Source organism: Pseudomonas bharatica, assembly GCF_048586865.1.
GTDB lineage: Bacteria > Pseudomonadota > Gammaproteobacteria > Pseudomonadales > Pseudomonadaceae > Aquipseudomonas > Aquipseudomonas bharatica.
The window spans coordinates 1-112,033 of record NZ_JBMAWR010000018.1 but is presented as its reverse complement, the minus strand read 5'-3'; the positions used below and the strand labels follow the sequence as shown (position 1 = coordinate 112,033).

Below are 112,033 nucleotides of genomic sequence, written 5' to 3'. Positions count from 1 at the left end.
TGATCCGGGCCTCAAAGCTGGCCGGCTTCAGCTGGATCGCGACGAACTTCGAGGTCGGGGTATGGCTGCCATCCCCCACGCTCTCCAGCGGCACCAGCGGGTTCACCTCCGGATAGTAGGCCGCCGCCTGCCCCGCCGGGATATCGAACGCCAGCAAGGTGAAGCCGGTGACCCGACGCTCCAGGCCATCCCCCCACAGCGACACGATGTCTACCTTGTCACCCGGGTTGAAGCCCAGGCGAAGGATGTCCGCCTCGTTGGCGAACAGCACGTTGCGCTGCCCGCGCACCCCGCGATAACGGTCGTCCAGCCCATAGATGGTGGTGTTGTACTGATCGTGCGAGCGCATCGATTGCATGATCAGGTCCGGCAGTTTGCCGCTGGCCCGCACGCCTTCGTGAATCAGGTCGTCCGGCAGGCGGTTGGCCTTGAAGTTGGCCTTGCCGCTGGCGGTTTTCCAGATGCGCTGGCCGGCGTTGTTGCCGAGGTAGAAACCACCCGGGTGCTTGAGCCGTTCGTTGAAGCGGTCGAAGCCGGGGATGGTTTCGGCGATCAGGTCGCGAATGCGGTCGTAGTCGGCGATCAGCCAGTTCCAGTCCACCGGATGGTTGCCCACGGTCGCCGCCGCGATACCGGCGATCACCGCAGGTTCCGAGCGCATCTGCGACGACAGCGGCTTGAGCTGGCCGTTGGAGGCGTGGACCATGCTGAACGAGTCTTCCACGGTCACGGCCTGCGGGCCTTCGCCTTGCTGGTCGATATCGGTACGGCCAAGGCAGGGCAGGATCAACGCTTCCTTGCCGTGGACCAGGTGGCTGCGGTTGAGCTTGGTGCTGATATGCACGGTCAGGTCGCAGTTGCGCAGGGCCTGGGCGGTGCGCTCGGTGTCGGGAGTGGCCTGGGCGAAGTTGCCGCCCAGCCCGATGAACACCTTGGCCCGGCCAGCGAGCATGGCGTGGATCGCCTCGACCGTGTTGTGGCCGTTGTGCCGCGGCACCGGGAAGCCGAAACGACGCTCCAGCGAATCCAGCAGCGCCACCGGCGGGCGTTCGTTGATGCCCATGGTGCGGTCGCCCTGCACGTTGCTGTGGCCGCGCACCGGACACAGGCCGGCGCCCGGCTGGCCGAGGTTGCCGCGCAGCAGCATGAGGTTGGCGATTTCCTGGATGGTCGGCACCGAGTGGCGGTGCTGGGTGATGCCCATGGCCCAGCACATGATGACCTTCCTTGCCTTCACGTACATCCGCGCGGCCAGTTCGATCTCGCTCAGGGGCAGGCCGGATTGGGTCTGGATCTGTTCCCATGAGGTGGCATCGACTACCGCCAGGTAGTCGTCGACGGTGGCGGTGTGCTCGGCAATGAAATCGTGGTCGAAGATCGGCGCTTCACCCTTGGCCAGCGCCTCGCGCTCCCACTGCAGGAGGAACTTGGCCATGCCGCGCATCATCGCCATGTCGCCACCCAGGGCCGGGCGGAAGAAGGCGGTGTTGGTCGGTTTGTCGCCGTTGGTCAGCATCTCGATCGGGTGCTGCGGGTGCTGGAAGCGCTCCAGGCCGCGCTCCTTGAGCGGGTTGATGCATACCACCTGGGCGCCGCGCTGCACGGCCTCGCGCAACGGTTCGAGCATGCGCGGGTGGTTGGTTCCCGGGTTCTGGCCCCAGACGAAGATCGCATCGGCGTGCTCGAAGTCGTCGAAGGTGACCGTGCCCTTGCCGACCCCGACGCTCTGGCTCAGGGCCACGCCGCTGGCCTCGTGGCACATGTTCGAGCAGTCCGGGAAGTTGTTGGTGCCGTAGGCGCGGACGAACAGTTGGTAGAGATAGGCCGCTTCGTTGCTGGCCCGGCCCGAGGTGTAGAACTCGGCCTGGTCCGGGCTTTCCAGCGCGTTCAGGTGGCGGGCGATCAGGGCGAAGGCGTCGTCCCAGGCGATCGGCCGGTAACGGTCACCCACCGGGTCGTAGACCATCGGATCGGTCAATCGGCCCTGGTATTCGAGCCAGTAGTCACTCTGCGCGAGCAGCGAGGTGACGCTGTGGCGGGCGAAGAAGGTCGGGTCGACGCGGCGCTTGGTCGCTTCCCAGTTCACCGCCTTGGCGCCGTTCTCGCAGAACTTGACCATGCCGTGTTCCGGCGAGTCGCCCCAGGCACAGCCCGGGCAGTCGAAACCGCCGTTCTGGTTGGTCTTGAGCAGGGCGCGGATGTTCTTCAGGGCGTTGTCGCTACCGACCCACGCCTGTACCACGCTGCGTAGCGCGCCCCAGCCTCCGGCAGCGCCGTTGTAGGGTTTGTAGCGCGGAACGGGTTTCTGGTCGGCTTGATGATGCAGGCTCACGATCTGTTCTCCCGTGCAGGGCTGTAGACCCTTGGTGCACTGTGCTGCGGCAGGTGGATGAGGTTCAGGTTATGGCGCCGGGCCCATTGCAGGGCCAGGCCGGTGGGCGACGACAGGCTGACCAGGGTCTGGATGCCGGCGCGCAGGACTTTCTGGATCAGTTCCAGGCTGCAGCGGCTGGTGACCACGGCCAGGCCGCCCCGGGTGTCGATGCGCTGGCGGACCAGGGCGCCGATCAGTTTGTCGAGGGCGTTGTGCCGGCCGATATCCTCGCGGCCAAAGAGCAGTTCACCGCTGGCGTCCATGAATGCCGCCGCGTGGACCGCGCCGCAGTGCTGGCCGAGGGGTTGGAAGGCACCAATACGCTGGCGCAGGCCGACCAGCCATTCAGGCGGCGGCAGCGCTGCGCCGGGCAGCACCTTGAGGTCGGGCAGGGCCTGTTCCACGGCTTCCACGCCGCACAGGCCGCAGCCGCTGGTGCCGGCTAACTGGCGGCGTTGGGTCTTGAGGTTCCAGAACGCGCGGCTGGCGATTTCCACCTGGGCGTGCAGCGCCGAACCGCTGCCGGCGAGCTTGATGTCGTAGATCTCGTCGGCGCTGTCGACGATGCCGCTGCCAATGCTGAACCCGACCACGAAATCGTCGAGATCGGTGGGGCTGACCAGCATCACCGCCTGGCTGATGCCGTTGTAGGCGATGGCCAGGGCCACTTCCTCGGCGAGGTCGGCACTGGCGGGAGACTGGTCTTCGAGCTGGCTGTAGTCGTAACGCACGCTGGCGGCAGGGGCTTCCAGGCTGGTGGAGGCCGCGCAAACCGGGGGTTTGCTGCTCATTTATTGGAATACCGGCAAGGCTGATCAGGCTTTAAGCCTAGGCCTGCGCTCGGGTATCGTCTAATCGCTTGTGCCGATGTGCCGATAGAGGCCGTCGATCAGGCTTCGTCGAGCAGTTTGCGGTATTCGCCGAGGCAGGCTTCGGCCAGGGCCGAGCGCGGCGCGGTACGGCGCATGATCAGGCCCAGCGGAGCGAGGGTGGCGGCCTGTTCGATGGGGTGCAGGCGCAAGCCGCCGGTTACTGCTTCGAGGCCGCTGCCCAGCGGCATCACCGCGCAGCACAGGCCGCCGTGCACGGCCTGGACCAACTGATGGACAGCGTCGGTCTGCAACAGCAGGCGCGGGGTGATGCCGCGGCTATGGAAATTGTGGTCCACCGACTGGCGGAAATGCATGCCGGCGGTAAGCAGGCCCAGGGGCAGTCCGGCCAGGGCTTCCCAGTGCAGCGGTGCATCGTCGAACTGGAAATGCGCCGGGTCGTAGAGCAGGCCCATGGGCGACTCACCCAGCGGCAGGGCTTCGAAACGCTCCTGGTCGAGGCGCTCCAGGTACGACAGGCCGAGGTCGAGGCGGTTGCTGGTGAGCTGTTCGAGGATCTGCTCGGAACTGAGGGCGCTAAGTTCGAAGGCCAGGTCCGGGTGCTGGCGGTGCAGGCGTTGCAGCAGCGGCAGCGGATCGAAGCTGGACAGCGGCACCATGCCCAGGCGCAGGGTACCGGCCAGGTGCCCGCGACAGGCGGCGGCCTCGGCCTGCAGTCCGTCGTAGGCGGCGAGCACCGAGCGGGCCCAGGCCAGCACCCGTTCGCCCTGGGCGGTAAAACCCTCGAAGCGCTGGCCACGGTTGACCAGTTCCAGCCCCAGCTCGCGCTCCAGGTTGCGCAGGCGCATCGACAGGGTCGGCTGGGTCACGTGGCACAGCGCGGCGGCCTGGCCGAAATGGCGGGTTTCATCCAGGGCGATGAGGAATTTCAGCTGTTTGATGTCCATCGTCGTCTCGGGGCTGGCGGGCGGGGCATTCTAACCTGTCCTAGACTTTGGGCTCCGAGATTCCTTTATCAGGGAGAGCGCTATGAGTCTGTTCAGTTTCGTGAAAGAAGCGGGGGAAAAACTCATCGATCTGCTGACGCCCGGCAATGCCAATGCCGGTGAGCAGCTCAAGGAGCATGTGGCCAAGGTGGGGCTCGGCAACCCCAATGTGCAGGCCACGGTGGAAGGTGACAAGGTTATCGTCACTGGTGAAGTGAGCAGCCAGGAAGAGAAGGAGAAGATTCTTCTGGCCCTGGGCAATATCCAGGGCGTGGCGTCGGTGGATGACCAGATCACCGTGGCCGGGCCGGTGGCCCAGGCGGCGCGGTTCGTGACGGTGAAAAAGGGCGACACCCTCAGCGCGATTGCCAAGGCCGAGTACGGCGATGCCAATAAATACAACAAGATCTTCGAGGCCAACAAACCGCTGTTGAGCCATCCGGACAAGATCTATCCGGGGCAGGTGCTGCGTATTCCGGAGTAATCCTTCGAGCCTTGTGTTGTGTCTGAGGCCTCATCGCTGGCAAGCCAGCTCCCACAGAGTCCGCGGTGCATGCGATCCCTGTGGGAGCTGGCTTGCCAGCGATGAGGCCGGGTCAGCTTTCACAGCCCTTCCAGTAAAGCCCGGTAGTCTTCCTGCGCCGCGAATTCCTCGGTATCGCGCGCAGGCTTGCGGCTGTCCGGCTGGCGTACGGCGAGCAGGTGGGCGACACCGAAGGCGCGGGCGCTGCGCAGGATCGCCAGGGTGTCGTCGATGAACAGGCTGCGCGACGGATCGAAGCCGGTATCGGCGCGCAAGGCGCTCCAGAACTGCTGGTTCTCCTTGGGGAAACCATAGTCGTGCGAGCTGATCATCCGTTCGAAATACGGCGCCAGCGCCACCCGCTCCAGTTTCAGCGACAGGGAATCGCGGTGGGCGTTGGTGATCAGGATCACCCGTTTGCCGGCTTCACGCAGCGCGGCCAGAAACGTATCGGCATCCGGTCGCAAGGCGATCAGGTCGGCACTCTGCTGCTTCAGTTCGCGAATCGGCAGGTTCAGTTCCCGGGTCCAGAAATCCAGGCAATACCAGTTCAGCGACCCGGCGTGCCGCTCGAACAACGGCTGGATTTCCAGCTCGGCCATGGCCCGGCTGATCCCGTGGTGCTCGGCATAGCGCTGGGGCAACAGCTCCAGCCAGAAGTGGTTGTCGTAGTGCAGGTCGAGCAGGGTGCCGTCCATGTCCAGCAGGACGGTGTCTATATCGCGCCAGGCGAGGGGAAGCATGTGCAAGATTCTCGTTCGGTCAGGCCGTGGTGGGCGGTATAGTACCCCGTTACCGCCAAGGAGCCGCCCCCTCATGCGCCAGAAACCCACTGTCCTCTCCAGCGAGATCGTCGCCAGCAGCCGCCTGTTCCGTGTCGAAGCCGTGCAGTTGCGCTTTGCCAATGGCACCGAGCGTACCTATGAACGCCTGGTCGGGCGTGGCAACGGCTATGGCGCGGTGATGATCGTGGCGATGCTCGACAGCGAGCATGCGGTGCTGGTCGAGGAGTATTGCGGCGGCACCGACGAATACGAGCTGTCCCTGCCCAAGGGCCTGATCGAGCCGGGCGAGGACGTGCTGGCGGCGGCCAACCGCGAGCTGAAGGAAGAGGCCGGCTATGGCGCCCGGCAACTGGAGCACATCACCGAGCTGTCGCTGTCTCCGGGCTACATGAGCCAGAAGATCCAGGTGGTACTGGCCACCGACCTCTACGAAGAGAGCCTGCCGGGCGACGAACCGGAGCCGATGCGCGTCGACCGCGTCAGCCTGCGCGAGCTGTCGGCATTGGCCCAGCATCCGCAGTTCTCCGAAGGCCGGGCGCTGGCGGCGCTGTACTTGGTGCGTGATCTGCTGACCCAGCGTGGAGTCTTCCCGGTATGAACCCTGTCGACCTTATGCCACAGGTGGTGGCCCTGGCCCGCCGCGCAGGTGAGGCCATCCTGCCGTTCTGGCGCGCTGACGTCGAGGTGGTTGCCAAGGCCGACGACTCCCCGGTGACCGCCGCCGACCTGGCCGCGCACAAGGTCATCGCCGAAGGTTTGCAGGCGCTGGCGCCGGAGATCCCGGTGCTGTCGGAAGAGGATTGCGACATCCCGCTGCAACAGCGCCAGGCCTGGCAGCGCTGGTGGCTGGTGGACCCGCTGGACGGCACCAAGGAATTCATCGCTGGCACCGAGGAATTCACCGTGAACATCGCCCTGGTCGAACGGGGCCGGGTGGTGTTCGGGGTGGTGGCGATGCCGGTCAATGGCCGTTGCTACTACGGCGGCCAGGGCATCGGCGCCTGGCGTGCCGAGGCCGATGGTTCGGTGGAGGCGATCCGGGTACGCCTGGCGCCGCCCTCGGGTGAGGCATTCACCGTGGTTGCCAGTCGCCGTCATTCCAGCCCGCAGCAGGAGCGCCTGCTGGCCGGCCTGGGCGAAGCGCTGGGCGAGCTGGAACTGGCGAATGTCGGCAGTTCCCTGAAGTTCTGCCTGCTGGCCGAAGGCGCCGCGGATTGCTACCCGCGCCTGGCGCCGACCTCGCAATGGGATACCGCCGCCGCCCAGGGCGTGCTGGAAGGGGCGGGCGGCGAAGTGCTGGGCCTGGATGGCGAGGCGTTCGTCTATCCGCCTCGCGAGTCGTTGCTCAATCCGTTCTTCCTCGGCCTGCCGGCCACCGCTCCGTGGCGCGGCAAGCTGTTGGCGCTGGCCTCAGCGATGTAGCACGTACTGCCCGTCGAACTCCACGGCGGGCTTTTCGGTGTTTTCGTTGAACACCCGGGTATGCAGGCCCAAGCGCGCCCGGCCATGACGTTCATAGGTCTTGATGAAGCGCTCCCAGACCTTCTCTTCCGGCGCCTCGCAGACCGCGATGGCCGCGCCTGTCACGGGCAGCGGATAACTGATCGTCCCTTCCTGGATGACGATATGCCCGTCATCGACCCCCGCCTCGCGCAGGCGCAGGTGCAGCCAGCCCCAGCCCGCCAGCACCGCGCCGCAGTACAGGCTGCCGCCGAACATGGTGCTCTTGTGGTTGACGTTGGGCTCCAGCGGCAGACGCAGGCGCAGGCAGCGTGCCTGCCAGTCCAGTACGCCCATGCCCATCTCGCGCGTCAGCGGGATGTCGTGGTGCAGGATGTTTTCCAGGTAGTGGCTGTCGCTGCTCATCAGCGGGTGTCCTCGGGGTCATCGGCGACATGGCTGTCGGCGAAGCTCAGGCCATGCTTGCGCAACTTGTCGTGCAGGGTCTTGCGCGGAATGCCGAGGGCTTCGGCGAGGCTGCGCATGGAACCGTGGGGGCGGGTCAGCTCGGCGGCGATCAGCGAGCGCTCGAAGTGCTCGACCTGCTCGCTGAGGTTGCCCTGCGCCGGCGGCAGGTCCTGCGGCGCGGTGCTGCTTTCAGCCTGGCCGTCGAGGGCCAGTTCCAGGCCGAGGGCGAAGCGTTCGGCGGCGTTCTGCAGTTCGCGCACGTTGCCCGGCCAATCGTGGCGCAGCAGCATCGCCCGCTGCGCCGGTTGCAGCTCGTGGGCCGGCAGGCCGTGACGCGCGCTGGCGGCATCGGCGAAATGCTGGAACAGCACGAGGATGTCGTCGCCGCGGTCGCGAAGTGGCGGAATGCGCAGCGGCGCGACGTTCAGGCGGTAATACAGGTCGGCGCGGAAGCGGCCCTGGTCGGCGGCCTGGCGCAAATCTTCCTTGGTTGCCGCGATCACCCGGATGTCTAGGGGGATCTGCTGGTTGCCGCCGAGGCGCTCCAGCACCCGCTCCTGGAGCATGCGCAGCAGCTTGACCTGCACGTCCAGGCTCATGCTCTCGATTTCGTCGAGGAACAGGGTGCCGCCATTGGCGAATTCGAACTTGCCGATGCGCCTTTTCTGCGCGCCGGTAAAGGCGCCGGGCTCGTGGCCGAACAGTTCGCTTTCCACCACCGACTCGGCCAGCGCGCCGGCGTTGATCGCCACGAACGGACCGTCGCGACGGCTGGACAGGTCGTGCAGGGCACGGGCCACGACTTCCTTGCCGGCACCGGTTTCGCCGAGGATCAGCACGTCGGCGCGGGTGCCGGCGAGGGCGCCGATCTGTTCGCGCAGGCGCTGGATCGACGGCGAATGGCCGACCAGGCGACCGCTCAGTTCCTGGCGGTCGCTCAGGGCCAGGCGCAGGCTGCGGTTGTCCAGCACCAGGCGGCGCAACGAAAGGGCACGGCGCACGCTGTCGAGCAGGGCATCGCTGGCGAACGGCTTTTCCAGGAAATCGTAGGCCCCGGCACGCATGGCCTGGACCGCCAGCGGCACGTCGCCGTGGCCGGTGATCAGCAGCACCGGCAGGTCCGGGTCCTGGCCGTGCAGTTGCTCGAGCAATTGCAGGCCGTCGATGCCGGGCATGCGGATATCGCTGACCACCACGCCTGGCCAGTCGGCCTCGATGCGCCCGGCCAGGCCCTGGGCATCGCTCAGCGGCAGGACGCGCAGGCCGGCGAGGTCGAGGGTCTGGCTGAGGGCCTGGCGTAGGTGCGGGTCGTCGTCGACCAGGATCACCTGGGTGCGGCTGTCGATCAGGGGCTCGGTCATGCCAAGGAGTCCTCCGAAGTCTGAAGATTGGCGCCGGGCTTGGCCACGCGCAGTTGCAGGGTCAGCAGCGCACCGCCCTCCGGGTGGTTGGCCAGCAGCAGCTCGCCGCCCAGCGCACGCATCAGTGTGTCGCAGATCGCCAGGCCCAGGCCAAGGCCCTGGGTGCGGGTTTTGGTGGTGAAGAACGGCTCGCGGGCGTGGGCCATGGCCTGGCTGGTGAAGCCGGGACCGTTGTCGCGGATCGTCAGGTAGACGTAATCATCGCGGCGTTCGGCACTTAGCCAGAGCTTGCGCGGGTTGGCCTTTTCGGTCAGGGCGTCGAGGGCGTTGGCCAGCAGGTTGCCGAGCACCTGGCGCAAGCGGGTCTCGCCGGCCTGGACCCACAGGGTGGCTTCCGGCAGATCGCGGATCAGCTCCACGGCCATGGCCCGGCGACGCTTGGCCAGCAGGGCCAGGGCATCGTCCAGCGCCGGTTGCAGCGCCACGCTTTCCGGCGCATGGCGGTCGCGGCGGGCAAAGGCGCGCAGGTGCGCAATGATCGAAGCCATGCGCCCGGTCAGTTCGTTGATCAGCTTGAGGTTGCCGCGTGCGTCGTCGATGCGCTGGTGGTCGAGCAGGATCTCGGCGTTTTCCGCGTAGCTGCGGATTGCCGCCAGTGGCTGGTTGAGCTCGTGGCTGATGCTCGCCGACATGGTCCCGAGCACCGACAGCTTGCCGGCCTGGACCAGCTCGTCCTGGGCACGGGCGGCCTCCTGCTGGGCCTGCTCGCGCTCCAGTACCTCGGTTTTCAGGCGCCGGTTGAGGCCTTCGAGGTCGGCGGTACGTTCGGCCACGCGTTTTTCCGAGTCGTGGCGGGCATGGGCTTCGAAGTCGATGCGGTCCATGTAGTGGCGACGACGCTGCATCACCAGGCCGACCAGCAGCATCACCACCAGCAGGGTGGCGGCGCCGACGGCCATCACGGTGCTTACCGAGCGGTCTACCAGCACCCGCGGGGCAAGGATGTTCACTTCCCAGCCGGTCTCCGGAATCGAGCGGGTCTGCACCAGCCAGGCCTTGCGGTCGAGGTTGAGCGGCTGCGGTTCCTGGGTCGGGTAGGGCTGGATCGCGGTGATCGACTGGCGCTCCTCATCACTGAGCGGCCGGGTGGCACGGAAGCGCCATTCAGGGCGCGAGGTCAGCACCACGACGCCGTTGCTATCGGTCAGCAGCAGTTGTTCCGGGCTTTTGCCCCAAAGGGTTTCGGTATGGTCGAGATCGACCTTGACCACCAGGACGCCGATCACCTGGCCGTTGTCCCAGACTGGCGCGCCAAAGAAATAGCCGCGCTTGGCCGAGGTGGTGCCCTGGCCGAAGAAGCGCCCCAGGCGCCCGGCGGTGGCGTCGCTGAAGTACGGGCGGAAAGAGAAGTTGCGGCCGATGAAGCTGTCCTTCTTGTCCCAGTTGGACGCGACCAGGGTGTTGCCCTTGGCGTCCATCAGGTAGATGACTTCGGCGCCGGTCTGGGTGCTGATTTCCTTGAGCCTGCGGTTGGCGTTGGTCTGGAATTCCAGGCGCAGCGGGTCGGCCAGCACGGCGCGCAGGGTCGGCAGGTCGCCGAGGATCTGCGGCAGGGCTTCGAAGCGGCGCAGGGTGCCGAGCAGGTTGGCGACGTACAGGTCGAGGGTCTGGCGGTTCTGGCTGGCCAGTTCGTCCTGGTAATAGTGCTCGGCGAGGCGGTTCAGCGGCCAGAGCAACGGCGCCAGGCACAGGGCCAGAAGGGCGAGGCTGCGCCAGCGGGGGCGGCGGGGAAGGCTGGGGGTCATGGTCATCGCGAAAATGCGCCAGAAGGATCTGGCGCATTATGCGCTACTTCAGGCAGTCGATCAGCGCCTGGTGCCAGTCGGGCTGGCTGACGTTCCACTCACGTTGCAGGCGGCTGCAATCCAGGCGCGAGTTCAACGGCCTGCGGGCGGGCGTCGGGTACTCGCTGGACGGGATCGGCACCAGGTTGGCACAGGGCCTGCCCTGGGCCTTGAGCTGTTCGCCGATGGCCTGGGCGAAGCCGAACCACGAGGTTTCACCCTGCGCGGTCAGGTGGTACAGGCCCCAGGCACCGGCCTGGCCGGCCTGCCAGCGCTGGATGAGCTGGCGGGTGCTTGCGGCGATGGTTCCGGCCCAGGTCGGCGCGCCGATCTGGTCGGCGACCACGCGCAGTTCCGGCTTCTCTTGCAGCAGGCGCTGCATGGTCAGCAGGAAGTTGCGCCCATGGGTCGAGTAGACCCAACTGGTGCGCAGGATCAGGTGCTGCCCGCCGACCGCAGCAATCGCCTGTTCGCCCGCCAGTTTGCTCTGGCCATAGACGCCCAGCGGATTGGTCGCATCGTCCTCGGTGTAGCGGCCTTGCTTGCTGCCGTCGAAGACATAGTCGGTGGAGTAGTGGATCAGCGGCACGCCCAGGCGCGCGGCTTCTTCGGCGAAGATGCCCGGGGCCCTGGCATTGATGGCGAAGGCCGCTTGCGGCTCGCTCTCGGCCTGGTCCACCGCCGTGTGTGCGGCCGCGTTGATGATCAGGTCGGGGCCGATGGCGCGGACCTTTTCGGCAATGCGCTCGGGATAGGCCAGGTCGAGCTGGTCGCGGCCGAGCACGTGCAGTTCGCCGAGGTCGCCCAGCGCCTGTTGCAGTGCCTGGGCGAGCTGGCCGTTGCGACCGCTGATAAGGATCCTCATGGGAACAGGTCCGCTTCTTCCAGCAGCTTGCCATTCTGGTCCTTGGCCGAGAGCAGCGGCGCGCCCTCGATCTGCCAGTCGATGGCCAGGGTCGGATCGTCCCAGCGCACGCAGCGCTCGGCTTCGGGGTTGTAGTAGTCGGTGGTTTTGTAGAGGAACTCCGCAACGTCGCTGAGCACCACGAAACCGTGGCCGAATCCTGGCGGAATCCATAGCTGTCGGTTGTTCTGCGCTGAAAGGCGAATACTGGTCCAGCGGCCAAAATTCGGTGAGCTGCGGCGCAGGTCCACGGCCACATCAAGCACCTCGCCCGCCGTGACCCGCACCACTTTGCCTTGCGCATTTTCAATCTGGTAATGCAAACCACGCAGCACGCCTTTTTGCGAGCGCGAGTGATTGTCCTGGACGAAATGAGCGCTGACTCCGGTCTGTGCAGCGAACTCCCGCTCATTAAAGCTTTCGTAGAAAAAACCTCGGGCATCACCGAAAACCTTCGGTTCGATGATCAGAACTTCTGGCAGCGTACTGGTGGTGACTTTCATCGTGTCTTGCTCATCAATCCAAGCAGATATTGACCATAGCCGGTCTTGCTCAAGGCTTCTGCCCGGGCGGACAGTTGCTCTGAGCTGATCCAGCCATGCTGGAAGGCGATCTCTTCCAGGCAAGCTACTTTCAGGCCTTGGCGATGTTCAATGGTCTGCACGTACTGCGAGGCTTCCAGCAGGCTGTCGTGGGTGCCGGTGTCAAGCCAGGCAAAGCCACGGCCGAGACGCTCGACACGCAGGTCGCCGCGCTTCAGATAGGCATTGTTGACGTCGGTGATTTCCAGCTCGCCGCGTGGCGAAGGCTTGACCGCCTTGGCGATGTCGACCACGTCGTTGTCGTAGAAATACAGCCCGGTGACCGCATAACTGGACTTTGGCTGCTTGGGCTTTTCTTCGATCGACAGGGCACGGCCTTCGGCGTCGTATTCCACCACGCCGAAACGCTCTGGATCCTTGACCCAGTAACCGAAAACGGTAGCACCGTTGGCATGGCTGGCCGCCTTCAGCAGTTGGGTGGTGAAGCCCTGGCCGTGGAAAATGTTGTCGCCCAGCACGAGGCAAACCGAGTCGCTGCCGATAAATTCTTCACCGATCAGGAAGGCCTGGGCGAGGCCGTCCGGAGACGGCTGTTCGGCATAACTGATCTCGATACCGAACTGGCTACCGTCACCCAGCAATTGGCGGTACTGCGGCAGGTCCTGCGGAGTGGAAATCAGCAGGATCTCGCGGATGCCGGCGAGCATCAGTACCGAGATCGGGTAGTAGATCATCGGTTTGTCGTAGATCGGCAGCAGTTGCTTGGAAACGCCGAGGGTAATGGGGTGCAGGCGGGTGCCGGAGCCGCCCGCCAGGACGATACCTTTGGTCATGCAATCAAATCCTTGAAGTCGGTGGTGCCCATGCGTTGTCCCTGGTAGCTGCCGTCCTGAACATGGCGGCACCATTCCAGGTTATCCAGGTACCACTGGACGGTCTTGCGCAGGCCGGTCTCGAAGGTTTCTTCGGGAACCCAGCCCAGCTCGCGTTCGATCTTGCTGGCGTCGATCGCGTAGCGCTGGTCGTGGCCGGGACGGTCCTGAACATAGGTGATCAGGTCGGCGTAGCTGGCCACGCCCTGCGGACGCTGTGGCGCCAATTCTTCGAGCAGGGCGCAGATGCCGCGCACCACGTCGATGTTCTTTTGTTCGTTGTGTCCGCCGATGTTGTAGGTCTCGCCGACGGCACCCTCGGTGACCACCTTGAACAGGGCGCGGGCGTGATCCTCGACGAACAGCCAGTCGCGTACCTGCAGGCCATTGCCATAGACCGGCAGCGGCTTGCCCGCCAGGGCATTGAGGATGACCAGCGGAATGAGCTTTTCCGGGAAGTGGAACGGCCCGTAGTTGTTCGAGCAATTGGTCAGCAGGACCGGCAGGCCATAGGTGCGGTGCCAGGCGCGGACCAGATGATCGGACGCGGCCTTGCTCGCCGAATACGGTGAGCTTGGCGCGTAGGGTGTGGTCTCGGTGAACAGGTCGTCGACGCCGTGCAGGTCGCCATAGACCTCATCGGTGGAGATGTGGTGGAAACGGAAGGCTTCGCGTTCGCCGGCCGGCAGTTTCGACCAGTAGCTACGAGCGGCCTCCAGCAGGCTGTAGGTGCCGACGATGTTGGTCTGGATGAAGTCCGAGGGGCCGTCGATGGAACGGTCGACGTGCGACTCGGCCGCCAGGTGCATGATCGCATGGGGCTGGAAGCGCTCCAGGACCGCGCTGACCTTCGCCTGATCGACGATATCCGCCTGGACGAATTCGTAGCGGGTATTGGTGGCGATGCTGGTCAACGACTCCAGGTTGCCTGCGTAGGTCAACTTGTCCAGGTTGAGCACTTCGTGGTCGGTGTTGTTGATCAGGTGGCGCACCAGTGCCGAACCAATGAAACCGGCTCCACCGGTGATGAGAATTCGCATGTCGGGCTGCCTTTCTTCCATAACTGACATTGAGCAAAAAGGTGCATAGCTTGTGTGTAGGCACCGATCCGTGCAAGCACATTGCGCTGGATAACCGCTTTGTCGCGTTTTATTCAACGAAGGGCGCTAAATTGTGCGGAATTTTAACCACCCCCCTTGCGTAATGTCAGTGCAAATGGCGATATAAGCCGCAAAAAAACCGAGGTCTCCGCCATGCCCCTCAGCACGCTCGTCCAACGCGCCAGCCAACCTTGCCCGACCCTCAGCGAACGCCAGGCCCGCGCCTTGCTCAACCAGCACTATGGGCTGGACGGTGGGTTGCAGGCGCTGGGCAGCCAGCAGGACCTGAACTTCCGGGTCGATAGCGACCAGGGGCGCTTTGTGCTCAAGGTTTGCCACGGCGAATACTCGACGCAGGAGCTGGAGGCCCAGCACGCGGCCCTGGGCTACCTGCGCGAGCGTGGCGTGCCGGTGCCCGGGGTGCGTGCTGCGGTGTCCGGCGAGCAGTTGTTGTCGCTGGATATCGACGGCCAGAAGGTGCGTGCCCGGTTGCTGGACTACATCGACGGCCAGACCCTCACCCGCCTCAAGCACATCGACCCGCGCCTGGTCGCAGAACTGGGCGCGCTGTGCGCCCGTGTCGGCCAGGCCCTGGCCGGTTTCAGCCACCCAGGGCTGGATCGCACCCTGCAATGGGACCCACGGCATGCCCAGGCTCTGGTCGGTCACCTGTTGCCGGTACTGGCCGAGGGGCCGCGCAAGGCGCGCCTGCAGGCCGCGTCGGCCCGGGCGCACGAGGTGCTGGCGCAGGTCCGGGACGACTTGCCGGCGCAGGCCGTGCACCTGGATATCACCGACGACAATGTGGTCTGGCAGCGTGATGCCGAGCGGCAGTGGCAACTGCAAGGCGTGATCGACTTCGGCGATCTGCTGCATACCTGGCGCATCGCCGACCTGTCGGTGACCTGCGCGGCGCTGCTGCATCATGCCGAGGGCGACCCGCTGCGCATCCTTCCGGCGGTGGCCGCCTATCACGCCATCAATCCATTGACCGAGGCCGAACTCAAGGCGCTTTGGCCGCTGGTGGTCGCCCGTGCCGCCGTGCTGGTACTAAGCAGCGAGCAGCAACTGGGCGTGGAGCCGGGCAATGCTTATATCCGCGACAACCTGGTCCATGAGTGGGAAATCTTCGACGTCGCCGACAGCGTACCCTTCGAGCTGATGGAGGCGGCGATCCTGCAGAGCGTGGGCCTGGAGCCGGTGGGGCTCGACCTGGATGGCTGCACGCCGCTGCTGCCTGGCCTGGTCGGCCAGGCGGTGACTCGCCTCGACCTTGGCGTGCTCAGCGAGCACTACAGCGCCGGCAACTGGGAAACACCGGGTATCGACCGGCAACTGCTGCTGCAACAGCCGGCACCGGCCTCGTCGTTGTATGGCCAGTACCGCTTGTCCCGTACCCATATCGACGACCCGCGCGAGCCGGAAACCTTCGCCTTGCAGGTGGAGTTGCTCCTGGAGCCGGGTGCCGAGGTGCGGGCCCCGTTCGCCGGGACCTGGCAGGTCGGCGGGCCGAATGCCGGCTGCCTGCAAGGCGCGCAGGCCGGCTTGTGGCTGTGGGGCTGTGGCAATGGGCTGAGCGATGGGCAGGTGGTCGAAGCCGGCCAGCCGCTGGGCCAGGTCGAAGGTACGCTCACCGTGCAGCTGTGCCGGGTTCCCGGCCTGCGTCCGCCGGCGTTTGTCGTGCCGTCCCGGGCCAGCGCCTGGCGGACTGTCTGCCCCTCGCCGGCGGCGCTGCTCGGCTTCGATTGCGATGCCCCGTCACCTGGCGATCCGCAGGCCCTGCTGGCGCGCCGCGACGCCAGCTTCGCCCGCTCGCAGAAGCATTATTACCAGCAGCCACCGCAGATCGAGCGCGGCTGGCGCAACTACCTGATCGACCTGCAGGGCCGGTCTTACCTGGACATGCTCAATAACGTCGCGGTACTTGGCCACGGGCATCCGCGCATGGTCAGCGAGGCGGCCCGGCAATGGTCGCTGCTCAATACCAACTCGCGCTTCCACTACGCAGCCATCGCCGAGTTCTCCGAGCGCTTGCTGGCCCTGGCGCCCAAGGGCATGGACCGGGTGTTCCTGGTCAACAGCGGCACCGAAGCCAACGACCTGGCGATCCGCCTGGCCTGGGCCGCCAGCGGCGGGCGCGACATGCTCAGTGTGCTCGAGGCGTACCACGGCTGGTCGGTGGCTACCGATGCCATCTCGACGTCCATCGCCGACAACCCGCAGGCCCTCACCACCCGGCCGCAGTGGGTGCACCCGGTCACCGCGCCGAACACCTACCGTGGCAAGTACCGAGGCAGCGACAGCACCGCCGACTATGTGCGCGACGTCGAGGCGACCCTGGCCGAAGTGGACGCCACCGGCCGCCAGCTGGCCGGCTTCATCTGCGAGCCGGTGTATGGCAATGCGGGCGGGATCGCGCTGCCGCCGGGCTACCTGCAACAGGTCTATGCCCGGGTGCGCGAGCGCGGCGGGGTATGCATCGCCGACGAAGTGCAGGTCGGCTACGGGCGCATGGGCGAGTATTTCTGGGGCTTCGAGGAGCAGGGCGTGGTGCCGGACATCATCACCATGGCCAAGGGCATGGGCAACGGTCATCCGCTGGGTGCGGTGATCACCACCCGGGCCATCGCCGAAGCACTGGAAGCCGAGGGCTACTTCTTCTCCTCCGCCGGCGGCAGCCCGGTGAGCTGCCGCATCGGCATGGCAGTGCTGGATGTGATGGCCGAGGAGGGGCTGTGGGAAAACGCCCGTGACGTGGGCGGATACTTCAAGGCGCGGCTGCAGCAACTGGTCGATGAATATCCGCTGGCTGGCGCAGTGCATGGTTCCGGTTTCTATCTCGGCCTGGAACTGGTACGCAGCCGCGACACCCTGGAGCCGGCAACCGAGGAGACCATGACCCTGTGCAATCGCCTGCGTGACCTGGGGATCTTCATGCAGCCCACTGGGGATTACCTGAATATCCTCAAGATCAAGCCGCCGATGTGCACCACTCGTCAAAGCGTCGACTTCTTCGTGGACAGCATTGCCCGGGTGTTGTCAGAAGACCTCTAGAGCGTGAATCGCAGCCGGTTAAGCCGATTCTTATCGGTTTAACCGGCTTTTTTATGTGTGTGGATTTTGTTTCATGGCTTTCATTATCGATATTTATCGGATATAAATTCGCTCACTCGATCATCCACCCAGGTGCGCCCCATGAAGACCTTGACCTCTACCCCCCGTGACGATGGCTTCCATATGCCTGCCGAATGGGCACCGCAAACCCAGGTCTGGATGATCTGGCCAGAGCGTCCGGATAACTGGCGCCTGGGCGGCAAGCCGGCCCAGGCTGCCCACGCTGCCGTGGCCAAGGCCATCGCCCGCTTCGAGCCGGTGACCGTCGGCGTGTCCGCTGCGCAGTACGAGAATGCCGTGTCGCGCCTGGGCGACGAGCCGAATATTCGTGTGGTCGAACTGAGCAACGACGACGCCTGGGTGCGTGACACCGGCCCCACCTTCGTTATCAACGACAGCGGCGAAGTGCGTGGCGTGGACTGGGGCTTCAACGCCTGGGGCGGCTTCAACGGCGGCCTCTATGCGCCCTGGAACCGCGACGAGCAGGTCGCCGGCAAGATCATGGGGCTGGAGCGCACCGCGCGGTATGTCACCGAGGGCTTCGTGCTCGAAGGCGGCTCGATCCACGTCGATGGCGAAGGCACCTTGATCACTACCGAGGAATGCCTGCTCAATGCCAACCGCAACCCGCACCTGAACCGCGAGCAGATCGAAACCATCCTGCGCGACAACCTCGCGGTGGACACCATCGTCTGGCTGCCGGACGGTCTGTACAACGATGAAACCGACGGCCACGTCGATAACTTCTGCTGTTACGTCAGCCCGGGCGAAGTGTTACTGGCCTGGACCGATGATTCCAATGACCCCAACTACAGCCGTTGCCGTGCGGCCATGGCGGTGCTGGAAAGCCAGCGCGATGCCAAGGGGCGTTCGTTCGTGGTGCACAAGATGCCTATTCCGGGGCCGATGTACGCCACCCAGGACGAGTGCGATGGCGTAGACATGGTTGCGGGTAGCCAGGAGCGCAGCCCGTCCTCGCGGCTGGCCGGTTCCTACGTGAACTTCCTGATCGTCAATGGCGGCATCATTGCCCCGAGTTTCGACGACCCGGCCGATGCCGAGGCCCGGACGATCCTGGCGCGCCTGTTCCCGGAACACGAGGTCGTCATGGTGCCTGGCCGTGAGCTGCTGCTGGGCGGTGGCAACATCCACTGCCTGACCCAGCAACAGCCGGCGCCGGCACGTCGCTGATTCGACGTTAGAAAAAACCCGTCTTACGACGGGTTTTTTTATGCCTGGGCGACAGGCGGCTTTGGTGCGTGGCATAGCTTTTGTATTAATTCGAAAGCTGGAAAGCGGTAACAAGATGGACGGCCCGTGGTATCCCACGGATTTGTCATAAATCTTGAGTAGTTTGCTCAACTCACGCTCTGGGGAGTACGTGTGAAATGAATACTGCACGTGAGTTGGCTTCGCACCCGACAGTCATGAACCATGAAGCGCTCCAGGTACTTGCGCAGTGGTTGAAACACAATGGACCAATCCGGGTCAGGAAGACCGATCCACGGCGGCTGCTGGCGGAGCGTTATCCCGCCGGCCTGATCAGCGAAGCGGAGCTCGATGCGCTGGCGGGTATCTGGCACGGCTGAAGGGCGCGGTTTGCAGCAGGAAGAAAGGGCGATGCCGGGGAGGCATCGCCCTTTTTCATGGGCGTCCTGAGTCAATCCGCAACGGCGATTTCTGACGGACCCTGTGGCGAATTCCGCGTCTGTTATCACGGAATTTCCGAGAAAAACGGCGGAAAACATGAATTTTGTCATCAGCTCTTCACGAACTTTTGACATGGCATTCCGCCCGCGGCTAGGATTCGGCCCCTGCGCCTGCAGGCCGTTCGGCCAAGACACTAATAATAAAAGGCCCGCTGCGATCACTCGCATGCGGGCCTTTCATTTTCAGTCCGTGAGCGTCAACCCACGCAGGGGGCGTGGTTCTGGCGTTTGGCTGCAGTGCGTACCAAATCACGTAATAAGGAAAACAAGATGTTGAAAACCCGGATCAGTCTGCTCGCACTGGGGCTCATGGCCGCTACCCAAGCAATGGCCAACGACCAGGAAGCTTCCAAGGGCTTCGTCGAAGACAGCAGCGCCACCCTGCTGCTGCGCAATGCCTACATGAACCGTGACAAGAAGCACGGCAGCCCTGACCAAATGCAGTGGGGCCAAGGCTTCATCGGCAAGTTCTCCTCCGGCTTCACCCAGGGCACCGTCGGTGTTGGCGTTGATGCCTTCGGCCTGTACGCCGTGCGCCTGGACGGCGGTAGCGGTCACAACAGCGGCGGCGGTATCGACTTCTTCAAGCGTGGCGACAGCGGCAACGCCCAGCACGACATCGCCCGTGGCGGCGCAGCGGTCAAGTTCCGCGTGTCCAACACCGTGCTGAAGTACGGCGACCAGATGCCATCGCTGCCGGTCCTGCAATACGACGATGCCCGTCTGCTGCCAGAGAGCTACACCGGTACCTCGATCAACTCCAAGGAAATCGAAGGCCTGGAGCTGAACGCCGGTCGCTATACCCGCGAAGCGCGCAAGTCCACCGAGCAGCGTGACAGCGGCCTGAAGTCGATCAACGTGTTCGGCGGTAGCTACAAGTTCCTGCCGAACCTGACCGCCTCGCTGTACACCTCCGATGTCGAAGACGTGCTGAAGAAGCACTACCTGGGCCTGAACTACGTTCACGCCATCGCCAAGGACCAGTCGCTGACCCTGGACTTCAACGGCTACAAGTCGGACATCGACAAGAAGTACGTGCAGAAGGCCGGCCTGACCGGTGACGACAACACCATCTGGAGCCTGGCGGCCACCTACGCCTTCGGCCCTCACTCGGTGACCCTGGCGCACCAGCGCAGCACCGGCAGCACCGGCTACCAGTACGGCTGGTACCAGAATGGCGGCGGCGTGGGTGATGGTGGTTCGACCATCTACCTGGCCAACTCCTACTGGTCCGACTTCAACGCCGAAGACGAGCGTTCCTGGCAGATCGCCTACGGCTTCGACTTCAGCGCCGTCGGCGTACCGGGCCTGACCTACAACATCGCCTACGTGCGTGGTGACAACATCAACACCCACGGCTTCGGCGAAGGCACCGAGCGCGAGATCTTCAACCAGGTCAAATACGTAGTACAGGAAGGCCCTGCCAAGGACCTGAGCGTGAAACTGCGTGGTTCCTGGCTGCGGACTTCGGACAACGTCCGCGTCAACGGCTACAACGACGACGGCAACGAAGTCCGTATCTTCGTCGAGTACCCGATCAGCATCTTCTGATTCTGGTTTTTGGGTAGGAAAGGGGCCGCTGATGCGGCCCCTTTTTTGTTTTGGACAGAGAGATTTACGTTGTCTGGAAGGGCCTGATCGCTGGCAAGCCAGCTCCCACAGGGTGGCGTGCACCGCTGGACCTGTGGGAGCTGCGTTTCGGCGCCCCGACTTGCCAGCGATTAGGCCAACAAGAGCTCATCCAGTCCTTCGGTGGATAACTGGCTGTCACTGGATGCCGACTACCCCCGCCGCCCCCGATACTCACTCGGCGACACCCCGAACGCACTTTTGAACGCTCGGGAAAAGTGACTCAGGTCCTTGAATCCCCAACTCAGCGCGATATGGGTGATCTTCACCTCGCTCTGCAGGATCGCCTGCGCGCAGCGGCTCAGCCGCCGTTCGAGGATGTAGCGGCCGACGCTGGTCTCGTGCTGGGCGAATAGCCGGTGAAGATTGCGCACCGAGGTTCCCGCCGCCGTGGCGATGCGTTCCGGGCTGAGGCTTTCATCGGCCAGGTGCCGTTCGATCACGGCCTTGGCCTTGGTCATCAATGCCGGTGGCGGTGCAATGAGCGGCGCGTCCTGGCGCGGCGCCAGCACCGGACGCAGCAGGGCTAGGATGGCGTCCAGCACCGCTTCCGCCTCGGTGCTGGCCAGGTCGCGGTTGTCCATCAGTTGGCTCATCAGCATCGCGCTCATGCCACCGATTGCCGACCTGGCGTCGATGCGCTGGTTCAGGCGCAGGCGTGATTCCCTGAAGCGCTGCAATACCTCGGCGCGCGGCAGGATCACCGAGACCTGGTCGCTCAGCCCGCGAAAGTAGAAGTCGCTGGGGCGCGCCACGTCCAGCAGCACCAGGTCGCCACGGCCCAGGCGGGTTTCCTGGTCGCAGTGACGGATCAGTGCTTCGCCGCTCAGTTGCATCACCAGGTAGAAGAAGTCCTTGTCGTCGCCGCGGATATCTCGCAGCGAGCGGTGCACGTGGGAGCAGTTGCTGGTGATGCGCGCACCTTCGATGTGGCTGCGCTGGCTGTCCAGCGCTGTCACCGCACCGCGGAAGCGGTTGATGGGGGCCGCGGGCGGTTCGACATGGAAGGTCCCGCAGCTGCTGGCAAGATCACCGTGCCAGACCTCGAAACCCTCGCGCCCCTGGAACAGATTGGCGTGCTGCAGATTCATGCTTCACCTCGGGCCGGCTGGAACCGGTGTTTTTCTTGTGGTGCGCCGTCCGGGCTGGCGCCGAAGCTTTTTCACATTTACTAACATGTTAATTGTTTTGGCAAGCCGGCTGCCGCGCGCCACGACCGCTGGCACGGCAAGCCAAGCGTCTGGCGCTGTGAGCAGTGGTGGCAACGCGGCGAAGGGCCTTTAATCGGGGCTCATCTTCCGTCACTGCGTAATCGGTCATGAATAACAACAACAGCCAGCATTTGCAGCAAACCTTGCGCTGGACCGACGCCTTCGCCCTGTCGATGGCGGTGTCCGGCTCCATTTTCGCGTCCTTCGGCTTCGCCCTCGGCGTTCTTGGCCCGCTGGGCGCCCTGGCGCTGTGGGTCGGTTCGGCAGCCATCGGCGCCTGCCAGAACTGGATCTTCCTCGAAGTCACGGCGATGTTCCCGGACAAACCCGGCGGCATCGCCATGATCGCCACCGAAGGCTGGCGCCGGCGCTGCACCCTGGTCGGCCCGCTGGCCTCTTTCGGCTACTGGCTGGGCTGGTCGGCGGTGCTGTCGATCGTCAGCGTCAGTGCCGGTGCGCTGATCCAGGCGCAGTGGTTCGCCAGCCAGACCTGGAGCTACAGCTTCGGCCCGCTCAGTGTCGGCCTGGCGCAACTGATCGGTGCCGGCCTGCTGCTGGTGTTCTGGCAGTTCAACCGCCTCGGCGTACATATGGCGGCGTCGGTGTCCAGGTACATGGGCGCGCTGTTGCTGGTGCCGATCCTGGTGCTGGCGGTGTCGCCGGTATTCGGCGACGGCTGGAGCTTCGAGCGTTTCCGCCACGCGCTGGACGAGCCGCTGATGCTGGACTGGGGTTTCTGGCGCACTGCGCTGGTCTGGCTGTTCCTGGTCAGCTGGAGCGCCTACGGCACCGAGATGTGCGCGGCCTTCGGCCCCGAGTATCGCAGCCAGCGCGATATGCGCCTGGCCCTGCTGACCTCCGGCACCTATACCGTGCTGGTGTTCGCCGCCGTCGCTTTCGGCCTCGGCGGGCTGGTGGACCGGGAAACCGCCCTGGCCAACCCCAGCGGTTTCTACATCGATGCCTTCAATGCCGTGGTCGGCAGCGGCTTCAGCGACTTCTTCATCGTCGCCCTGCTGGTCGGCCTGTTCATGGGCCTCAATGCGGCCCTGGCCGACGGCTCCCGCGCCCTCTACGGCATGGCCCTGGAAGGCCTGACCATCCGTCAGCTCGGTACCCTCAACAAGCACCAGGTGCCGGGGCGCTGCATGAGCGTGGCGGTGGTGCTCAACCTGGCGATGATCTTCCTGCTGTCGTCACCGCTGGCCATGCTGGTCACGGCCAATATCGGCTACCTGGTGGCGATCTTCTTTGCGCTTTCCGGCTTCATCCTGCTGCGCCACGACGCTCCGGACCTGCCGCGGCCCGTGCGCCTGGGCCGTGGCTGGATCCCGCTGGCCTGGGTGCTCAGCCTGTTCACCGGCGTCGTGGTGGTGGTCGGCACCGCCTCCGCCGAGCTGGCCGGCTATGGCGGGCTCAAGGAAGTGGCCACCGGCATCGGTGTGCTGCTGCTCTCGCTGGTGCTCTACGCCATTCGCCGCCTGCAGGATCGCCAGGCCGGCCAGGGTGCGATGTCCCGATAACCCTTTGCTGCATGACAAGAACAAGGTGAACCCATGCTGTCCGTCGAAACTCCTACCACCTACTACACCGCAACCCGCAAATACGACCTGAAGTTTCCCGATCTGGAGGAGGATCTGGACGCCGAAGTGGTAGTGATCGGCGGCGGCTTTTCCGGGATCAACACCGCCCTGGAACTGGCCGAGCGGGGCGTCACCGATATCGTCGTGCTGGAGGCGCGTTACCTGGGCTTCGGCGGCTCGGGGCGCAACGGCGGACACATCATGGCCGGCATCGGCCACGATCTGGAGAAGATCCGCAAGAGCGTCGGCGACGAGGGCTTGCAGGCGGTGTTCGAGATCAGCGACCTGGGGTCGAGCATTATCCAGTCACGCATTGCCAAGTACGGCATCGACGCCGACTTCCGTCACGGCTACGGCTATCTCGGCTTCAACAAGCGTCAGGGGAAGCTGTTGCAAGCCTGGGAAAAGGAGTTCAAGCAACTCAGCCCCAACCATGAAATTGCCTACCTGGAAGGCAGCGAAGTGCGCAGCATCGTCGGCTCGGACGCCTACACCTGTGCCCTGAAGCACATGGGCAACGGCCACCTGCATTCGCTGAACATGCTGCTGGGCTCGGCCAAGGCGCTGGTGGGGCTGGGTGGACGGATCTACGAGAACACCCCGGTGCTTGAGGTCACCTACGGCGACAGCATCCATATCCGTACGGCCAAGGGCTCGGTTCGGGCAAGGAAGATCCTCTGGTCCTGCGGCGCCTTCCTCGATCGCCTGGAGCCGGAGCTGCACAAAAGCATGATCAACACCTATGCCTTCCAGTTGGTCACCGAGCCGCTGCCGGAGGCACTGATCCAGCAGATCAGCCCGATCCGCGGGGCGTTCAGCGATATCCGGCCGGTCATCGAGTATTACCGCGTAACCAACGAGAACCGCCTGCTGTTCGGCTCGGCCACGCGGTTGCTGGAGTACATCCCCAACGACCTCAAGGAGTGGAACCGACAGTTGATGCTCAAGGTGTTCCCCTACCTGGAACCGGTCCGCATCGACCTGGCCTGGGGCGGGCCGATGGAGTGCACGGCCAACCTGTTTCCGCAGATCGGCACCCTGCCCGGACGCCCCAACGCCTACTTCGTCCAGGGCTACTCGGGCTTCGGCGTGACCCCGAGCCATGTCATCAGCCAGGTGGTGGCAGACGGCATGACCAGCGGCTCGCGGCATTGGGACGTGATGCGTGCGATCCCGCGTACGCGTATTCCCGGCAAGGACAGCCTGCGCAACCTGATCTGCACCTTTGGCAAGGTCAGCCACCAGCTCGCCGGCTACCGCAACGGCCGTCGCTGACCGCCGACGTTTTCTTCCGACCGCTCCCACAAGGGAGCCCCCACTTCGACCGAGAGGATTCGAATATGCCTGCTGTCGCCTTGAGAAATGCCCTGCAAGCCCGTCTCGACCTGCTGCAACACCTGTGGGAACGCCGCGACGGCAATGCCATCGTCCGCGAGCTGTACACGGAGCACACCGAAATCACCGGCGCCGGCAGCGACGCGCTGTACCACGGTACCGCGCAACTGGAAGAACTGCTGGCTGCGCTGGTCAATGACTCGCGTGGTGCCTCGATCCGTATCGACCGTGTCACCGGGCTGGGCGAAAGCGCCGCCTACACCTGGGTGACCTGGCGCGTGCTGCCGCTGGAAGGCGAGGCGTTTTCGATGAAGAGCCTGTTCGTCTGGCGCCTGGTCGAGGGCCAGTGGCGTGTGGTCGCCGACATGTACGCCGAAGGCGAAATTCCTGCCTGACCTTTCCTGGGGACTGACGATGCGCAAACAACAACTACAAGCATCCCTGCCGCTGCTGCTGGCGCTGTCGCCCATGGCGGGTGCGGTGACACTGTACGAGGACGCCGATACCGAACTGTCCGCCAAGGTGCAGGGCGCTGTCGGGGTTTTCCACAGCCGGGAAAGTTATGCACAAACCGGTGTGCGCGAGGCCGGCAGTGTCGATTGGCAGGAGGCCACGCTGCAATACGGGCTTGAATTCAAGCGACGTGGGATCGCCACGGGCGAGGTCTTCGGTGGGCTCGACTGGGTCAGCAGTGCCAGCTTCGGCGACGGCGATGCGGCGGGCTGGACGGTGGGTGACGAGCGCACCACCAAGATCGAGAACGCCTACCTCGGGTGGCGCGGCGAGTCGCTGGAGTTTTCCGCAGGCCGGCAGAACGTGGTGGTCGGGGACGGCTTCCTGATTTCCGGCGACGCGCTGAACATTGGCAAGGGCCTGCTGGATGGCGAAACCAATCGCGGCGGCGCCTACTACCTGACCGGGCGCAAGGCCTTCGACCAGACGGCCATCCTGCGCTGGGGCGGGCAGCAGGGCTGGCGCGGCGACCTGATGTGGCTCAAGTCCGACAACCCGGCCCAGGCCAGCCCCGAGTTATCCGTGGCAACCCTTGAGCATGTGGCCGAGGCCGGCACCGTCGGGCTCACCGCGATCAAGGTCAGCGATACCGACCAGCAACTGGCCGACATTCTCTATCCCGAGCGCAAGGGCATGAAGCTGTACAGCGTTCGCGCACAGGGCAATGCCGGGGTCAGCGAGCTGTTCCTGGCCGGGGAGCATGCCTGGGAGCGTAAATCCGGCAGCCAGGAAAGCGCCTGGTACCTGGAAGCGGGCTGGACCTTCTCGCAACTGCCCGGCAAGCCTGCCGTCAACTACCGCTACAGCCGCTTCTCGGAGGGCTACGACCCGCTGTTCTACGGCAACGGCCGGGCGCTGGGGACCTGGTTCCAGGGCGAGGTCGCGTCCAACTATGCCGGGCCGTTCAACAGCAACACCCGGGTGCACCACCTTGGCGTGAAGGCATCGGTCAGCGACAGCGTGAAGATCGGCGCGCTGTTCTACGACTTCGACACGATCGACCGCAGCCTGGGCAATCGAGATGCGCAGGAGCTGGATGTGTATGCCGAATGGGCGATCGACGAGCATTGGAGCGTGTTGCCGTTGGTGGGGTATTACAAGCCGACGCGCAGTGCCGAGGCGGGGGGGAGTCAGCTGGGGACGGCAGGTGGGAACCTGTACGGACAGTTATTGCTGGTTTTCGGGTTCTGAGCCCAGCCTTTGAGGCCGACAAGCCAGCTCCTACAAGTTCGTGTACCCGGTTGATCAGCCTTCCCCGGCTATCCGATAGCGTGTGCTCCGACCGCCGCCCGGCAGTTTCTCCAGCACACCCTTTTCCAGCAGATCTACCAGATGCCGGGTCGCGGTGGCCTTGCTCACCTTGGCCACCGCCTGGTACTGCGCCGCGTTGATCCCGGCTTCGAAGCCCCTGGCGCCACCGTCCAGAAGCCGGTTGATCACCTTCAACTGCTCGGCGGACAGCGGCGTTGCGCGGTGCGCCTGCCAGAATCTGGTTTTGTGCAGTACCCGATCGATGGTGCCCAGCGCCTGGCCTATCGAATCCAGGAGGATCTGCAGAAACCACACCAGCCACTCGCTGATATCCAGCGTGCCCTTCTGGGTTTGCTCGAGGATGCGGTAGTAGCCTGGGCGGTGTTCGAGAATGCTCGCCGACATGGCGTAGAAGCGGATCGCCTGCTGGTCACCGTGGGCTAGCGCCAGGTCGGTAAGTGCTCGCGTCAGGCGGCCATTGCCGTCGTCGAAGGGATGCAGGGTGACGAACCACAGGTGGGCGATGCCGGCGCGCAGCAGCGGGTCGAGGGTGTTCGAGTCGGTGTTGAACCAGTCGATGAAGGTTGCCAGTTGCTTCTCGAGGCCAAGGCGCGGTGGTGCCTCGAAATGCACGGTGGGGCGGTCCAGGCGGCCTGAGACAACCTGCATGGGCTCGTCGCCGCGCAGGCTGCCGATGTGCATAGGGCGGTGTGCCAGAGGATTCCCGGGGTTCGGGAAAAGCAATTCGTGCCAATTCAGCAAGCGCTCCAGCGTCAAGGGCTGATCGGCATGGTCGATGGCGTCGAGCATGAGTTCCGCCAGGCCCTCGCTGCGGGCGGTGGTCGGCCCGGGCTCGTCTACACCGAGGCGTCGCGCAAGAGAGGAGCGCACCGAACCAGCGTTGAGGGCTTCACCTTCGATGGCGGAGGAGGCGAGGATGTTTTGCAGGAGGGCGTCGAGCATACTCTGGCGGCTTTGCTCGTCGTCTACCGAGCCCATCTTGCCCAGGAGAAGGCCCTGGTGATGGACGCATTGGCGCAGCAGGTCGGTGAGTTGATCTGCTTGCCAGGTGAAGGCTGGCCATTGGGGGTGTTGCCAGATCCAGGTAGGGGCCATGTTTGCCTCTGAGCCGAATAGGAGGGCTAATCGGCTCATTTGGTGAGCCGAATAAGCAGTCTATTCGGCTCACAGAGGATGGCAAGTGCCGATGCGATCAGTGTGGGACGCCCTGCCTTTCAGGCTGCGCTGTCGCGCGAACAACAGTTCCAAGGCACGACGCATACCCTGTGGGAGCGGGTTTACCCGCGATTACGGTAGTGGGTTCACAATAGCAATCGCGGGTATGCGTTGGCTGCCCTTGCCTGATCCCGGTATGAAATGTAGGCTTTCGCGGTCGCTGCGGTTAGGCGGCCCAGGTTTGGTCGCCTGGATTTTCACAGTAGTCGTGCAGATGCCTGACTTTCCCTTTGCTCGCGTTTTTCAACGCGGGCAATGCCGTGTTATGGCAGCTGTGCGTAGGAGGGCTTCGGCCCTGCCGGGTTCCTACTGTGTCCGGTCGACCAACCTGCGTACAGTTGCCACCCTATTGTTTGGTCGCAAGCGGGTGGCGAATCGAACCACAGTAGGGAGCTTCACCATGAACAAGATCGTTCCAGACCCACCCCACGCCATCTTCGGCAAAACCGCCATGGTCGCCTTCGGGCACTGCAAGGCCGGTCATACCCCGATGTTCACTGTCCGTGCGGAAATCGACACGGAAGACGCCCTGGTCCATGCATCCTTGTTGATGAAAGGGATCTACGACACCCTCCAGCAACTCACCGAATTCGCCGAAGACGTGCCCAAGAACGGGCTGCTCTTCTCGTCGCTGTACTCGGCGGAAATGGCCAAGGGCCTGGTGGATGCGGTGATCGACGGGATCGAAATGGGGCGGCTGAGGGTTAGCGCCTAGCCGCGCGATACGGGAAGGCTCACCTCTCGGTGGGCTTTTCTGAAGCTTCCTTGGCGGTCAGCTTTTCCAGGAAGCGCATCAGCAGGCTTTCTTCGGCCCGCAGGCCCTTGCGGGGCGCAGCCATGCGCAGGTTCGCCAGTTCGCCTGCGTGGAAAGCCTCGATCACCGCCGGGTGGATATAGCACTTGCGGCATACGGCCGGAGTATTGCGCAGTTCCGCCGCCACTTCCTTGATGATTGCCACCACATGCTTCTTCGCAGCACTTTCCGGCTGCCACTCCAACTCGCGCAACAGGGTCAGGGCCAGGGCGCTGCCGGCCCAGGTGCGGTAATGCTTGGCGGTGAACTCGGCACCGGTCAGCTCCTGCAAATAACGATTGATATCGCTCGACGTCACGCTATGGCGCTCGCCGTTGTCGTCCAGGTACTGGAACAGCTGCTGGCCGGGAAGCTCAAGGCAGCTCTTGATGATGCGCGCCAGGCGTCGGTCGTTGACGCTCACCTCATGCTCGATGCCGCTCTTGCCACGGAAATGGAAACGGATGGTACTGCCGCTCACCTCGACATGGCGGTTGCGCAGGGTGGTCAGGCCGTAGGAGCGATTCTGCTCGGCATAGCGGGCGTTGCCGATGCGGATCAGGGTTTCGTCGAGCAGATGGATAACGGTCGCCATCACCTTCTCGCGGCTGTGCTCGGGGCGGGCCAGGTGGCGTTGCAGGGTAGCGCGCAGCTTGGGCAAGGCCTTGCCGAAGGCCAGCAGGCTGCCGTACTTGTCGGCATCGCGGATCTCGCGCCAGCGCGGGTGGTAGCGATACTGCTTGCGGCCTCGGGCATCGCGGCCGGTCGCCTGCAGATGGCCGTCGGGGTCGGGGCAGATCCAGACGTTGGTGTAGGCCGGCGGGATGGCCAGCGCGTTGATCCGGGCAATCTCCTCAGCCGCACGCACGCGCTCGCCGGCAGGGGTGAAGTAGGCGAACTTGCCACGGAACATGCGGCGGGTAAGGCCGGGGGTGGTGTCATCGACGTAGTGAAGGCCGGCGGGGAGGAGGGGGGATTCGCTCACTTTGGGGGCTCGCTTGCAGGTCCGGGACAATCGCGGTGTCGGTATTCAGTTAGCCCGGTTGGAGGGGGATTAAGTTCCGGGATTTTCTGGCGTTGAGTCAGGTGACATCTCGTGACGATTTGGCGGGTCTGGCAGATATGGCCTGACCTAGGCTATTCGGCAGGTTTTCAATAATGGAGCCGCACCCCAGCAACTGCCCCGAGGCGTCACTTTGAGAAAGTTTGCTTTTGTAAGCGCTGCTGCCGAGCGTGAGTACAAGGACCTCCCCGAAGACATACAGGACGAGTTCGGCAAGGATCTGCGGCGCATTCAGTATGGGCAGGACCCCGAGCTGCCGATCAAGTCCTTGGCCTCAGTAGGCGCAGGGGTAATTGAGCTAATCATCAATGGCAGCCCCGCACACAGGTGCGTGTACGTTGCGAAGTACGCTGAAATGGTGGTTGCGCTGCATTCGTTCGTGAAGACCACGAACCGATCCGACCGTCATGCAATGCAGGTTGCTGAGGACCGGATGAAGGAACTCAAGCAGGAGCTCAGAAACATGGGCTTCAAGGTTTAGCTGTTCTGGGCTTGGGCGATGATGATTCGAGGGGAGGACCCCGCGTCATCAGGGCCGGTGAAGCTGGTTCGGAATCCGAGCTTGTCGAGCATGTCCATCATGGCGTCCAGCGTGAATTTCTCGATTTTGCCATTGGCCAGTTCGGATACACGAGACTGGGTCACGTTTAGCCTGGTTGCGGCCTCACTCTGCTTGAGGCCCATTTTTTTGATGCAGTCAGTGATGAAGATCGACAGGTCCATCTTCAAGGCCATTTTGCTGGCCGTTTTTTCGTCATGAGTGACGTGGAAAGGACTTTCGTGGAATTGAAGCGCCATTGGGCGGCCCACCTGAATTATCTAAAATTTAAGATAAAAGGTTATCCGCCAAGGAGCAGGTTGTCAAAGCGCTCTGACGTTTGGGCTTCTTCAGGCTCTAGCATTGCTCAACGCCTGCACCCAGCACTGATCTGAGCAGCGAGGACATGGGAGGTTCTGGCCTGCTTGCAGCGTCGCCAACTCCCCGCAATGGAAGCAGGCATGCAAGCCGTCGTGCTTAGGCTGCCGGTGCACGGCTTTAAGGCTCGGCGGCAAGACGGGCAAGCCGGGGCGGGTTTCGTCCTTGTCATAGAAATACAGGCTGACGCCGCCGTTGATCTCGACGATGCCCAGGCGCACCTGACCCAGGTGTTCCACTCCGCCCTGACGCAGTTCCATGAGGAATTCGTCGTGAGCGATATTGCCCTTGTTCAATGTCTCCAGTTCGAAGCGTCCGTCCCGGATCAGGATGAAAGGCTCGCCTTCCAACCAGCATTGCAGGCGGTGATAGCGACTCAACAGGCGGGTAGTGAGTCGGTAGGCGATGCCCATGGCGACGAACACCATCAGCACCGGCAGGATCGGCACGTCGTGATAGAAGGTCACATCGCCGGCGGCCGAGCCCAGGGTCAGGATTACCACCAGTTCGAATAGGGACAGCTGCTTCACGCCACGGCGGCCGGCGACCTTGAGGAAGATGAACACCACTGCGTAGGCCAGCAGGGTGCGGACCATTACTTCGCCGAGGAAGGGCAGGGGGTGGTCGTCGAGGAGCATGCGGGGCCAGTCGAAAGCGGTCATTTTTCTGGGCTGAGAGACTGTCGATACTGAGTTAGCCCTGGGCGTGGTCGATTAGTTCAAGTGGAAGAGCCTAAGGGATGGGATGGGCTTCGAGTGGCAGACGCTGGCTATCAAGATAGGTGCAGACACCGTCTTGCTGTGGTGCCCAGACAAGCAGGACTAATGCTTTTCCAGCTTGGAGTACCCGCTCGGTAAATTATGCTCATCGACGAAGTGTCGGGTTTGAAGTTCAAGAACCATGTTCATGACATGGCTTACGTTCTCTTCCAGTCCCCAGGTAGCCGCGAGCTTGTCATAAGGGTTGGTGGTGGCGGCTCTTTTGGAAACCTTGCGGCTGACGTCTTGTGAGAGTTTGCTCCAGCGGGAAACGAAGTCCTTCATTCTGGAGGCTTGTTCAGGTGTCAGGCAAGGGAAGCGGCGTAGCCGGTCAACCAGATACATAAGCCGGCGTTTCCGGACTGGGGGCAGACCGGGCGTGTTCAGCCTTTTTTCGACGGACTCGCACATGGCATCGTTTTCGTACCAGAACGCATAGGCGAACTGGGAGGCTGCATCTTTTGGAAGTCGCTCAAGGGAGTCCTTCGTCGCAGCGACCACGACGTGATGAAATCTGTCCTCTTTAGGGGCGCTTTCCATCATCGGCTCTGCTGGCTTGAGGGGCTGGACCGAGGCTTACCGGTGTCGGCAATGCATGCAGCAAAGCGCCTAGCCCGATCATCATTGGCGACGTGCAGGCCTCGTTGCTTTAGCAGTTCCAATTGCTGTTCTACGCTGAGGGCCGGCTTGTGGAAGGGCCTCATGTAGTTTTCTCCAGGCAGAAAAAAAACCACGATTTGAGCCTGCTGAGTTGGTCAACCTAGGCTTGGCGGGTGTGTTGGGGGGCATTTTAGGTAGGTGTAAGAGCCCGTCAACGTCGCGCTGATGTGAAATTGTAACGGGTAGGCGCGAAGGCAGGATGTTTGATCTGTCAATGAAGATGAGGCTGTGTTGGCCTTATCGCAGCGATGTGGTCGCTTCCAGGGAAGTTCCAAACCCTAGAAACAACAAAGCCCCTGCATTGCTGCAAGGGCTTCGTTCTGTATGGTGCGGCACCAGACGAACGGTTTCTTGCTGTGAGGGTAGTGGATTCGCGGGGCTGGAATTTGGTGGATTTTTTGGCGTACCTCATAGGGTATCTATAAAAAAATCAGCTAGTTATGGCCTTTGGTGGAATCGAATCGGGGTGTTGCTGGTTGCCAACTCAGATAAAAGTTACGGAGGGAGATCACCCTGTGCTACGTCTGATCAGTGGCAGGTCGTAGGATTCGCAGAGGTAGATGCTGCTATGCCCCCCTTCGGTGAAACCATTCGAGAACGGCAGAGCCCGGCCACACGCTATGAAATTAGGAGTAAGCGCTTGACGTGGGGATTCTGAATATGTCGCTGAAATGACCCATTCCCTCTCCCTAACCAAGCCTCTTTCTGTCGAACTCATAGCGATCTTCTATGTGGGAAAGCGTCCACTGTTCGATTTCTGAGCAAAATGCGGTGTACACAGGGTTGCTCGCGTAAAAAAAACTGACGATCTCTTCCTTGAGCAATATCGTTAGGCCATCATACGGCGACTTCTGGATCAGCTGAGCAAACCCTGTTGACTCGGAAACTATGCAGGCCTGATACGTTTAAAAATATACAGACGGCAAAAATAGCTAATTCAACTGTTGATAAACACGCCATCACTAAGGAAGTATCCATGGCTCCCATTATAGAATATTTCACAATAACAAAACTTCACGGTTACAAAAACGTGAGACTTGAGTTTGACGAGCTATACAAAATCTTGCTGTCAGAGAATGGTCAAGGGAAAACTACCATTCTAAAAATAATCGATGCTACTCTAAATGGGAAAATCACAAAGCTTAGAGAAATAAACTTTGGCAGTATTGAAATTAAATTCTCCAGTGCTGCTGCTCCAATATCAATAATGAAGGCCGAGATGGAGTATGATTGGGAGTCAAAGGCTTATAAGCATATTTCAGGGAGGGTTTCCAGTGACGAGCTTTCAAAGATAATAGATGTGGTGATGGCAGAGAGTAAGTTTGAAACCGTTCGAAAAAAAATTAGCCAAATATTTTTGCCAGGTTCATCAACCAGGCCAAGTCATATAGATTCAAGATATCCTTTTAGCTCTATAGCAATTAGAGACCTCTTTGACGAGAAAGAGTCGCTTCTGCTGGATCTGAAAAAAATGGAGTTTTTTCAGAAAATTGAGGAGCACTTCAAGCTTAAAACTCTTTACTTGCCAACATATCGAAGGGTCGAAGATCTACTATCATCTCTGAATATTGATAAAGACAAGCAGGAGCAGGACTATATCCAATTTGGCTTGACAGACGTTGAAGAAAAGTTAGAGTCTATAAAGAAAGAGATTTTGACATCATCTAACGATTCAATGTCTCGAATCAATAGTGAAATCTTGACCCGTCTTGTCAATGGTTTGACCGTTAATGATCAAGATAGATCTATAATTACTAGTAATGCAGACTACATTGAACTAGTATTGAATCGATTTGGGCGATCTTTGTCTCCGTCTGATAAGTCAAAAATAATTTCATTGGTAAAAAACAAAAGCGAAGTAGCAAAAAAGAAGAACGACACTCTCGTGTATTTCCTCTCCAAGATGTACAGCGCTTTCTTTGAGCAGCGGGAGAAGGACAAAGCATTAACTAGGTTTTCTGAAATTTGCACTAAATATTTCAAGAATAAAACCATGACTTATGACCCCACCTCAATTAGTGTGGTTATCACAAGTCCAGATAGTGAGTTTCCGATCAAGTTTGGTGAGCTTTCGTCTGGCGAAAAGCAAATTGTTTCCCTTTTTTCAAAGCTCGTATTAGAACGTGGGAATCAGTATTTTATTTTGTTTGATGAGCCAGAACTGTCACTGTCAGTGGAGTGGCAGAAATTGCTTATCAAGGATGTAATAGGTTGTGAAAGCTGCTCTATGCTGCTTGCCATGACCCATAGCCCATTCATATTCTCAGGGCTAACAGAATATACATCAGACCTTCAATCTTACTTCAGCAAGGAGCTGATTTGATGGGGTCTCGTGTAGAGGATTTACTGGAAAGCTTGGGAGATGCAGAAGTTTTCTTCTTAGAGTACTCTCGCATTCGCTCCAATAATAAAGCAATTTTCATCATCGAAGGAAAAGATGATCCTAAGTTCTATACTTCAAAAATCTCAACCATATTTGGTGATCTTTGGGATGCAGTTTCTGTAGGAGGGAAGTCAAAGGTTCTTGAGTTGAGGTCATTAATTAGAACGCATCCTTCTTACAAAGGAGACAAGGTTTTTTTCTTAATTGATAGAGATTTTGATGCGAAAATTTTAGAGGCAGATGTTTACACTACGCCTACGTATTCTATTGAAAATCTCTATTGCGACTCGGCTACTATAAGAAACCTAGTTATTGGGGAGTGCGGCCTAAGCAATTACAAGGTTTCTCGACGAATTGATATAATTAACTATATCACTCAAGAGTATGAGAGGTTGCAAAAGGCGTTCCATCAGAACAAAAGAATAGTTACCGCGAATACAGTTTTCCTTTACGTCCGAAAAGAGATGTGTGCAAGGAAGATAAGTCTTGATAAGGTTTTTAAGGTTGACGTAAAATTTGCAAGTGGTAACCTTGTGGTTAAGCTGTCTCGTAAAAGTGAATATATTTCCTCAAGGCTTGCGGAAAAGGAAAGATTTAAAGATTTTCTGGCCAAAAGTCCTCAACTCAGAGAAACTTTAAGTAGCCCTAAAATGCTATTTAGAGGTAAGCAAGAGATTCTGTTTTTGAGGGAGTTTGTTAAGCTATTAAAGGAGGATGGGGCGCTGTCAAAAGATGTGTTCACCCAATTCGGCTATAAGCTAAAGCTGGAGAATCCATCAATGGCTGATCATGTGCTTTCTTCACTGGCACAGTACGTGCGACCTCCCGACTGCCTTACCGATTTTCTCAGTCGAAGCAAGGGTATGGCATTCGTTAATGCTTGAGTTTTAGGGCTCTTGTACTTTCATATCTATTGAAGTATGGAGTGACTAATTCCCTTTTCCATTAAAGTCATGCGTTGATCGTCAAGATTGATCTGCGCATGGCTTAGCAAAGCTAATATTCATGGCTAAGCTCATATAGCTTTGGTTTGGTTATAAAATTATAACTCCAGCGCTTAGATAGTAAGGTGCTGCGGGCGCTGCCACAGCCTAAAAAATATCCACGGCACGCTCTTAACTCCAACATGGTCAACTACTAGTTGATTGCAATTGGTTTCGGTAGGAGCGGCCTCTCTACTCAGAGGCCGAACATCCATGGCAACCCCAAGCGTCGAACGATCAATCTGACGGTAAGCAGGTAATAATATCGCGTATCATCACTAAGATGTTCTAAACGATGTTTTAAAAACCAATCAAGATGCTTATGCTTCCAACTCCAAGGTGATTCCCGCTGCCACCGCTCAGCTACAGCTGCCTGGATAATGGCCACCGCCGAACATGTCTTTCAGTGCCTGCGGCCCTGCATAGCTCAATTGCCTGCCGTAGCCGAAATTACGACCATCGCGCCTACCCACCAGTGCCATGTCGGTCATCTCATCTGCCGTTCTCCGATCCTCGCCCCACGTCATCCCGCCAAGAATGTTGAGTGTTATCAGGGATCAAGGCCCCTGCGACCTGTGGGGATGTCCTCTAACGCGGGACTGGCGGCTCCTTACGTCCGGGAGCAAGGGCATCTCATGATCTGGCCTCCTGAGCACCGTTACCGGTGGGCGGGTGGAGGCTGCATTGGCTGACGAGACCAGTGCCGCGAGATCCTGAGTCGGGTGAACGCAGCAATGCGATGACCGGGGCATGCCTGACTGTCAGTCAGGTGCAGTCCATTCCGTGGTCTGCGGCACCATCATCTACAGCGCTGTTGCTGATGACATCGGCGTTTGTCACGCCGATTGTCACGAGTGGAGTAGCCGCAAAGCCAAGTGCGATGAGGGCTGCAGCAGTGCTAGAAGCGCCCGTCTCTTTCCAGGAGAAAGAGACGGGCGCAGGTTGGCGCAAGATTCGGCCAAGCGGATAGGTTGCTGCTGGGCAGCGAAGTAGGAAGTGTTGTCTGGCGCACTAGGGCCATGATCTGAAATAGGCATCCATCACCGGGGAGGTGACCGGGCGAGCTGCCGAATGCGAATCGCCATTTGGGGGAGAACCACCGCAGGAGCGGCGTGACCTTGAAGGCTCGGGTCACCTGGGTGCTGTCCACGACAGCGTTTGCAACCTCAGTTCTACGCCTGTGGATAATTTTGGTCAACGCCCTGAGTTTCGTGGCTTCTGGGCTTGTGCATGGAATTATCCACCGGTGGAAATCAGTGGTATCCAAAGGATTCGTGTCGGCTGTTAGCTTTGCAAAGCGAGGTCCATCCAAACAGGGCGGCTTTGCAGCCCTGTTTGGATGGACCCGAATTAAAGAGCGGCCAACGGTGATCTGGAGGTTTCACCTACGACTGAATGCGCCACGCCCACTTGGCAAGGAGGTGATGTTATCGCCAGCTGGATGGGCGAACTCATGCGGAGTGACATGCCCCGATCGGTTGGCATCGATGTAGTTACTCCACCACGCCATGATCAGCCTGCGCTGCTCTAAAAATTCGGCTTTGTGGATATAGGCGGCGCGCACGCGATTGCGTTCCTTGTGGCTCATCTGCCGCTCAATAGCCGCGTCTGTCCACAGCCCTGACTCCAGCAAGGCGCTACAGGCCATGGTCCTGAATCCATGCCCGCATACCTCCTTGGATGTGTCGTAGCCAACGTTGCGCAGCACCTGGTTAACCGTGTTCTCTGACATTGGCTTCCAGTACTTGTGGTCACCGGGCAGCACCAGTTCGGAGAAGCGACTCAAGCCGCGCAGCCGTTCAAGGATCGCGATGACTTGCGGAGAGAGCGGCACCATCTGTATGTCTCCGCTCATCTTGGTACCACGAGTGGAATTGCGCACGCCGTCGATTGGCTTACGGGTGTCTGGGATCTCCCACATCGCCCTTTGCAGGTCGAACTCATCCCAGCGCGCAAAGCGCAGTTCGCTGGAGCGCACGAACACGTGCAGCGTCAGCAGTACAGCCAGCTTGGTTAGCTCACGGCCGTTGTAGTTGTCGATACGGTTGAGTAGTTCGGGGAGGCGGTTGAGTGAGAGGGCAGGGCGGTGCACGGTGCGCGGGGCATGAATTGACCCTGCCAGATCGAGCGCCGGATTCTGGCTGATCTGCCGCGCCCGCTTTGCGCCCCGCATGATGGTGGAGAGATAATTTTGCACGCGCAGGGCAACGTCCATGGTGCCGCGCTCTTTGATACGCAGAGTGACCTCAAGCAGATCATGGGTATCAAGCTCAGCGATGGGGCGTTGGCCGATCAGGGGGAAGACGTGGGTGCGCAACCGGCTCATGACGGTCTTGGCGTGTCCCTCCGTCCAGCGCCGCGACATTTCGGCGTGCCACTCCAGGGCGACGGTTTCAAAAAGCAGGGAAGCTCGTTGAGCAGCTAGCTTTGCTTTCTTCTTCTCTTCCATCGGGTCGAGGTTGTCGATCAACAGGGCCTTGGCTTCATCGCGCTTGGTCCTCGCGACGGCCAGCGAGATGATGGGGTAGTTGCCGATGATCAGCGTGCCTTCCTTGCCGCTGGGCTTGAAGTAGCGCAATCGCCACGTTTTTACGCCATTGGGTTTCACGAAGAGGTACATGCCGCCACCATCGAATAGCTTGTAGGCACGTTCGCGAGGTTTCGCCGTACGGCATTTGAGGTCGCTGAGAGGAACGGCTAGGCGTGGCATAAGGGTACGTTCTCCATGCAGGCAAGACGCTGTACCCTAAAAATACCCCCGGGGATGGGGTATTTTGTTGGATCCCGACGGAGGGTCCTGGAACGAAAAAAACCGCCAAAGGGCGGGTTTTAGGGGCTTCCAAGGCATTCGGTGGAACGCGATGGAGCTGGATATGGTGCCGGCACCAGGAATCGAACCCGGGACCTACTGATTACAAGTCAGTTGCTCTACCATCTGAGCTATACCGGCAGTAGGCGCGCTATTATAGCGATCGGTTTGGTTCTGTAAACCACTTCCTCGAAATCCTGGCAGAAGCCCCGTAGATCGGGGCTTTTGGCGTGTTGGGTTGGGTGTTTCCAGCGCGGGTGGTGGTGGGTTTGGGGACCGCTTTGCGGTCCTTCGCGGGCGAGCCTCGCTCCTACCTGGTTTGTGGTGGTTGTGGAGGTTGGGCTCGGGTCAAGCGGGGCGCTGGCTTGGCGGGGTCTTGGTGGGGGATTCGGCATTGCAATCGTTGGCAAGCCAGCTCCCACAGGGAACGCGCCAGTTTTTGGACATTAAGCAAGACAGTTGCTCCCACAGTGTCCGCGTCGGGCTTGGAACTGTGCTTTGCGCGACACCGCAGCCTGCGCCAGGTGACCTCCCGCTCAACCCGATCTGAATAACCCCCGTCTAATTCGCTTTAACGCTTATGCACAAACCACATCAACTCCTTGCTTTCCATGCAGCTGCGCTACACCGCCGCATTGACGCCGGCGCAAACGGCTGTTTTCTCAGGTGTTTGGCCGGGTCGGAAAAATCGTGCAGTTCGGGTTTGCGCTTAAACCCGGCGCGCTATCAAACGGAAACCGTGAAGTTGCTCACAGACTTATCCACAGGTTGTTCGGCCAGCAGCATGAGGTTGCGGGGGGTGAGCGAGTGTGGGCAGAAGGTGCCGAGCCGGACGTTGTAGCCCTGTTCGTGCAGGTAGAGCGCACGATCGAGCACCAGCCATAGTTCCAGCGGGCGGCGGAAGAGGTTGCGCACCAGTTCGAGGTTGCGGACCTGCGCCAGGCGTTGCCAGCCGGCAGCTTCGAGCGCGGGCCAGTCGATTCCTTCCTTTATTGAAATGTTCTTGAGCGCGGCGAGTTGCTGGCAGTACTCGGTGAAGGGCTTCTGCAGCCAGGCACTGGGCAGCGATGGTGTGGGGAGGTAGTCGTCACTGTTGCGCAGTTGCCGTTGCAGCAGGTCGAAGCCGAGGCGCCAGGCCATCGATTGATCACGCTGGCGGCGGACGCGGTTGCCCGCGGTGACGGTTTCGCTGAGCGGCAGGCCGAGGTCGTCGAGGTCCAGTTGAAGGGTCGAAGCGCGAGCGGCTGTGGATAACGCTTGGTAGTGCGGGCCCGCGGTGCGGTTGTAGCAGCAGGGGGCGATGGCCAGTTGTGCGCAGCCCTTGGCCGCGGCGAGCTGGATCAGGCGGACATGAAGGTCGCCGCACGCATGCAAGGCCACCGGTGTGTGGGCGGCGGTGATGTGCTCGGCGGTGCTGGCGGCCATTACGTCCTGCAAACGGTGCTCGGCCGGAAGGTGGTGGTGCTGGCTGAGGTGCTCTCCTGCGGCAACCAGGGCCGGATCGTATTCGAGGCAGGTCAGCTGTTGCCCGGTGCCCAGCAGGCGGCGGCCGAGGTGGCCTTTGCCGGAACACCAGTCCAGCCAGTGCACAGGACGCCGGGCAAAGTCGAGGTGGGCGGCAAAGGCTTCGATCTGCTGCCATTTGCGGCCGGGGACATCGACGTTCAGGCGCGGGTTGGCTGGCGGCAAGGGAACTGTGGATAAGTCATCCAGTGCCGCCAGCTCGCGGGCGCGGGCGGCCAGTTGTGGATAAGGCGCCGGGGCCGGGACGCTGCAAGGGTCGTTGTGGGCGCATTCGGCGTGGTCCAGGGATTGGTTGCGCAGCCAGTCGGACAGGCCTGGGTGATCGATCTCCCAGGGCAGTTGCAGGCTGGTGAAGGGGCGCGGGTGCCAGAGATTGCGGTGTTCCCGGAGGAATTGGTCCAGGGCCTGGAAGCGGGGGAGGAGTTGGGTGTTTTCCAGGTGGGACATGGGACTGAGGCCAGGGTGTTTTTGAAGAGGTGTGGTGGGCAGGCACGGCCAATCGCGGGTGAACCCGCTCCCACGATTGGGGGAGCGGGGACCTTGATATCAGCGACCGTGCGCGGCATCCACACGCAGCCAGCGCTCCAGCAGCTTGAACGCCTGCACCAGGACGAACGAGATCACCAGGTAGAACACGCCTGCCGCGAAGAAGATCTCCACCGGCATGTAGGTCCGGGCGATGATCGTGCGGGCCATGCCGGTGATGTCCAGCAGGGTGACGGTGCTGGCCAGGGCGCTGGCCTTGAGCATCAGGATCACTTCGTTGCTGTACGCCGGCAGGCCGATGCGTGCGGCGCGCGGCAGGAGGATGTGGATCATCGCAGTGGCCCGGGACATGCCCAGCGCCCGCGCCGCTTCGATCTCGCCCCGCGGGATGGCCTGCAGCGAGCCGCGCAGGATCTCGGCGATGTAGGCGGCGGTGTGCAGGGTCATGGTCAGTGCGGTACACCAGAACGGGTCACGCAGGTAGGGCCACAGCGAGCTGCTGCGCACCGCGTCGAACTGCGCCAGGCCGTAGTAGACCAGGAACAGCTGCACCAGCAATGGCGTGCCGCGGAAGAAGAAGATGTAGCCATACGGCAGTGCCCGCACGTACCAGCGTTGCGAGGAGCGGGCGATACCCAGCGGTATGGCGACGATCAGGCCGAGGATGACCGCGATGGCCAGCAGTTCCAGGGTCAGCGTGGCGCCCTGGGCCAAACGTGGCAGCCATTTGATGATGACTTCCCAATTCATGAGTTGGCCCTCGCAAAGCCGCGCCCTGCACGTTTTTCCAGGAAGTGCATGCCGGTCATGGCCACGATGGTCAGCCCCAGGTAGATGAAGGCGGCAACCGCGTAGAAGGTGAAGGGCTCCTTGGTGGTGGTCACGCCGTTCTGCGCCTGGCGCATGATTTCTTCCAGGCCGATCACCGACACCAGCGCAGTGTCCTTCATCAGGATCATGAACAGGTTGCCCAGACCGGGCAGGGCGATACGCCACATCTGCGGGAGGACCAGCCGCGAGAAGATCCGGCCCTTGGACAGGCCCAGGGCCATGCCGGCTTCACGGTGCCCTTTGGGAATGGCAAGCAGCGCGCCGCGGAACACTTCCGTGGCATAGGCGCCGAAGCACAGGCCGAGGGCGATGACGCCGGCGGCGAAGGCGCTGAGTTCCAGGCCGGGAACACCGATCAGGTCGCCCAGCTTGCTCATCAGGGTGACCGAACCGAAATAGATGAAGAGTACCCAGAGCAGTTCCGGCACGCCGCGAACGATGGTCGAGTAGGTGCCGCCGATCCAGCGCAGCGCTTTGAACGGCGAAGTCTTGGCCAGGGCGCCAAGCAGGCCGAGCACCAGGCCCAGGCAAAGTGCCGCGAGCGCCAGCTTGACGGTCATCAGCGTGCCAGCGGCCAGCGCCGGACCGAATCCGTGTAGATCAATATTCATGGGCAGGCAGGTTCAAGAGACCGGCACCGCGCAAGGCGGTGCCGGTCGGGGCGGATCAATAGATATCGAACGGGAAGTACTTGTCGTTGATCTTCTTGTAGGTGCCGTCGGCGATGATTTCCTTCAGCGCGGCGTTCAGCTTGTCTTTCAGCGGATCACCCTTGCGTACGGCGATGCCGATCTGGTCGCTTTCCACCACGGGCTCGCCCTTGAACTCGTAGTTCTTGCCGGCATCGGATTTCAGCCAGTCATAGTTCACGTACTTGTCTGCCAGCAGCGCGTCGACGCGGCCGGAGGTCAGGTCGAGGTAGGCGTTTTCCTGGGTGTCGTACAGCTTCACCTCCACATCGCTGCCGTAGTTGTCATCCAGCCAGGTGGCGGACAGGGTGGCGCGCTGGGTGCCGATGACCTTGCCTTTCAGCGAGGCCTTGTCGGTCTTGAAGTCGACATTCTTCGGCGCGATGAACTGCAGCTTGTTGGAGTAGTAGCGGTCGGTGAAATCGACGGCCTGCTTGCGCTCGTCGGTGATCGACAACGAGGAGACGATGAAGTCGAACTTCTTGGCGTTCAGGGCCGGGATGATGCCGTCCCAGTCGGAAGTGACCACCTCGCATTCGACCTTCATCTTGGCGCACAGGGCGTCGCCGATGTCCTTGTCGAAGCCGACCACCTGGCCGCTGGCGTCCTTGCTGTTGAATGGAGGGTAAGCGGCTTCGATACCCATCCGCAGTTTTTCCGCGGCCATGGCATTGGCCGAGAACACCAGCGTGGCGGCAGCGGCCAGGAGGTACTTCTTGTAGTTCTGCATGCGTGTTGCTCCGTTAGCGGTTGCTGGACATGAATTGCTTACAACGCGCCGAGGTCGGGTTTTCGAAAACCTGCTGCGGCGATCCTTGCTCTTCGATGAGGCCTTGATGAAGGAACACGACTTCGCTCGAGACTTGCCGGGCGAAGTTCATTTCGTGGGTCACCAGCAGCATGGTCCGGCCTTCGTCGGCCAGGGCGCGGATGACGCTGAGGACTTCCTGGACCATTTCCGGATCCAGCGCGGAGGTCGGTTCATCGAACAGGATGACCTTGGGTTTCATCGCCAGGGTCCGGGCGATGGCGGCGCGCTGCTGCTGCCCGCCGGAAAGCTCGGTGGGGTAGCTGTGGCGCTTGTTATGGATGCCGACCTTGTCCAGCAGCGCTTCGGCGTGCTCGATGGCTTCGGCCTTGCTCTGCCCCAGGACGCGGCGCGGCGCCTCGATGATGTTGTCGAGGATGCTCATGTGCGGCCAGAGGTTGAAGTTCTGGAAGACGAAGCCGATCTCGCTGCGCAGGCGGTTGATCTGCCTGTTGTCGGCGGCGATCAGCTCGCCGTTGCGCGCCGCCTTGAGCTTGAGGGTTTCGCCGGCGACGAGGATTTCGCCCTGGTGCGGGTTTTCCAGGAGGTTGATGCAACGCAGCAGGGTCGATTTGCCGGAACCGGAGGAGCCGAGGATGGAAATCACGTCGCCGTCACGGGCGGTAAGGGAGATGCCCTTGAGAATTTCCTGCTCGCCGTAGCGCTTGTGCAGGTTGCGGATTTCCAGCGCGGGCGTGGCCTGGGCCATGTGCGGTCCTCATATGTTCTGTGCGTTCTGCTGTTGGCGGCCGTCCTGGCGAGGCGCAACGCTAGCATAGCGCTCGGATCGCAGCCAAGAAGGGCGAGCAGGGTGGGCGGCCGGGGCAAGGGCGGGTGTCGCATCGTTGCAGTGGAATGTCGCGTCGCGGTCCGCCGGTTCCGTTCTACGGGCCGGAGCCAGGATGAAAAAAGGCGCGATGGTGCCAGTTTTGACCGCTGGAGGAAAGGCGTATTTGGTCGCGGTGCATTTCGGTGGCGCCTTCGAGGCATCGCGGCGGAGGAGTGGGTTGCACCTTTTTGCTTCATAAAGTTGCACAAGGTGTTACCCAGTTCCGGTTATGGAGCACCCATTTCTAATTGTAAGTGAGTATTTCAGTAATCCGGCAAAGTCTGGCAAGTTTGGCGACCTTTCGGCCAATGGCTGGCGGAAAGCGCCGCAGGCCCCGTCTGTCGTGGTTTCAAGGTGTTGCGCACATGAGCGGTCATCGATCTGGCCCGCTTATTGCCATCCACCTGTCACGGGACGCGGGTGCCTCAAAAGGGCATGCGGCTCCAATCGCGGGACGATCTCCCATTCTTTGCATAGGTAGTTTTATGAGCGGTAAGCACAATTCCAATGACCTCGCTCAGGGGCTCAAGCAACGGCATGTGACCATGCTGTCCATCGCAGGCGTGATCGGCGCCGGTCTGTTCGTCGGTTCCGGCCATGCCATCGCCGCGGCCGGCCCGGCCGTGCTGCTGGCCTACGCCGCTGCGGGTACGCTGGTGGTACTGGTGATGCGCATGCTCGGCGAAATGGCCGTGGCCTCGCCGGACACCGGTTCCTTCTCCACCTACGCCGACCGTGCCATTGGGCACTGGGCCGGTTTCACCATCGGCTGGCTGTACTGGTGGTTCTGGGTGCTGGTCATCCCGCTGGAGGCCAACGCCGCCGCGACCATCCTCAACGCCTGGTTCCCCGACGTGGCGATCTGGGTCTTCACCCTGGTCATCACCCTCCTGTTGACCGCGACCAACCTGTTCAGCGTGAAGAACTACGGTGAGTTCGAGTTCTGGTTCGCCCTGCTGAAGGTCGTGGCGATCATCGGCTTCATCATTCTTGGCCTGGCCGCCATCTTCGGGTTCATGCCGAACAGCCAGGTCAGCGGTGTCAGCCATCTGTTCGACACCCAGGGCTTCATGCCCAACGGCCTCGGTGCGGTGCTCGGTGCCATGCTGACCACCATGTTCTCCTTCATGGGTACCGAGATCGTCACCATCGCTGCCGCCGAATCGAAGGATCCGGGCAAGCAGATCAGCAAGGCGACCAACTCGGTGATCTGGCGGATCTTCCTGTTCTACCTCGTGTCGATCTTCATCGTCGTTGCGCTGGTGCCGTGGAATGCCGGCGAGCTGGCGGAAGTCGGTTCATACCAGACCGTGCTGCAACTGATGGGCATCCCCCACGCCAAGCTGATCGTCGATATCGTCGTGCTGATCGCCGTGACCAGTTGCCTCAACTCGGCGCTGTACACCTCGTCGCGCATGCTGTTCTCGCTGAGCAAGCGCGGTGACGCCCCGGCGGTCGCCCAGCGCACCAACGCCAGCGGCACGCCGCACTGGGCGGTGCTGCTGTCTACCGCGGCAGCGTTCCTGACCGTGTTCGCCAACTACGTGGCGCCGGCCCAGGTGTTCGAGTTCCTGCTGGCCAGCTCGGGGGCGATCGCCCTGCTGGTGTAGCTGGTGATCGCCGTGTCGCAACTGCGCATGCGCCGCCAGCGTATGGCGCGGGGCGAGAAGATCGCCTTCAAGATGTGGGCCTTCCCGGTGCTGACCTGGGTGACCATCTTCTTCATCGTCGGCGTGTTGACCCTGATGCTGATCCGTCCTGACCATCGCGCCGAGGTGATCTCGACCGGGCTGCTGAGCATTGCCGTGGTGGCTGCCGGGCTGCTGGTGGCGCGCAAGCGCAAGGCGGAGAAGGGTGGAAGCCTGGTGATGGATAACTGAGCATCCAGAGCATCTCACCGACCCTGTGGGAGCTGGCAAGCCGGCTCCCACAGGGTTTTTTGTTGTCTGCCAAGGCAGGGTGAGTCAGGCGAATTTCTTCTGCTTGGACACCATCTCCGAGGCGGCCACATAGGCGTCCTGGAACGCCTCGCTTTCCAGCCAGGCCATCGCCTCGGCTTCCTCGGTGCCGTCCAGCCATTTGCGGTACGCGCAGAACACCATGCAGATGTAGTCGGTGGCGTGGTCTTCGCTGTGGCCCTTGAGCACAAGGGTCAGCAGCGGATCGACCATGAACACGGCGATCATCGCTTCCAGGCTGGTTTCCTGGGCCGTCTTCATTTTCTCGAACATCGTGTTGTAGCTGCCCGAGTTCATGGCCTTGTCGAACACCTGCTGGACGCTGGCGCTGGAAGCCTCGCCGCTGCTCTTGACCGCCTGGCCGCTGCGCACCATGCGGTTTTCACGGGCCTTGGCGGCGGCGCGCTTGGCGCGTTTCTGTTGCTTGGTGTTCGAGGCCATCGGGGGTTCCTTGGTGCGAAGTCAGTCAAAGACGTGTATTGAAGCGCAGTTGACCCGGAAACCCAAGCCGGGGAGAGCGGCGCCAGCTCGACGGGCGACAGGCAGTCACCCGGCCGAACCGGCGTGAGGTCCTTTCAGCGTGGCAGCGTCAGGGCGCTGACCCGGCCCCGCAGTTCCACTTCGTCCTCGTCACGCAGGTCTTCCTCGATTTCCCGCGAAGCGCGGCCCACCAGCAGCGGGTCGGGTTCGTGGGCGACGCGGAAATCCTTGCCCGGGTAATCGAGGGCGTTGAGGAAGTGGCGGATGCAGTTGATCCGCGCGCGCTTCTTGTCGTCCGACTTGATCACCGTCCACGGCGCATCGGCGGTGTCGGTGTGGAAGAACATGGCTTCCTTGGCCGCGGTGTACTCGCCCCACTTGTCCAGCGACTTGATGTCGATGGGCGAGAGTTTCCAGTGCTTGAGCGGATCGTCGCGGCGCGAGATGAAGCGGCGCAGCTGTTCCTCGCGGTTCACCGAGAACCAGTACTTGAACAGCAGGATCCCGCTGTTGCACAGCATGCGCTCCAGCTCCGGGGCCTGGCGCATGAATTCCAGGTATTGCAGCGGCGAGCAGAAATCCATGACCCGCTCGACGCCGGCGCGGTTGTACCAGGAGCGGTCGAAGAAGACCATTTCGCCCGCCGTCGGCAGGTGCTGGATATAGCGCTGGAAGTACCACTGGCCCTTTTCCTGCTCCGAGGGCTTTTCCAGGGCGACGATCCGCGCGCCACGCGGGTTGAGGTGCTCCATGAAGCGCTTGATGGTGCCGCCCTTGCCTGCCGCGTCGCGGCCCTCGAAGAGGATGACCACGCGCTGGCCGGTTTCCTTTACCCAGTTCTGCACCTTCAACAGCTCGATCTGCAGCGCGTGCTTGGCCTTGTCGTACTCGGCGCGGCGCATGCGGGTGCTGTAGGGATAGTTGTGCGGCAGCTTCGCCGACGAGCTGTCTTCGCTGGTGCCGTGGGGCGCGTGGGCGATTTCGAGGGCGGTGGGGCTGTCGGCGATTGCACCGGTCTCGACGATCGGCGCAGGCTTGCGTGGGCGACGGTGCGGGCGGGTAGCGGCTGGCGGAGGCGTAACGTGATGCGGGACTACCCCGGGCTCTGGGAGCGGCAGGACGGGGGTTTCTTCACTCATGGGGAGGGCCTTCTGTTCCTTCGAATGTCCAGCTCCACAACTTACACAGATCGAGTGATGGCGTATTGATGGTGGTCAATGCGCAAGGCCCTTGTGGGAGCGGTTCACCCGCGATGACGTAAGTGGATTCGCCGACGCCATCGCGGGTGAACCCGCTCCCACAGGGTACGCGTCGTGCTTTGGAACTGTTCTCTACGCGACAGCGCAGCCTGAAGGCTGGGCGGACTCCCACAAGGGCCGTGAAGTAGTTTTTTCCCGGGCAAAACAAAAAGCCCCTGAATCTTTCGATTCAGGGGCTTTGCGTTGTCTTGGTGCCCAGAGACGGAGTCGAACCGCCGACACGAGGATTTTCAATCCTCTGCTCTACCGACTGAGCTATCTGGGCAACGGGGCGCATTAAAAGCGTTTTTCAGGATTGCGTCAACAACAATTTCAAAAATTTTTTAATTAATACCGACGCTTACGGTTTTCGGGGGTCACTGGGCAGGTGGAACGTAGCCTTCGGCCTTTTCGAATTCCTCGCCGGAGAAGAACTTGTCCATCTCGCCCTGGATGAACTTGCGGTCCTCGGCGTTCATCATGTTCAGGCGCTTCTCGTTGATGAGCATGGTCTGCTCCTTCTGCCAGTCGGCCCAGGCCTTCTGCGAGATGTGCTCGTAGATGTCGAGGCCCTTTGGCCCTGGATACGGCGGACGCTCAAGGCCAGGCAGTTGTTCTTTGTACTTGCGGCACATAACGGTGCGGGTCATCGCGAGTCTCCTGCAATCAATTCGTCGGCCGCGCGTTTGAGCAGCTTCTTCACCGGGGCGGCGAGCCCCAGGCGCGGCGGGGTGGCGAGGTTATACCAGAGCCAGTCGGCCTCGGCCACGTGGTCGCCGTGCTGGCCGACGCGCACCAGCCACGGCTCGATGGCCAGCTGGAAATGGCTGAAGGTGTGGGTCAGGCCCGTCAGTTCGCGGCGGGTCTCGATGTTCAGGCGGTGCTGGTCGGCGAGGTGTTCCAGATCGTCCAGGTCGTCCAGTTCCGGCAGGCTCCACAACCCGCCCCAGAGTCCGCTGGAAGGGCGCCGGTAAAGCAGGATGGCGCCTTCGTCATTGGCCAGCAGCGGCATCAGCGTGCGTTTCTGTGGCAGGGCCTTGCGCGGCTTGGGCAGCGGGTAGCGCGTCTCCTGGCCGAGCATGTGGGCCTCGCAACCACGCTTCAGCGGACACAGCAGGCAACTGGGCTTGCTGCGGGTGCAGAGGGTGGCGCCGAGGTCCATCATCGCCTGGGTGTAGTCGTTGACCCGCTGGTGCGGTGTGAAGCGCTCGGCGCTTGCCCACAGCGCCTTCGCCACCTTGGGCTCGCCGGGATAGCCTTCCTGCGCGGTATAGCGTGCCAGGACGCGCTTGACGTTGCCGTCGAGGATCGGCGCGCGCAGGCCCATGCTGATGCTGGCGATGGCGCCGGCGGTGGACAGGCCGATACCGGGCAGATCGGTGAGCTTTTCGACGTCGCGGGGGAATTCGCCACCGTACTGTTCGACGACGATCCTGGCGGTCTTTTGCAGATTGCGCGCGCGTGTGTAGTAGCCGAGCCCGGTCCACAGGTGCAGCACTTCGTCTTCAGGCGCCGCGGCCAGGGCCTGGACATCCGGCAGGGCGTCCATGAAGCGGCCGAAGTAATTGAGCACGGTGCTGACCTGGGTCTGCTGCAGCATGATCTCGGAGACCCACACCCGGTAGGGCGTGATGCCCTGTTGCCAGGGCAGGTCGTGGCGGCCGTGGCGGTCGAACCAGTCGAGTACCGCGGTGGAAAACTGCTCGGGGGTCATCGTTTGAACAGGCCCTTCAGTGCGTCCTTCAGCTCGGGACTCACCTTGTCGCCCAGCTTCTCTTCGAGTTTTTCGTTGATGCGGTTGCCCAGCGCCTGGCCGGCCAGCTTGCCGACGCCGTCCTTGTCGATGCGGCAGGCGCGTGCGCCCAGTTCCAGCGGCCCGCGGCAGCGCAGCGGGAACTCCAGGCCGACGTAGCGCTGGTTGACCTGGCAGGCCGGGTCCGGCATTTCGCGGGTGTCGCCTTCGACGATGACGCCGACGCGGTAGTCCATGCCCAGCACGCGCAGGTCGATGTCGCCATTGCCGTTGACGGTCAGGCCCGGGATGCGCGCCTTCAGGTCGGGGTTGCTGGCCACGCCGTTGCTCAGCACCAGGCTGCCTTTCAGTTCTTCGAACGGCGTGTCCTTGCCCCGTGGCTCGCCGCTCAGGGTCTTGCGGTTGAGGGTGGCGATGCCCTGGCACAGTTGCTGTTCGAGGTTGGCGTTGACCAGCACGCCGTTGTTGATAACGAAGCTGGCCTTGCCGTTGAGGGTATCGACCAGGGCTTTCTGGCTGTTGCCGGTGGCGGTCAGGTCGCTGTCCAGGGTGAGCAGGCCCTTGACCGGCGGGGGGGTGCCGTCGTGCTTGATGAAATGCTCGACCGGCACCCGGTTGATCTTCGCGGTGAGGCCGAGCTGCGGCACGGCCGGGCGTACGTCGAGGGTGCCACGGCTATCGAAGGTGCCGTTGTAAAGGCCGCCACGCAGGGCTTGCAGGGTAATCAGGCCACCCTGGCCGCTGGCCTTGAGCTCGGCGTTCTGGATCGGCAACTGGTCCAGGGTGAGCACGCCGAAACTCAGGTCGGCTTGCAGGTCGAGAGCGCGCAGGCGGTCCACCGGCAACAGCTTGTCGTTGCTCCAGGCGACCTGGGTCGGTGCGTCGGGCAGCGGCGAGGTACCCGGCCCGGCGACGGCGCTGGCTTCCGTGCTCTGAACCTCGGCCTTGCGTGCAGCATTGGCGTTCTTCGCGTCGTCGCTTTTGGCCAGCAGGTAGCGGTCGGCATCGAACCTGTCGTTCTTCAACTGGATGCGCAGCGCCTGTTTGGCGAAGTCTGCCACCGCGAGGCGACCGGTGAAGGTGCTGTCGTCCAGCTTCAGCGCCAGGTCTTCCAGGGCGAGGCTGTTCTTCGTGCCTTCGATGCGGCCGACCAGTTCGACGCCGGTGAGGGTGGTCGGGTCCTTCATCGGCGGCAGGACGACGCCAACGCTGTCGAGGAACTTGCGCAGGTCGAACTGGGCGACGGAGATACCGCCGCTGACCTTCGGCTCGCTGTTCAGGTCACGCACGTGCAGCTCGCCGAGGGCACGCAACTGGTTGGCCGAAAGCTTCAGGCCGTTCCATTCGGCGACATTGGCCGCCAGGTCGGCGAGCAATTGGCCCTGGGCCGAGAACGTCATGCTTTTCTGTTGCAGCGGCTCGCCGGAGAGTTCGCCGTGCAGCTTCATGTCTTCCAGTTGATAGCGGCGCAGTGCGCGGTCGAAGCGGGCTTCGCCGGCCAGCTCGATGCGCGCGCGCAGCACGGGTTGGCCAGAACCGAGGAAGGCGGTGAGTTTCAGCGGGATATTCACGCCGTCGTGCACGGCTTCGGTGCTCAACTGGATGCTCTCGGCACTGAAGCTCTGGCCACTGCGCACGTCGTTGTACTGCACCCGGGCGTTGTTGACGGTGAGGCTGTCGATATCCAGCTTGAGCGGGCGCTCGCTGGCGGCCGGCTTGCTTTCGCCCTCGGCCGGCGCAGTGGTGGCCGGCGCGGTTTCGCCGGTGCTGCCGGCCGGGGCCTTGGTTGGCAACGGCTTGCCGATGTCTTCCCAGTTGCCGTGGCCGCTTTCGTCACGGACCAGGTTCAGGTTCAGCCCTTCGACCCGCACATCGCTCATCTGCACTTCACGGCGCAGCAATGGCAGCACGCGCACCGACAGGCCGAGCATCTGCAGGTCGGCGATCGGCTCGGCCGGCTTGTTCAGCGTGGCAATGCTCGCCTCGTGCAACTCCAGGCCTAGCCAGGGGAACAGGCTCCAGCCGATATCGCCGTTCAGGGTCAGCTCGACGTGAGCCTTGTCGCGAGCCAGTTGGCGGATCTCGTCTTTATAGTCGTTGGGATCGAAGAGGTGGGTCAGGGCGAAGCCGCCGGCCACCACGATCAGCAACAGCCCGAGAACCACCAGCCCCAGGATTTTGCCGAACGCTTTCATGGGCGGGTCCTTTGAAGTCGATGTCTGAAAAGTCAGCCGCAGAGTATAGCCTTGCGGCCTTCGCCACTGCGATTGCCGTGAATGGCCGGTTTGACACGCCCGCACCGTGCGGTTCCACGGAAAAAAGTCTCAGTTACAACAAAAACCATGATGTCAGATTGGTTTTTGTTAGCTAGCTAAATGCTACTCTTGCAGCCGTTCCCGGGTCTTGCTGCGACGGATTGTCGCGACAGGGCCGGCTGCCCGAAAAAACGACTCGTTGCCTGCGTGCGCCAAAGTCGGGGGTCGTCGGTTTCGGCCTGCGGGGGCTACCTATCTACGAGGGAAACAATAATGAGCACCATCACCGCGGGAGCCGTCGCCAGTGCGCCTGGTTTCCTGTCCAAGGAGCGCATCGTCGCTCGACCCGGTTTCAACCGCTGGCTGGTACCCCCGGCCGCACTCGCCATCCACCTGTGCATCGGCATGGCCTACGGCTTCTCGGTGTTCTGGCTGCCGCTGTCGAAGGCGATCGGCATTACCGCACCGGTGGCCTGCGCCCCGGACATGGGCTTCTTCGCCCAGATGGTCTCTTCGACCTGCGACTGGCCGATTTCCATGCTCGGCTGGATCTACACCCTGTTCTTCATTTTCCTCGGCTGCTCGGCGGCTATCTGGGGCGGCTGGCTGGAACACGCCGGGCCGCGCAAGGCCGGTGTGGTCTCGGCGCTGTGCTGGTGCGGCGGCCTGCTGATTTCCGCGCTGGGCGTGTATACCCATCAGATCTGGCTGATGTGGCTGGGCTCGGGGGTGATCGGCGGTATCGGCCTGGGCCTGGGCTATATCTCGCCGGTATCGACCCTGATCAAGTGGTTCCCGGACAAGCGCGGCATGGCCACCGGCATGGCGATCATGGGCTTCGGTGGTGGTGCGATGGTCGGTGCTCCGCTGGCGGCGGCGCTGATGAACCACTTCGCCAGCCCTGAAGGCGTCGGCGTGTGGCAGAGCTTCGTGGTGATGGCGGTGATCTACTTCATCTTCATGATCGGCGGCGCATTGTCGTACCGCGTTCCGCCGACCGGCTGGAAGCCTGAAGGCTGGACCGCTCCGGCGAAGAAGGCCAGCAACTCGATGATCACCCACCGTCACGTGCACGTCAGCGTGGCCTGGAAGACCCCGCAGTTCGCCCTGATCTGGCTGGTACTGTGCCTGAACGTGTCCGCCGGTATCGGCATCCTCGGCATGGCGTCGCCACTGCTGCAGGAAGTGTTCGCCGGCAAGCTGCTGGGCAACAACCTGACTTTCAGCGAACTGGACGCCGGGCAACTGGCGCAGATCGCCGCGATCGCCGCCGGCTTCACCGGCCTGCTCAGCCTGTTCAACATCGGCGGGCGCTTCTTCTGGGCGTCGTTCTCCGACTATATCGGGCGCAAGAACACCTACTTCGCCTTCTTCGCACTGGGCTTCGCCCTGTATGCGCTGGTGCCGAACATGGGCCACCTGGGCAACGTCGCCCTGTTCGTGGCGGCGTTCTGCATCATCCTGTCGATGTACGGCGGTGGTTTCGCCACCGTGCCGGCCTACCTGGCGGACCTGTTCGGTACGCAGATGGTCGGTGCGATCCATGGTCGCCTGCTGACGGCCTGGGCTGCGGCGGGCGTGCTCGGCCCGGTGCTGGTCAACTACCTGCGCGAGTACCAGCTGAGCATCGGCGTGGAACGGGCTGCGGCCTACGACATCACCTTGTACATCCTCGCCGGCCTGCTGGTGCTGGGCTTTATCTGCAACGCGATGGTGCGTCCGGTGGCTGACAAGTACTTCATGACCGAAGAACAACTGGCCGCCGAGCAGGCGCTGGGGCATGACAAGGGCGCCGACAACACCACCGTGCTGGAGTGGAAAGCTGCCGACGGCACCCTGCCACTGGTGATCGCGGCCTGGCTGGCCGTGGGCATTCCGCTGGCCTGGGGGGTGTGGGCGACGCTGCAGAAGACGGCCGTTCTGTTCCACTGATTCGGCCGTTTGGGGCCGCTTTGCGGGCCATCGCCGGCAACGCCGGCTCCCACAGTGCCTGCGGTGAACCCAAAACCATGGCTCGACACAAAACCCTGTGGGAGCCGGCGTTGCCGGCGATGTCCCGCAAAGCGGGCCCAAAACCCTCACACCACACGTCATCTTCGTTTCAAGATGCGACGTTCTGCGCCTATAATGACCGCCTTTTTCGCCCAATGATTTGCGGAGCTGGTGATGGTCGAACGTAAGGCGTCCGTCGAGCGCAATACTCTGGAAACCCAGATCAAAGCCTCGATCAACCTGGATGGCACTGGCAAGGCCCGATTCGATATCGGCGTGCCTTTCCTGGAGCACATGCTGGATCAGATTTCCCGTCATGGATTGATCGATCTGGACATCGAGTGCAAGGGCGACCTGCATATCGACGACCACCATACCGTCGAAGACGTCGGTATCACCCTGGGCCAGGCGTTCAGCCAGGCCATCGGCGACAAGAAAGGCATCCGTCGCTACGGCCACGCCTACGTGCCGCTGGACGAAGCGCTGTCGCGGGTGGTGATCGATTTCTCCGGCCGTCCCGGCCTGCAGATGCACGTGCCCTACACCCGCGCCACCGTGGGCGGTTTCGATGTGGACCTGTTCCAGGAGTTCTTCCAGGGCTTCGTCAACCACGCCAACGTCACGCTGCATATCGACAACCTGCGCGGGCATAACACCCACCACCAGATCGAGACCGTGTTCAAGGCCTTCGGCCGCGCGCTGCGCATGGCCGTCGAGCTGGACGAGCGGATGGCCGGGCAGATGCCTTCCACCAAGGGATGCCTGTAATGCAGACCGTCGCCGTTATCGACTATGGCATGGGCAACCTGCACTCGGTGGCCAAGGCCCTGGAGCACGTCGGCGCCGGCAAGGTGCTGATCACCAGCGATGCTGCGGTAATCCGTGAAGCCGACCGGGTGGTCTTCCCTGGTGTCGGCGCGATTCGCGACTGCATGGCCGAGATCCGCCGCCTGGGCTTCGACAGCCTGGTCAAGGAAGTCAGCCAGGACCGCCCGTTCCTCGGTATCTGCGTCGGCATGCAGGCCCTGCTGGACCACAGCGAGGAGAACGACGGTGTCGACTGCATCGGCATGTTCCCCGGCCAGGTGCGTCTGTTCGGCAAGGACCTGCATGAAGACGGCGAGCACCTGAAGGTGCCGCACATGGGCTGGAACGAGGTCAGCCAGGTGATCGATCACCCGCTCTGGCACGATATCCCGGACCGCGCGCGCTTCTACTTCGTGCACAGCTACTACATCGAGTCCGGCAAGCCGTCCCAGGTGGTCGGTCGCGGTCACTATGGCGTCGATTTCGCTGCGGTACTGGCCGAAGGCTCGCGCTTCGCCACCCAGTTCCACCCGGAAAAGAGCCACACCCACGGCCTGCAACTGTTGCAGAACTTCGCCGCCTGGGATGGCCGCTGGTAATGAACCGCTCGCGCAGCAAGACCCCGGCCATCACCCTCGCACCCGAACAGGAGCGCGAGGCGCTGGACACCCTCAAGCGCTTCCTCGAAGACCGTTTCGAGCTGCAACTGGGCTCGTTCGAAGTGGCCGAGGTGCTCGAGCTGTTCGCCAGGGATATTGCGCCGCACTACTACAACCGGGCGATCTTCGATGTTCAGACGCAGCTCAAGGAGCGCTTCGAGAGCATTGAAGTCGACCTGTGGGCGCTCGAGAAGAACTGACTTCCCGGGCTCACCGTTTACCGATTAGACAGGTTTTCCAGATGCTGATTATCCCCGCTATCGATCTCAAGGACGGTGCCTGCGTACGTCTGCGCCAGGGCCGCATGGAAGATTCCACCGTATTCTCCGACGACCCGGTGAGCATGGCCGCCAAATGGGTTGAAGGTGGCTGCCGTCGTCTGCATCTGGTCGACCTGAACGGCGCCTTCGAAGGCCAGCCGGTCAACGGCGAGGTGGTCACCGCCATCGCCAGGCGCTACCCGGAGCTGCCGATCCAGATCGGTGGCGGCATCCGCTCGCTGGAAACCATCGAGCACTACGTAAAGGCCGGCGTCAGCTACGTGATCATCGGCACCAAGGCGGTCAAGCAGCCTGAATTCGTTGCCGAGGCGTGCAAGGCCTTCCCGGGCAAGGTCATCGTCGGCCTGGATGCCAAGGACGGTTTCGTCGCCACCGACGGCTGGGCCGAGGTCAGTTCGGTGCAGGTCATCGACCTGGCCAGGCGCTTCGAAGCCGACGGCGTCTCGGCGATCGTCTACACCGACATCGCCAAGGACGGCATGATGCAGGGCTGCAACGTGCCCTTCACCAAGGCCCTGGCCGAAGCCACGAAGATCCCGGTGATCGCTTCCGGCGGCATCCACAACCTGGGCGACATCAAGGCCCTGCTGGACGCCAGGGCACCGGGCATCATCGGCGCCATCACCGGTCGTGCCATCTACGAAGGCACCCTTGACGTCGCCGAGGCCCAGGCCTTCTGCGACAGCTACCAAGGCTGAGGAGAACGCCATGGCCCTGGCCAAACGCATCATCCCTTGCCTGGACGTGGACAACGGCCGGGTCGTCAAGGGCGTCAAGTTCGAGAACATCCGTGACGCCGGCGACCCGGTGGAAATTGCCCGTCGCTACGACGAGCAGGGTGCCGACGAGATCACCTTCCTCGACATCACCGCCAGCGTCGATGGCCGTGACACCACGCTGCACACCGTCGAGCGCATGGCCAGCCAGGTGTTCATCCCGCTGACCGTCGGCGGTGGCGTGCGCACCGTGCAGGACATCCGCAACCTGCTCAATGCCGGGGCCGACAAGGTGTCGATCAACACCGCGGCGGTGTTCAACCCGGAGTTCGTCGGCGAAGCGGCGGCGCATTTCGGTTCGCAGTGCATCGTTGTGGCCATCGACGCCAAGAAGGTCTCCGGCCCGGGCGAAGAACCGCGCTGGGAGATCTTCACCCACGGCGGGCGCAAGCCGACCGGCCTGGATGCGGTGGAGTGGGCGAAGAAGATGGAAGGCCTGGGTGCTGGCGAGATTCTCCTGACCAGCATGGACCAGGACGGCATGAAGAGCGGTTTCGACCTGGGCGTGACCCGGGCGATCAGCGACGCGCTGGGCATCCCGGTGATCGCGTCCGGTGGCGTGGGCAACCTGCAGCACCTGGCCGACGGGATCCTGGAAGGGCACGCCAGTGCCGTGCTGGCGGCGAGCATCTTCCACTTCGGCGAGTACACCGTGCCGGAGGCCAAGGCCTATATGGCGCAGCGCGGGATCGTCGTGCGCTGACCTTCAGGGCCTCATCGCTGGCAAGCCAGCTCCCACACGAACCTGTGGGAGCTGGCTTGTCGGACCGCCGCACCGCAGCGATGAGGCCATCAGCATCACCCAATAAACCAGATCCCTCCCGATGCTGACCAGACTCCTCTTCCTCCTCACCCTGACCACCGCCGCCCACGCCAGCGAGCCGCTGGTCCTGCTGACCGAAAACTTCCCGCCTTACAACATGTCCCGCGACGGCAAGAGTTTCGCCCACGAGGCGGATATCCAGGGCATCGCTGCCGACCTGGTGCGGGAGATGTTCCGCCGCGCCGACATCCCCTACAGCATGACCCTGCGCTTTCCCTGGACCCGGGTCTACCAGCAGGCCCGGGACACGCCGAACCATGGCGTGTTCGTCCTCGCCCGTTCGCTCGAGCGCGAGAAGCTGTTCAAGTGGGTCGGCCCGCTGGGCCCGGATGACTGGGTGTTGCTGGCCCCCGCCAGCAGCCGGATCCGGCTGGATAACCTGCAACAGGCCAAGGGCCTGCGCATCGGTGCCTACAAGGGTGATGCCATCGCTGAGAACCTGCAGCAGCAGGGGTTGAAGCCGGTATTGGTGCTGCGCGACCAGGACAATGCGAAGAAGCTCTCCAACGGCGAGATCGACCTCTGGGCCACCGGCGACCCGGCTGGCCGCTACCTGGCCCGGCAGATAGGCATGACCGACTTCAGGACCGTGTTGCGCTTCAATGGCACCGAGCTGTATCTGGCGCTCAACCCGAGCGTGCCGGAGCAGGTGGTGAAGCGCCTGCAGGACGCTCTTGAACAGATGCGCGAGGACGGCTTCGTCGACGCCACCTACGCCCGCTACCTGTAGATCCCGCCCTTGCCGTGGGCGGGCATGGCGCGGTTGCTGCGTTCGCCGATCATCTGCCGCAGGCCGATCAGTTCGATGCCCTGGGCCTTGAGCCTGGGCAGTTCGTGTTCCAGCACGTCCAGGGTCTGTGGATAAGGGTGGCCGATCACCACCGCGGTGCCTTGCTTGCGCGCCAGCTCCACGGCAATGCGCAGTTGCCCGGCAATGGCCTCGGGGGTCCGCACGTCATCGAGGAAGACATCCCGCGACAGGCTCGCCAGACCCAGCGCCTGGGCCTTGGCCGCCGCGACGGTAGCGGCGCTGGTGCGGCTGTCGACGAAGAACAGGCCACGCCGCTGCAACTCGCCCATCAGCCAGGCCATGGCCTCAGGCTGCGCGGTCATGCGGCTGCCCATGTGGTTGTTGACCCCGGCAGCGTACGGAACCTTCGCCAGCGCGGCGTTCAGGCGCTGTTCCAGTTCCGGCAGCGGAGTGCCGGGGTGCCAGGCGTAGGGGCCGGTGGCCGGGTCCATGGGCATGTGCAGGATCACCGTGCGCCCGGCCTTGTGCGCCTGGCGCGCGAAGTCGGTGGCGTGCGGCGTGTCCGGCATGATCGCCATGGTCACCGGGCCGGGCAGGGCGAGGGTGCGTGAGTCCCGGGCCGGGTTCTGCCCGAGGTCGTCGATGATCACGCTAAGGTAGGCCCGCTGCTGCTGGGCCGGCGCGCCATGGGCGACGCCGGCCAGCAGGCAGAGAAGGGCGAGACAGAACGCCCGCATCACTTGTCGCGGGTGATGCTCAGTCCCTTGAGCAGGCTGAGGGCCTGGCTGAGCTGGAAGTCACCGTCCTGCGGACGTTCCTTCTTGCCCGCTGCCTTGCTGCCGGACGGCCGGTCGGCGCCGCCGTTGCCATTGCCGAGGTGGCCTTGCAGGTCGGCTTCCTTGAAGTTCTCGGTGTCCTGCTCGCTGGTGACCTTGGCCTGGCGCACCTCGATGTCCGGGACGATGCCCTGGGCCTGGATCGAGCGGCCGTTGGGGGTGTAGTACAGCGCAGTGGTGATCTTCAGGGCGCGGTCGTTGTTCAGCGGCAGCACGGTCTGCACCGAGCCCTTGCCGAAGCTGTCGGTACCCATCAGCACGCCACGTTTCTGGTCCTGCAGGGCGCCGGCGACAATCTCCGAGGCCGAGGCGCTGCCGCCGTTGATCAGCACCACCAGCGGCACGCCTTCACTGGCATCGGCCGGGTCGGCGGAGAAGCGCAGCTCGGAGTTGGCGATGCGGCCCTTGGTGTAGACGATCAGGCCCTTGGTCAGGAAGTGGTCGGCCACTTCCACCGCCGATTGCAGCACGCCGCCCGGGTTGTTGCGCAGGTCCAGGACGATGCCGCGCAGCTTGCCGTTGTTGTCCTTGCGCAGTTTGGCCAGGGCCTTGCCGACTTCCTCGCCGGTCTTGACCTGGAACTGGGTAATGCGGATGTAGCCATAGCCGGATTCCAGCAACTGGCTCTTCACGCTCTTCACCTGGATCACGGCGCGGGCCAGGGTCACGTCGAACGGCGTGCCACCGTCGCGGACCAGGGTCAGGGTGATCTTCTCGCCGATCTTGCCGCGCATCTTGTCCACGGCTTCGGTCATGGTCTGGCCACGGGTCGGCTGCCCGTTGATCTTGACGATCAGGTCGCCGGCCTCGATGCCGGCGCGGGAGGCCGGGGTGTCGTCGATCGGCGAGACGACCTTGACGAAGCCGTCTTCCTGGCCGACTTCGATACCCAGGCCGCCGAATTCGCCGCTGGTGCTTTCCTGCAGTTCCTGGAAGTCTTCCGGGCCGAGGTAGGCGGAGTGCGGGTCAAGGTTGCTGAGCATGCCCTTGATGGCGTTTTCCAGCAGGGTCTTGTCATCCACGGGCTCGACGTAGGCGGCTTTCACCCGATCCAGGACTTCGGCGAAGGTGCGCAGCTCGTCCAGCGGCAGCGGAGCCTTGCCGGTGACCGTGGTCGGCGCCAGCGCCGGCGCGGGCTTGGCCGGCTCGGCGGCGAAAGCCGGTGACGCGCCGCTGACCAGTGCGACGGCCAGGGCCAGCGAGGTAAGGCGAGGCGAATGCAGCATGTCGAACGAACTCCTGATCCTGTGTGAGCCCCGAAAGGAGCCTCGCGCCGCGCTGTGCGGCAGGCGCGTGAAAAAAGGTAAACCTATCCTTGACCGCGGCACCACTGCGTCGGGTCGGTCGGCTGGCCCTGCTGGCGGATGGCGAAGTACAACGCCGGCGTGCTCTGGCCACCGCTGTTGCCAACGGTGGAGATCGCTTCGCCGGCCTTGACGATGTCGCCAGCGCCCTTGAGCAGGGTCTGGTTATGACCGTAGAGGCTGAGGTAACCGTTACCATGGTCGAGAATGACCAGAAGTCCGGCCCCGCGCAACCAGTCGGCGAATACCACGCGGCCACCGTGTACCGCATGAACCTGGCTGCCGGCCGAAGCGCTGATCATCACCCCGTCCCATTTGGCCCGGGCATCGTCCCCGCGGCTTTCACCGAAGCGCGCCAACAATCGACCATTGACCGGCCACGGAAGTTTGCCCCTTGCTGCAGAAAATGCGCCGCCGTAGACCGCTCCGTCGCTGGACACCAGCGGGCCGGGCGTGCGCAGCGGCTTTTTCGGCTCGTCGTCCTGGGTGTTGCGCGACGATTCGCGGGCGGCGAGGGCGGCCTCGCGCTGGCGTTTCTTCTCGGCTTCCTGCTCGGCAAGGGCGCGCTGGCGCGCTTCCTCGGCCTCGCGAGCCTGGCGCGCCAGGGTTTCCTCGATGGTCTTGAGCACCTTGCCCAGCTCGGCCTGTTCCTGCTCGCGGGCTGCCAGCTTCTGGTCGTTGGTCTTCAGGTTGCTGTTGAGCCTGGCGAGGATTTCCTGCCGTTCGGCGCGGGTCTTTTCCAGGTCCTGGCGCTGGGCGTCGAGGGTGCCTTGCTGGACCAGCAGTTGGGCCTGCTGCTGGGCGATGTCTTTCTCGACGTTGGCCAGCTGGCGCAGGGTCTCGTTGAAGCTGCGCAGTTGTTCCAGGCGAGCCTTGCTCAGGTAATCGTAATAGGTGAGCGTGCGGGCGAACTTTTCCGGGTTCTGCTGGTTGAGCAGCAGCTTGAGGTATTCCTCACGACCGTTGTTCTGATAGGCGGAGCGGGCCTGGATGGCGATCAGGCGTTGCTGTTCGGTGCGGGCGGACTGGAGAGTCTTCTTTTCAGTGTCGAGGCGCTCCAGTTCGCCCTCGGTCTTTTTTAGTTCTTTCTGTAGCTCCTCTACCTGCTTCTCCAGCTTGCCGATATCGGTTTCGGTGCTGCGCAGGTCTTTCTGCACGCCGGATTTTTCTTCCTGCAGCGCACCGAGCTTCTTTTTCAGCTCGGCGATGTCCTGGCGCGTGGCGTCCAGTTGCTGCTGGGTTTGCGCGCGCTCGTCGGCGAAAGCCGGGCCGAGCAGGCAGGTCAGGGCTAGGAGGATCAGGGCGCGAAGCATGGAATGGCGATAACCAGGGGATGGAGACCGGCCTAGTATGCCCGCCGCTGGCGGCAAAAAAAACGCCCCATGGGGGCGTTTGTCTGGAACAAGTCGCTATTGGGCGACGCGGACCCTGTGGGAGCGGGTTTACCCGCGATTGCAGCAGTGAATTCACCATAGCAATCGCGGGTGAACCCGCTCCCACAGGTCCGTGTTGCTGAATCAGGCTTTGACGAGGATCGAGGTACCAGTCATCTCCGCCGGAATCTCCATGCCCATCAGGGTCAGCATGGTCGGCGCCACGTCTGCCAGCACGCCGCCCTCGCGGACCTTCAGGTCACGCTTGCCGTAATAGATGAAGGGCACCGGCTCGGTAGTGTGCGCCGTGTGCGCCTGGCCGGTGGATTCGTCTTCCATCTGTTCGACGTTGCCGTGGTCGGCGGTGATCAGCGCTTCGCCACCGACCTTGTCCAGCGCCTCGGTGATGCGGCCGATACAGGTGTCCAGGGCCTCGACGGCCTTTACCGCAGCCGAGAACACGCCGGTATGGCCGACCATGTCGCCGTTGGCGTAGTTGACCACGATCACGTCGTAGCGCTGCTGCTCGATGGCCTCGACGATGCGGTCGGTGACTTCCGGCGCGCTCATTTCCGGTTGCAGGTCATAGGTGGCGACCTTCGGCGACGGGATCAGGATGCGTTCTTCGCCGGGGAACGGCTCTTCGCGACCGCCCGAGAAGAAGAAGGTGACGTGGGCGTACTTCTCGGTTTCGGCGATGCGCAGCTGGGTCTTGCCGTTGTTGGCCAGGTACTCGCCAAGCACGTTGTGCAGGCTGGCCGGGGCGAAGGCGGCGGGGGCCGGGATTTTCGCCGAGTACTGGGTCAGGCCGATGTAGGCCGCCAGCTTCGGCAGACGTGCACGGGGGAATTCGTTGAAGTCCGGCTCGACGAACACGCGGGACAGCTCGCGGGCGCGGTCGGCGCGGAAGTTCATGAAGATCACGGCGTCGCCGTCCTCGACCTTCACGGCTTCGCCGATGCGCGTGGGCTTGACGAATTCGTCGCTCTCGTCGCGGGCGTAGGCGGCTTCGAGGCCGGCCAGGGCACTGTCGGCGCTGTAGTCGGCAACGCTGTCGACGATCAGGTTGTAGGCGGCGCTGACGCGGTCCCAGCGGTTGTCGCGGTCCATTGCGTAGTAGCGGCCGATGATGCTGGCGATGCGGCCCTTGCCCAGTTTGGCGAAGGTGGCGTCGAGCAGTTCGATGGACGATTGCGCGCTGCGTGGCGGGGTGTCGCGGCCGTCGAGGAAGGCGTGCAGGTAGATGCGCTCGGCACCCCGCTGCGCGGCCAGTTCGGCCATCGCCACCAGGTGATCCTGATGGCTGTGCACGCCACCGTCGGAGAGCAGGCCAAGGATGTGCACGGCCTTGCCGGCACCCACGGCTTTGTCGACGGCACCGGTCAGCACCGGGTTCTCGAAGAATTCGCCGTCGCGAATGGCCTTGGTCACGCGGGTGAAGTCCTGGTACACGACCCGGCCGGCGCCGAGGTTCATGTGGCCGACTTCCGAGTTGCCCATCTGCCCGTCGGGCAGCCCGACGTCCATGCCGGAGCCGGAGATCAGGCCATGCGGCCGGGTAGCGCGCAGGCGATCGTAGACCGGCGTGTTGGCGGCGAAGATGGCGTTGTACTCGGGGCTTTCGCTGTGACCGAAACCATCCAGGATGATCAGGACCAAAGGCTTGGGCGTGCTCGTCATCAAAATCTACTCACGGTTGTAGATGAGAAAGGTGCGCATTTTAGGGCAAATTGGCCAGTCTTGACGAATTCCGCGTCCCTTGTGCGCGGGTCGTCCCGACAGACAGTACCGTCATGATGAGAATTACTGTCGTTTACCCCGTGCAGCAGGCTTTGGCGGCCCATTGCTGCTGTGTATACTGGCCGCCATTTTTAATGACCTGGAACACCCTCCGATGGTTGCTCATCTGATTGAATTCGCGACAAATCACTACCTGCTGGTTGCACTTTTCCTGGTTCTGCTGGTTCTGCTGATCGTCTACGAGGCCCGCAAAGGCGGCCGCAGCCTGAGCAACGGCGAACTGACCGCACTGGTCAACGGCGACAAGGCCGTGGTGATCGATATCCGTCCCAGCAAGGACTACTCGGCAGGCCACATCGTTGGCGCGATCAACATCCCGCAGGACAAGTTCGCAGCGCGCATCGGCGAGCTGGAAAAGCACAAAGGCAGCAAGACCCTGATCGTCGTCGACAACATGGGCCAGCATTCCGGCACCATCTGCCGCGACCTGCTCAAGGCCGGCTTCACCGCCGCCAAGCTGTCCGGCGGTGTGTCCAGCTGGAAAGCCGACAACCTGCCGCTGGTGAAGTGACATGAAGCCGGTCATCGTCTATTCCAGCGACTACTGCCCGTACTGCATGCGTGCCAAGCAACTGCTGGCGAGCAAGAACATTGCCTTCGAAGAGATCAAGGTCGACGGCAAGCCCCAGGTTCGCGCAGAGATGACCCGGAAGGCCGGGCGTACCTCGGTGCCGCAGATCTGGATCGGCGAAACCCACGTCGGCGGTTGCGACGATCTTTATGCACTGGAGCGCGCCGGCAAGCTCGACGCCCTGCTCCAGGCGTGAATCCCAAACCCTCTAAAGACCCTGCAAAGAAGGATCTGTCATGACCGAGCAAAACAACGGCGCTGCCGAAGACAGCGCACCGCAATTCTCCCTGCAGCGCATCTACGTGCGTGACCTGTCGTTCGAAGCGCCGAAAAGCCCGGCGATCTTCCGTCAGCAGTGGGAGCCGAGCGTTTCCCTTGACCTGAACACCAAGCAGAAAGGCCTGGAAGGCGACTTCCACGAGGTCGTCCTGACCCTGTCGGTGACCGTGAAGAACGGTGACGAAGTGGCCTTCATCGCTGAAGTCCAGCAGGCCGGTATCTTCCTGATCAAGAACCTGGATGCGGCCTCGATGAGCCACACCCTGGGCGCGTTCTGCCCGAACATCCTGTTCCCGTACGCTCGCGAAGCGCTGGACAGCCTGGTCACCCGCGGTTCGTTCCCGGCGCTGATGCTGTCTCCGGTCAACTTCGACGCCCTGTACGCGCAGGAAATGCAGCGCATGCAGGAAGCCGGCGAAGCGCCTTCGCTGCAGTAAGCGATGGTGGTTCGAGAAAGCGCCCTTCGGGGCGTTTTTTTATGCAGGTGGGATTTGTGGTGGTGCGCGGTCCCTGTGGGAGCGGGTTCACCCGCGATTGCGGTAGTGACTTCACCGACGTAATCGCGGGTGAACCCGCTCCCACAAGGTCCTCTGCAAGCCGATAGAGTCAGGCGAAACCTTGCTGGCGCCAGGCCTCGTAGACGGCCACGGCGACGGTGTTGGACAGGTTCAGGCTGCGGCACCCCGGGCGCATCGGCAGGCGCAGGCGCTGGCCGCTCTCGAGCGCATCCAGTACCTCTGCCGGCAAGCCACGGCTCTCCGGCCCGAACAGAAACGCATCGCCCGGCTCGAACGCCACTTCATGGAAGGGCTGCGAGCCCTTGGTGGTGAAGGCGAACAAGCGCGGCTGGCCCAGGCTTTCCAGGCACGAGGCGAGGTCGGCATGGCGCTTCAGGGTGGCGTACTCGTGGTAGTCCAGGCCGGCCCGGCGCAGGCGCTTGTCGTCCAGTTCGAAGCCGATCGGCTCGATCAGGTGCAGGTCGCAGCCGCTGTTGGCGCAGAGCCTGATAATGTTGCCGGTATTGGGCGGAATTTCCGGTTGAAAAAGGATCACGTGAAACATGCACGGCTCCGAGCATAAAGATGACGCGCATTCTACCCCCGACGAGCCGGACCCGCGTTCGAAATCCTGGCCGCGCGTCCTGTTTTCCCTCGCCCTGTTCGGCATGCTGGTGGGCCTGATGATCGGCCGCCTTACCGCGCCCGAGCCCCGGGTGCTGGAACAGGTGGAAGTGGTTACTGGCGGATTGGACCTTTGGTTCAACGAGGAACCCAGGCTGCACGGCGAAACCGTCGACGGTACCGTGGCACTGCTGTTCGATGCGGAGGGAAAGGCGGGGAAGGGCCAGCTGAGCTTCGGCGACAAGCCGGTGAGCTGGCGGCTGCGCAAGACCGATCAGGGGCTGTTGCTGAGCCTGGTGGCGGCCCGTCCACTGCAGGCCCGCTGGGCGGGAGAGTCAGTGGAGGACCGCTGGCGTGTGCAGGTGAGACTGCACGAATAAAAGAGGGGAATCCCCGGCCTGCCTGTACCAAGGCCCCCAAAACTGGAGATGTCTGTACTAATGCAGGCGCTGTGCCAACTTTTCAAAACCGCCGCGGATCAAGGCTTTCGGGCAGGTCCGGGGGGATTTTCAGGAGAAAGGCGATGATTTTTGCCTTGAGGCGGTGCGCGCTGGGCTATTTCGGTTCATGAATGGGGCATTCGCGCCGTGCCCCGGCTGAAACGACCGCGGGGCCGGCGCCTGGCACGATATTCCGTGTCCAGGCGGCGATCCCGCGGCATTTCGATGCGTCGGTTCAGGACTCTTCGTCGTCCCCATCGTCGGCACCGTCCACCTTCATGCCCAGTTCCTTGATCTTCCGGGTCAGGGTATTGCGGCCCCAGCCCAGCAGTACGGCGGCATCCCGGCGGCGGCCGGCGGTGTGCTTGAGAGCCGTCTCGATCATGATCCGCTCGAAGCTCGGCACGGCGCTGTCGAGCAGGCTCGACTGGCCTCGCGACAGCGCCTGGTCCGCCCACTGGCGCAGCGCCTGTTCCCAGTTGGTTACCGGGGCGGCGTCCTGTGGCAGGCTAAGCAGCTCCGGCGGCAGGTCACCGACATGGACTTCGCGGCCGGACGCCATGACCGTGATCCAGCGGCAGGTATTCTCCAGCTGGCGCACGTTGCCCGGCCAGGGAAGGTTGCGGATGAACTCCTCGGTTTCCGGCTTGAGCAGCTTGGGTTCCACTGCCAGTTCCTGGGCGGCGCGCCCGAGGAAGTGGCGGGCCAGGGCCGGGATGTCCTCGCGACGATCGGCCAGGCGCGGAATATGGATGCGGATCACGTTGAGGCGGTGGAACAGGTCTTCCCGGAACTTGCCGGCCTGTACCAGGGTTTCCAGGTTCTGGTGGGTCGCTGCAATGATGCGCACATCGACCTTGACCGGCGTGTGCCCGCCGACCCGGTAGAACTCGCCGTCGGCAAGGACGCGCAGCAGGCGGGTCTGGGTGTCGGCCGGCATGTCGCCGATCTCGTCGAGGAACAGGGTGCCGCCGTCGGCCTGCTCGAAGCGGCCACGGCGCAGGTTGGCAGCGCCAGTGAAGGCGCCTTTCTCGTGGCCGAACAGCTCGGATTCCATCAGATCCTTGGGGATCGCGGCCATGTTCAGGGCGATGAACGGCGCGCTCGCGCGTGGGCTGTGGCGATGCAGGGCATGGGCCACCAGCTCCTTGCCGGTCCCGGATTCACCGTTGATCAGTACGGTGATGTTGGAATGGCTCAGGCGCCCGATGGCACGGAACACCTCCTGCATCGCCGGCGCTTCGCCGATGATTTCCGGGGTGCGGGTCAGGGCCGGGGCGACGTCCATGCCCTGTTGTTCCTGGGCATGCTGGTTGGCGCGCTTGACCAGCGACACCGCTTCGTCCACGTCGAAAGGCTTGGGCAGGTACTCGAACGCGCCGCCCTGGTAGGACGCCACCGCGCTGTCCAGGTCGGAATGTGCGGTCATGATGATCACCGGCAGGCGCGGGTGCTGCTCGCGGATCTGTGCCAGCAGGTCGAGGCCGCTGGCGCCCGGCATGCGGATGTCGGAGATGATCACGTCCGGCTGCTGGCGGGCCAGGCGGCTCATGACGCCATCGGCACTGTCGAAGCTCTGGGTGTTCATGCCTTCCTGTTGCAAGGCTTTTTCCAGGACCCAGCGGATAGAGCGGTCGTCATCGACGATCCAGACAGTTTCACTACGGCTCATGAGGAAGCGGCTCCTTGTTCCAGTGGCAGGAAGATCGAGAAGGTGGTGTGGCCCGGGTGGCTGTCACACTCGATCAGGCCCTGGTGCTGGCTGATGATGTTCTGGGTGATGGCCAGGCCCAGCCCGGTACCGTCCGGGCGGCCGCTGACCATGGGATAGAAGAGGGTGTCCTGCAGTTCCGCAGGAATGCCGGGGCCGTTGTCGATGATTTCGACCTTGGCCACCAGGCGATGGCGCACATGGCCGATGGTGAACTGGCGCATGGCCCGGCTGCGCAGGGTGATGCGCCCCAGCCGCAACTCGTTCTGCGCGCTGATGGCCTGCATGGCGTTGCGGACGATGTTGAGTACCGCCTGGATCATCTGTTCGCGGTCGATCAGCACGTCCGGCAGGCTTGGGTCGTAGTCGCGCACCAAAGTGATGCCGCCCTGGCTTTCCGCCTCGACCAGGCTGCATACCCGTTCCAGCACTTCGTGGATGTTGGTCAGGGCCAGCATCGGCAGCTTGTTCGAGCCGAGCATGCGGTCCACCAGGTTACGCAGGCGGTCGGCCTCTTCGATGATGACGTTGGTGTAGTCCTTGAGCCCTTCGTCGGGTAGTTCGCGGGCCAGCAACTGGGCGGCGCCGCGGATTCCGCCGAGCGGGTTCTTGATCTCGTGGGCCATGCCGCGCACCAGCATCTTGGTGGTTTCCTGCTTGGACAGCTGGGCCTCTTCCTTGGTGATGCGCAGCAGACGGTCGCGGGGATGCACTTCGAGCAGCAGCAGGGTGCGCCCGTTGCTGAGGATCGGCGTAACGGCGTAGTCGACGGTCAGGCTTTGCCCGGTCAACGAAGTGAGCTGGGCCTCGCGCTTGGTAAAGGGGTGCGCGTGCTCTACCGCCTGGCGCAGCGAGTTCAGGGCCTCGCTGGACTCGGTGAAGAGTTCGCTGATGAACTGGCCATGGCTACGCTGGCCGCTGATCGCCAGCAGCATCTCCGCCGCCGGGTTCATGTACTCAAGGCGCAGTTCGGCGTTGAGCAGGATGGTAGCGGTGGTCAGGTTGTCCAGTAGTAATCGGTGCAGTGCATCGCTGATGGTCATGTGGCGTCTTTGACCTCTTTTGGCACATGTCGGACCCGGCTCCGGCCAGGGGCGCGAACGCTGGTCATTCGCTGATCCGATGAAAATGCAAAAAGCAAACCAAGGCTCCGAAAAGAAGCGGAAATCCCGGTAATACGCCTGGGTTTGCCCGAAAAAAGTCTACAAAGCCCTGCTGCTGGAGATTTTGTGACCCAAAATGGGATGGAGTTCGAAGGTGCGCATGATTATGCGCACCAATATAGAGCATTGACCGGGACTCAATCGCTTTTGCACAGGCTGAGGGTGGCTTGGGCCGTTGCGGCCATCATCATCAGCGGATATCCCTTTTCTCTTTTCTTGCTTTCCAGTGCGGTGCCAACCAGGATGCGGCATCGCTCCCGGTAGTTGGCGTTATCGAAGGCAGCGAGGCTGGACAGCAGCTCTTCCTGCATTTGGTCGAGAACGATACGCAGTGAAGCGAGATCTTCTCCGGGGGCGAGGTCAGGTAGCTTCTCGAATAGCCCGTTGGTCATGACGGCGGACTGGACAAATTTGCTGGCTTTTATCTGATCGGCAAAGAAGGTGCGCACGCGGTCCTCGCTCAAGCCATGACGCTTGCCCGCCTCGACGGCACTGGCGATGACTTCCTGTTCACGCTTGAGGTCCTCGAGGGGCAAGCGAGCCTTCGATTTGTAAATCGCCACCAAGCGAGCGGTGTTGTTTCGCTGCTCAATCACGCGCATAAGTCTGGTCACTTCCGGTGGTATGTCGACTGGAGGCGCGACCTCGTGGAGGGTCAGGTCGTCAAAGAGCAGTTCGCCAGCGACTGATGGGGCGCTGTATCCGATCAGGGCGACAAGGGGGAGTAACAGGATAAATCGCATAGGGCAGCCTCGCTTGAGTGAGCGGGCCAGCATGGGCGAGGGGGAAGAGACTGCACATCAGTGGAAGCGCCGATGCTTGTACGAAAAAAGGCTTCCCGCGGGAGGCCTTTTCTTTAGTTGCAAGTTTCGAGCTGCAAGTCGCAAGAAAAAGCTGCGCTGCCGACTGCTTTTTCTTGTCGCTTGAAGCTTGTTGCTGGCCTGGGATCAACGTGCAGGTAATGCCTGCTCCTCTTGCGCCGCGATCTCGGAAAGAGGCAGGCCCGGGCTGCCCGCATAGAAAACGACCAGCTCTGCGCCGCGGCTGCCGGCGTGGCCGCGGTGGACTACGCCGGTAACTTCCGCGAGAGCCTCGCCAGCGCGCAGGCGCTTTTCGCGACCGTCGCGGGTTTCGACGCGCAACTCGCCCGCCAGCAGGTAGCCAGCATTGGGTGCAGGATGGCTATGCCAGTCCAGGGAGGTGCCAGGAGCGATACGGATCTTCAGCAGGCTGAGTTCGGGGCTGCCTGCGGGGTAGTCGGTATAGGGCGAGCCGTCCCAGGCGGTGCTGGTGCGCAGCAGGAGCTTTGCATCGACGGGCTTGGTGGCGGGAGCACTGGAGCAGGCGCCGATCAGGGCCAGTGAACCGACAAGGAAGAGACGTTTGATCATGGCAGGGTCTCGCTGAGTGGGAGCGGACCAGCATGGTGGAGAGGGAAACGCTGGACTATCAGCTCTGGAGCTGAAGCCTGTAAGAAAAAGGCCTCCCGAAGGAGGCCTTTCACGTACTTACGCCGCTTGCGCGTGCGTCACTGGATTAGCAGCTGTAGTACAGGTCGTATTCCAGCGGGTGTACGAAGGTACGGACCTTGATTTCTTCCTCGGATTTCAGAGCGATGTAGGCATCGATGAAGTCGTCGGAGAACACGCCGCCCTTGGTCAGGAACGCACGGCCTTTGTCCAGTTCTTCCAGGGCCTCTTTCAGGCTGCCGCAGACTTGCGGGATTTCCTTGGCTTCTTCTGGTGGCAGGTCGTACAGGTTCTTGTCCGCTGCGTCGCCTGGGTGGATCTTGTTCTGGATGCCGTCCAGGCCGGCCATCAGCAGGGCAGCGAAGGCCAGGTACGGGTTGGCAGCCGGATCCGGGAAGCGGGCTTCGATACGGCGGGCTTTCGGGCTGCCGACGTAAGGAATGCGGATCGAGGCGGAACGGTTGCGAGCCGAGTAGGCCAGCATGACCGGTGCTTCGAAGCCTGGGACCAGACGCTTGTAGGAGTTGGTCGAAGGGTTGGTGAAGCCGTTCAGCGCCTTGCCGTGCTTGATGATGCCGCCGATGAAGTACAGGGCGGTGTCGGACAGGCCGGCATAGCCTTCGCCGGAGAAGGTGTTCTTGCCTTCTTTCCAGATCGACATGTGCACGTGCATGCCCGAGCCGTTGTCACCGTACAGCGGCTTCGGCATGAAGGTCGCGGTGCGGCCGTAGGCATCGGCAACGTTGTGCACGACGTACTTCAGGGTCTGGACTTCGTCGGCCTTCTTCACCAGGGTGTTGAACTTGACGCCGATTTCGTTCTGGCCGGCAGTCGCCACTTCGTGGTGGTGGACTTCGACGGTCTGGCCCATCTCTTCCAGTGCGTTGCACATGGCGGTACGGATTTCGTGGTCGTGGTCGAACGGTGGAACAGGGAAGTAGCCGCCCTTGACGCCTGGACGGTGGCCCTTGTTGCCGCCTTCGACGTCCTGGTCGGACATCCAGGAGCCCTGCTCGGAGAAGATCTTGAACATCGAGCCGGAGATGTCGGACTTGAACTTCACTTCGTCGAAGATGAAGAACTCAGGCTCCGGACCTGCGAAGGCGGTGTCACCGATGCCGGTGCTCTTCAGGTACTCTTCGGCGCGCTTGGCGATCGCACGTGGGTCGCGATCGTAGCCTTGCATGCTCGAAGGTTCGATGATGTCGCAGACCAGGATCAGGGTCGGCTCTTCGGTGAACGGGTCCAGGACGGCGGTTTCGTCGACCGGCATCAGGATCATGTCGGAGGCTTCGATGCCTTTCCAGCCAGCGATGGAGGAACCGTCGAACATCTTGCCGACTTCGAAGAAGTCGTCTTCCAGCGCGTCACGGGCTGGCATGGTGACGTGGTGCTGGGTGCCGCGGGTGTCAGTGAAGCGCAGATCAATCCATTTAACGTCATGATCTTTGATGAGTTGAACCGACTTCGACATGGTGTCCTCCGGGTGGGGTAGAGCTTGCCTGTGCAGCCCTTGAATTTGGGTGATGCCGGGCCGGAATACTCGACCAAGGCAACCTGCCTCACAAGGGAGCAAATTGCATGCCAGTGCCCGAAAACGGGATTTATGCCCCCTTTTCTCGCGTTTAAGCCGTTTCTGTAGGAAATGTCGATTTTTTCTGCACTCTTTAGATGCGGCAATTTGCGCAAATGAACCAATTTGGTGCGCATTAAGGTGATCGGACAAAAGTTGGTCAAACCTTGAGCAATTTCCGCTATAATCCGCGCCCCCCTTTTTCGGCTGGCCGCTCGCGCGCTGTTTTCCATGAAACTGATCGTCAAAGTCTTTCCAGAAATCACCATCAAGAGCCGCCCGGTGCGCAAGCGGTTCATCCGTCAGCTCGGCCGCAATATCCGCGCCGTGCTGCGTGAGCTCGACCCCGAGGTCAAGGTTGATGGTGTCTGGGACAACCTCGAAGTGGTTACCCGCGTCGAGGACGAGAAAGTGCTGCGCGAGATCACCGAGCGCCTGACCTGCATGCCGGGCATCGCGCATTTCCTCCAGGTGGACGAATACCCGCTGGGCGACTTCGACGATATCGTCGCCAAGTGCAAGACCCACTTCGGCCACCTGCTGGCCGGCAAGCGCTTCGCCGTGCGCTGCAAGCGCGGCGGCCACCACGATTTCACCTCGATGGACGTCGATCGCTACGTGGGCAGCCAGTTGCGCCAGCAGTGCGGTGCTGCCGGCATCGACCTGCGCAATCCCGAAGTGGAAGTGCGCATCGAGATCCGCGACAAACGCCTCTACGTGATCCACAACCAGCACAAGGGTATCGGCGGCTACCCGCTGGGCGCGCTGGAGCAGACCCTGGTACTGATGTCCGGCGGGTTCGACTCTACCGTCGCGGCCTTCCAGATGATGCGCCGCGGCCTGATGACCCACTTCTGCTTCTTCAACCTGGGTGGCCGTGCCCACGAGCTGGGGGTGATGGAAGTCGCCCACTACCTGTGGAAGAAATACGGCAGCAGCCAGCGCGTGCTGTTCGTCAGCGTGCCGTTCGAGGAAGTGGTCGGCGAGATCCTCGGCAAGGTCGACAACAGCTATATGGGCGTGACCCTCAAGCGCATGATGCTGCGCGCTGCCGCCCGCGTTGCCGACCGCCTGGAGATCGATGCGCTGGTGACCGGCGAGGCGATTTCCCAGGTGTCCAGCCAGACCCTGCCGAACCTCGCGGTGATCGACTCGGCCACCGACAAGCTGGTGCTGCGTCCGCTGCTGGCCAGCCACAAGCAGGACATCATCGACCAGGCCTACCAGATCGGTACCGCCGAGTTCGCCAAGCATATGCCGGAATATTGCGGTGTCATCTCGGTGAACCCGACCACCTGCGCCAAGCGCCATCGCGTCGATCACGAAGAGAAGCAGTTCGACATGCAGGTGCTGGAGCGCGCCCTGGAGCGTGCCCGCTACATCTCCATCGACAACGTGATCGATGAACTGGGCCAGGACGTGCAGGTCGAAGAGCTTGCCGAAGCCTTGCCGGGCCAGATCGTCATCGATATCCGCCACCCCGATGCCCAGGAAGACGAGCCCCTGCAGCTCGACGGCATCGAAGTCCAGGCCGTGCCGTTCTATGCCCTGAACAGCCGCTTCAAGCACCTGGATGGCAACCGCCAATATTTGCTCTATTGCGATAAAGGTGTCATGAGCCGCCTGCATGCTCATCACCTGCTCAGTGAGGGACACGCCAATGTGCGCGTTTATCGCCCCGCCTAGGAAGCACGATGGCGACCGTTCCCGCCATCGTCCTCCCGACCGGATTTCCTGCTCCGTTTACTGAAACCCGCTGCCCTGGCGGCGGCACCGAATACCTGAGATCGAGATACACACAGTGATTGAGAATCTGCGCAACATCGCCATCATCGCCCACGTTGACCATGGTAAAACCACCCTGGTCGACAAACTCCTGCGCCAGTCCGGCACCCTGGAGCGTAACGAGCTCAACGACGAGCGCGTCATGGACTCCAACGACCAGGAAAAAGAGCGCGGTATTACCATTCTGGCGAAGAACACCGCCATCAACTGGAATGGCTACCACATCAACATCGTCGACACCCCCGGCCACGCCGACTTCGGTGGTGAAGTAGAGCGCGTCATGTCGATGGTCGACTCCGTGCTGCTGCTGGTCGACGCCCAGGACGGCCCTATGCCGCAAACCCGCTTCGTGACCAAGAAGGCGTTCGAAGCCGGTCTGAAGCCGATCGTCGTGATCAACAAGGTCGACCGTCCGGGCGCGCGTCCTGACTGGGTCCTGGACCAGATCTTCGACCTGTTCGACAACCTCGGTGCCACCGACGAACAGCTGGACTTCAAGGTCGTCTACGCCTCGGCCCTGAACGGCATCGCCGGTCTGGACCACACCGAAATGGCCGAAGACATGACCCCGCTGTACCAGTCGATCGTCGACAACGTACCAGCGCCTGCCGTTGACCGTGACGGTCCGTTCCAGATGCAGATCTCCGCTCTGGACTACAACAGCTTCCTCGGTGTTATCGGCGTTGGCCGTATCGCCCGTGGCCGCGTCAAGCCGAACACCCCGGTCGTCGCCATCGACACCGACGGCAAGCGCCGCAACGGTCGTATCCTGAAGCTGATGGGCCACCACGGCCTGCACCGCGTTGACGTCGAAGAAGCCCAGGCTGGCGACATCGTCTGCATCAGCGGTTTCGACGAGCTGTTCATCTCCGACACCCTGTGCTCCCCGGACGCAGTCGAAGCGATGAAGCCGCTGACCGTCGACGAGCCGACCGTTTCCATGACCTTCCAGGTGAACGACTCGCCGTTCTGCGGCAAGGAAGGCAAGTTCGTGACCTCCCGCAACATCAAGGAGCGTCTGGACAAGGAACTGCTGTACAACGTTGCACTGCGCGTTGAAGAAGGCGACTCCGCTGATAAGTTCAAGGTTTCCGGCCGTGGTGAGCTGCACCTGTCGGTTCTGATCGAAACCATGCGTCGTGAAGGCTTCGAGATGGCTGTAGGCCGTCCCGAGGTAATCATCCGCGAAGTCAACGGCGTCAAGCAGGAGCCGTTCGAGAACGTCACCATCGACATCCCTGAAGAATCCCAGGGCAAGGTCATGGAAGAAATGGGCCTGCGCAAGGGCGACCTGACCAACATGGCGCCGGATGGCAAGGGCCGTGTACGTCTGGAATACAACATTCCAGCCCGTGGTCTGATCGGTTTCCGTAACCAGTTCCTGACCCTGACCAACGGTGCAGGCATCCTGACCTCGATCTTCGACCGCTACGACACCATGAAGTCCGGCCACATGTCCGGCCGCCTGAACGGCGTACTGGTTTCGGTCGAGACCGGCAAGGCCCTGACCTACTCCCTGGAAACCCTGCAGGCGCGCGGCAAGCTGTTCGTCGAGCACGGCCAGGAAATCTACAACGGTCAGATCGTTGGTCTGAACAGCCGTGACAACGACCTGGGTGTGAACCCTACCAAAGGCAAGAAGCTCGACAACATGCGTGCTTCGGGCAAGGACGAGACCATCGCCCTGGTTCCGCCGGTTCGTTTCACCCTGGAACAGGCCCTGGAATTCATCCAGGACGACGAGCTGTGCGAAGTGACTCCTAAGTCGATCCGTCTGCGCAAGAAGATCCTCGACGAAGGCGAGCGTACCCGCGCTGCCAAGAAAGCCAAGGCCAACTAAGCCTGGCTTGAAATGAAAAAGCCCCCGGTCGCAAGGCCGGGGGCTTTTTTTTGCCTGAGGTTCTTGTGGTGTTTTTCAGGGCCTCATCGCTGGCAACGCCAGCTCCCACAGGGACCGAGTACACCGCCGATCCCTGTGGGAGCCGGCGTTGCCGGCGATGAGGCCGGCAGGAGCACCATCAATCCTTGGCTTAGCGGCTAGCCGGCTTCGGCTTGTAGGCACAGTACCCCGGCCGCGGCCCGACCCGTGGGTGATTGCGGCAGGTGTCCGGACGCTTGTCGTAAATGGTGCACAGGCGGGTCTTGCGGTCCAGATAGAGGCAGTCGTCGTTGCTCATGCGGGTCAGGGTGAAGATCCCGGACTTCTGGTTGAAGCGCTCGACGATGCCATCCTTTTGCAACCGCTTGGCGATATTCTTCGGCGGCTCGCCGACTTCGAATTCGTCCACCACGCCAATACGGATCAGGTCTTTCAACTTCACTTCCACCGGCAAGGTGCAACAGGTGGACATGCAGCCGCCGCACATGTGGCTGGCGTATTTCTGCCACGTTTCGAGACGGTCGAGCTCGGCGGCGGCAATCAGGGTCGGTTTCATCAGGGGTCAGGCATATAGGTATGGGAAGGCGCGCGATCATACCGGAGTTGATCAAAATGTGAACAACCATTTGCGAAATCCCTGGCAATCGGTCCCGCTTTTGCAGAGGTTTGCAACGAGCCCTGGCGAACCCGCGCCGACGCTCTGTGTCGAAGCGTCTAGGCTGTCAGATCACCATCGGCAATCGTCAAACCCGCTCGAGGACCCCGCATGTCTCAGGAATCGAACGCTCGTGACGCAGAGGTGGCCGCGTTTCGCACCGCTGTACTGGAAAAACTGACCTATGCGGTCGGCAAGGACCCGGAACACGCCTTCGACCATGACTGGTTCGAAGCCATCGCCCTGGCCGCCAGGGACCACATGGTCGATCACTGGATGGACCATACGCGGCAGATCTACCGCAGTAGCCAGAAGCGGGTCTATTACCTTTCCCTGGAATTCCTGATCGGCCGGCTGCTCTACGACAGCCTGAGCAACCTCGGCCTGCTGGAGGTGGCCCGCGAAGCCCTGCAGGGGCTCGACGTGGACCTGGAGCGCATCCGCCTGCTGGAGCCCGACGCGGCGCTGGGCAATGGCGGCCTCGGGCGCCTGGCCGCGTGTTTCATGGAATCCATGTCGACCCTCGGTATCGCCGCCCACGGCTATGGCATCCGCTACGAGCACGGGCTGTTCCGCCAGGCGGTGGTGGATGGCTGGCAGCAGGAGCAGACCGAGAACTGGCTGGATTTCGGCAACCCCTGGGAGTTCGAGCGGGCCGAGGTGATCTATCCGATCAGCTTCGGCGGGCGAGTGGAGACCGTGCACGGTGGCGATGGCGAGCCGCGCCAGGTGTGGTGGCCGGCGGAAACCGTGCGTGCGGTGGCCTACGACACCCCGGTGGTGGGCTGGCGTGGCGCGAGCGTGAATACCTTGCGCCTGTGGCGGGCGAGGGCGCTGGAGGAGCTGCACCTGGAACGCTTCAACGCGGGCGACCACCTGGGCGCGGTGGCGGAAGTGGCCCGGGCCGAGAGCATTTCCCGGGTGCTGTACCCGGCCGACAGCACCGAGGCCGGGCAGGAGTTGCGCCTGCGCCAGGAATACTTCTTCGTCTCGGCCTCGCTGCAGGACTTGCTGCGCCGCCACCTGAACATGCATGACACCCTGCTCAACCTGCCAGAACAGGCAGCCATCCAGCTCAACGACACCCACCCGTCGATCGCCGTGGCCGAGCTGATGCGCCTGCTGGTCGACCAGCATGAAGTGCCGTGGGACACCGCCTGGCAACTGACCGTCAATACCCTGGCCTACACCAACCACACCCTGCTCCCGGAAGCGCTGGAGACCTGGGCGGTGAACCTGATGGAGCGCATGCTGCCGCGGCACATGCAGATCATCTACCTGATCAACGCCTATCACATCGACTCGCTGCGGGCCAAGGGCATCCACGACTTCGACGTGCTGCGCGCGGTGTCGCTGATCGAGGAAGACAACGGCCGCCGGGTGCGCATGGGCAACCTGGCGTTTCTCGGTTCGCACAGCGTCAACGGCGTCTCGGCATTGCACACCAAGCTGATGCGCAGCACGGTGTTTTCCGAGCTGCATAAGCTCTACCCGGAGCGGATCAACAACAAAACCAACGGCATCACCTTCCGCCGCTGGCTGTACCAGTCCAATCCGCAGCTCACCGCCATGCTGGTCAACGCCCTCGGCGAGGACCTGCTGGACAGCCCGGAAACCAGGCTGCGAGACCTGGAACCCTTCGCCGACAAGCCCGGGTTCCGCAAGAAGTTCGCCGAGCAGCGCCTGCACAGCAAGCGTGCACTGGCGGCGATCATCCAGGAACGCCTGGGTATCACCGTCAATCCCGAGGCGATGTTCGACGTTCAGGTCAAGCGTATCCACGAGTACAAGCGCCAGTTGCTCAACCTCATGCACACCGTCGCCCTGTACCAGGCGATCCGTGCCGAGCCGGGCACCGACTGGGTGCCGCGGGTGAAGATCTTCGCCGGCAAGGCCGCAGCCAGCTATCACCAGGCCAAGCTGATCATCAAGCTGGCCAACGATATCGCCCAGGTCGTCAACAACGACCCGACGGTACGCGGCCTGCTCAAGGTGGTGTTCCTGCCCAACTACAACGTCAGCCTGGCGGAAAGCATCATCCCGGCGGCGGACCTTTCCGAGCAGATCTCCACCGCCGGCTACGAGGCGTCGGGCACCAGCAACATGAAGTTCGGCCTCAACGGCGCACTGACCATCGGCACCCTCGATGGCGCCAACGTGGAAATGTGCGAACAGGTCGGGGCCGAGCACATGTTCATCTTCGGCCTCACCGCCCAGCAGGTCGAAGGCCGCAAGCGCAACGGCGATTTCGATGCCAGCCCGATCATCGGGGCGTCGCACCGGCTCAACGACGTGCTCCAGGCGATCCGTGGCGGGGTGTTCTCGCCTGACGATCCGGCGCGATACGTCGGGCTGGTGGACTCGCTGGTGTCCTACGACCGCTTCCTGCTTTGCGCCGATTTCGACGCCTATTGGGAGGCCCAGCGACGGGTCGACGAGCTCTGGCACGAGCCTTATCGCTGGTGGCGCTCGGCGGTGCTCAATACCGCACGCATGGGCTGGTTCTCTTCGGACCGGACCATCGGCGAATACGCCCGGGAAATCTGGACGGCGCTGGAATGACCTGGGAAGGCGCGGCGAACGGCGGGAACCAGATCCCGGATGTGCCGTCTGATCGGGCAGGGCTGTCCTACTGCTCGCCCGCGCCTGCCTCTCCCTGTAAACTGCGTGGGTTTTTCTTACTCCCTCATTCCTCCGGAGCCATACATGTCCCGCGTTACCCTGAGTCGCTATCTGATTGAGCAGACCCGTAGCAACAGCACCCCTGCCGATCTGCGCTTCCTGATCGAAGTGGTGGCGCGTGCATGCAAGGAAATCAGCCACAACGTGTCCAAGGGCGCCCTCGGCGGGGTGCTGGGCAGCATGGGCACGGAAAACGTGCAGGGCGAAGTCCAGAAGAAACTGGACGTGATTTCCAACGACATCCTGCTCGAAGCCAACGAGTGGGGCGGCCACCTGGCCGGCATGGCCTCGGAAGAAATGGACAATGCCTACCAGATTCCGGGCAAATATCCGAAAGGCGCCTACCTGCTGGTCTTCGACCCGCTGGACGGTTCGTCGAACATCGACGTCAACGTTTCGGTCGGTACCATCTTCTCGGTACTGCGCTGCCCTAACGAGTACCTGAGCCAGAACGAAAGCCTCAACGAAAAGGCCTTCCTCCAGCCGGGCACCAAGCAGGTTGCCGCCGGCTATGCCATCTACGGCCCGCAGACCATGCTGATCCTGACCCTGGGCAACGGCGTCAAGGGCTTCACCCTGGACCGCGAGCTGGGCAGCTTCGTCCTGACCCACGAGAACATCAAGGTTCCGGAAAGCACCGCCGAATTCGCCATCAACATGTCCAACCAGCGTCACTGGGAAGCGCCGGTGACCCGCTACGTTGGCGAGCTGCTGGCAGGCGAGACCGGCCCGCTGAAGAAGAACTACAACATGCGCTGGATCGCCTCGATGGTGGCCGACGTGCATCGCATCCTGACCCGTGGCGGCCTGTTCATGTACCCGCGTGACGCGCGCGAGCCGTCCAAGCCGGGCAAGCTGCGTTTGATGTACGAAGCCAACCCGATGTCGTTCATCATCGAGCAGGCCGGCGGTGCGTCCACCGATGGCAAGCAGCGTATCCTCGACATCCAGCCGGACAGCCTGCACCAGCGCGTTGCGGTATTCCTCGGTTCGAAAGAGGAAGTCCAGCGCGTCACCGGTTATCACCAGGAGTAACCCGCCATGCTCGCACCTTGGCAGCCGCTGCTGGAATGGTGGTTTGGATGGGGCACCAGCCCGCAGGACGTCGCTGACGAGAAGAGCACGCTGTGGTTCGGCAAGCAGCATGACGCCGAGGCGCAGGAGCGCTTCGGCCCGCTGGTCGAGCAGGCGCTGGCCGGAGGCCTGGAGGAGTGGCTGGAAAGCCCGCAGGGCTGGCTCGGGCTGGTGCTGTTGCTGGACCAGTTGCCGCGGATGATCTACCGCGACACGCCGCGCGCCTTCGATGGCGACCGGCGCGCCCAGGTCCTGGTGATGCAGGGCCTGGACCGGGCCTGGGACTACCAGCTGCTGCCATTGCAGCGGGTGTTCATCCTGCTGGTGCTGGAGCATGCCGAAGTGCTGGACTGGCAGAACATCTGCGTCGAGCGCTACCAGACCCTGCTGGCAGCACAGCCGGCGGCGGATCGCCGCCTGTTCGAGGGATTCCTCGACTATGCCGAGCAGCATCAGCGCGTGATCGCCCGTTTCGGGCGCTTCCCGCACCGCAACCTGGTGCTCGGGCGACCCAGTACCAGCGAAGAAATGGATTTCCTCCTGGAACCTGGCTCCCGGTTCTGACCCCGTTTCCTGCGGTTCCCCAAAGCAAAATGCCGGCATAGCCGGCGTTTTGCTATCTAGCGCCCGTCAACTTCTGCAAGGCCCATCGATCCTGCGGCTTACCGAAAGCGCACGCCTTCGGGAACCGGAGTGAGGTTTTGCCTTCTAAGCTGTCGGCAGTGGTCTGGCCCCTGTCACCTCATTCCCAGGAGTACCCCCCCATGTCCGTGCGTTCCCTCGCCCTCTTGTCCCTGTGCGTGTTGCTGGCTGCCTGCAGCAAGCTCAACCAGGAGAACTATTCCAAGCTCAAGACCGGTATGACCAAGGCGGAGGTCGAGCAACTGCTGGGAAGCCCGACCGAATGTTCCGGCGCCCTGGGTGTGTCCAGCTGTACCTGGGGGGATGAAAAGACCTTCATCAGTGTCCAGTACGCTGGCGACAAGGTGCTGATGTACGCGGGGCAGGGCCTGAAATGATGCGTCGCGCTTTGCTGGCATGCTGTACCGCCCTGGCGCTGGCGGGGTGCGCCACGCCGCAGGTCGGGCCCATGCCGCCGAAGACGGTGGAAAACGTCGATTTGAAGCGGTATCAGGGCAAGTGGTACGAGCTGGCCCGGCTGCCAATGTTCTTCCAGCGCGACTGCGCGCAATCCGAAGCGCATTACAACCTGCGAGCCGATGGCAGCGTGGGCGTGCTCAATCGTTGCCTGACCCTGGACGGCAAGTGGCAGGAAGCCAGCGGCAGCGCCACGCCACAGGAGCCGGGCAAGACCGACAAGCTGTGGGTGCAGTTCGATAACTGGTTCATGAAGTTGCCCGGGGCGCCGAAGGGCAACTACTGGGTACTGTATGTCAGCAGCGACTACCAGACGGCGCTGGTGGGCAATCCGGATCGCAAGTACCTGTGGTTGTTGTCGCGTACGCCGACCTTGCCGGCGGTAGAGCGCGAGAGCCTGCTGGCCAAGGCGCGGCAGCAGGGGTATGACACCACCCGCCTGGTATGGCGGGTGTCGGACCGGGATATCGCGCGCAAGCCCTGAGCTCAAGGGCACGCGGATCCTGTGGGAGCGGGTTCACCCGCGATTGCTATAGTGAATCCACCTCCGCAATCGCGGGTGAACCCGCTCCCACAGGGGCCAATCAGCCCAACAAATCTTTTAGTACCTGAGCAAATGCAGTTGCACTGTCCTCTTCACCAGCATGCCGCCCCTGCTGCACCACCCAAACCCCGTTCACCATCACATCCCGAACCTGCCGATCCCCACCGGCGAACAACCAGCGGTTCAAGATACTGTCGCCATCGGCCACCGCCAGGTACGGATCCCGCCCGTCCAGCACGATCCAGTCGGCCCGCTTGCCCACCGCCAATTCGCCGATCGGCTGCCCCAGCGCCTGGGCGCCGCCATCGAGCGCTGCATCGAACAAGGTCCGCCCGACCATCGGCTGCGCCGCGCCATACAGGCGGTTGCGCCGCTGATCCCGCAGACGCTGGCCATACTCCAGCCAGCGCAATTCCTCGACCACGCTCAGCGACACATGGCTGTCCGAGCCGATGCCCAGGCGCCCGCCCTGGGCGAGGAAATCCACGGCCGGGAAGATCCCGTCGCCGAGGTTCGCCTCGGTGGTCAGGCACAGGCCGGCAATCGCCCGGCTCCGGGCCATCGCCGCCACTTCGTCCGCCTCGGCATGGGTGGCATGCACCAGGCACCAGCGCTCATCTACCTCGACGTTCTCATACAGCCACTGCAATGGTCGCCGCCCGCTCCAGGCCAGGCAGTCGTCGACTTCCTTCTGCTGCTCGGCGATATGGATATGCACCGGGCAGGCCTTGTCGCTGGCGGCCAGGACGGTGGCGATCTGCTCTGGCGTCACCGCCCGCAGCGAGTGGAAGCACAGGCCCAGTGCTTGGGCCGGTTGTGCGGCCAGCACGGGTTTCAGGCGCGATTGCAGTTCAAGGTAGTGGTCGGTGCTGTTGATAAAGCGCCGCTGCCCGTCGTTCGGCGCCTGGCCGCCGAAGCCGGAGTGGCTGTAGAGCACCGGCAGCAGGGTCAGGCCGATCCCGCTGTGGCTCGCCGCTGCACTGATCCGCCGCGACAGTTCCAGCGGATCGGCGTAGGCCTGGCCCTGGGGGGCGTGATGCACATAGTGGAATTCCGCCACCGAGGTGTACCCGGCCTTGAGCATCTCGATGTACAGCTGGCGCGCGATGATTTCGAGCTGTTCCGGGCTGATCTTGCCCACCAGCCGGTACATCAGTTCGCGCCAGGTCCAGAAGCTGTCGTTCGGGTTGCCCGCCACTTCCGCCAGCCCGGCCATCGCGCGCTGGAAGGCATGCGAATGCAGGTTGGGCATTCCCGGCAGGAGCGGGCCGCCGAGCTTTTCCGCGCCGTCCGGTGAAGCGCCGGCCTGGATCGACGTCAGTACGCCGTTCGCGTCGACCTCGATTCGGACCTGTTTCGCCCAGCCGCTGGGCAGCAACGCACGTTCGGCAAAGTACACGGACATCGACACGGCACTCCGTTCTGTTATTTGTATATACATATACAGACGTTTGCCTGCCCGGTAAACTCCGGCAAGCTACCGTTCATTCAATAGAACAAGGACTTTTCCAGTGCCGAAACCTCCTGTCTCCACGCTGGTTGCCCAGATGGGCGAGGGGCCGGCGCCGCTGTATGCCCGGGTCAAGCAAATGATCGTCCAGCAGATCGAGAGCGGCACCTGGCCGCCGCATCATCGGGTGCCTTCGGAAAGCGAACTGGTCGCCGAGCTGGGCTTCAGCCGCATGACCATCAACCGTGCCCTGCGCGAACTCACCGCCGAAGGGCTGCTGGTGCGCATGCAGGGCGTCGGAACTTTCGTGGCGGAACCCAAGACCCATTCGGCGTTGTTCGATGTGCACAATATCGCCGACGAAATCTCCGCCCGCGGCCACCAGCACAGTTGCAAGGTGGTGACCCTGGCCGAGGAGGCCGCCGGTTCCGAGCGTGCCCTGGCCCTGGACATGCGCGAGGGGCAGCGGGTGTTCCATTCGTTGATCGTGCATTACGAAAACGGCGTGCCGGTGCAGATCGAAGACCGCTACGTCAATGCGCAGATCGCCCCGGACTACCTCAAGCAGGACTTCACCCGGCAGACCCCCTACGCCTATCTGTCACAGGTCGCGCCGCTCACCGAGGGCGAGCACGTGGTCGAGGCGATTCTCGCCGATGCCTATGAATGCAGCCTGTTGCAGATCGAACACAGCGAGCCGTGCCTGCTGATCCGCCGGCGCACCTGGTCGGGCCGCCAGCCGGTGACCGCCGCGCGCCTGATCCACCCCGGCTCCCGCCATCGCCTCGAAGGACGCTTCAGCAAATGACCGAGTTGACCCTGTTACGCGCCGCCGATTATCCGCGCATGCCGTGGAAGAACGGTGGCGGCAGTACCGAAGAAATCACCCGCGACGCCGGCCAGGGCCTGGATGGATTCGGCTGGCGCCTGTCGATCGCCGATATCGGTGAGTCGGGGGATTTCTCCAGCTTCGCCGGTTACCAGCGGATCATCACCGTGCTGCAGGGTGACGGCATGGTCCTGGAAGTCGATGGCCAGCCCAGCCGCGTGCTGCTGCCATACGATGCCTACGGGTTCAGCGGCGCCAGCCAGGTCAGTTGCCGCCTGCTGGGTGGGCCGATCCGCGATTTCAACCTGATCTACGCACCGCAGCGCTACCGCGCGCGGGTGCAGTGGTTCAGCGGCTATGCCCGCGTATTTACCTCGGCCAGCACCGTGCTGTTGTTCAGCGCCCAGCCGGCGTTGCAGGTCGGCATCAGTGGTCAGCCCGGGCAGGCCCTCGGCCTGTACGACTGCCTCTATCTCAAGGACAACCAGCAACTGCGCGAACTGGATATCACCGGGCGCTGCTGCCTGATCGAACTGATCGCTGTTTCCGGGTAACGCACCAGCGCCGCACATTTTGTTACTGAATGCCCCAAGGTGGCGCAACGCCACCTTGCTTCTCGCACCGCCCTCCAGCTTTTTCCCTCTCCCTCTGCAAGATTTCCCGGCCTTGTCGCACAAGGGCTGTAGCCCTGTGCGGAATTTTTTCATGAAGCGTTTCCCGGGATTGGCAATTCAATTGCATATGCTTGTATGTACAAGTAAAGATGTGTGCGTATGAGTGGACAGGCCATCCCCTCGACGCCGTTAGCAAACCGGTATCACCGCTGGCCCACTGCCTGGGTTTGGACTGGATAGATCGCTCGAGGAGCCCTTTCGTGACTGACAACAACCTGAACAAATTCCGTGACGTCGAAATCCGCGCCCCGCGCGGCACCAGGCTGACCGCCAAGAGCTGGCTGACCGAAGCGCCGCTGCGGATGCTGATGAACAACCTCGACCCGGAAGTGGCGGAGAACCCCAAGGAGCTGGTGGTGTACGGCGGTATCGGCCGTGCGGCGCGCAACTGGGCGTGCTACGACAAGATCGTCGAGAGCCTGACCAACCTGAATGACGACGAGACCCTGCTGGTGCAGTCCGGCAAGCCGGTCGGCGTGTTCAAGACCCACGCCAACGCCCCGCGTGTACTGATCGCCAACTCCAACCTGGTGCCGCACTGGGCCAACTGGGAACACTTCAACGAACTGGATGCCAAGGGCCTGGCCATGTACGGCCAGATGACCGCCGGCAGCTGGATCTACATCGGCAGCCAGGGCATCGTCCAGGGCACCTACGAAACCTTCGTCGAAGCCGGTCGCCAGCACTACAACGGCAACCTCAAGGGCAAATGGGTACTGACCGCCGGCCTCGGCGGCATGGGCGGCGCCCAGCCACTGGCCGCGACCCTGGCCGGTGCCTGTTCGCTGAACATCGAATGCCAGCAGAGCCGCATCGGCTTCCGCCTGTCCAGTCGCTATGTCGACGAACAGGCCACGGACCTCGATGACGCCCTGGCGCGCATCGCCCAGTACACCGCCGAAGGCAAGGCCATCTCCATCGCCCTGCTGGGCAACGCCGCGGAAATCCTCCCGGAGCTGATCAAGCGCGGCGTGCGCCCGGACATGGTCACCGACCAGACCAGTGCCCATGATCCGCTCAACGGCTACCTGCCTGCCGGCTGGACCTGGGAGCAGTACCGCGACCGCGCGAAAACCGAGCCTGCCGCCGTGGTCAAGGCCGCCAAGCAATCCATGGCCGTGCACGTCCAGGCCATGCTCGAGTTCCAGAAACAGGGCATCCCGACCTTCGACTACGGCAACAACATCCGCCAGATGGCCAAGGAAGAGGGCGTGGCCAATGCCTTCGACTTCCCCGGCTTCGTCCCGGCCTATATCCGCCCGCTGTTCTGCCGCGGCATCGGCCCGTTCCGCTGGGCCGCGCTGTCCGGCAACGCCGAGGACATCTACAAGACCGACGCCAAGGTCAAGGAACTGATCCCCGACGACGCCCACCTGCATAACTGGCTGGACATGGCCCGCGAGCGCATCAGTTTCCAGGGCCTGCCGGCGCGGATCTGCTGGGTCGGCCTGGGCCAGCGCGCCAGGCTCGGCCTGGCGTTCAACGAAATGGTCCGTCGTGGCGAGCTGTCGGCGCCTATCGTTATCGGACGCGATCACCTGGACTCCGGCTCGGTTTCCAGCCCGAACCGTGAAACCGAAGCCATGAAGGACGGTTCCGATGCCGTGTCCGACTGGCCGCTGCTCAACGCCCTGCTGAACACCGCCAGCGGTGCCACCTGGGTCTCGCTGCACCACGGCGGTGGCGTGGGTATGGGCTTCTCCCAGCACTCGGGCATGGTCATCGTCTGCGACGGTACCGATGAAGCGGCCGAGCGTATCGCCCGCGTGCTGACCAACGACCCGGGCACCGGCGTGATGCGCCACGCCGATGCCGGTTACGACATTGCAATCGAGTGTGCCAAAGAGCAGGGCCTGAACCTGCCGATGATCACCGGCTGATCCGCGTTGCCGGGGCCGCCATGCACGGCCCCGGCAACAGCGGCGTTTCATGGAAGGGACGACCGGAAGGCCTATGAACTGCCGATATCCACTTTCCTGATTGGGAGCGTCATGCAATGAAAACCAACAAGACCCTGCTTGCGTCGCTGTGTGCCCTTGGCCTGTTGAGCCTGTCCAGCGTGAGCCAGGCCGCCGGCTGGTGCGAATCCGGCAAACCGGTGAAGTTCGCCGGCCTGAACTGGGAAAGCGGCATGCTGCTGACCGATGTCATGCAGTTCGTCCTGAAGAACGGCTACGGCTGCGAGACCGACAGCCTGCCGGGCAACTCCATCACCATGGAAAACGCCCTGGGCACCAATGACATCCAGGTCTTCGCCGAAGAGTGGGTGGGCCGCAGCGAGGTCTGGAAGAAGGCCGAGGCCGCCGGCAAGGTGGTCGGCGTCGGCGCTCCGGTGGTGGGGGCGATCGAAGGTTGGTACGTGCCGCGTTATGTGATCGAAGGCGACGCCAAGCGCAAGCTGGAGGCCAAGGCGCCGAACCTGAAGGCCATCGCCGATCTCGGCCAGTACGCGGCGCTGTTCAAGGACCCGGAGGAGCCTTCCAAGGGGCGCTTCTACAATTGCCCGGCCGGCTGGACCTGCGAGCTGGACAATACCGAAATGCTCAAGGACTACGGCCTGGAAAGCAGCTATACCAATTTCCGTCCGGGCACCGGCCCGGCACTGGATGCGGCGGTGCTGTCGAGCTACAAGCGCGGCGAGCCGATCCTCTTCTACTACTGGACCCCGACTCCGCTGATGGGCCAGGTCGATCTGGTCAAGCTGGACGAAAAGCCCGGCGTCGACAAGAGCGTGAGCATCAAGGTCGGCCTGTCGAAAGCCTTCCATGAAGGCGCTCCGGAACTGGTCGCGGTGCTGGAGAAGGTCAACCTGCCCCTCGACCTGCTCAACCAGAACCTGGCGCGCATGAGCAAGGAGCGCATCGAGTCGCCGAAGCTGGCCAAGGCCTTCCTCAAGGAACATCCTGAAATCTGGCATGCATGGGTTAGCGAGGACGCGGCGAAGAAGATCGACGCAGCGCTCTGAGCACACCCGACCACCTGATGAGTGAACCCTATGTTCCCCGAAAAACTTACCTTCTCCATCGCCGACTGGGTCAACGGCTGGGTCGATGCGCTGGTGACCAACTACGGTGATGTATTCCGGCAGATCTCCGACACCCTGCTGTGGGCCATCGTCAATCTCGAAGGCCTGCTGCGGGCCACGCCCTGGTGGCTGATGCTGGCGATCGTCGCCGGTATCGCCTGGCATGCCACCCGCCGTGCGCTGCCGACCCTGGTGATCGTCGGCCTGCTGTTCCTGGTAGGTGCCGTGGGGCTGTGGGACAAGCTCATGCAGACCCTGGCGCTGATGCTGGTGGCGACGCTGATCTCGGTGCTGATCGGCATTCCCCTGGGCATCCTGTCGGCACGCAGCGACCGCCTGCGTTCGATCCTCATGCCGCTGCTCGACATCATGCAGACCATGCCTAGCTTCGTGTACCTGATCCCGGTGCTGATGCTGTTCGGCCTGGGCAAGGTGCCGGCGATCTTCGCCACGGTGATCTACGCGGCGCCGCCGCTGATCCGCCTGACCGACCTGGGTATTCGCCAGGTCGACGGCGAGGTCATGGAAGCGATCAACGCCTTCGGTGCCAACCGCTGGCAGCAGTTGTTCGGCGTGCAACTGCCGCTGGCACTGCCGAGCATCATGGCCGGGATCAACCAGACCACCATGATGGCCCTGTCGATGGTGGTGATCGCCTCGATGATCGGTGCCCGTGGCCTGGGCGAGGACGTGCTGGTGGGCATCCAGACCCTGAACGTCGGCCGTGGCCTGGAAGCCGGGCTGGCAATCGTGATTCTCGCGGTGGTGATCGACCGCATTACCCAGGCCTACGGCCGGGCGCGGCATGAGGTGAGCAAATGAGTACGGCGGCGATGAACAAGATCGAAGTGAAGAACGTATTCAAGATCTTCGGCCAGCGTGCAGACGAAGCGCTGCAACTGATCCGCGAATCCCACAGCAAGGAGCAGGTGCTGGCCAAGACCGGCTGCGTGGTCGGGGTCAACGACCTGTCGCTGTCCATCGGTGCCGGCGAGATCTTCGTCATCATGGGCCTGTCCGGCTCGGGCAAATCAACCCTGGTGCGCCACTTCAACCGCCTGATCGACCCCACCAGCGGGGCGATCCTGGTGGATGGCGAGGACATCATGGGCTACGACATGGAAGCCCTGCGCCAATTCCGCCGGCGCAAGATCAGCATGGTGTTCCAGAGCTTCGGCCTGCTGCCGCACAAGACCGTGCTGGAAAACGTCGCCTACGGGCTCAAGGTGCGTGGCGAGAGCAAGCAACTGTGCGCCGAGCGCGCCCAGCACTGGATCACCACCGTGGGCCTGAAGGGCTACGAGAAGTCCTGGCCGCACCAATTGTCCGGCGGCATGCGCCAGCGCGTGGGCCTGGCCCGGGCCCTGGCGGCGGATACCGACATCATCCTGATGGACGAAGCGTTCAGCGCCCTCGATCCGCTGATCCGCGCAGAAATGCAGGACCAGTTGCTGGAGCTGCAAAAGACCCTGAACAAGACCATCGTCTTCATCACCCACGACCTCGATGAAGCCGTGCGCATCGGCAACCGCATCGCGATCCTCAAGGACGGCCGCCTGATCCAGGTCGGCACGCCGCGGGAGATCCTCCATTCGCCGGCCGACGAATACGTCGATCGCTTCGTCCAGCGCCGCGCCGCCACCGTATGAGGACCGTCATGCAGCAATCCGAACCTGTGGTGATCGCCGACGCCCCGCTGCGCTGGCAGGACATCGTCGCCGTGGCCCGCCACGGTGCCCGCCTGACCCTGGCCGAGGGCGCCTGGGCACGGATCGAGAATGCCCAGGCCATCGTCCGGCGCATCGTCGACAGCGGCGAGCGCGCCTATGGCGTCAATACCGGCCTGGGCGCGCTGTGCAACGTCGCCCTGGAAGGCGAGCAACTGCGCCGGCTATCGAGCAACACCTTGCTCAGCCATGCCTGCGGGGTCGGGCCGGTGCTGGCCGATGAGCAGACCCGGGCGATCATCTGCGCCGCCATCGTCAACTACAGCCACGGCAAGTCCGGGATCCAGCGGCCGGTAGTGGAAATGCTCCTGGCCTTGCTGGACCGCCGGATCACCCCGCAGGTGCCGTCCCAGGGCTCCGTGGGTTACCTGACCCATATGGCCCATGTCGGCATCTGCCTGCTGGGCGTGGGCAAGGTCAGTTATCGCGGGCAGATCGTCGAGGCCGCCGAAGCCCTGGCCGAGGAGGGCCTGAAGCCGGTCGTCCTCGGTGCGAAGGACGGCCTGTGCCTGGTCAACGGCACGCCGTGCATGACCGGCCTGGGCTGCCTGGCCCTGGCCGACGCCAGCCACCTGCTGCAATGGGCTGATATCGTCTCGGCCATGAGCTTCGAGGCGCTGCGCGGGCAGATCGCCGCGTTCGATGCCGAGATCATCGCGCTCAAGCCGCATCCGGGCATGCAGCAGGTCGGTGCCAACCTGCGGGCCTTGCTCGACGGCAGCGAAGTGATCGCCAGCAGCAAAGGCATCCGCACCCAGGACGCCCTGAGCATCCGTTCCATTCCCCAGGTTCACGGCGCTGCCCGCGACCAGCTTGCCCACGCCGCACGGCAGATCGAAACCGAACTCAACTCGGCTACCGACAACCCCTTGCTGCTGGGCACTCCGGACAATTTCCGGGTGATGTCCCAGGCCAACCCCCACGGCCAGTCGGTGGCGATGGCCGCCGACCTGCTGGCGATTGCCGTGGCCGAGACCGGCTCGATCGCCGAGCGCCGCCTCGATCGCCTGGTCAACCCGCATGTCAGCGGGCTGCCGGCGTTCCTCGTCAGCGAACCGGGGGTCAACTCCGGGATGATGATCGTCCAGTACGTCGCCGCTTCGCTGTGCGCGGAAAACCGCCAGCTGGCCCAGCCGGCAGTTGTGGATAACTACGTCACCTCCGGCCTGCAGGAAGACCATCTGAGCCTCGGCACCAGTGCCGCGCTCAAGCTGCACAAGGCCCTGGAAAACTGCACGCAGATCCTCGCCATTGAGTACCTGCTGGCGGCCCAGGCCTTCGAATTTCTCAAGGAGCAGCGCTTTGGCGCCGGTACCCAACGCGCTTGGCAACTGCTGCGCGAACAGGTCCCGGCCTACCAGCAGGACCGCTGGCTGGCGCCGGACATCGCCCGTGCGGCCGCATTGCTCAAACAGCCGCAGGGCCCTCGGCACGTGCTGCCGACCCTGCTCTGACCTCATACAAGGAGCCTGAACATGCAAGTCTTCAACCTGATTCCCGGCCAGGTCAGCCTCGCCGAACTGCGCGGCATCTATGAACAACCCGCGCGCCTGAGCCTGGTGGCCAGCGCTGCGGCGCAGATCGAGGCCAGCGTCGCCTGTGTCGAGCGGATCCTCGCCGAGGATCGCACCGCCTATGGCATCAATACCGGTTTCGGCCTGCTGGCTTCGACCCGCATCGCCAGCCACGACCTGGAAAACCTGCAGCGCTCGCTGGTCCTGTCCCATGCCGCGGGCATCGGCGCGCCGCTGGACGACGCCATGGTCCGGCTGATCATGGTGCTCAAGATCAACAGCCTGAGCCGCGGCTTCTCGGGGATCCGCCGGGTGGTGATCGATGCGCTGATCGCCCTGGTCAATGCCGAGGTCTACCCGCATATCCCGCTGAAAGGCTCGGTGGGTGCGTCCGGCGACCTGGCGCCGCTGGCGCATATGTCGTTGGTGTTGCTGGGTGAAGGCAAGGCCCGGCACAAGGGCGAATGGCTGTCGGCCGTGGATGCACTGGCGATCGCCGGCCTCAAGCCGCTGACCCTGGCGGCGAAAGAGGGGCTGGCGCTGCTTAACGGCACCCAGGCCTCGACCGCCTATGCCCTGCGCGGCCTGTTCGAAGCCGAAGACCTGTTCGCCGCTGCCATCGCCTGCGGCGGCCTGACCGTCGAAGCGGTGCTCGGCTCGCGCTCGCCGTTCGATGCCCGCATCCATGCGGCCCGGGGCCAGCGCGGGCAGATCGACGCGGCGGCCTGCTACCGCGACCTGCTCGGCGAAGGCAGCGAGGTGTCCGCTTCCCATGAACACTGCGGCAAGGTCCAGGACCCGTACTCCCTGCGCTGCCAGCCGCAGGTCATGGGCGCCTGCCTGACCCAGTTGCGCCAGGCCGCCGAAGTGCTGGCCATCGAAGCCAACGCCGTTTCCGACAACCCGTTGGTGTTCGCCGAGCAGGGCGATGTGGTTTCCGGTGGCAACTTCCACGCCGAGCCGGTGGCCATGGCCGCCGACAACCTGGCCCTGGCCATCGCCGAGATCGGCTCGCTGAGCGAGCGGCGCATCTCGCTGATGATGGACAAGCACATGTCGCAGTTGCCGCCGTTCCTGGTGGAAAACGGCGGGGTCAACTCCGGTTTCATGATCGCCCAGGTCACCGCTGCCGCCCTGGCCAGCGAGAACAAGGCGCTGTCCCACCCGCACAGCGTCGACAGCCTGCCCACTTCGGCCAACCAGGAAGACCACGTGTCCATGGCCCCGGCGGCCGGCAAGCGCCTGTGGGAGATGGCCGAGAACACCCGCGGCATCCTCGCCATCGAATGGCTCGGCGCCTGCCAGGGCCTGGACCTGCGCACCGGGCTGAAAACCTCGGTCAAGCTGGAGCAGGCGCGCAAGACCCTGCGCGACCGCGTACCGCACTACGACAAGGACCGCTTCTTCGCCCCGGATATCGAGATTGCCGTCGAACTGCTGGCCGAAGGCCGCCTGACCGGCCTGCTGCCGGGCGGCGTGCTGCCGAGCCTGGACTGAGCGGGGGTACGAGCAATGAAGACCCTCTGGCAGCACTGCCATGTGGCGAGCATGGCCAACGGCAGCTACTCGATCATCGAGGACGCGGCCATCGTCACTTCCGGCGGGCGTATCGACTGGATCGGGCCGCGCGGCTCGCTACCGGACATTGGCGAAGCAAGCCGGGTGCACCTGGGCGGCGCCTGGGTCACTCCCGGGTTGATCGACTGCCACACCCACACGGTGTTCGGCGGTAATCGCAGCGGCGAATTCGAACAGCGCCTGCAGGGCGTCACCTACGCCGAGATCGCCGCCCAGGGCGGCGGTATCGCCAGCACCGTGCGCGCAACCCGCGCCGCCAGCGAAGACGAACTGTATGCCAGCGCCTTGCGCCGGGTGCGGGCGCTGATGCGCGACGGGGTGACGACGCTGGAGATCAAGTCCGGCTACGGCCTCGACCTGGAAAACGAGCGCAAGATGCTCAAGGTCGCCCGCCGCCTCGGCGAAACCCTGCCGCTGACCGTGCGCGCCACCTGCCTGGCGGCCCACGCGTTGCCGCCGGAATACAAGGAGCGCAGCGACGACTACATCGCCCACATTTGCGGAGTGATGCTCCCGGCCCTGGCCGCCGAGGGGCTGGTGGATGCGGTGGACGCCTTTTGCGAATACCTGGCGTTCTCGCCGGAGCAGGTTGAGCGGGTGTTCATCAAGGCACGGGAACTGGGCTTGCCGGTCAAGCTGCATGCCGAACAGTTGTCGTCGCTGGCGGGTTCCAGCCTGGCGGCGCGGTATCAGGGGTTGTCCGCCGATCACCTGGAGTTCATGACCGAGGACGACTGCATCGCCATGGCCGCCGCCGGCACCGTCGCCGTTTTGCTGCCCGGTGCCTTCTATTACCTGCGGGAAACCCAACTGCCGCCGATGGACGCCCTGCGCAAGCACGGGGTGAAGATCGCCATCGCCAGCGACCTCAACCCCGGCACCTCGCCGGCGCTGTCGCTGCGGCTGATGCTGAACATGGCCTGCACCCTGTTCCGCATGACCCCGGAAGAGGCGCTGGCTGGCGTGACCACCCATGCCGCCACGGCGCTGGGGCTGGGCGACAGCCATGGCACGCTGGAAGTGGGCAAGGTCGCCGACTTCGTTGCCTGGGATATCGAGCGTCCAGCCGACCTGGCCTACTGGCTCGGCGGCGAACTGGACAAGCGCGTGGTGCGCCACGGCGTCGAACTGACTGATTGAGGCATGACGATGGACAAGGTACTGAGTTTTCACCAGGGCAGGCTGCCGCTGCTGGTCAGCATGCCCCACGCCGGCCTGAAGCTGACCCCGGCGGTGCGCGATGGGTTGGTTCCGGCGGCCCGCAGCCTGCCGGATACCGACTGGCACATCCCGCGGCTGTACGACTTCGTCCGCGACATGGGCGCCAGCGTGGTGGCGGCGGAGTATTCGCGCTTTGTCATCGATCTCAACCGGCCCGAGGATGACCAGCCGCTGTATGTCGGCGCCACCACCGGGTTGTTCCCGGCGACGCTGTTCGACGGCGAGCCGCTGTTCGAGCACGGCAAGGTGCCGTCGGCGGCCGAGCGAGCGGGATACCTGGAGAGCATCTGGCGGCCCTATCACGACACTCTGCGCAACGAGCTGGCGCGGTTGAAGGCGCAGTTCGGCTATGCGCTGCTGTGGGATGCGCATTCGATCAGGTCCCATGTGCCGCATCTGTTCGACGGGAAACTGCCGGACTTCAACCTGGGCACGTTCAACGGCGCGAGTTGCGATGCTGAACTGGCCGGGCGGTTGCAGGCGGTGTGCGCCGGGGCCGGGCAGTACACCCATGTGCTGAACGGGCGCTTCAAGGGCGGGCACATCACCCGGCATTACGGCGATCCGGCGCAGGATATCCATGCAGTGCAACTGGAGCTGGCGCAGAGCACATATATGGAGGAGGTGGAGCCATTTACCTATCGGGAGGATCTGGCGGGGCCGACGCAGGGGGTGTTGCGCGGATTGCTGGAAGAGGTTCTGGCCTGGGCTGAAGGTCGGTACCGGTAACCTGTGGGAGCGGGTTCACCCGCGATTGCTATGGTGAATTCACTACCGCAATCGCGGGTAAACCCGCTCCCACAGGGTTCGCGTCGCTTGTTCGATCTCTAGATCTCTTGACCCAACGGGGCATGCTCAAAGCGCATTTCGGGTTTATGATGCCGAACGGCCGAACAATTCCCACACGGAGTGCGTAATGCAGACCTTGTACCCACAGATCAAACCCTACGCCCGGCACGATCTGGCAGTCGAAGCACCGCATGTGCTGTACGTCGATGAAAGTGGTTCACCGGAAGGTCTGCCGGTGGTGTTCATCCACGGTGGCCCCGGCGCCGGCTGCGATGCGCAGAGCCGTTGCTACTTCGATCCCACCGTCTACCGCATCATCACCTTCGACCAGCGGGGCTGCGGCCGCTCCACGCCCCACGCCAGCCTGGAAAACAACACTACCTGGCACCTGGTCGAAGACCTCGAACGCATCCGCAAGCACCTCGGCATCGAGAAGTGGGTGCTGTTCGGCGGCTCCTGGGGCTCGACCCTGGCCTTGGCCTACGCCCAGACCCACCCCGAGCGCGTCCATGGCCTGATCCTGCGCGGCATCTTCCTGTGTCGCCCACAGGAAATCGAATGGTTCTACCAGGCTGGCGCCAGCCGCCTGTTCCCGGACTACTGGCAGGACTACATCGCGCCGATCCCCCTGGAAGAGCGCGACAACCTGGTCCAGGCCTTCCACAAGCGCCTTACCGGCAATGACCAGATCGCCCAGATGCATGCGGCCAAGGCCTGGTCCACCTGGGAGGGCCGCACCGCGACGCTGCGTCCGAATCCGCTGGTGGTCGACCGTTTCTCCGAGCCGCAGCGCGCGCTGTCCATCGCCCGCATCGAATGCCACTACTTCGTCAACAGCGCCTTCCTCGAAGAAAACCAGCTGATCCGCGACATGCCGAAGATCGCTCACCTGCCGGCGGTGATCGTGCACGGCCGCTACGACGTGATCTGCCCGCTGGACAACGCCTGGGAGCTGCACCAGGCCTGGCCGAACAGCGAGCTGAAGGTGATTCGTGACGCCGGGCATGCCGCTTCCGAGCCGGGCATCACCGATGCCCTGGTGCGCGCCGCCGACCAGATGGCCCGGCGCCTGCTCGACCTGCCTCTGGAAGAAGCGTGAAGGGCCTGCTGCAACGGGTGCGTGGCGCCCGGGTGGAGGTAGAAGGGGAAATCGTCGGTTCGATCGACCAGGGCCTGCTGGTGCTGGTCGCGGTGGAGCCCGGCGACACCCCGGAGCATGCCGACAAGCTCCTGCACAAGCTGCTCAACTATCGGGTCTTCAGCGATCCGCAGGGCAAGATGAACCTTTCCCTCAAGGACATCGACGGCGGCCTGCTGCTGGTGTCGCAGTTCACCCTCGCCGCCGATACCCGCAGCGGCCTGCGTCCGAGCTTCTCCACTGCCGCGCCACCGGCCCTCGGCGCCGAGCTGTTCGATTACCTTCTGGCCCAGGCGAGGCTCAAGCACGGCACTGTCGGCAGCGGTCGATTCGGTGCCGACATGCAGGTTCATCTGGTCAATGATGGCCCCGTAACATTTATGTTACAAATATGAAGACAAAATTCCCCCTGTTTGCAGGAAAACAAGGGGTTTGGCAGCAAAAATAGTTGGCTGGCCCTGATGCGTTGTAACGCCGCCTGCTAGATAATCGCGCGCTACACAGGGCCGGCATTCGACGGCCTGTTTAACCTTGACTCGAGAACTGTACGGAACCGTTTGGGGAATCATTGAGCCCTTTCGGAGTCCGAACAGTGCTCGCCAACCCGGCATGTGTCGCTGGCCGTTGGTTCTTTAGATCAGTATTCGGCGAGGGTTGCTCGTGATTGTAAGTCCCTTTGATGCTCCAAGAACGCCTGCCAGCCGGCTGCGCAAGGCCCTGATCGCGGGTTCGGCACTGATGTGCCTGCTCGGCTCCGGCCAGCTCTGGGCGTTCAACCTTGACGATGTCGCGGCCAAGGCGAAGGACCTGGCCGGACAAAAGTACGAAGCACCGAAAAGCAATCTGCCGGCCGTGTTCCGCGACATGAAGTTCGCTGACTACCAGAAGATCCGTTTCCGCGCCGACAAGGCCGAGTGGGCCGGGGAGAAGACGCCGTTCGAGCTGTCCTTCTACCACCAGGGCATGCACTTCGACACACCGGTGAAAATCAACGAAGTCACCGCCACCACCGTCGAAGAAATCAAGTACGACCCGAGCCGCTTCGACTTCGGCGACCTGCAGTTCGATGCCAAGGCCACCGAGAAGCTGGGCTACGCCGGTTTCCGTGTGCTCTACCCGATCAACAAGGCGGACAAGCAGGACGAGATCATGACCCTGCTCGGCGCCAGCTACTTCCGCGTGGTCGGCAAGGGCCAGGTGTACGGCCTCTCGGCCCGCGGCCTGGCGATCGACACCGCGCTGCCGTCCGGCGAAGAATTCCCGCGCTTCACCGAGTTCTGGGTCGAGCGCCCGAACCCCAACGACAAGCACCTGGTGATCTACGCCCTGCTGGATTCGCCGCGCTCCACCGGCGCCTACAAGCTGATCCTGCGTCCGGGTTCCGACACCATCGTCGATGTGCAGTCGAAAGTCTTCCTGCGTGACCACGTCAGCCGCCTGGGCATCGCCCCGCTGACCAGCATGTACCTGTTCGGCAGCAACCAGCCGTCCCGCGTCCCTAACTACCGTCCTTCGCTGCACGACTCCGAAGGCCTGTCGATCCATGCCGGCAACGGCGAATGGCTGTGGCGTCCGCTGAACAACCCGAAACACCTGGCCGTCAGCAACTTCAGCGTGGAAAACCCGCGTGGCTTCGGTTTGCTGCAGCGCAATCGCGCTTTCAGCTTCTTCGAAGACCTGGATGACAACTACCAGAAGCGTCCAAGCACCTGGATCGAGCCGAAGGGCGACTGGGGCAAGGGCACCGTCGACCTGGTCGAGATCCCGACGGCCGACGAAACCAACGACAACATCGTGGCCTTCTGGAGCCCGGAAAAACTGCCGGAGCCGGGTACCCCGATCGAATACGAATACCGCCTGCACTGGACCATGGACGAGTCGGAGTTCCACTCGCCCGACCTTGGCTGGGTCAAGCAGACCATGCGTTCCACCGGCGACGTCAAGCAATCCAACCTGATTCGTCAGCCTGACGGCAGCGTGGCCTTCCTGGTCGATTTCGAAGGCCCCGCCCTCGCCAAGCTCCCGGAAGACACCGCGGTGCGCAGCCAGGTCAGTCTCGACGACAACGCCGAGCTGGTGGAAAACAACCTGCGCTACAACCCTGAAATCAAGGGCTGGCGCCTGACCCTGCGGATGAAGGTCAAGGATCCGGGCAAGGCCGTGGAAATGCGCGCCGCCCTGGTTCGTGATGTACCGGTCGAGCCGGCCAAGCCTGAAAAGCAGGAAGAGCCGAAGAAACAGGAAAAACCTGCCAAGCATGACAAGGCTGCGGCGAAAACCGCCAAGGCCGAGCAACCTGCCGAGCAGCCTGCCGCCGAAGCGGCGCCCACCACCGAGGCCCCGGCCACCACCGAACAGGTGCTGACCGAGACCTGGAGCTATCAGTTGCCTGCCGATGAGTAACTCTTCAGCACGGCCGGAACCACTCGTCGAGTATCTGGCCCACCTTCCACTGAGCGACGAGCAGCGGGCGGAACTCGCCAGCTGCAACTCGTTCAGCGAGTTGCACCAGCGCCTGTCGGCGCACCCGGCCCCTGCCAATGCCGAACCCACCCAGGGTTCGGTAGGCAGCCGGCTGAACCTGCTCACGGCTACCGATATGGAGGAGGTCGAGATGCTCGGCCTCGACGCCAACGGCCGGGTCTGCCTCAAGGCGACCCCGCCGATCCGGCGCACCCGGGTGGTGCCCGAGCCGTGGCGGACCAACATCCTCGTGCGCGGCTGGCGCCGGCTGACCGGGCGCACCAACGCCCCGGCCCCGGAAAAACGCGAGCTGCCGGCGGCGCGCTGGCGCTGGGTCGGCTCCATGCGCCGCTATATCCTGCTGGCGCTGATGATCGGCCAGACGCTGGTCGCCGGCTGGTACATGAAAGGCATCCTGCCGTACCAGGGCTGGTCCTTCGTCGATCTCGAAGAGGTCATGCACCAGCCGCTGTTGCAGACTGCAACGCAGGTCTGGCCGTATGCCCTGCAGACCAGCATCCTGATCCTCTTCGGCATCCTGTTCTGCTGGGTCTCGGCCGGTTTCTGGACCGCGCTGATGGGCTTCCTCGAACTGCTCACCGGGCGCGACAAGTACCGCATTTCCGGAAGCAGCGCCGGCAACGAGCCGATCGAGAAGGGCGCGCGCACCGCGCTGGTCATGCCGATCTGCAACGAAGACGTACCACGGGTGTTCGCCGGCCTGCGCGCCACCTTCGAGTCCGTCGCCGCCACCGGTGACCTGGACCGTTTCGACTTCTTCGTCCTCAGCGACACCAACGACACCGACATCGCCGTGGCCGAGCAACAGGCGTGGCTGGATGTCTGCCGCGAAACCAACGGTTTCGGGCGGATCTTCTACCGCCGCCGGCGTCGCCGCGTGAAGCGCAAGAGCGGCAACCTCGACGACTTCTGCCGTCGCTGGGGCAGCGACTACCGCTACATGGTGGTACTCGACGCGGACAGCGTGATGAGCGGCGAATGCTTGACCAGCCTGGTGCGCCTGATGGAGGCCAACCCGGACGCCGGGATCATCCAGACCGCGCCGAAGGCGTCGGGCATGGACACCCTGTATGCGCGCATGCAGCAGTTCGCTACCCGCGTGTACGGCCCGCTGTTCACCGCCGGCCTGCACTTCTGGCAACTGGGCGAGTCGCACTATTGGGGGCACAACGCGATCATCCGCATGAAGCCCTTCATCGAGCACTGCGCCCTGGCGCCGTTGCCGGGCAAGGGCGCCTTTGCCGGTGCGATCCTCTCCCACGACTTCGTCGAAGCCGCGCTGATGCGCCGTGCCGGTTGGGGCGTGTGGATCGCCTACGACCTGCCGGGCAGCTACGAAGAACTGCCGCCGAACCTGCTCGACGAGCTCAAGCGTGACCGTCGCTGGTGCCACGGCAACCTGATGAACTTCCGCCTGTTCCTGGTCAAGGGCATGCACCCGGTGCACCGCGCGGTGTTCCTGACCGGGGTGATGTCCTACCTGTCGGCGCCGCTGTGGTTCTTCTTCCTGGTGCTGTCGACGGCACTGCTGGCGACCAACACCCTGATGGAGCCGCAGTACTTCCTCGAACCACGCCAGTTGTACCCGCTGTGGCCGCAATGGCATCCGGAGAAGGCCATCGCGCTGTTCTCCACCACCATCGTGCTGCTGTTCCTGCCCAAGCTGCTCAGCGTCATCCTGATCTGGGCCAAGGGCGCGACCGAGTTCGGCGGGCGCATCAAGGTCACCCTGTCGATGCTCCTGGAAATGCTGTTCTCCATGCTGCTGGCGCCGGTGCGGATGATCTTCCACACCCGTTTCGTGCTCGCCGCCTTCCTCGGCTGGGCCGCGACCTGGAACTCGCCGCAGCGTGACGACGACTCCACGCCGTGGAGCGAAGCGGTGCGCAGGCATGGCCCGCAGACCTTGCTGGGTGTGGCCTGGGCCCTGCTGGTGGCCTGGCTGAACCCGAGCTTCCTGTGGTGGCTGGTGCCTATCGTCGGTTCGCTGACCCTGTCGATCCCGGTCTCGGTGATCTCCAGCCGGGTCAACCTGGGGCTGCGCGCCAAGGACGAGAAGCTGTTCCTGATTCCCGAGGAGTACTCGACGCCCCAGGAACTGCTGGCGACCGACCAGTACACCCATGAGAACCGCTGGCATGCACTGAAGGACGGTTTCGTCCGCGCCGTGGTCGATCCGAAGCAGAACGCCCTGGCCTGTGCCCTGGCGACTGCCCGTCATCGCACCGTCGAACCGATCGAGGCGCTGCGCGCCGAGCGTATCGCCAAGGCCCTGCAGGTCGGCCCGTCCGGGCTGGACGGCAATACCCGCCTGGCCCTGCTCAGCGATCCGGTGGCCCTGGCCCGCCTGCACGAGCAGGTCTGGGCCGAGCAGAACGCGGCCTGGCTGGACCCATGGCGCAAGTCGATCGCCAGCGATCCGCACTCGCCGCTGCTGCCGCTGCATCCCGAGCCGGCGCCGCAGCCGGCCCTGGCCAACGCCTGACCCGCAACGGGGCGACATTCGTCGCCCCGTTCGCGTTTTCTGGTATCAATGAGTAACAAAGTCTTCACGGACGCTAGGTCCCGTGCCGCTCATGCGTTAGCATCCCACCCCGACTATGGCGCGTCGTCTGTAGGACTTTTCGCGCGCACAATAAAATTCGAGCGGTTTCCTGTTTTGGGGGAAGTGGTGATGTTCAAAAAGTATCTGTCGATGCTGCTGGCCGGCGTCGCGGCCACCTTGGCGGTGGGCTCGGCACACGCCGGTGCGATCGATGACGCGGTCAAGCGCGGCACCCTGCGCGTCGGCATGGACCCGACCTACATGCCCTTCGAGATGACCAACAAGCGTGGCGAGATCATCGGCTTCGAAGTGGACATCCTCAAGGCCATGGCCAAGTCCATGGGCGTCAAGCTGGAGCTGGTGTCCACTGCCTACGACGGCATCATCCCGGCCCTGATGACCAACAAGTTCGACATGATCGGCAGCGGCATGACCCTGACCCAGGAGCGCAACCTCAAGCTGAACTTCAGCGAGCCCTTCATCGTCGTCGGCCAGACCCTGCTGATCCGCAAGGAACTGGAAGGCAAGATCAAGTCGTACAAGGACCTGAACAGCGCCGAATACCGCCTGACCTCCAAGCTGGGCACCACCGGCGAGATGATCGCCAAGAAACTGATCGGCAAGGCCCAGTACCACGGCTACGACAACGAGCAGGAAGGCGTGCTGGACGTGGTCAACGGCAAGGCCGACGCGTTCGTCTACGATGCGCCTTACAACGTCGTCGCCCTGACCAAGGTCGGCAACGGCAAGCTGGTCTACCTGGACGAGCCGTTCACCTACGAGCCGCTGGCCTTCGGCCTGAAGAAGGGCGACTACGACAGCCTCAACTTCATCGACAACTTCCTGCACCAGATCAAGCACGACGGCACCTACGACCGGATCCACGACAAGTGGTTCAAGAAGACCGAATGGCTGAAGGACATGGAATAAGGCCCAGGCTCCACGCCCAGGCTTGAAACCCGACGCGCAGGCTTGTCCTGCGCGTTCGCATTTACGGAACCCTCAACGTGATCAAACACAAGAAAGCCCAGTGGCCCTGGCACGGGCTGACCGCGCTGGTCCTGGTCGGACTGGCGCTGAGTCTGTATTTCGCTACCTCGATGATTTCCTACGAGTGGCGCTGGAACCGTGTACCGCAGTACTTCGCCTACCAGGCCGAAGAAGCCCATCGCGCTGCCGGCTACGGCACGGTGCAGGAGATCGTGCGCAAGGGCGACAGCGCCGTGGTGACCCTGCGTGACGAAGACGGCAACGACCAGGTGCTGGAAGTCGACCAGGCCAGCGTGCAGCTGTCCCAGGGCGATGATGTGGCCGAAGGCGACCTGATCGGCCTGACCCACCATTGGGCCGCCGGCCCGCTGGCCTGGGGGCTGTGGACCACCGTCTGGATCTCCGTGGCGTCAGGCATCGCCGGCCTGGTGATCGGCCTGTTCGCCGGGCTGTGCCGGCTGTCGAGCAATCCGACCCTGCGCGACCTGTCCACCGTCTATGTCGAGCTGGTTCGCGGTACGCCGCTGCTGGTGCAGATCTTCATCTTCTACTTCTTCATCGGCACCGTGCTCAACCTGTCCCGGGAGTTCGCCGGGGTGGCGGCGCTGGCGCTGTTCACCGGCGCCTATGTGGCCGAGATCGTCCGGGCCGGCGTGCAGTCCATCGCCAAGGGGCAGGGCGAGGCGGCACGTTCACTGGGCCTGAACGCTTCGCAGTCGATGCGCCACGTGATCCTGCCGCAGGCGTTCAAGCGCGTGCTGCCGCCGCTGGCCGGGCAATTCATCAGCCTGGTCAAGGACACCTCGCTGGTCTCGGTGATCGCCATCACCGAACTGACCAAGAGCGGCCGCGAAGCGATCACTACCTCGTTCTCCACCTTCGAGATCTGGTTCTGCGTCGCCGGGCTGTACCTGCTGATCAACCTGCCGCTGTCGCACTTCGCCAGCCGGCTCGAGCGGAGGCTTGCGCAAAGTGATTGAAGTCCGTGATCTGACCAAAGTCTTCGATACGCGCGGCATGGTTGTACGCGCCGTGGATAACGTCACCACCCAGGTCGCCCGTGGCGAAGTGCTGGTGGTGCTCGGCCCGTCGGGCTCGGGTAAATCGACCTTCCTGCGCTGCCTTAACGGCCTGGAGTCCTTCGACGCCGGCAGCGTCGCCATCGACGGGCTGCAACTGGCCGACCCGAAGACCGATATCAATGCCTATCGCCGTGAAGTCGGCATGGTGTTCCAGCACTTCAACCTGTTCCCGCACATGACCGTGCTGGAGAACCTGTGCCTGGCGCAGAAGGTCGTGCGCAAGCGCGGCAAGGCCGAGCGCGAAGCCAAGGCGAAAGCCTTGCTGGAGAAGGTGGGGATCGGACAGAAGGCCAACGAATACCCGTCGCGGCTCTCGGGCGGCCAGCAGCAGCGGGTGGCGATCGCCCGGGCGCTGGCGATGGACCCTAAGGTCATGCTGTTCGACGAGCCGACCTCGGCGCTCGACCCGGAAATGGTCGGTGAGGTACTGGACGTGATGAAGACCCTGGCCCAGGAAGGCATGACCATGGTCTGCGTGACCCATGAAATGGGCTTTGCCCGGGAAGTGGCAGACCGTGTGCTGTTCTTCGATCACGGCAAGCTGCTGGAGGATTCGCCTCCGGAGCAGTTCTTTACTGCGCCGAAGGACCTGCGGGCCCAGGCTTTCCTGCGCCAGGTCCTGTAAAAGCGACGCGGACCCTGTGGGAGCGGGTGAACCCGCTCCCACAGGTCAGGTGTCCGGCCTGGAATTACAGGCGGAACCGCGATACCAGCGACTGCAAATGCGTCCCCAACCGCGCCAGCTCCACGCTGGATGCCGCCGTTTCCTCGCTCGCCGCCGCCGTCTGATCCGATACATCCCGCACGTTCATCACGCTGCGGTTGATCTCTTCCGCCACCGCACTCTGCTGCTCTGCCGCCGCCGCAATCTGCTGGTTCATCGCCTGGATCGACGACACCGTCCTGGTGATGGTCTCCAGCGAAACCCCGGCGCTGCGGGTCAGTTGCACACTGCTGTCGGTCAGGCTGCGGCTGTTGTCCATCACCGTCGCTACCTGCTGGGTGCCGTTCTGCAAGCCGGCGATCAGTTCCTCGATTTCCTCGGTGGACTGCTGGGTGCGCTGCGCCAGGCTGCGCACTTCATCGGCGACCACGGCGAAGCCGCGTCCGGCCTCGCCGGCCCGGGCCGCTTCGATGGCGGCATTGAGGGCCAGCAGGTTGGTCTGCTCGGCCACCGACTTGATCACGTCCAGTACGCTGCCGATTTTCGCGCTTTCCGTCTTCAGGTCATTCATCGCGGCGCTGGAGTTGTCCACTTCCTTGGCCAGGCGCTCGATCTGGGCGATGGCCTCGGCCACCACGCGGTCGCCCTCGCGGGCCTGGTTGTCGGCCATCTTCGCCGCCTCGGAAGCCTCTTCGGCATTGCGCGCGACTTCATGCACGGTGGCCGCCATTTCGTTCATGGCGGTGGCGACCTGGTCGGTCTCGACCTTCTGGTTGTTGACCCCGGCACTGGTCTGCTCGGTGACCGCCGACAGTTCTTCGGCAGCGCTGGCGATCTGGGTGACGCCGTCGCCGATGCCGCCGATCAGCTCGCGCAGGTTCAGGGTCATGCGTTGCATGCTGCGCTGCAACTGGCCCAGCTCGTCGCGGCGCTGGTCGGTGAGGTCATGGCTGAGGTCGCCGCTGGCGATACGGTCCACGGCGCTCAGGGTTTGCCGTAGCGGCACGACGATCTGCCGGGTGATGGCCCAGGAGGCGAGGATACCGAAGGCCAGGGCCAGCAGCGTGGCCAGGCCGAGCATGGACTTGGCGTGCTGCGTCTCGTCGTCGCGGATCCGGGTCTGGGATTGGGTCAGTTCCATGCTCAGGTCGAGCAGGCGATTGCCCAGCTTGCCCATTTCTGCCAGGGATTTGTCGCTGGCCTGCTGGGCGTTGCCGATCTGGACCACAGCGCCCCGGTAGGCGCCCAGCGCCTCGGCAGCCGTGCCCAAATTGGCCTGATGGTCCGCAGGTACCTTGCCGGGCAGCGCTTTTATCAGCGCCAGGGCCTCGTCGATAGCGGTCAGCGCGGTGGCCTGGAATTCTTCCTTGCCGCTGTAGGTGTAGCCACGCACCTGGAAGCGCGCCTGCTGCAGCAGCTTCGCGGTTTCCACGGCGTTGTTGAAGATGACGATGTCGCCGTTCTGCAGCAGGCCCTGCTGCACCTGGTCGAGCAGCGCGGCGGCCTTGTCGGCGCTGCTGCCGAGAATGGCGCGGGCGGCTTCGCGGGCATCGGCGGCGCGCTTGAGGTCGGCGAAGGCACTCTCGTAGCCGCGCAATGCCTGGCTTTGCTGGGCCAGGCGCTGGCTGTCCTCGGGCTCCTTGACGCCCTTGCTCACCCGCTCCAGGGTCGCGCCGAGCGTCGCCAGGGCCTTTTCCACCTGGGCGGTGGAAGCCGCGTCACGGTTGTGTTCGTAGGTCTGCCTGGCAATCCGCAGGGCCTGGGTGCCCTGGTACACCTCGGAAATCTCGCCGAGCTTGTCGCCCCGGCCGATCACGCCACTCAGGCCCTGCCAACCGGTGAAGGTAATGGCGAGGGTCAGCAGCAGAACGATGCTGAAGCCGATCCCCAATTTGCGATTGACGCTCACGTTCCCCAGGTGCTGGGCCATCCAACGGTACATGCGGTAACTCCGGTTCTGTCAGGCGAGGCAGATTTATTTTGCTTGTTCGTCTGAATCGGCCCGGGATGGCAAAACTGAAGGAGGCAAAAGCGCCCAAACGGGGGCCGAAGAGGTAGCCGTTAGTCGTATGAACGCTGTTAGAACAGGCGCGCCAGCAGGGCGGTGACCGCAGTTTCCACGCGCAGGATGCGTTCGCCCAGTTGCACCGGGGCCAGCCCGGCCTTGCCCAGCAGGTCGACCTCGTAGGGAATCCAGCCGCCTTCCGGGCCGATGGCCAGGGTTACCGGCGCCTCGACCCCGCGCGGGCAGGGCGGATGGTTGCCGGGATGACCGACCAGGCCCAGGGTGCCGGCTGTGATGGCCGGCAGGCGGTCCTCGACGAAAGGCTTGAAGCGCTTCTCGATCACGACCTCGGGCAGCACCGTGTCGCGGGCCTGCTCCAGGCCGAGGATGAGGTTTTCGCGGATGGTTTCGGGTTCGAGGAAGGGCGTCTGCCAGAAGCTCTTTTCCACCCGGTAGCTGTTGACCAGCACCAGTTTCGCCACGCCCATGGTGGCGATGGTCTGGAATACCCGGCGCAGCATCTTCGGGCGCGGCAGCGCCAGGACCAGGGTCAGCGGCAGCTTGGCCGGTGGCACCTGGTCGAAGCTCAGGGACAGTTCCGCTTCATGGCCTTCCAGGCGCTCGACCCGCGCCTGGCCCATCAGCCCGCCGATCCGGCCGACGCGCAGGCTGTCGCCCACCGCGACGCGATGGATCTCCTGCATATGGATGAAACGGCGGTCGCTCAGGACCGCGCGGTCGGCCGCAATGAAATCGGCCTCCTCGAGCAGCAGCAGGTTCACGGCTGCGTCGCTGGCGGCTGGTCGTCCGGGGTATCGTCGCTGGCTTCTTCTTCCTGGCGGCGCTTGCGCACCAGGCCGCCGAACAGCACGCCGATCTCGAACAGCATCCACATCGGCACGGCCAGCAAGGTCTGCGAGAAGATGTCCGGGGGGGTCAGGATCATGCCGACCACGAAGCAGCCGATGATCACGTACGGGCGGATCTTGCGCAGGTACTGCACATCGACCACGCCGATCCAGACCAGCAGCACCACCGCCACCGGAATCTCGAAGGCCACGCCGAAGGCGAAGAACAGGGTCATGACGAAGTCGAGGTAGCTGGCGATGTCGGTCATCATCGACACGCCTTCAGGGGTGGCGCTGGCGAAGAAGCCGAAGATCAGCGGGAACACCAGGAAGTAGGCGAAGGCCATGCCGGCGTAGAACAGCAGGATGCTGGAAACCAGCAGCGGGATCGCCACGCGCTTTTCATGGCGGTACAACCCCGGCGCGATGAACCCCCAGATCTGGAACAGGATGAACGGGATCGCCAGGAACAGCGAAACGATCATGGTCAGCTTGAACGGCGTGAGGAACGGCGAGGCGACGTCGGTGGCGATCATCGTCGCGTTGGCCGGCAGGTGCGCGCGCAGCGGCGCCGAGACCAGGGTGTAGATCTGCTGGGCGAAGGAGAACAGCCCGGCGAAGATCAGGAAGACCGCCGCCACGCAGCGCAGCAGGCGGGTCCGCAGTTCGGTGAGGTGAGACACCAGCGGCATGGGCTGGTCGTGTTCCGGAATCTCGCTCATGGGGCTCGCGGCGGTTGGGTCGGTTCGGTGGACGGCGGGGTGACGGTGGCCGGTTCAGGCGCAGGCGTCACGGGTTGCACGGGCGCGGCTTCAGCCACCGGGGCCGGCTGGCTGCCCGGCGTGGCGGCCGGATCCGGTGTCACGCTCTGCGGATTGAGAATGCGCCGGGCTTCCTGCTCCATCGAGAGGATGTGCTCGTTGTGCAACTGCCGACGGATCTCGTCGGCGCCGATCTCGCGCTCCACTTCCTGCTTGATGGAATTGAAGCTGCGCTTGAGGCGCCCGATCCACAGGCCGGCGGTACGCGCCGCGCCGGGCAGGCGCTCGGGGCCGAGCACCACCAGGGCGACCAGGCCGACGAGCAGCAACTCGCTGAAGCTGATGCCGAACATGGGATCACTCTTTCCTTGCAGGTTCCTGGACCTTCTGCGCCTGGCCGTCGATGGTCTGCGGCTGGTTCAGCGGGGTGCCCTGCGGTTGTACCGGCTGGGAGGGTTGCGCGGCCTGCACGTTCGGATCGGCCGGCTTGTCGTCTTCGTTCATGGCCTTGCGGAAGCCCTTGATGGACTCGCCCAGGTCGCTGCCGAAGTTCTTGAGCTTCTTGGTGCCGAAGACCAGCACGACCACGACCAGCAGGACGATCCAGTGTTTCCAGTCAAAAATACCCATGGTGCTCTCCTCGAATGAATGTCAGTCAAGCCGATGGCTGGCGAGCGGCTTTTTCGTCATGGCCGGACAGGCCGAAGCGGCGTTCCAGCTCGGCCAGCACGGCCTGCGGGTGCTGGCCCAGGGCACTGAGCATGACCAGGCTATGGAACCACAGGTCGGCAGTCTCATAGATCACATCGCTGCAGTCGCCGCTGACGGCGGCGTCCTTGGCGGCGATGATGGTTTCCACCGATTCCTCGCCGACCTTCTCCAGGATCTTGTTCAGGCCCTTGTGGTACAGGCTGGCCACGTAGGAGCTGTCGGGGGCCGCGCCCTTGCGCGCTTCCAGTACTTCGGCCAGGCGGCTCAGGGTGTCGCTCATGTTCAGTGTCCTGCGTTGTAGATGGCGTCCGGGTCCTTCAGGACCGGATCGACGATTTTCCACTGGCCGTCTTCGAAGACGCGGTAGAAGCAGCTTTCGCGCCCGGTGTGGCAGGCGATGTGGCCCAGTTGCTCGACCATCAGGATGATCACGTCGGCGTCGCAGTCCAGGCGCAGTTCATGCAGCTTCTGCATGTGGCCGGACTCCTCGCCCTTGCGCCACAGTTTGCCACGCGAGCGCGACCAGTAGATGGCGCGCTGCTCGGCGGCGGTCAGGGCCAGGGATTCGCGGTTCATCCAGGCCATCATCAATACGCGCCCGGTCTTGTGGTCCTGGGCGATGGCCGGTACCAGGCCGTTGCTGTCCCACTTGATCTCGTCCAGCCAGTCTTTCATGTTCGACTCCCAAGTCAGGCCACGGCCCCGCGCCGATGCCGGCGGCTAGTGTGCCAGCCGCGAGCCGTCGTGGCTATCGGCGCACCACCAGGTAGAGCCCTGCGGCGAGCATCAGCCAGGCCGGCCAGACGCTGGTGGCGACCAGGTTCCCGGCCGTGCTGGCGACGACTGCGCCGCCTGCGAGCAGGGCCGCCCCGACCAGGCGCAGGGCCCAGTGGTCCTGCTGCTTCCACGGGGCGGGCGGGTCGTTGAGGTGCGGCTGCGACATGCGTTCGAGCAGGTCGCGGGTCATGTTGGCCAGGTGCGGCACCTGCTCGACCTGGCTGTGCAGGTTCTGCAGCAGGGTCTTCGGGCTCACCCGCTCGCGCATCCAGCGTTCCAGGAACGGCTGGGCGGTGGTCCACAGGTCCAGGTCCGGGTAGAGCTGGCGGCCCAGGCCTTCGATGTTCAGCAGGGTCTTCTGCAGCAGCACCAGTTGCGGCTGCACCTCCATGTTGAAGCGCCGCGCCGTCTGGAACAGGCGCATCAGCACCTGGCCGAAGGAAATATCCTTGAGCGGCTTCTCGAAGATCGGCTCGCACACGGTGCGGATCGCCGCTTCGAATTCGTTGAGCTTGGTCTGCGCCGGCACCCAGCCGGAATCGATGTGCAACTGCGCGACGCGGCGGTAGTCGCGCTTGAAGAACGCGAACAGGTTGCGGGCCAGGTAGTCCTGGTCTTCCGGGGTCAGGCTGCCGACGATGCCGCAGTCGATGGCGATGTACTGCGGGCTCCACGGCTTCACCGTGCTGACGAAGATGTTGCCGGGGTGCATGTCGGCGTGGAAGAAGCTGTCGCGGAACACCTGGGTGAAGAAGATCTCCACGCCGCGCTCGGCAAGCATCTTCATGTCGGTGCGCTGGTCGGCCAGGCTTTCCAGGTCGGTAACCTGGATGCCGTAGATGCGCTCCATCACCAGCACTTTAGGCCGGCACCAGTCCCAATAGACCTGGGGCACGTACATCATGTCCGAGCCCTCGAAATTGCGCCGCAACTGGCTGGCATTGGCCGCCTCGCGGAGCAGGTCGAGTTCGTCGTAGATGGTCTTTTCGTAGTCGCTGACCACGTCCACCGGGTGCAGCAGGCGCGCGTCGGCCGATACCCGCTCAGCACCGCGGGCGATCAGGAACAGCCAGGCCAGGTCCTGGGCGATCACCGGCTTGAGGCCGGGACGCACCACCTTGACCACCACTTCTTCGCCGCTCTTCAGGCGCGCGGCGTGGACCTGGGCCACCGAAGCCGAGGCCAGCGGCTCGACGTCGAAGCGCGAGAAGACTTCGCTGACCTTGGCGCCCAGTTGCTCCTCGATCAGCGCCACGGCTTTTTGCGGGTCAAAGGGCGGGACGCGGTCCTGCAGCAGCATCAGTTCGTCGGCGATGTCCGCCGGCAAAAGGTCGCGGCGAGTGGAAAGCAACTGGCCGAACTTGATGAAGATCGGGCCGAGGTCCTGCAGGGCCAGGCGCAGGCGCGCACCACGGCTCAGCGCGGACGTGCGGCGCGGCAGCCAGCGCCACGGCATCAGCAGGCGTAGCGAGGCCAGCCACCAGGGCAGGGGCAGGTCGAACAGCAGGTCATCGAGACGGTAGCGGATGACGACGCGCTGGATGCGCAACAGACGGCGTACGGCGAGCAGCTTCATGCGTTATCGCTGGATTCAAGGGATCGGGCAAGGCGCTCGATGCGCGCCTCGAGGCGTTCAATGTCGAGCTTGAGGGTATCGAGTTCGGCGAAGCGGGCTTCGGCTTCGCGCTGGCCGACCAGGGTGCGCGATTCCTCGGCCAGGTACTCCGAGGCGGTGCGGCCCAGGCTCGACAGGCTGCTGCGGGTCCAGCGCGCGCGGCTGCGCAGGTGGCTGCCGAGCAATTGGGTGGCGACCGGGCCGAGCCAGCGGGAGACTTCGTACTCCCAGTCCAGCTCCAGGTCCTGGAGTACGCCGACCAGGTCGAGCAATACGGTGCTGTCGCCGTCCAGTTCGACCTGCGGGCTGTGCAATACGGCGGTCTTGTCCTGGCTCAGGGCCAGTTGCACCAGGCTGCTGGCCGGGGCGCGCAGGGTGCAGTCGGGGGCATTGGCCCACTGGCTGGCCAGGAGCAGGCCTTCGTCGCTGGGCAGGATGAACAGTTGCAGGGCCGGCTGGCGGCAGTCGATGGCAATCACCTTGCCATCGAGGGGGGCCAGGCGCGGCAGCGCGGTGCTGTCCAGGCGCAGGACACGGTTGATGCCGTGTTCGACGCTGGCGAGAAGGCCGGCGACCAGCATCAGGGCTTGATACCGCGATGCAGGGCGACGATGCCGTTGGTCATGTTGTGGTAGGTGACGCGGTCGAAGCCGGCGTCGACCATCATGGCCTTGAGGGTTTCCTGGTCGGGGTGCATGCGGATCGACTCGGCCAGGTAGCGGTAGCTTTCCGAATCGTTGGTGATCAGCTTGCCGGCCAGCGGCATGAAGGCGAAGGAGTAGGCGTCGTAGACCTTGGACATCAGCTTGCTGGTCGGCTTGGAGAACTCCAGCACCAGCAGGCGACCGCCGGGCTTGAGTACACGCAGCATGGAGCGCAGGGCGTCGTCCTTGTGCGTCACGTTGCGCAGGCCGAAGGCGATGGTCACGCAGTCGAAGTGGTTGTCGGGGAACGGCAGTTTTTCCGCATCGGCCTGGACGAACTCGACGTTGCCGGCCACGCCCAGGTCGAGCAGGCGGTCACGGCCGACCTTGAGCATCGAGGCGTTGATATCGGCCAGCACGACCTGGCCGGTAGGGCCGACCAGGTGGGAGAACTTGCGGGTCAGGTCACCGGTACCGCCGGCGATGTCCAGGACCCGGTTGCCGCTGCGCACACCGGACAGCTCGATGGCGAAGCGTTTCCACAGGCGGTGCATGCCGCCGGAAAGCACGTCGTTCATCAGGTCGTATTTGGCGGCTACCGAATGAAATACCTCGGCGACCTTGTCGGCTTTCTGGCTTTCAGGGACGCTCTGGTAACCGAAATGAGTGGTGGGTTCGGCGTTATCGCCTTTGCGCTGGTCGTTCATATCGCTTCACCGGGAAAAATTACTCGCCATTCTAGGGCGTGTGGCTGCATTTGTCTTGGCGGGGTTGTCGCGGCTGGAGGCGGGGGCATAATGCGCCAGTATGCCCTTGCAGCCAGGACCTCATGAATGACCCAGATCAGCGTTGAACGTAAACACAGCCTCGGCCGCGACGCCGCCCGTCAGAAGGCCGAAGCCCTGGTCGAGAAGCTCTCCCGCGAGTACGACCTGAAGGCCCAATGGAAGGGTGACCGGGTAGAGGTCAAGCGCAGCGGTGCCAATGGCAGCGTGGAGATCGGCGACGACAGCATCCGTGTGGAACTCAAGCTGGGCATGATGCTGTCGATCATGGGCAGCACCATCAAGGCCGAGATCGAGCGGGCGCTGGACAAGGCGCTGGCCTGAATCCTGCGACCGGGGCGTGCAATGCGTCCCGGTCTTTAGGGTGTCGATTCTAATTTTTCTCCGTAACGTGCTCTGCAATCCCCGATCCGTGGGTAGTTCTTCCATTCCTTTCAATGAGTGCGAGGTGCAGAACATGGCCAAAGTGATCCTGAAGAAAAAAGACGATGTCCAGGGCAGCCTGGGTGAAGTGCGCGGCTATGCGCGCAAGATCTGGCTGGCGGGCCTGGGCGCCTATACCCGGGTCGGCCAGGAGAGTGCCGATTACGTGAAGGACCTGATCAAGGCCGGCGAAGCCGTGGAAAAACGCGGCAAGAAACGCATCGATCGCGAGCTCGACGCGGCCAACGGCGAGATCGATTCGGCCCGGCAGGAGCTGCGCAGCGTCAAGGGCAAAGTCGAAGTTCAGCTCGACAAAATCGAAAAGGCTTTCGACGCGCGGGTCGCCAGCGCCTTGAATCGCATCGGCATTCCGTCTAAACATGACGTGGAGACACTTTCCGCCAAGCTCGATGAGCTGACGGCATTGCTCGAACGTGTCGCGGGCAAACAATAAGGAGAGCGGGATGGCTGGCAAGAAGACTACTGAGAAAGAAGGCAGCTCCTGGATCGGGGGAATCGAGAAGTACTCCCGCAAGATCTGGCTGGCGGGCCTGGGTATTTATTCGAAGATCGACAAGGACGGCACCAAGCTCTTCGACGATCTGGTCAAGGATGGCGAGAAAGCCGAGAAGCAGGCCAAGAGCAGCGTCGACACGGCCAAGGAGACCGCAAAGTCGGCGACCTCCCGTGTCGGTGATGTGAAGGACCGCGCGCTGGGCAAGTGGAGTGAACTGGAGGAAGCGTTCGACAAGCGCCTGAACAGTGCCATCTCGCGTCTCGGCGTACCGAGCCGCAACGAGGTCAAGGCACTGCACAGCAAGGTCGATACGCTGACCAAGCAGATCGAGAAGCTGACCGGTAAATCGGTGACGCCGGTTTCCGCGGCCAAGCCTGCGGCGGCCAAGGCGACTGCTGCGAAGCCGCTGGCCAAGGCTGCACCCAAGGCAGCGGCCAAGCCTGCGGCGAAAACTGCGGCGGCCAAACCTGCAGCCAAGGCAGCTGCGGCGAAACCTGCGGTGGCCAAGCCGGCAGCCAAACCGGCGGCGGCGAAAACCGCTGCTGCAAAACCGGCTGCCAAGCCTGCGGCCAAGCCAGCAGCGAAACCCGCAGCGGCCAAACCGGCAGCCAAGCCGGCTGCGGCGAAGAAGCCCGCTGTGAAGAAAGCCGCGGCGCCGAAGCCTGCTGCTGCCAAGCCTGCGGCTCCGGCTGCCAGCGCGGCTCCAGCAGCCAGCGCCGCAGCGGCCGCCAGCAGCGCTCCGGCGCCATCGGCACCGGCCACGCCGACCAGCCAGACCTGATCACAGGCGGCAGCAAACAAAACGCCCGGCTCAGTGCCGGGCGTTTTGTTTTATCCTTTCGGGCCTCATCGCCGGCAACGCCGGCTCCCACAGGTATGGCGTGCACCGCCCGATCCCGTGGGGTGCCGAAACTGCCAGCGATAGGGCCATCAAACCTTGCAGATGCTTCCGGGGTCTGCGCGAA

The 112,033-nt window shown here is 63.1% G+C and carries 103 protein-coding genes, 2 tRNA genes and 2 pseudogenes (1 of these 107 cut by a window edge); 54 read left to right on the top strand and 53 right to left on the bottom strand.

The annotated features are described in order from the left end of the window. The 3 genes from ACKLLE_RS19630 to ACKLLE_RS19620 form a co-directional block, all read right to left on the bottom strand. Window positions 1-2,332: the 5' portion of an FdhF/YdeP family oxidoreductase gene (locus tag ACKLLE_RS19630; protein ID WP_420058814.1), read on the bottom strand. The gene continues 5 nt to the left of window position 1, outside the view; 2,332 of the gene's 2,337 nt are visible here — the first part of the coding sequence; the start codon lies at window positions 2,330-2,332; the stop codon falls past the left edge of the window. Continuing rightward, a complete protein-coding gene (gene fdhD, locus ACKLLE_RS19625; protein ID WP_420058813.1) occupies window positions 2,329-3,165 on the bottom strand; it encodes a formate dehydrogenase accessory sulfurtransferase FdhD in 837 nt (278 codons plus the stop codon). The genes ACKLLE_RS19630 and fdhD overlap by 4 nt, the downstream gene beginning before the upstream one ends. A gap of 98 nt (window positions 3,166-3,263) precedes the next feature. Further along, window positions 3,264-4,151, bottom strand: coding sequence for a LysR family transcriptional regulator (locus tag ACKLLE_RS19620; protein ID WP_420058812.1), 888 nt, complete (start codon window positions 4,149-4,151; stop codon window positions 3,264-3,266). 82 nt (window positions 4,152-4,233) lie between these two features. Here ACKLLE_RS19620 and lysM point away from each other — a divergent pair, with 82 nt between their 5' ends. Further along, entirely contained in the window at window positions 4,234-4,674 is a 441-nt protein-coding gene (gene lysM, locus ACKLLE_RS19615) for a peptidoglycan-binding protein LysM (protein WP_420058811.1), read from the top strand. Between the two features lie 119 nt (window positions 4,675-4,793). Here lysM and yrfG read toward each other — a convergent pair whose 3' ends face one another. Then, window positions 4,794-5,456 carry a GMP/IMP nucleotidase gene (yrfG, locus tag ACKLLE_RS19610; protein ID WP_064303804.1) on the bottom strand — a complete coding sequence of 221 codons (663 nt, stop codon included), beginning with the start codon at window positions 5,454-5,456 and terminating at the stop codon, window positions 4,794-4,796. Between the two features lie 73 nt (window positions 5,457-5,529). Between yrfG and nudE the strand changes: the two genes are divergently transcribed. Both nudE and cysQ read left to right on the top strand, forming a co-directional pair. Continuing rightward, on the top strand, window positions 5,530-6,096 hold the full coding sequence (gene nudE, locus ACKLLE_RS19605) for an ADP compounds hydrolase NudE (RefSeq protein ID WP_009396011.1): 567 nt from the start codon (window positions 5,530-5,532) through the stop codon (window positions 6,094-6,096). After that, a complete protein-coding gene (cysQ, locus tag ACKLLE_RS19600) occupies window positions 6,093-6,920 on the top strand; it encodes a 3'(2'),5'-bisphosphate nucleotidase CysQ (RefSeq protein WP_420058810.1) in 828 nt (275 codons plus the stop codon). Before nudE ends, cysQ begins: the two co-directional genes overlap by 4 nt. Here the strand turns inward: cysQ and ACKLLE_RS19595 are convergent. Genes ACKLLE_RS19595 through rfbB form a run of 7 tightly spaced genes read right to left on the bottom strand, consistent with a single transcriptional unit; the run spans window position 6,909 to window position 13,969 of the window. Beyond that, complete coding sequence (locus ACKLLE_RS19595) at window positions 6,909-7,364, bottom strand: YiiD C-terminal domain-containing protein (RefSeq protein WP_420058809.1); 456 nt, start codon at window positions 7,362-7,364, stop codon at window positions 6,909-6,911. The genes cysQ and ACKLLE_RS19595 overlap by 12 nt on opposite strands. Further along, a complete protein-coding gene (locus tag ACKLLE_RS19590; protein WP_420058808.1) occupies window positions 7,364-8,767 on the bottom strand; it encodes a sigma-54-dependent transcriptional regulator in 1,404 nt (467 codons plus the stop codon). The genes ACKLLE_RS19595 and ACKLLE_RS19590 overlap by 1 nt, the downstream gene beginning before the upstream one ends. Next, on the bottom strand, window positions 8,764-10,578 hold the full coding sequence (locus ACKLLE_RS19585; RefSeq protein ID WP_420058807.1) for a sensor histidine kinase: 1,815 nt from the start codon (window positions 10,576-10,578) through the stop codon (window positions 8,764-8,766). Before ACKLLE_RS19585 ends, ACKLLE_RS19590 begins: the two co-directional genes overlap by 4 nt. A 37-nt stretch (window positions 10,579-10,615) precedes the next feature. Further along, entirely contained in the window at window positions 10,616-11,476 is an 861-nt protein-coding gene (gene rfbD, locus ACKLLE_RS19580) for a dTDP-4-dehydrorhamnose reductase (protein WP_420058806.1), read from the bottom strand. Next, window positions 11,473-12,018, bottom strand: a complete 546-nt coding sequence (gene rfbC / locus ACKLLE_RS19575) for a dTDP-4-dehydrorhamnose 3,5-epimerase (protein WP_009396018.1) — start codon at window positions 12,016-12,018, stop codon at window positions 11,473-11,475. The genes rfbD and rfbC overlap by 4 nt, the downstream gene beginning before the upstream one ends. Beyond that, on the bottom strand, window positions 12,015-12,890 hold the full coding sequence (gene rfbA / locus ACKLLE_RS19570) for a glucose-1-phosphate thymidylyltransferase RfbA (RefSeq protein WP_420058805.1): 876 nt from the start codon (window positions 12,888-12,890) through the stop codon (window positions 12,015-12,017). Before rfbA ends, rfbC begins: the two co-directional genes overlap by 4 nt. Further along, window positions 12,887-13,969, bottom strand: a complete 1,083-nt coding sequence (rfbB, locus tag ACKLLE_RS19565) for a dTDP-glucose 4,6-dehydratase (RefSeq protein ID WP_420058804.1) — start codon at window positions 13,967-13,969, stop codon at window positions 12,887-12,889. Before rfbB ends, rfbA begins: the two co-directional genes overlap by 4 nt. 213 nt (window positions 13,970-14,182) lie before the next feature. Between rfbB and ACKLLE_RS19560 the strand changes: the two genes are divergently transcribed. From ACKLLE_RS19560 to ACKLLE_RS19545, 4 genes are all read left to right on the top strand, one after another. Continuing rightward, the gene (locus ACKLLE_RS19560; protein ID WP_420058803.1) at window positions 14,183-17,083 is read left to right on the top strand and encodes an aminotransferase; all 2,901 of its coding nucleotides are present in this window, start codon (window positions 14,183-14,185) and stop codon (window positions 17,081-17,083) included. A 141-nt stretch (window positions 17,084-17,224) separates the two neighbouring features. Further along, window positions 17,225-18,334 carry an agmatine deiminase gene (gene aguA / locus ACKLLE_RS19555; RefSeq protein WP_420058802.1) on the top strand — a complete coding sequence of 370 codons (1,110 nt, stop codon included), beginning with the start codon at window positions 17,225-17,227 and terminating at the stop codon, window positions 18,332-18,334. Window positions 18,335-18,531: 197 nt separating this feature from the next. Next, window positions 18,532-18,732 (top strand): hypothetical protein, encoded by a 201-nt coding sequence (locus ACKLLE_RS19550; RefSeq protein ID WP_037059064.1) that lies wholly within the window; start codon window positions 18,532-18,534, stop codon window positions 18,730-18,732. Window positions 18,733-19,122: 390 nt separating this feature from the next. After that, window positions 19,123-20,403, top strand: a complete 1,281-nt coding sequence (locus ACKLLE_RS19545; RefSeq protein WP_420058801.1) for an OprD family porin — start codon at window positions 19,123-19,125, stop codon at window positions 20,401-20,403. A 230-nt stretch (window positions 20,404-20,633) separates the two neighbouring features. Here ACKLLE_RS19545 and feaR read toward each other — a convergent pair whose 3' ends face one another. Further along, window positions 20,634-21,572, bottom strand: a complete 939-nt coding sequence (gene feaR / locus ACKLLE_RS19540) for a transcriptional regulator FeaR (protein ID WP_420058800.1) — start codon at window positions 21,570-21,572, stop codon at window positions 20,634-20,636. Between the two features lie 227 nt (window positions 21,573-21,799). Between feaR and ACKLLE_RS19535 the strand changes: the two genes are divergently transcribed. The 4 genes from ACKLLE_RS19535 to ACKLLE_RS19520 all read left to right on the top strand — a co-directional run bounded on the left by ACKLLE_RS19535 (window position 21,800) and on the right by ACKLLE_RS19520 (window position 26,314). Further along, a complete protein-coding gene (locus ACKLLE_RS19535) occupies window positions 21,800-23,215 on the top strand; it encodes an APC family permease (RefSeq protein WP_420058798.1) in 1,416 nt (471 codons plus the stop codon). A 33-nt stretch (window positions 23,216-23,248) separates the two neighbouring features. Next, window positions 23,249-24,550, top strand: coding sequence for an NAD(P)/FAD-dependent oxidoreductase (locus tag ACKLLE_RS19530; protein ID WP_420058797.1), 1,302 nt, complete (start codon window positions 23,249-23,251; stop codon window positions 24,548-24,550). Between the two features lie 65 nt (window positions 24,551-24,615). Continuing rightward, window positions 24,616-25,005, top strand: a complete 390-nt coding sequence (locus tag ACKLLE_RS19525) for a nuclear transport factor 2 family protein (RefSeq protein ID WP_420058795.1) — start codon at window positions 24,616-24,618, stop codon at window positions 25,003-25,005. Window positions 25,006-25,024: 19 nt separating this feature from the next. Beyond that, window positions 25,025-26,314, top strand: coding sequence for an alginate export family protein (locus tag ACKLLE_RS19520; RefSeq protein WP_420058793.1), 1,290 nt, complete (start codon window positions 25,025-25,027; stop codon window positions 26,312-26,314). Window positions 26,315-26,368: 54 nt separating this feature from the next. Here the strand turns inward: ACKLLE_RS19520 and ACKLLE_RS19515 are convergent, their stop codons facing one another. Then, a complete protein-coding gene (locus ACKLLE_RS19515; protein ID WP_420058791.1) occupies window positions 26,369-27,490 on the bottom strand; it encodes a Fic family protein in 1,122 nt (373 codons plus the stop codon). 520 nt (window positions 27,491-28,010) lie between these two features. On the opposite strand from ACKLLE_RS19515, the gene ACKLLE_RS19510 reads away from it, so the two are divergent. Then, on the top strand, window positions 28,011-28,325 hold the full coding sequence (locus ACKLLE_RS19510) for a DUF3077 domain-containing protein (RefSeq protein ID WP_009396051.1): 315 nt from the start codon (window positions 28,011-28,013) through the stop codon (window positions 28,323-28,325). A 19-nt stretch (window positions 28,326-28,344) separates the two neighbouring features. On the opposite strand, the gene ACKLLE_RS19505 is transcribed toward ACKLLE_RS19510, so the two are convergent. Further along, window positions 28,345-29,316 carry a DNA topoisomerase IB gene (locus ACKLLE_RS19505; protein ID WP_420058823.1) on the bottom strand — a complete coding sequence of 324 codons (972 nt, stop codon included), beginning with the start codon at window positions 29,314-29,316 and terminating at the stop codon, window positions 28,345-28,347. Between the two features lie 283 nt (window positions 29,317-29,599). On the opposite strand from ACKLLE_RS19505, the gene ACKLLE_RS19500 reads away from it, so the two are divergent. Beyond that, complete coding sequence (locus tag ACKLLE_RS19500) at window positions 29,600-29,947, top strand: type II toxin-antitoxin system RelE/ParE family toxin (protein ID WP_420058789.1); 348 nt, start codon at window positions 29,600-29,602, stop codon at window positions 29,945-29,947. On the opposite strand, the gene ACKLLE_RS19495 is transcribed toward ACKLLE_RS19500, so the two are convergent. From ACKLLE_RS19495 to ACKLLE_RS19485, 3 genes are all read right to left on the bottom strand, one after another. Beyond that, on the bottom strand, window positions 29,944-30,264 hold the full coding sequence (locus tag ACKLLE_RS19495) for a helix-turn-helix domain-containing protein (protein ID WP_064302682.1): 321 nt from the start codon (window positions 30,262-30,264) through the stop codon (window positions 29,944-29,946). The genes ACKLLE_RS19500 and ACKLLE_RS19495 overlap by 4 nt on opposite strands. Window positions 30,265-30,354: 90 nt before the next feature. Continuing rightward, window positions 30,355-31,044 (bottom strand): DUF421 domain-containing protein, encoded by a 690-nt coding sequence (locus ACKLLE_RS19490; RefSeq protein ID WP_420058788.1) that lies wholly within the window; start codon window positions 31,042-31,044, stop codon window positions 30,355-30,357. Between the two features lie 159 nt (window positions 31,045-31,203). Continuing rightward, window positions 31,204-31,680 carry a hypothetical protein gene (locus ACKLLE_RS19485; protein WP_420058787.1) on the bottom strand — a complete coding sequence of 159 codons (477 nt, stop codon included), beginning with the start codon at window positions 31,678-31,680 and terminating at the stop codon, window positions 31,204-31,206. Window positions 31,681-32,776: 1,096 nt separating this feature from the next. On the opposite strand from ACKLLE_RS19485, the gene ACKLLE_RS19480 reads away from it, so the two are divergent. Further along, window positions 32,777-34,123: an AAA family ATPase gene (locus tag ACKLLE_RS19480; RefSeq protein WP_138219357.1), complete on the top strand. Its 1,347-nt coding sequence runs from the start codon at window positions 32,777-32,779 to the stop codon at window positions 34,121-34,123. Next, window positions 34,123-35,067: a DUF4435 domain-containing protein gene (locus ACKLLE_RS19475; protein ID WP_138219356.1), complete on the top strand. Its 945-nt coding sequence runs from the start codon at window positions 34,123-34,125 to the stop codon at window positions 35,065-35,067. The genes ACKLLE_RS19480 and ACKLLE_RS19475 overlap by 1 nt, the downstream gene beginning before the upstream one ends. Window positions 35,068-36,547: 1,480 nt before the next feature. On the opposite strand, the gene ACKLLE_RS19465 is transcribed toward ACKLLE_RS19475, so the two are convergent. The 7 genes from ACKLLE_RS19465 to ACKLLE_RS19435 form a co-directional block, all read right to left on the bottom strand. Further along, the gene (locus ACKLLE_RS19465; protein ID WP_138219355.1) at window positions 36,548-37,876 is read right to left on the bottom strand and encodes a tyrosine-type recombinase/integrase; all 1,329 of its coding nucleotides are present in this window, start codon (window positions 37,874-37,876) and stop codon (window positions 36,548-36,550) included. 164 nt (window positions 37,877-38,040) lie between these two features. Continuing rightward, window positions 38,041-38,116, bottom strand: a tRNA-Thr gene (locus ACKLLE_RS19460). Window positions 38,117-38,701: 585 nt separating this feature from the next. Continuing rightward, the gene (locus ACKLLE_RS19455) at window positions 38,702-39,946 is read right to left on the bottom strand and encodes a methyltransferase (protein WP_420058786.1); all 1,245 of its coding nucleotides are present in this window, start codon (window positions 39,944-39,946) and stop codon (window positions 38,702-38,704) included. A gap of 99 nt (window positions 39,947-40,045) precedes the next feature. Beyond that, the gene (locus tag ACKLLE_RS19450) at window positions 40,046-40,735 is read right to left on the bottom strand and encodes an ABC transporter permease (RefSeq protein WP_064302641.1); all 690 of its coding nucleotides are present in this window, start codon (window positions 40,733-40,735) and stop codon (window positions 40,046-40,048) included. Next, window positions 40,732-41,427, bottom strand: a complete 696-nt coding sequence (locus ACKLLE_RS19445; protein WP_009396064.1) for an ABC transporter permease — start codon at window positions 41,425-41,427, stop codon at window positions 40,732-40,734. Before ACKLLE_RS19445 ends, ACKLLE_RS19450 begins: the two co-directional genes overlap by 4 nt. A 55-nt stretch (window positions 41,428-41,482) precedes the next feature. Next, window positions 41,483-42,235, bottom strand: a complete 753-nt coding sequence (locus ACKLLE_RS19440; RefSeq protein ID WP_420058785.1) for an ABC transporter substrate-binding protein — start codon at window positions 42,233-42,235, stop codon at window positions 41,483-41,485. 13 nt (window positions 42,236-42,248) lie between these two features. Beyond that, window positions 42,249-43,022 carry an ABC transporter ATP-binding protein gene (locus ACKLLE_RS19435; protein WP_064302639.1) on the bottom strand — a complete coding sequence of 258 codons (774 nt, stop codon included), beginning with the start codon at window positions 43,020-43,022 and terminating at the stop codon, window positions 42,249-42,251. Between the two features lie 605 nt (window positions 43,023-43,627). On the opposite strand from ACKLLE_RS19435, the pseudogene gabP reads away from it, so the two are divergent. Beyond that, window positions 43,628-45,022: pseudogene (gabP, locus tag ACKLLE_RS19430) on the top strand (GABA permease). Window positions 45,023-45,106: 84 nt separating this feature from the next. Here the strand turns inward: gabP and ACKLLE_RS19425 are convergent. From ACKLLE_RS19425 to ACKLLE_RS19400, 6 genes are all read right to left on the bottom strand, one after another. Further along, window positions 45,107-45,541 carry a hypothetical protein gene (locus ACKLLE_RS19425; RefSeq protein ID WP_064302638.1) on the bottom strand — a complete coding sequence of 145 codons (435 nt, stop codon included), beginning with the start codon at window positions 45,539-45,541 and terminating at the stop codon, window positions 45,107-45,109. 134 nt (window positions 45,542-45,675) lie between these two features. Beyond that, window positions 45,676-46,719, bottom strand: coding sequence for a polyphosphate kinase 2 (ppk2, locus tag ACKLLE_RS19420; protein ID WP_064302637.1), 1,044 nt, complete (start codon window positions 46,717-46,719; stop codon window positions 45,676-45,678). Between the two features lie 309 nt (window positions 46,720-47,028). Continuing rightward, window positions 47,029-47,104 (bottom strand) — tRNA-Phe (locus ACKLLE_RS19415). Between the two features lie 91 nt (window positions 47,105-47,195). Beyond that, window positions 47,196-47,468, bottom strand: coding sequence for an oxidative damage protection protein (locus ACKLLE_RS19410; RefSeq protein ID WP_009396072.1), 273 nt, complete (start codon window positions 47,466-47,468; stop codon window positions 47,196-47,198). Continuing rightward, window positions 47,465-48,532 carry an A/G-specific adenine glycosylase gene (gene mutY / locus ACKLLE_RS19405; protein ID WP_420058784.1) on the bottom strand — a complete coding sequence of 356 codons (1,068 nt, stop codon included), beginning with the start codon at window positions 48,530-48,532 and terminating at the stop codon, window positions 47,465-47,467. Before mutY ends, ACKLLE_RS19410 begins: the two co-directional genes overlap by 4 nt. Continuing rightward, window positions 48,529-50,766, bottom strand: a complete 2,238-nt coding sequence (locus ACKLLE_RS19400; protein WP_420058783.1) for an AsmA family protein — start codon at window positions 50,764-50,766, stop codon at window positions 48,529-48,531. The genes mutY and ACKLLE_RS19400 overlap by 4 nt, the downstream gene beginning before the upstream one ends. Before the next feature lie 333 nt (window positions 50,767-51,099). On the opposite strand from ACKLLE_RS19400, the gene ACKLLE_RS19395 reads away from it, so the two are divergent. The 7 genes from ACKLLE_RS19395 (at window position 51,100) to ACKLLE_RS19365 (ending at window position 56,894) form a co-directional block, all read left to right on the top strand. After that, window positions 51,100-52,758 (top strand): OFA family MFS transporter, encoded by a 1,659-nt coding sequence (locus ACKLLE_RS19395; RefSeq protein WP_064302634.1) that lies wholly within the window; start codon window positions 51,100-51,102, stop codon window positions 52,756-52,758. Between the two features lie 234 nt (window positions 52,759-52,992). Then, window positions 52,993-53,586 carry an imidazoleglycerol-phosphate dehydratase HisB gene (gene hisB, locus ACKLLE_RS19390; protein ID WP_009396076.1) on the top strand — a complete coding sequence of 198 codons (594 nt, stop codon included), beginning with the start codon at window positions 52,993-52,995 and terminating at the stop codon, window positions 53,584-53,586. Further along, on the top strand, window positions 53,586-54,224 hold the full coding sequence (gene hisH / locus ACKLLE_RS19385) for an imidazole glycerol phosphate synthase subunit HisH (RefSeq protein WP_064302633.1): 639 nt from the start codon (window positions 53,586-53,588) through the stop codon (window positions 54,222-54,224). Before hisB ends, hisH begins: the two co-directional genes overlap by 1 nt. Next, window positions 54,224-54,484: a DUF2164 domain-containing protein gene (locus ACKLLE_RS19380; protein WP_009396079.1), complete on the top strand. Its 261-nt coding sequence runs from the start codon at window positions 54,224-54,226 to the stop codon at window positions 54,482-54,484. Before hisH ends, ACKLLE_RS19380 begins: the two co-directional genes overlap by 1 nt. 41 nt (window positions 54,485-54,525) lie before the next feature. After that, window positions 54,526-55,263, top strand: coding sequence for a 1-(5-phosphoribosyl)-5-[(5-phosphoribosylamino)methylideneamino]imidazole-4-carboxamide isomerase (gene hisA, locus ACKLLE_RS19375; protein ID WP_064302632.1), 738 nt, complete (start codon window positions 54,526-54,528; stop codon window positions 55,261-55,263). A gap of 10 nt (window positions 55,264-55,273) precedes the next feature. Continuing rightward, window positions 55,274-56,044, top strand: a complete 771-nt coding sequence (gene hisF / locus ACKLLE_RS19370) for an imidazole glycerol phosphate synthase subunit HisF (protein WP_009396083.1) — start codon at window positions 55,274-55,276, stop codon at window positions 56,042-56,044. Between the two features lie 121 nt (window positions 56,045-56,165). Further along, entirely contained in the window at window positions 56,166-56,894 is a 729-nt protein-coding gene (locus ACKLLE_RS19365) for a substrate-binding periplasmic protein (protein ID WP_420058782.1), read from the top strand. Here ACKLLE_RS19365 and ACKLLE_RS19360 read toward each other — a convergent pair. The 4 genes from ACKLLE_RS19360 to gpmI form a co-directional block, all read right to left on the bottom strand. Continuing rightward, window positions 56,885-57,652: a divergent polysaccharide deacetylase family protein gene (locus tag ACKLLE_RS19360; protein ID WP_420058781.1), complete on the bottom strand. Its 768-nt coding sequence runs from the start codon at window positions 57,650-57,652 to the stop codon at window positions 56,885-56,887. The genes ACKLLE_RS19365 and ACKLLE_RS19360 overlap by 10 nt on opposite strands. Further along, window positions 57,652-58,977, bottom strand: a complete 1,326-nt coding sequence (locus tag ACKLLE_RS19355; RefSeq protein WP_420058780.1) for a S41 family peptidase — start codon at window positions 58,975-58,977, stop codon at window positions 57,652-57,654. The genes ACKLLE_RS19360 and ACKLLE_RS19355 overlap by 1 nt, the downstream gene beginning before the upstream one ends. Window positions 58,978-59,060: 83 nt before the next feature. Continuing rightward, window positions 59,061-60,368 (bottom strand): murein hydrolase activator EnvC family protein, encoded by a 1,308-nt coding sequence (locus tag ACKLLE_RS19350; RefSeq protein ID WP_064302628.1) that lies wholly within the window; start codon window positions 60,366-60,368, stop codon window positions 59,061-59,063. Window positions 60,369-60,572: 204 nt separating this feature from the next. Then, window positions 60,573-62,108, bottom strand: a complete 1,536-nt coding sequence (gene gpmI, locus ACKLLE_RS19345) for a 2,3-bisphosphoglycerate-independent phosphoglycerate mutase (protein ID WP_009396094.1) — start codon at window positions 62,106-62,108, stop codon at window positions 60,573-60,575. 214 nt (window positions 62,109-62,322) lie between these two features. Here gpmI and ACKLLE_RS19340 point away from each other — a divergent pair, with 214 nt between their 5' ends. Genes ACKLLE_RS19340 through secB form a run of 3 tightly spaced genes read left to right on the top strand, consistent with a single transcriptional unit; the run spans window position 62,323 to window position 63,515 of the window. After that, a complete protein-coding gene (locus ACKLLE_RS19340) occupies window positions 62,323-62,739 on the top strand; it encodes a rhodanese-like domain-containing protein (protein ID WP_420058778.1) in 417 nt (138 codons plus the stop codon). Window position 62,740: 1 nt separating this feature from the next. Continuing rightward, window positions 62,741-62,995 (top strand): glutaredoxin 3, encoded by a 255-nt coding sequence (gene grxC / locus ACKLLE_RS19335; protein ID WP_009396096.1) that lies wholly within the window; start codon window positions 62,741-62,743, stop codon window positions 62,993-62,995. Window positions 62,996-63,035: 40 nt separating this feature from the next. Further along, window positions 63,036-63,515 (top strand): protein-export chaperone SecB, encoded by a 480-nt coding sequence (gene secB, locus ACKLLE_RS19330; protein ID WP_009396097.1) that lies wholly within the window; start codon window positions 63,036-63,038, stop codon window positions 63,513-63,515. Window positions 63,516-63,684: 169 nt separating this feature from the next. Here the strand turns inward: secB and trmL are convergent, their stop codons facing one another. Further along, window positions 63,685-64,140: a tRNA (uridine(34)/cytosine(34)/5-carboxymethylaminomethyluridine(34)-2'-O)-methyltransferase TrmL gene (trmL, locus tag ACKLLE_RS19325; RefSeq protein WP_064302627.1), complete on the bottom strand. Its 456-nt coding sequence runs from the start codon at window positions 64,138-64,140 to the stop codon at window positions 63,685-63,687. Here trmL and ACKLLE_RS19320 point away from each other — a divergent pair. Then, window positions 64,139-64,579: a hypothetical protein gene (locus tag ACKLLE_RS19320; protein WP_009396102.1), complete on the top strand. Its 441-nt coding sequence runs from the start codon at window positions 64,139-64,141 to the stop codon at window positions 64,577-64,579. The two genes, trmL and ACKLLE_RS19320, sit on opposite strands and share 2 nt — an antisense overlap. A 295-nt stretch (window positions 64,580-64,874) precedes the next feature. On the opposite strand, the gene ntrC is transcribed toward ACKLLE_RS19320, so the two are convergent. From ntrC to glnA, 5 genes are all read right to left on the bottom strand, one after another. Continuing rightward, on the bottom strand, window positions 64,875-66,311 hold the full coding sequence (ntrC, locus tag ACKLLE_RS19315; protein ID WP_009396104.1) for a nitrogen regulation protein NR(I): 1,437 nt from the start codon (window positions 66,309-66,311) through the stop codon (window positions 64,875-64,877). Further along, a complete protein-coding gene (gene glnL / locus ACKLLE_RS19310; RefSeq protein WP_009396106.1) occupies window positions 66,308-67,393 on the bottom strand; it encodes a nitrogen regulation protein NR(II) in 1,086 nt (361 codons plus the stop codon). Before glnL ends, ntrC begins: the two co-directional genes overlap by 4 nt. 257 nt (window positions 67,394-67,650) lie before the next feature. Next, on the bottom strand, window positions 67,651-68,256 hold the full coding sequence (gene aroQ / locus ACKLLE_RS19305) for a gamma subclass chorismate mutase AroQ (RefSeq protein ID WP_420058777.1): 606 nt from the start codon (window positions 68,254-68,256) through the stop codon (window positions 67,651-67,653). Between the two features lie 204 nt (window positions 68,257-68,460). After that, a complete protein-coding gene (locus tag ACKLLE_RS19300; protein WP_420058776.1) occupies window positions 68,461-68,904 on the bottom strand; it encodes a cupin domain-containing protein in 444 nt (147 codons plus the stop codon). A 145-nt stretch (window positions 68,905-69,049) separates the two neighbouring features. Beyond that, the gene (gene glnA / locus ACKLLE_RS19295; protein WP_009396117.1) at window positions 69,050-70,456 is read right to left on the bottom strand and encodes a type I glutamate--ammonia ligase; all 1,407 of its coding nucleotides are present in this window, start codon (window positions 70,454-70,456) and stop codon (window positions 69,050-69,052) included. A gap of 330 nt (window positions 70,457-70,786) precedes the next feature. Here glnA and thiI point away from each other — a divergent pair, with 330 nt between their 5' ends. Together thiI and typA are read left to right on the top strand one after the other, a co-directional pair. Continuing rightward, the gene (gene thiI / locus ACKLLE_RS19290; RefSeq protein WP_064302626.1) at window positions 70,787-72,241 is read left to right on the top strand and encodes a tRNA uracil 4-sulfurtransferase ThiI; all 1,455 of its coding nucleotides are present in this window, start codon (window positions 70,787-70,789) and stop codon (window positions 72,239-72,241) included. A 115-nt stretch (window positions 72,242-72,356) separates the two neighbouring features. Then, window positions 72,357-74,180 (top strand): translational GTPase TypA, encoded by a 1,824-nt coding sequence (typA, locus tag ACKLLE_RS19285; protein ID WP_420058775.1) that lies wholly within the window; start codon window positions 72,357-72,359, stop codon window positions 74,178-74,180. Window positions 74,181-74,370: 190 nt separating this feature from the next. Here typA and ACKLLE_RS19280 read toward each other — a convergent pair whose 3' ends face one another. Continuing rightward, a complete protein-coding gene (locus ACKLLE_RS19280; RefSeq protein ID WP_009396120.1) occupies window positions 74,371-74,775 on the bottom strand; it encodes a YkgJ family cysteine cluster protein in 405 nt (134 codons plus the stop codon). A 210-nt stretch (window positions 74,776-74,985) separates the two neighbouring features. On the opposite strand from ACKLLE_RS19280, the gene ACKLLE_RS19275 reads away from it, so the two are divergent. The 5 genes from ACKLLE_RS19275 to ACKLLE_RS19255 all read left to right on the top strand — a co-directional run bounded on the left by ACKLLE_RS19275 (window position 74,986) and on the right by ACKLLE_RS19255 (window position 80,212). Continuing rightward, a complete protein-coding gene (locus ACKLLE_RS19275) occupies window positions 74,986-77,436 on the top strand; it encodes a glycogen/starch/alpha-glucan phosphorylase (protein ID WP_420058774.1) in 2,451 nt (816 codons plus the stop codon). Between the two features lie 144 nt (window positions 77,437-77,580). Further along, a complete protein-coding gene (locus ACKLLE_RS19270; protein WP_064302625.1) occupies window positions 77,581-78,591 on the top strand; it encodes a class 1 fructose-bisphosphatase in 1,011 nt (336 codons plus the stop codon). 6 nt (window positions 78,592-78,597) lie between these two features. Further along, a complete protein-coding gene (locus ACKLLE_RS19265) occupies window positions 78,598-79,194 on the top strand; it encodes a DUF924 family protein (RefSeq protein WP_009396123.1) in 597 nt (198 codons plus the stop codon). A 200-nt stretch (window positions 79,195-79,394) separates the two neighbouring features. Beyond that, window positions 79,395-79,649 carry an outer membrane protein assembly factor BamE domain-containing protein gene (gene bamE, locus ACKLLE_RS19260; protein WP_009396124.1) on the top strand — a complete coding sequence of 85 codons (255 nt, stop codon included), beginning with the start codon at window positions 79,395-79,397 and terminating at the stop codon, window positions 79,647-79,649. Next, entirely contained in the window at window positions 79,649-80,212 is a 564-nt protein-coding gene (locus tag ACKLLE_RS19255; protein WP_009396125.1) for a lipocalin family protein, read from the top strand. The genes bamE and ACKLLE_RS19255 overlap by 1 nt, the downstream gene beginning before the upstream one ends. Window positions 80,213-80,312: 100 nt before the next feature. On the opposite strand, the gene ACKLLE_RS19250 is transcribed toward ACKLLE_RS19255, so the two are convergent. Next, window positions 80,313-81,677 (bottom strand): formimidoylglutamate deiminase, encoded by a 1,365-nt coding sequence (locus ACKLLE_RS19250; RefSeq protein WP_420058773.1) that lies wholly within the window; start codon window positions 81,675-81,677, stop codon window positions 80,313-80,315. Between the two features lie 142 nt (window positions 81,678-81,819). Between ACKLLE_RS19250 and hutC the strand changes: the two genes are divergently transcribed. The 17 genes from hutC to ACKLLE_RS19165 all read left to right on the top strand — a co-directional run bounded on the left by hutC (window position 81,820) and on the right by ACKLLE_RS19165 (window position 101,943). After that, entirely contained in the window at window positions 81,820-82,530 is a 711-nt protein-coding gene (gene hutC / locus ACKLLE_RS19245; RefSeq protein WP_167654034.1) for a histidine utilization repressor, read from the top strand. Continuing rightward, entirely contained in the window at window positions 82,527-83,105 is a 579-nt protein-coding gene (locus ACKLLE_RS19240) for a HutD/Ves family protein (RefSeq protein WP_420058772.1), read from the top strand. The genes hutC and ACKLLE_RS19240 overlap by 4 nt, the downstream gene beginning before the upstream one ends. A gap of 320 nt (window positions 83,106-83,425) precedes the next feature. Beyond that, entirely contained in the window at window positions 83,426-85,105 is a 1,680-nt protein-coding gene (gene hutU / locus ACKLLE_RS19235) for a urocanate hydratase (protein WP_420058771.1), read from the top strand. Window positions 85,106-85,221: 116 nt separating this feature from the next. After that, the gene (locus tag ACKLLE_RS19230; protein WP_064302620.1) at window positions 85,222-86,190 is read left to right on the top strand and encodes an ABC transporter substrate-binding protein; all 969 of its coding nucleotides are present in this window, start codon (window positions 85,222-85,224) and stop codon (window positions 86,188-86,190) included. A gap of 30 nt (window positions 86,191-86,220) precedes the next feature. Continuing rightward, complete coding sequence (locus ACKLLE_RS19225) at window positions 86,221-87,072, top strand: ABC transporter permease (protein WP_009397735.1); 852 nt, start codon at window positions 86,221-86,223, stop codon at window positions 87,070-87,072. Then, window positions 87,069-87,899: a quaternary amine ABC transporter ATP-binding protein gene (locus tag ACKLLE_RS19220; protein ID WP_009397736.1), complete on the top strand. Its 831-nt coding sequence runs from the start codon at window positions 87,069-87,071 to the stop codon at window positions 87,897-87,899. The genes ACKLLE_RS19225 and ACKLLE_RS19220 overlap by 4 nt, the downstream gene beginning before the upstream one ends. Window positions 87,900-87,907: 8 nt before the next feature. Then, window positions 87,908-89,431, top strand: coding sequence for a histidine ammonia-lyase (gene hutH, locus ACKLLE_RS19215; protein ID WP_420058770.1), 1,524 nt, complete (start codon window positions 87,908-87,910; stop codon window positions 89,429-89,431). A 21-nt stretch (window positions 89,432-89,452) separates the two neighbouring features. Continuing rightward, window positions 89,453-90,988: a histidine ammonia-lyase gene (gene hutH, locus ACKLLE_RS19210; protein WP_064302618.1), complete on the top strand. Its 1,536-nt coding sequence runs from the start codon at window positions 89,453-89,455 to the stop codon at window positions 90,986-90,988. A gap of 15 nt (window positions 90,989-91,003) precedes the next feature. Beyond that, entirely contained in the window at window positions 91,004-92,209 is a 1,206-nt protein-coding gene (hutI, locus tag ACKLLE_RS19205; protein WP_420058769.1) for an imidazolonepropionase, read from the top strand. Window positions 92,210-92,218: 9 nt separating this feature from the next. After that, on the top strand, window positions 92,219-93,019 hold the full coding sequence (hutG, locus tag ACKLLE_RS19200) for an N-formylglutamate deformylase (protein ID WP_420058768.1): 801 nt from the start codon (window positions 92,219-92,221) through the stop codon (window positions 93,017-93,019). A 187-nt stretch (window positions 93,020-93,206) separates the two neighbouring features. Next, on the top strand, window positions 93,207-94,178 hold the full coding sequence (gene pip, locus ACKLLE_RS19195; protein WP_420058767.1) for a prolyl aminopeptidase: 972 nt from the start codon (window positions 93,207-93,209) through the stop codon (window positions 94,176-94,178). Continuing rightward, complete coding sequence (gene dtd, locus ACKLLE_RS19190; RefSeq protein ID WP_064302615.1) at window positions 94,175-94,612, top strand: D-aminoacyl-tRNA deacylase; 438 nt, start codon at window positions 94,175-94,177, stop codon at window positions 94,610-94,612. Before pip ends, dtd begins: the two co-directional genes overlap by 4 nt. 265 nt (window positions 94,613-94,877) lie before the next feature. After that, window positions 94,878-96,620, top strand: coding sequence for a glucan biosynthesis protein G (locus ACKLLE_RS19185; protein WP_311985864.1), 1,743 nt, complete (start codon window positions 94,878-94,880; stop codon window positions 96,618-96,620). Then, window positions 96,613-99,186, top strand: coding sequence for a glucans biosynthesis glucosyltransferase MdoH (gene mdoH, locus ACKLLE_RS19180; protein ID WP_009397748.1), 2,574 nt, complete (start codon window positions 96,613-96,615; stop codon window positions 99,184-99,186). Before ACKLLE_RS19185 ends, mdoH begins: the two co-directional genes overlap by 8 nt. Before the next feature lie 189 nt (window positions 99,187-99,375). Beyond that, window positions 99,376-100,176, top strand: coding sequence for a transporter substrate-binding domain-containing protein (locus tag ACKLLE_RS19175; RefSeq protein WP_064302614.1), 801 nt, complete (start codon window positions 99,376-99,378; stop codon window positions 100,174-100,176). A 77-nt stretch (window positions 100,177-100,253) separates the two neighbouring features. After that, complete coding sequence (locus ACKLLE_RS19170) at window positions 100,254-101,216, top strand: amino acid ABC transporter permease (RefSeq protein WP_009397750.1); 963 nt, start codon at window positions 100,254-100,256, stop codon at window positions 101,214-101,216. Then, window positions 101,209-101,943 carry an amino acid ABC transporter ATP-binding protein gene (locus ACKLLE_RS19165; RefSeq protein WP_064302684.1) on the top strand — a complete coding sequence of 245 codons (735 nt, stop codon included), beginning with the start codon at window positions 101,209-101,211 and terminating at the stop codon, window positions 101,941-101,943. Before ACKLLE_RS19170 ends, ACKLLE_RS19165 begins: the two co-directional genes overlap by 8 nt. A gap of 64 nt (window positions 101,944-102,007) precedes the next feature. Here ACKLLE_RS19165 and ACKLLE_RS19160 read toward each other — a convergent pair whose 3' ends face one another. From ACKLLE_RS19160 to ubiE, 11 genes and pseudogenes are all read right to left on the bottom strand, one after another. Continuing rightward, a complete protein-coding gene (locus ACKLLE_RS19160) occupies window positions 102,008-102,721 on the bottom strand; it encodes a methyl-accepting chemotaxis protein (RefSeq protein WP_420058822.1) in 714 nt (237 codons plus the stop codon). A 141-nt stretch (window positions 102,722-102,862) separates the two neighbouring features. Continuing rightward, window positions 102,863-103,912: pseudogene (locus ACKLLE_RS19155) on the bottom strand (methyl-accepting chemotaxis protein); the annotation flags it as partial. A 149-nt stretch (window positions 103,913-104,061) separates the two neighbouring features. Further along, window positions 104,062-104,769 (bottom strand): 16S rRNA (uracil(1498)-N(3))-methyltransferase, encoded by a 708-nt coding sequence (locus tag ACKLLE_RS19150; protein WP_420058766.1) that lies wholly within the window; start codon window positions 104,767-104,769, stop codon window positions 104,062-104,064. After that, on the bottom strand, window positions 104,766-105,557 hold the full coding sequence (tatC, locus tag ACKLLE_RS19145; protein ID WP_009397754.1) for a twin-arginine translocase subunit TatC: 792 nt from the start codon (window positions 105,555-105,557) through the stop codon (window positions 104,766-104,768). The genes ACKLLE_RS19150 and tatC overlap by 4 nt, the downstream gene beginning before the upstream one ends. Then, window positions 105,554-105,949 (bottom strand): Sec-independent protein translocase protein TatB, encoded by a 396-nt coding sequence (tatB, locus tag ACKLLE_RS19140; protein WP_420058765.1) that lies wholly within the window; start codon window positions 105,947-105,949, stop codon window positions 105,554-105,556. Before tatB ends, tatC begins: the two co-directional genes overlap by 4 nt. Before the next feature lie 4 nt (window positions 105,950-105,953). Beyond that, on the bottom strand, window positions 105,954-106,226 hold the full coding sequence (locus ACKLLE_RS19135) for a twin-arginine translocase TatA/TatE family subunit (RefSeq protein WP_064302609.1): 273 nt from the start codon (window positions 106,224-106,226) through the stop codon (window positions 105,954-105,956). Between the two features lie 25 nt (window positions 106,227-106,251). Beyond that, the gene (locus tag ACKLLE_RS19130; RefSeq protein ID WP_009397764.1) at window positions 106,252-106,587 is read right to left on the bottom strand and encodes a phosphoribosyl-ATP diphosphatase; all 336 of its coding nucleotides are present in this window, start codon (window positions 106,585-106,587) and stop codon (window positions 106,252-106,254) included. 2 nt (window positions 106,588-106,589) lie between these two features. After that, window positions 106,590-106,982, bottom strand: coding sequence for a phosphoribosyl-AMP cyclohydrolase (gene hisI, locus ACKLLE_RS19125; RefSeq protein ID WP_420058764.1), 393 nt, complete (start codon window positions 106,980-106,982; stop codon window positions 106,590-106,592). 73 nt (window positions 106,983-107,055) lie between these two features. Beyond that, window positions 107,056-108,660, bottom strand: coding sequence for a ubiquinone biosynthesis regulatory protein kinase UbiB (gene ubiB, locus ACKLLE_RS19120; RefSeq protein ID WP_064302608.1), 1,605 nt, complete (start codon window positions 108,658-108,660; stop codon window positions 107,056-107,058). Beyond that, window positions 108,657-109,280, bottom strand: coding sequence for a ubiquinone biosynthesis accessory factor UbiJ (locus ACKLLE_RS19115; RefSeq protein WP_064302607.1), 624 nt, complete (start codon window positions 109,278-109,280; stop codon window positions 108,657-108,659). Before ACKLLE_RS19115 ends, ubiB begins: the two co-directional genes overlap by 4 nt. Next, complete coding sequence (gene ubiE / locus ACKLLE_RS19110; protein ID WP_420058763.1) at window positions 109,280-110,050, bottom strand: bifunctional demethylmenaquinone methyltransferase/2-methoxy-6-polyprenyl-1,4-benzoquinol methylase UbiE; 771 nt, start codon at window positions 110,048-110,050, stop codon at window positions 109,280-109,282. Before ubiE ends, ACKLLE_RS19115 begins: the two co-directional genes overlap by 1 nt. Window positions 110,051-110,176: 126 nt before the next feature. On the opposite strand from ubiE, the gene ACKLLE_RS19105 reads away from it, so the two are divergent. The 3 genes from ACKLLE_RS19105 to ACKLLE_RS19095 all read left to right on the top strand — a co-directional run bounded on the left by ACKLLE_RS19105 (window position 110,177) and on the right by ACKLLE_RS19095 (window position 111,849). Continuing rightward, window positions 110,177-110,452, top strand: a complete 276-nt coding sequence (locus ACKLLE_RS19105; RefSeq protein WP_064302605.1) for a polyhydroxyalkanoic acid system family protein — start codon at window positions 110,177-110,179, stop codon at window positions 110,450-110,452. 133 nt (window positions 110,453-110,585) lie between these two features. Next, window positions 110,586-111,005, top strand: coding sequence for a phasin family protein (locus ACKLLE_RS19100; RefSeq protein ID WP_420058762.1), 420 nt, complete (start codon window positions 110,586-110,588; stop codon window positions 111,003-111,005). Between the two features lie 10 nt (window positions 111,006-111,015). Further along, a complete protein-coding gene (locus ACKLLE_RS19095) occupies window positions 111,016-111,849 on the top strand; it encodes a phasin family protein (RefSeq protein ID WP_420058761.1) in 834 nt (277 codons plus the stop codon). Window positions 111,850-112,033: the final 184 nt, after the last annotated feature.

Coding starts and splice junctions, on each gene's coding strand:
- fdhD (WP_420058813.1), bottom strand. CDS start 3,165: ATGAGCAGCAAACCCCCGGTTTGCGCGGCCTCCACCAGCCTGGAAGCC.
- hutH (WP_064302618.1), top strand. CDS start 89,453: ATGCAAGTCTTCAACCTGATTCCCGGCCAGGTCAGCCTCGCCGAACTG.
- ppk2 (WP_064302637.1), bottom strand. CDS start 46,719: ATGAGTGAAGAAACCCCCGTCCTGCCGCTCCCAGAGCCCGGGGTAGTC.
- hisB (WP_009396076.1), top strand. CDS start 52,993: ATGGTCGAACGTAAGGCGTCCGTCGAGCGCAATACTCTGGAAACCCAG.
- rfbD (WP_420058806.1), bottom strand. CDS start 11,476: ATGAGGATCCTTATCAGCGGTCGCAACGGCCAGCTCGCCCAGGCACTG.
- trmL (WP_064302627.1), bottom strand. CDS start 64,140: ATGTTTCACGTGATCCTTTTTCAACCGGAAATTCCGCCCAATACCGGC.
- ACKLLE_RS19175 (WP_064302614.1), top strand. CDS start 99,376: ATGTTCAAAAAGTATCTGTCGATGCTGCTGGCCGGCGTCGCGGCCACC.
- ACKLLE_RS19300 (WP_420058776.1), bottom strand. CDS start 68,904: ATGATCAAACGTCTCTTCCTTGTCGGTTCACTGGCCCTGATCGGCGCC.
- hutI (WP_420058769.1), top strand. CDS start 91,004: ATGAAGACCCTCTGGCAGCACTGCCATGTGGCGAGCATGGCCAACGGC.
- hisI (WP_420058764.1), bottom strand. CDS start 106,982: ATGAAAGACTGGCTGGACGAGATCAAGTGGGACAGCAACGGCCTGGTA.
- ntrC (WP_009396104.1), bottom strand. CDS start 66,311: ATGAGCCGTAGTGAAACTGTCTGGATCGTCGATGACGACCGCTCTATC.
- ACKLLE_RS19475 (WP_138219356.1), top strand. CDS start 34,123: ATGGGGTCTCGTGTAGAGGATTTACTGGAAAGCTTGGGAGATGCAGAA.
- ACKLLE_RS19135 (WP_064302609.1), bottom strand. CDS start 106,226: ATGGGTATTTTTGACTGGAAACACTGGATCGTCCTGCTGGTCGTGGTC.
- ACKLLE_RS19365 (WP_420058782.1), top strand. CDS start 56,166: ATGCTGACCAGACTCCTCTTCCTCCTCACCCTGACCACCGCCGCCCAC.
- ACKLLE_RS19240 (WP_420058772.1), top strand. CDS start 82,527: ATGACCGAGTTGACCCTGTTACGCGCCGCCGATTATCCGCGCATGCCG.
- ACKLLE_RS19590 (WP_420058808.1), bottom strand. CDS start 8,767: ATGACCGAGCCCCTGATCGACAGCCGCACCCAGGTGATCCTGGTCGAC.
- feaR (WP_420058800.1), bottom strand. CDS start 21,572: ATGAATCTGCAGCACGCCAATCTGTTCCAGGGGCGCGAGGGTTTCGAG.
- ACKLLE_RS19535 (WP_420058798.1), top strand. CDS start 21,800: ATGAATAACAACAACAGCCAGCATTTGCAGCAAACCTTGCGCTGGACC.
- hisA (WP_064302632.1), top strand. CDS start 54,526: ATGCTGATTATCCCCGCTATCGATCTCAAGGACGGTGCCTGCGTACGT.
- yrfG (WP_064303804.1), bottom strand. CDS start 5,456: ATGCTTCCCCTCGCCTGGCGCGATATAGACACCGTCCTGCTGGACATG.
- cysQ (WP_420058810.1), top strand. CDS start 6,093: ATGAACCCTGTCGACCTTATGCCACAGGTGGTGGCCCTGGCCCGCCGC.
- tatB (WP_420058765.1), bottom strand. CDS start 105,949: ATGTTCGGCATCAGCTTCAGCGAGTTGCTGCTCGTCGGCCTGGTCGCC.
- lysM (WP_420058811.1), top strand. CDS start 4,234: ATGAGTCTGTTCAGTTTCGTGAAAGAAGCGGGGGAAAAACTCATCGAT.
- glnL (WP_009396106.1), bottom strand. CDS start 67,393: ATGACCATCAGCGATGCACTGCACCGATTACTACTGGACAACCTGACC.
- ACKLLE_RS19425 (WP_064302638.1), bottom strand. CDS start 45,541: ATGGCCTCGAACACCAAGCAACAGAAACGCGCCAAGCGCGCCGCCGCC.
- ACKLLE_RS19360 (WP_420058781.1), bottom strand. CDS start 57,652: ATGCGGGCGTTCTGTCTCGCCCTTCTCTGCCTGCTGGCCGGCGTCGCC.
- ACKLLE_RS19450 (WP_064302641.1), bottom strand. CDS start 40,735: ATGAATTGGGAAGTCATCATCAAATGGCTGCCACGTTTGGCCCAGGGC.
- hutG (WP_420058768.1), top strand. CDS start 92,219: ATGGACAAGGTACTGAGTTTTCACCAGGGCAGGCTGCCGCTGCTGGTC.
- ACKLLE_RS19465 (WP_138219355.1), bottom strand. CDS start 37,876: ATGCCACGCCTAGCCGTTCCTCTCAGCGACCTCAAATGCCGTACGGCG.
- ACKLLE_RS19520 (WP_420058793.1), top strand. CDS start 25,025: ATGCGCAAACAACAACTACAAGCATCCCTGCCGCTGCTGCTGGCGCTG.
- ACKLLE_RS19230 (WP_064302620.1), top strand. CDS start 85,222: ATGAAAACCAACAAGACCCTGCTTGCGTCGCTGTGTGCCCTTGGCCTG.
- secB (WP_009396097.1), top strand. CDS start 63,036: ATGACCGAGCAAAACAACGGCGCTGCCGAAGACAGCGCACCGCAATTC.
- rfbC (WP_009396018.1), bottom strand. CDS start 12,018: ATGAAAGTCACCACCAGTACGCTGCCAGAAGTTCTGATCATCGAACCG.
- ACKLLE_RS19225 (WP_009397735.1), top strand. CDS start 86,221: ATGTTCCCCGAAAAACTTACCTTCTCCATCGCCGACTGGGTCAACGGC.
- ACKLLE_RS19435 (WP_064302639.1), bottom strand. CDS start 43,022: ATGGCCCAGGCCACGCCCGCGCTGGAAATCCGCAACCTGCACAAGCGC.
- ACKLLE_RS19510 (WP_009396051.1), top strand. CDS start 28,011: ATGAACAAGATCGTTCCAGACCCACCCCACGCCATCTTCGGCAAAACC.
- ACKLLE_RS19495 (WP_064302682.1), bottom strand. CDS start 30,264: ATGGCGCTTCAATTCCACGAAAGTCCTTTCCACGTCACTCATGACGAA.
- thiI (WP_064302626.1), top strand. CDS start 70,787: ATGAAACTGATCGTCAAAGTCTTTCCAGAAATCACCATCAAGAGCCGC.
- ACKLLE_RS19160 (WP_420058822.1), bottom strand. CDS start 102,721: ATGAACGAAATGGCGGCCACCGTGCATGAAGTCGCGCGCAATGCCGAA.
- ACKLLE_RS19340 (WP_420058778.1), top strand. CDS start 62,323: ATGGTTGCTCATCTGATTGAATTCGCGACAAATCACTACCTGCTGGTT.
- ACKLLE_RS19445 (WP_009396064.1), bottom strand. CDS start 41,427: ATGAATATTGATCTACACGGATTCGGTCCGGCGCTGGCCGCTGGCACG.
- ACKLLE_RS19350 (WP_064302628.1), bottom strand. CDS start 60,368: ATGCTTCGCGCCCTGATCCTCCTAGCCCTGACCTGCCTGCTCGGCCCG.
- ACKLLE_RS19400 (WP_420058783.1), bottom strand. CDS start 50,766: ATGAAAGCGTTCGGCAAAATCCTGGGGCTGGTGGTTCTCGGGCTGTTG.
- aroQ (WP_420058777.1), bottom strand. CDS start 68,256: ATGCGATTTATCCTGTTACTCCCCCTTGTCGCCCTGATCGGATACAGC.
- hisH (WP_064302633.1), top strand. CDS start 53,586: ATGCAGACCGTCGCCGTTATCGACTATGGCATGGGCAACCTGCACTCG.
- ACKLLE_RS19560 (WP_420058803.1), top strand. CDS start 14,183: ATGCCCCTCAGCACGCTCGTCCAACGCGCCAGCCAACCTTGCCCGACC.
- ACKLLE_RS19395 (WP_064302634.1), top strand. CDS start 51,100: ATGAGCACCATCACCGCGGGAGCCGTCGCCAGTGCGCCTGGTTTCCTG.
- ACKLLE_RS19530 (WP_420058797.1), top strand. CDS start 23,249: ATGCTGTCCGTCGAAACTCCTACCACCTACTACACCGCAACCCGCAAA.
- ACKLLE_RS19490 (WP_420058788.1), bottom strand. CDS start 31,044: ATGACCGCTTTCGACTGGCCCCGCATGCTCCTCGACGACCACCCCCTG.
- ACKLLE_RS19100 (WP_420058762.1), top strand. CDS start 110,586: ATGGCCAAAGTGATCCTGAAGAAAAAAGACGATGTCCAGGGCAGCCTG.
- ACKLLE_RS19250 (WP_420058773.1), bottom strand. CDS start 81,677: ATGTCCGTGTACTTTGCCGAACGTGCGTTGCTGCCCAGCGGCTGGGCG.
- hisF (WP_009396083.1), top strand. CDS start 55,274: ATGGCCCTGGCCAAACGCATCATCCCTTGCCTGGACGTGGACAACGGC.
- mdoH (WP_009397748.1), top strand. CDS start 96,613: ATGAGTAACTCTTCAGCACGGCCGGAACCACTCGTCGAGTATCTGGCC.
- ACKLLE_RS19620 (WP_420058812.1), bottom strand. CDS start 4,151: ATGGACATCAAACAGCTGAAATTCCTCATCGCCCTGGATGAAACCCGC.
- nudE (WP_009396011.1), top strand. CDS start 5,530: ATGCGCCAGAAACCCACTGTCCTCTCCAGCGAGATCGTCGCCAGCAGC.
- glnA (WP_009396117.1), bottom strand. CDS start 70,456: ATGTCGAAGTCGGTTCAACTCATCAAAGATCATGACGTTAAATGGATT.
- grxC (WP_009396096.1), top strand. CDS start 62,741: ATGAAGCCGGTCATCGTCTATTCCAGCGACTACTGCCCGTACTGCATG.
- rfbB (WP_420058804.1), bottom strand. CDS start 13,969: ATGCGAATTCTCATCACCGGTGGAGCCGGTTTCATTGGTTCGGCACTG.
- pip (WP_420058767.1), top strand. CDS start 93,207: ATGCAGACCTTGTACCCACAGATCAAACCCTACGCCCGGCACGATCTG.
- gpmI (WP_009396094.1), bottom strand. CDS start 62,108: ATGACGAGCACGCCCAAGCCTTTGGTCCTGATCATCCTGGATGGTTTC.
- ACKLLE_RS19545 (WP_420058801.1), top strand. CDS start 19,123: ATGTTGAAAACCCGGATCAGTCTGCTCGCACTGGGGCTCATGGCCGCT.
- ACKLLE_RS19320 (WP_009396102.1), top strand. CDS start 64,139: ATGCACGGCTCCGAGCATAAAGATGACGCGCATTCTACCCCCGACGAG.
- ubiE (WP_420058763.1), bottom strand. CDS start 110,050: ATGAACGACCAGCGCAAAGGCGATAACGCCGAACCCACCACTCATTTC.
- ACKLLE_RS19275 (WP_420058774.1), top strand. CDS start 74,986: ATGTCTCAGGAATCGAACGCTCGTGACGCAGAGGTGGCCGCGTTTCGC.
- ACKLLE_RS19505 (WP_420058823.1), bottom strand. CDS start 29,316: ATGTTCCGTGGCAAGTTCGCCTACTTCACCCCTGCCGGCGAGCGCGTG.
- ACKLLE_RS19255 (WP_009396125.1), top strand. CDS start 79,649: ATGCGTCGCGCTTTGCTGGCATGCTGTACCGCCCTGGCGCTGGCGGGG.
- bamE (WP_009396124.1), top strand. CDS start 79,395: ATGTCCGTGCGTTCCCTCGCCCTCTTGTCCCTGTGCGTGTTGCTGGCT.
- ACKLLE_RS19270 (WP_064302625.1), top strand. CDS start 77,581: ATGTCCCGCGTTACCCTGAGTCGCTATCTGATTGAGCAGACCCGTAGC.
- tatC (WP_009397754.1), bottom strand. CDS start 105,557: ATGAGCGAGATTCCGGAACACGACCAGCCCATGCCGCTGGTGTCTCAC.
- ACKLLE_RS19550 (WP_037059064.1), top strand. CDS start 18,532: ATGAATACTGCACGTGAGTTGGCTTCGCACCCGACAGTCATGAACCAT.
- mutY (WP_420058784.1), bottom strand. CDS start 48,532: ATGACCCCCGAGCAGTTTTCCACCGCGGTACTCGACTGGTTCGACCGC.
- ACKLLE_RS19440 (WP_420058785.1), bottom strand. CDS start 42,235: ATGCAGAACTACAAGAAGTACCTCCTGGCCGCTGCCGCCACGCTGGTG.
- ACKLLE_RS19115 (WP_064302607.1), bottom strand. CDS start 109,280: ATGCTGGTCGCCGGCCTTCTCGCCAGCGTCGAACACGGCATCAACCGT.
- hutC (WP_167654034.1), top strand. CDS start 81,820: ATGGGCGAGGGGCCGGCGCCGCTGTATGCCCGGGTCAAGCAAATGATC.
- ACKLLE_RS19220 (WP_009397736.1), top strand. CDS start 87,069: ATGAGTACGGCGGCGATGAACAAGATCGAAGTGAAGAACGTATTCAAG.
- ACKLLE_RS19455 (WP_420058786.1), bottom strand. CDS start 39,946: ATGTCCCACCTGGAAAACACCCAACTCCTCCCCCGCTTCCAGGCCCTG.
- ACKLLE_RS19410 (WP_009396072.1), bottom strand. CDS start 47,468: ATGACCCGCACCGTTATGTGCCGCAAGTACAAAGAACAACTGCCTGGC.
- ACKLLE_RS19585 (WP_420058807.1), bottom strand. CDS start 10,578: ATGACCATGACCCCCAGCCTTCCCCGCCGCCCCCGCTGGCGCAGCCTC.
- hutH (WP_420058770.1), top strand. CDS start 87,908: ATGCAGCAATCCGAACCTGTGGTGATCGCCGACGCCCCGCTGCGCTGG.
- rfbA (WP_420058805.1), bottom strand. CDS start 12,890: ATGACCAAAGGTATCGTCCTGGCGGGCGGCTCCGGCACCCGCCTGCAC.
- ACKLLE_RS19525 (WP_420058795.1), top strand. CDS start 24,616: ATGCCTGCTGTCGCCTTGAGAAATGCCCTGCAAGCCCGTCTCGACCTG.
- aguA (WP_420058802.1), top strand. CDS start 17,225: ATGAAGACCTTGACCTCTACCCCCCGTGACGATGGCTTCCATATGCCT.
- ACKLLE_RS19515 (WP_420058791.1), bottom strand. CDS start 27,490: ATGGCCCCTACCTGGATCTGGCAACACCCCCAATGGCCAGCCTTCACC.
- ACKLLE_RS19380 (WP_009396079.1), top strand. CDS start 54,224: ATGAACCGCTCGCGCAGCAAGACCCCGGCCATCACCCTCGCACCCGAA.
- ACKLLE_RS19095 (WP_420058761.1), top strand. CDS start 111,016: ATGGCTGGCAAGAAGACTACTGAGAAAGAAGGCAGCTCCTGGATCGGG.
- ACKLLE_RS19355 (WP_420058780.1), bottom strand. CDS start 58,977: ATGCTGCATTCGCCTCGCCTTACCTCGCTGGCCCTGGCCGTCGCACTG.
- ACKLLE_RS19485 (WP_420058787.1), bottom strand. CDS start 31,680: ATGGAAAGCGCCCCTAAAGAGGACAGATTTCATCACGTCGTGGTCGCT.
- ubiB (WP_064302608.1), bottom strand. CDS start 108,660: ATGAAGCTGCTCGCCGTACGCCGTCTGTTGCGCATCCAGCGCGTCGTC.
- ACKLLE_RS19105 (WP_064302605.1), top strand. CDS start 110,177: ATGACCCAGATCAGCGTTGAACGTAAACACAGCCTCGGCCGCGACGCC.
- ACKLLE_RS19265 (WP_009396123.1), top strand. CDS start 78,598: ATGCTCGCACCTTGGCAGCCGCTGCTGGAATGGTGGTTTGGATGGGGC.
- ACKLLE_RS19280 (WP_009396120.1), bottom strand. CDS start 74,775: ATGAAACCGACCCTGATTGCCGCCGCCGAGCTCGACCGTCTCGAAACG.
- ACKLLE_RS19480 (WP_138219357.1), top strand. CDS start 32,777: ATGGCTCCCATTATAGAATATTTCACAATAACAAAACTTCACGGTTAC.
- ACKLLE_RS19130 (WP_009397764.1), bottom strand. CDS start 106,587: ATGAGCGACACCCTGAGCCGCCTGGCCGAAGTACTGGAAGCGCGCAAG.
- ACKLLE_RS19595 (WP_420058809.1), bottom strand. CDS start 7,364: ATGAGCAGCGACAGCCACTACCTGGAAAACATCCTGCACCACGACATC.